Annotated in this window: 103 protein-coding genes, 1 tRNA gene and 4 pseudogenes (2 of these 108 running past the window's edge); 63 read left to right on the forward strand and 45 right to left on the reverse strand. The window is 39.9% G+C overall.

Translation table 11 applies throughout. From position 1 onward, the window contains the following. Both M1E86_RS00520 and M1E86_RS00525 read right to left on the reverse strand, forming a co-directional pair. Positions 1–477: the 5' portion of a PilN domain-containing protein gene (locus tag M1E86_RS00520; RefSeq protein ID WP_213914379.1), read on the reverse strand. 69 nt of this gene lie to the left of the window's left edge; 477 of the gene's 546 nt are visible here — the first part of the coding sequence; its start codon is at positions 475–477; the stop codon falls past the left edge of the window. 3 nt (positions 478–480) lie between these two features. Further along, positions 481–1,320 (reverse strand): pilus assembly protein PilM, encoded by an 840-nt coding sequence (locus M1E86_RS00525; RefSeq protein WP_213914378.1) that lies wholly within the window; start codon positions 1,318–1,320, stop codon positions 481–483. 116 nt (positions 1,321–1,436) lie between these two features. Between M1E86_RS00525 and mrcA the strand changes: the two genes are divergently transcribed. Then, positions 1,437–3,953, forward strand: a complete 2,517-nt coding sequence (gene mrcA, locus M1E86_RS00530) for a peptidoglycan glycosyltransferase/peptidoglycan DD-transpeptidase MrcA (protein ID WP_213914377.1) — start codon at positions 1,437–1,439, stop codon at positions 3,951–3,953. A gap of 156 nt (positions 3,954–4,109) precedes the next feature. Here mrcA and nudE read toward each other — a convergent pair whose 3' ends face one another. After that, positions 4,110–4,661 (reverse strand): ADP compounds hydrolase NudE, encoded by a 552-nt coding sequence (gene nudE, locus M1E86_RS00535; protein ID WP_213914376.1) that lies wholly within the window; start codon positions 4,659–4,661, stop codon positions 4,110–4,112. Between the two features lie 327 nt (positions 4,662–4,988). On the opposite strand from nudE, the gene M1E86_RS00540 reads away from it, so the two are divergent. The 4 genes from M1E86_RS00540 to pckA all read left to right on the forward strand — a co-directional run bounded on the left by M1E86_RS00540 (position 4,989) and on the right by pckA (position 10,292). Beyond that, positions 4,989–7,082: an IgaA/UmoB family intracellular growth attenuator gene (locus tag M1E86_RS00540; protein ID WP_125894634.1), complete on the forward strand. Its 2,094-nt coding sequence runs from the start codon at positions 4,989–4,991 to the stop codon at positions 7,080–7,082. Positions 7,083–7,146: 64 nt separating this feature from the next. Continuing rightward, positions 7,147–7,557: a ribosome-associated heat shock protein Hsp15 gene (gene hslR / locus M1E86_RS00545; protein ID WP_004906574.1), complete on the forward strand. Its 411-nt coding sequence runs from the start codon at positions 7,147–7,149 to the stop codon at positions 7,555–7,557. A 39-nt stretch (positions 7,558–7,596) separates the two neighbouring features. Next, positions 7,597–8,469, forward strand: coding sequence for an Hsp33 family molecular chaperone HslO (hslO, locus tag M1E86_RS00550; protein WP_213914375.1), 873 nt, complete (start codon positions 7,597–7,599; stop codon positions 8,467–8,469). Positions 8,470–8,672: 203 nt separating this feature from the next. Then, on the forward strand, positions 8,673–10,292 hold the full coding sequence (gene pckA / locus M1E86_RS00555; protein ID WP_213914374.1) for a phosphoenolpyruvate carboxykinase (ATP): 1,620 nt from the start codon (positions 8,673–8,675) through the stop codon (positions 10,290–10,292). Positions 10,293–10,359: 67 nt separating this feature from the next. On the opposite strand, the gene M1E86_RS00560 is transcribed toward pckA, so the two are convergent. Then, positions 10,360–11,058 (reverse strand): pirin family protein, encoded by a 699-nt coding sequence (locus M1E86_RS00560; protein WP_213914373.1) that lies wholly within the window; start codon positions 11,056–11,058, stop codon positions 10,360–10,362. 504 nt (positions 11,059–11,562) lie between these two features. Further along, positions 11,563–12,762 (reverse strand): NAD(P)/FAD-dependent oxidoreductase, encoded by a 1,200-nt coding sequence (locus tag M1E86_RS00565; protein ID WP_426099221.1) that lies wholly within the window; start codon positions 12,760–12,762, stop codon positions 11,563–11,565. Positions 12,763–13,137: 375 nt separating this feature from the next. Here M1E86_RS00565 and pitA point away from each other — a divergent pair, with 375 nt between their 5' ends. After that, the gene (gene pitA, locus M1E86_RS00570) at positions 13,138–14,628 is read left to right on the forward strand and encodes an inorganic phosphate transporter PitA (RefSeq protein ID WP_125894687.1); all 1,491 of its coding nucleotides are present in this window, start codon (positions 13,138–13,140) and stop codon (positions 14,626–14,628) included. A 132-nt stretch (positions 14,629–14,760) separates the two neighbouring features. Here the strand turns inward: pitA and uspB are convergent, their stop codons facing one another. Continuing rightward, the gene (uspB, locus tag M1E86_RS00575; RefSeq protein WP_125894647.1) at positions 14,761–15,096 is read right to left on the reverse strand and encodes a universal stress protein UspB; all 336 of its coding nucleotides are present in this window, start codon (positions 15,094–15,096) and stop codon (positions 14,761–14,763) included. A gap of 451 nt (positions 15,097–15,547) precedes the next feature. Between uspB and uspA the strand changes: the two genes are divergently transcribed. Both uspA and gdhA read left to right on the forward strand, forming a co-directional pair. Next, positions 15,548–15,982 carry a universal stress protein UspA gene (uspA, locus tag M1E86_RS00580; protein ID WP_004263149.1) on the forward strand — a complete coding sequence of 145 codons (435 nt, stop codon included), beginning with the start codon at positions 15,548–15,550 and terminating at the stop codon, positions 15,980–15,982. A gap of 267 nt (positions 15,983–16,249) precedes the next feature. Beyond that, entirely contained in the window at positions 16,250–17,584 is a 1,335-nt protein-coding gene (gene gdhA, locus M1E86_RS00585) for an NADP-specific glutamate dehydrogenase (protein ID WP_125894649.1), read from the forward strand. An 83-nt stretch (positions 17,585–17,667) separates the two neighbouring features. Here the strand turns inward: gdhA and rsmJ are convergent, their stop codons facing one another. Next, entirely contained in the window at positions 17,668–18,438 is a 771-nt protein-coding gene (rsmJ, locus tag M1E86_RS00590; protein WP_125894651.1) for a 16S rRNA (guanine(1516)-N(2))-methyltransferase RsmJ, read from the reverse strand. Then, entirely contained in the window at positions 18,431–20,473 is a 2,043-nt protein-coding gene (prlC, locus tag M1E86_RS00595) for an oligopeptidase A (RefSeq protein ID WP_213914371.1), read from the reverse strand. Before prlC ends, rsmJ begins: the two co-directional genes overlap by 8 nt. 309 nt (positions 20,474–20,782) lie before the next feature. Here prlC and M1E86_RS00600 point away from each other — a divergent pair. The 6 genes and pseudogenes from M1E86_RS00600 to M1E86_RS00625 all read left to right on the forward strand — a co-directional run bounded on the left by M1E86_RS00600 (position 20,783) and on the right by M1E86_RS00625 (position 26,840). Continuing rightward, a tRNA-Sec gene (locus tag M1E86_RS00600) sits at positions 20,783–20,877 on the forward strand. Between the two features lie 164 nt (positions 20,878–21,041). Then, positions 21,042–21,233, forward strand: a pseudogene (locus tag M1E86_RS00605) (Arm DNA-binding domain-containing protein); the annotation flags it as partial. Between the two features lie 748 nt (positions 21,234–21,981). Further along, the gene (locus tag M1E86_RS00610) at positions 21,982–22,512 is read left to right on the forward strand and encodes a fimbrial protein (protein WP_213914369.1); all 531 of its coding nucleotides are present in this window, start codon (positions 21,982–21,984) and stop codon (positions 22,510–22,512) included. Positions 22,513–22,597: 85 nt separating this feature from the next. After that, entirely contained in the window at positions 22,598–25,081 is a 2,484-nt protein-coding gene (locus M1E86_RS00615; protein ID WP_213914368.1) for a fimbria/pilus outer membrane usher protein, read from the forward strand. Positions 25,082–25,103: 22 nt separating this feature from the next. Then, a complete protein-coding gene (locus M1E86_RS00620) occupies positions 25,104–25,835 on the forward strand; it encodes a fimbrial biogenesis chaperone (RefSeq protein ID WP_213914367.1) in 732 nt (243 codons plus the stop codon). A 3-nt stretch (positions 25,836–25,838) separates the two neighbouring features. Beyond that, positions 25,839–26,840: a fimbrial protein gene (locus M1E86_RS00625; RefSeq protein WP_125894664.1), complete on the forward strand. Its 1,002-nt coding sequence runs from the start codon at positions 25,839–25,841 to the stop codon at positions 26,838–26,840. A 169-nt stretch (positions 26,841–27,009) separates the two neighbouring features. On the opposite strand, the gene M1E86_RS00630 is transcribed toward M1E86_RS00625, so the two are convergent. Beyond that, the gene (locus M1E86_RS00630) at positions 27,010–27,372 is read right to left on the reverse strand and encodes a YibL family ribosome-associated protein (protein WP_213914366.1); all 363 of its coding nucleotides are present in this window, start codon (positions 27,370–27,372) and stop codon (positions 27,010–27,012) included. 299 nt (positions 27,373–27,671) lie between these two features. Between M1E86_RS00630 and M1E86_RS00635 the strand changes: the two genes are divergently transcribed. After that, positions 27,672–28,211: a DUF2058 domain-containing protein gene (locus M1E86_RS00635; RefSeq protein WP_213914365.1), complete on the forward strand. Its 540-nt coding sequence runs from the start codon at positions 27,672–27,674 to the stop codon at positions 28,209–28,211. 32 nt (positions 28,212–28,243) lie between these two features. Here M1E86_RS00635 and M1E86_RS00640 read toward each other — a convergent pair whose 3' ends face one another. Then, positions 28,244–28,933: an RluA family pseudouridine synthase gene (locus M1E86_RS00640; protein WP_213914364.1), complete on the reverse strand. Its 690-nt coding sequence runs from the start codon at positions 28,931–28,933 to the stop codon at positions 28,244–28,246. Positions 28,934–29,121: 188 nt separating this feature from the next. Here M1E86_RS00640 and M1E86_RS00645 point away from each other — a divergent pair, with 188 nt between their 5' ends. From M1E86_RS00645 to M1E86_RS00695, 11 genes and pseudogenes are all read left to right on the forward strand, one after another. After that, positions 29,122–29,598 carry a cold-shock protein gene (locus M1E86_RS00645; RefSeq protein WP_185746955.1) on the forward strand — a complete coding sequence of 159 codons (477 nt, stop codon included), beginning with the start codon at positions 29,122–29,124 and terminating at the stop codon, positions 29,596–29,598. Between the two features lie 890 nt (positions 29,599–30,488). Beyond that, a complete protein-coding gene (locus M1E86_RS00650) occupies positions 30,489–31,043 on the forward strand; it encodes a fimbrial protein (RefSeq protein ID WP_125894674.1) in 555 nt (184 codons plus the stop codon). A gap of 74 nt (positions 31,044–31,117) precedes the next feature. Next, positions 31,118–31,792 (forward strand): fimbrial biogenesis chaperone, encoded by a 675-nt coding sequence (locus M1E86_RS00655; RefSeq protein WP_125894676.1) that lies wholly within the window; start codon positions 31,118–31,120, stop codon positions 31,790–31,792. Beyond that, positions 31,767–32,330: a fimbrial protein gene (locus M1E86_RS00660; protein WP_125894678.1), complete on the forward strand. Its 564-nt coding sequence runs from the start codon at positions 31,767–31,769 to the stop codon at positions 32,328–32,330. The genes M1E86_RS00655 and M1E86_RS00660 overlap by 26 nt, the downstream gene beginning before the upstream one ends. A gap of 5 nt (positions 32,331–32,335) precedes the next feature. Beyond that, entirely contained in the window at positions 32,336–32,881 is a 546-nt protein-coding gene (locus M1E86_RS00665; RefSeq protein ID WP_213914363.1) for a fimbrial protein, read from the forward strand. Positions 32,882–33,190: 309 nt separating this feature from the next. Beyond that, a pseudogene (locus M1E86_RS00670) lies at positions 33,191–35,398 on the forward strand (fimbria/pilus outer membrane usher protein); the annotation flags it as partial. A gap of 36 nt (positions 35,399–35,434) precedes the next feature. Beyond that, the gene (locus M1E86_RS00675; protein WP_426099422.1) at positions 35,435–35,701 is read left to right on the forward strand and encodes a FimD/PapC C-terminal domain-containing protein; all 267 of its coding nucleotides are present in this window, start codon (positions 35,435–35,437) and stop codon (positions 35,699–35,701) included. Positions 35,702–35,747: 46 nt separating this feature from the next. Further along, positions 35,748–36,983 carry a hypothetical protein gene (locus M1E86_RS00680; protein WP_213914427.1) on the forward strand — a complete coding sequence of 412 codons (1,236 nt, stop codon included), beginning with the start codon at positions 35,748–35,750 and terminating at the stop codon, positions 36,981–36,983. Positions 36,984–37,220: 237 nt separating this feature from the next. Further along, a complete protein-coding gene (locus M1E86_RS00685; RefSeq protein ID WP_125891835.1) occupies positions 37,221–37,961 on the forward strand; it encodes a MurR/RpiR family transcriptional regulator in 741 nt (246 codons plus the stop codon). A gap of 184 nt (positions 37,962–38,145) precedes the next feature. After that, positions 38,146–39,702 (forward strand): PTS transporter subunit EIIC, encoded by a 1,557-nt coding sequence (locus tag M1E86_RS00690; RefSeq protein ID WP_125891834.1) that lies wholly within the window; start codon positions 38,146–38,148, stop codon positions 39,700–39,702. A gap of 14 nt (positions 39,703–39,716) precedes the next feature. Next, positions 39,717–41,087, forward strand: coding sequence for a class-II fumarase/aspartase family protein (locus tag M1E86_RS00695; protein ID WP_213914428.1), 1,371 nt, complete (start codon positions 39,717–39,719; stop codon positions 41,085–41,087). Positions 41,088–41,147: 60 nt separating this feature from the next. Here the strand turns inward: M1E86_RS00695 and ytfE are convergent, their stop codons facing one another. Next, complete coding sequence (gene ytfE / locus M1E86_RS00700) at positions 41,148–41,810, reverse strand: iron-sulfur cluster repair protein YtfE (RefSeq protein WP_125891832.1); 663 nt, start codon at positions 41,808–41,810, stop codon at positions 41,148–41,150. A gap of 59 nt (positions 41,811–41,869) precedes the next feature. Beyond that, positions 41,870–43,066 (reverse strand): annotated as a pseudogene (gene norV / locus M1E86_RS00705) (anaerobic nitric oxide reductase flavorubredoxin); the annotation flags it as partial. A gap of 180 nt (positions 43,067–43,246) precedes the next feature. On the opposite strand from norV, the gene norR reads away from it, so the two are divergent. Continuing rightward, complete coding sequence (norR, locus tag M1E86_RS00710; protein WP_125891831.1) at positions 43,247–44,761, forward strand: nitric oxide reductase transcriptional regulator NorR; 1,515 nt, start codon at positions 43,247–43,249, stop codon at positions 44,759–44,761. Between the two features lie 36 nt (positions 44,762–44,797). On the opposite strand, the gene M1E86_RS00715 is transcribed toward norR, so the two are convergent. Then, positions 44,798–45,421, reverse strand: a complete 624-nt coding sequence (locus M1E86_RS00715) for a TetR/AcrR family transcriptional regulator C-terminal domain-containing protein (RefSeq protein ID WP_213914429.1) — start codon at positions 45,419–45,421, stop codon at positions 44,798–44,800. 141 nt (positions 45,422–45,562) lie between these two features. On the opposite strand from M1E86_RS00715, the gene M1E86_RS00720 reads away from it, so the two are divergent. From M1E86_RS00720 to M1E86_RS00730, 3 genes are all read left to right on the forward strand, one after another. Beyond that, a complete protein-coding gene (locus M1E86_RS00720; protein WP_213914430.1) occupies positions 45,563–46,645 on the forward strand; it encodes an HlyD family secretion protein in 1,083 nt (360 codons plus the stop codon). Between the two features lies 1 nt (position 46,646). Beyond that, a complete protein-coding gene (locus M1E86_RS00725) occupies positions 46,647–47,219 on the forward strand; it encodes an MFS transporter (RefSeq protein ID WP_319862800.1) in 573 nt (190 codons plus the stop codon). 294 nt (positions 47,220–47,513) lie between these two features. Next, positions 47,514–48,161: a hypothetical protein gene (locus tag M1E86_RS00730; protein WP_319862801.1), complete on the forward strand. Its 648-nt coding sequence runs from the start codon at positions 47,514–47,516 to the stop codon at positions 48,159–48,161. Here M1E86_RS00730 and M1E86_RS00735 read toward each other — a convergent pair. Further along, positions 48,151–50,007: an FUSC family protein gene (locus tag M1E86_RS00735; RefSeq protein WP_213914431.1), complete on the reverse strand. Its 1,857-nt coding sequence runs from the start codon at positions 50,005–50,007 to the stop codon at positions 48,151–48,153. The genes M1E86_RS00730 and M1E86_RS00735 overlap by 11 nt on opposite strands. A gap of 108 nt (positions 50,008–50,115) precedes the next feature. Here M1E86_RS00735 and M1E86_RS00740 point away from each other — a divergent pair, with 108 nt between their 5' ends. Continuing rightward, positions 50,116–50,577 carry a MarR family winged helix-turn-helix transcriptional regulator gene (locus M1E86_RS00740; protein ID WP_213914432.1) on the forward strand — a complete coding sequence of 154 codons (462 nt, stop codon included), beginning with the start codon at positions 50,116–50,118 and terminating at the stop codon, positions 50,575–50,577. A 102-nt stretch (positions 50,578–50,679) separates the two neighbouring features. Here M1E86_RS00740 and M1E86_RS00745 read toward each other — a convergent pair whose 3' ends face one another. The 9 genes from M1E86_RS00745 to M1E86_RS00785 all read right to left on the reverse strand — a co-directional run bounded on the left by M1E86_RS00745 (position 50,680) and on the right by M1E86_RS00785 (position 56,208). Continuing rightward, positions 50,680–51,126 carry a YbaY family lipoprotein gene (locus M1E86_RS00745; protein WP_213914433.1) on the reverse strand — a complete coding sequence of 149 codons (447 nt, stop codon included), beginning with the start codon at positions 51,124–51,126 and terminating at the stop codon, positions 50,680–50,682. Positions 51,127–51,152: 26 nt separating this feature from the next. Further along, the gene (locus M1E86_RS00750) at positions 51,153–51,581 is read right to left on the reverse strand and encodes a winged helix-turn-helix domain-containing protein (protein ID WP_125891847.1); all 429 of its coding nucleotides are present in this window, start codon (positions 51,579–51,581) and stop codon (positions 51,153–51,155) included. A gap of 317 nt (positions 51,582–51,898) precedes the next feature. Further along, positions 51,899–52,378 carry a hypothetical protein gene (locus tag M1E86_RS00755; RefSeq protein WP_125891824.1) on the reverse strand — a complete coding sequence of 160 codons (480 nt, stop codon included), beginning with the start codon at positions 52,376–52,378 and terminating at the stop codon, positions 51,899–51,901. Continuing rightward, positions 52,356–53,018, reverse strand: a complete 663-nt coding sequence (locus tag M1E86_RS00760) for a hypothetical protein (protein ID WP_213914434.1) — start codon at positions 53,016–53,018, stop codon at positions 52,356–52,358. Before M1E86_RS00760 ends, M1E86_RS00755 begins: the two co-directional genes overlap by 23 nt. Beyond that, positions 52,990–53,547: a hypothetical protein gene (locus M1E86_RS00765; protein ID WP_125891822.1), complete on the reverse strand. Its 558-nt coding sequence runs from the start codon at positions 53,545–53,547 to the stop codon at positions 52,990–52,992. Before M1E86_RS00765 ends, M1E86_RS00760 begins: the two co-directional genes overlap by 29 nt. Further along, positions 53,531–54,280 (reverse strand): type III secretion system inner membrane ring lipoprotein SctJ, encoded by a 750-nt coding sequence (gene sctJ, locus M1E86_RS00770; RefSeq protein WP_213914435.1) that lies wholly within the window; start codon positions 54,278–54,280, stop codon positions 53,531–53,533. Before sctJ ends, M1E86_RS00765 begins: the two co-directional genes overlap by 17 nt. Positions 54,281–54,283: 3 nt before the next feature. Beyond that, complete coding sequence (gene sctI / locus M1E86_RS00775; protein WP_213914436.1) at positions 54,284–54,580, reverse strand: type III secretion system inner rod subunit SctI; 297 nt, start codon at positions 54,578–54,580, stop codon at positions 54,284–54,286. A gap of 52 nt (positions 54,581–54,632) precedes the next feature. Then, a complete protein-coding gene (locus M1E86_RS00780) occupies positions 54,633–54,938 on the reverse strand; it encodes a type III secretion apparatus needle protein (RefSeq protein WP_213914437.1) in 306 nt (101 codons plus the stop codon). A 49-nt stretch (positions 54,939–54,987) separates the two neighbouring features. Further along, complete coding sequence (locus M1E86_RS00785; RefSeq protein WP_213914438.1) at positions 54,988–56,208, reverse strand: PrgH/EprH family type III secretion apparatus protein; 1,221 nt, start codon at positions 56,206–56,208, stop codon at positions 54,988–54,990. 227 nt (positions 56,209–56,435) lie between these two features. Between M1E86_RS00785 and M1E86_RS00790 the strand changes: the two genes are divergently transcribed. The 23 genes from M1E86_RS00790 to M1E86_RS00900 all read left to right on the forward strand — a co-directional run bounded on the left by M1E86_RS00790 (position 56,436) and on the right by M1E86_RS00900 (position 80,262). Then, positions 56,436–57,215 carry a helix-turn-helix domain-containing protein gene (locus M1E86_RS00790; protein ID WP_213914439.1) on the forward strand — a complete coding sequence of 260 codons (780 nt, stop codon included), beginning with the start codon at positions 56,436–56,438 and terminating at the stop codon, positions 57,213–57,215. Continuing rightward, on the forward strand, positions 57,205–58,908 hold the full coding sequence (gene sctC / locus M1E86_RS00795) for a type III secretion system outer membrane ring subunit SctC (protein ID WP_213914440.1): 1,704 nt from the start codon (positions 57,205–57,207) through the stop codon (positions 58,906–58,908). The genes M1E86_RS00790 and sctC overlap by 11 nt, the downstream gene beginning before the upstream one ends. Beyond that, positions 58,899–59,999, forward strand: coding sequence for a type III secretion system gatekeeper subunit SctW (gene sctW, locus M1E86_RS00800; protein WP_213914441.1), 1,101 nt, complete (start codon positions 58,899–58,901; stop codon positions 59,997–59,999). Before sctC ends, sctW begins: the two co-directional genes overlap by 10 nt. 21 nt (positions 60,000–60,020) lie before the next feature. Beyond that, positions 60,021–62,087: an EscV/YscV/HrcV family type III secretion system export apparatus protein gene (locus tag M1E86_RS00805; protein WP_213914442.1), complete on the forward strand. Its 2,067-nt coding sequence runs from the start codon at positions 60,021–60,023 to the stop codon at positions 62,085–62,087. 97 nt (positions 62,088–62,184) lie between these two features. Beyond that, on the forward strand, positions 62,185–62,589 hold the full coding sequence (locus M1E86_RS00810) for a type III secretion system protein (protein ID WP_213914443.1): 405 nt from the start codon (positions 62,185–62,187) through the stop codon (positions 62,587–62,589). A gap of 6 nt (positions 62,590–62,595) precedes the next feature. Then, positions 62,596–63,888 (forward strand): type III secretion system ATPase SctN, encoded by a 1,293-nt coding sequence (gene sctN / locus M1E86_RS00815; RefSeq protein WP_213914444.1) that lies wholly within the window; start codon positions 62,596–62,598, stop codon positions 63,886–63,888. Beyond that, positions 63,888–64,343 carry a hypothetical protein gene (locus M1E86_RS00820; RefSeq protein ID WP_213914445.1) on the forward strand — a complete coding sequence of 152 codons (456 nt, stop codon included), beginning with the start codon at positions 63,888–63,890 and terminating at the stop codon, positions 64,341–64,343. The genes sctN and M1E86_RS00820 overlap by 1 nt, the downstream gene beginning before the upstream one ends. Beyond that, complete coding sequence (locus tag M1E86_RS00825) at positions 64,315–65,637, forward strand: hypothetical protein (RefSeq protein ID WP_213914446.1); 1,323 nt, start codon at positions 64,315–64,317, stop codon at positions 65,635–65,637. The genes M1E86_RS00820 and M1E86_RS00825 overlap by 29 nt, the downstream gene beginning before the upstream one ends. Positions 65,638–65,639: 2 nt before the next feature. Next, positions 65,640–66,572: a FliM/FliN family flagellar motor switch protein gene (locus tag M1E86_RS00830; RefSeq protein ID WP_213914447.1), complete on the forward strand. Its 933-nt coding sequence runs from the start codon at positions 65,640–65,642 to the stop codon at positions 66,570–66,572. Positions 66,573–66,582: 10 nt separating this feature from the next. Then, the gene (locus M1E86_RS00835; protein ID WP_413776240.1) at positions 66,583–67,239 is read left to right on the forward strand and encodes an EscR/YscR/HrcR family type III secretion system export apparatus protein; all 657 of its coding nucleotides are present in this window, start codon (positions 66,583–66,585) and stop codon (positions 67,237–67,239) included. Between the two features lie 13 nt (positions 67,240–67,252). Next, on the forward strand, positions 67,253–67,525 hold the full coding sequence (gene sctS, locus M1E86_RS00840; RefSeq protein ID WP_125891807.1) for a type III secretion system export apparatus subunit SctS: 273 nt from the start codon (positions 67,253–67,255) through the stop codon (positions 67,523–67,525). Then, positions 67,522–68,316, forward strand: a complete 795-nt coding sequence (gene sctT, locus M1E86_RS00845) for a type III secretion system export apparatus subunit SctT (RefSeq protein ID WP_213914448.1) — start codon at positions 67,522–67,524, stop codon at positions 68,314–68,316. Before sctS ends, sctT begins: the two co-directional genes overlap by 4 nt. A gap of 20 nt (positions 68,317–68,336) precedes the next feature. Continuing rightward, complete coding sequence (locus M1E86_RS00850; protein ID WP_213914449.1) at positions 68,337–69,443, forward strand: EscU/YscU/HrcU family type III secretion system export apparatus switch protein; 1,107 nt, start codon at positions 68,337–68,339, stop codon at positions 69,441–69,443. 120 nt (positions 69,444–69,563) lie between these two features. Continuing rightward, complete coding sequence (gene sicA / locus M1E86_RS00855; RefSeq protein WP_272680299.1) at positions 69,564–70,076, forward strand: type III secretion system translocator chaperone SicA; 513 nt, start codon at positions 69,564–69,566, stop codon at positions 70,074–70,076. A 10-nt stretch (positions 70,077–70,086) separates the two neighbouring features. Then, positions 70,087–71,838 carry a type III secretion system translocon subunit SctE gene (sctE, locus tag M1E86_RS00860; protein WP_426099222.1) on the forward strand — a complete coding sequence of 584 codons (1,752 nt, stop codon included), beginning with the start codon at positions 70,087–70,089 and terminating at the stop codon, positions 71,836–71,838. Next, a complete protein-coding gene (locus M1E86_RS00865) occupies positions 71,807–72,001 on the forward strand; it encodes a hypothetical protein (protein WP_426099223.1) in 195 nt (64 codons plus the stop codon). The genes sctE and M1E86_RS00865 overlap by 32 nt, the downstream gene beginning before the upstream one ends. A 29-nt stretch (positions 72,002–72,030) precedes the next feature. Continuing rightward, the gene (locus M1E86_RS00870) at positions 72,031–73,359 is read left to right on the forward strand and encodes a type III secretion target, IpaC/SipC family protein (RefSeq protein WP_213914451.1); all 1,329 of its coding nucleotides are present in this window, start codon (positions 72,031–72,033) and stop codon (positions 73,357–73,359) included. A gap of 3 nt (positions 73,360–73,362) precedes the next feature. After that, positions 73,363–74,619, forward strand: coding sequence for a hypothetical protein (locus tag M1E86_RS00875; RefSeq protein WP_213914452.1), 1,257 nt, complete (start codon positions 73,363–73,365; stop codon positions 74,617–74,619). Between the two features lie 76 nt (positions 74,620–74,695). Further along, positions 74,696–76,282, forward strand: coding sequence for a hypothetical protein (locus M1E86_RS00880; RefSeq protein WP_426099224.1), 1,587 nt, complete (start codon positions 74,696–74,698; stop codon positions 76,280–76,282). Between the two features lie 8 nt (positions 76,283–76,290). Continuing rightward, the gene (locus M1E86_RS00885) at positions 76,291–76,545 is read left to right on the forward strand and encodes an acyl carrier protein (RefSeq protein WP_213914454.1); all 255 of its coding nucleotides are present in this window, start codon (positions 76,291–76,293) and stop codon (positions 76,543–76,545) included. Positions 76,546–76,799: 254 nt separating this feature from the next. Further along, positions 76,800–78,185, forward strand: a complete 1,386-nt coding sequence (locus M1E86_RS00890) for an MFS transporter (protein ID WP_125891798.1) — start codon at positions 76,800–76,802, stop codon at positions 78,183–78,185. A 76-nt stretch (positions 78,186–78,261) separates the two neighbouring features. Then, positions 78,262–79,263: a LacI family DNA-binding transcriptional regulator gene (locus M1E86_RS00895; protein ID WP_213914455.1), complete on the forward strand. Its 1,002-nt coding sequence runs from the start codon at positions 78,262–78,264 to the stop codon at positions 79,261–79,263. 24 nt (positions 79,264–79,287) lie between these two features. Continuing rightward, positions 79,288–80,262: a nucleoside hydrolase gene (locus tag M1E86_RS00900; RefSeq protein WP_213914456.1), complete on the forward strand. Its 975-nt coding sequence runs from the start codon at positions 79,288–79,290 to the stop codon at positions 80,260–80,262. Positions 80,263–80,302: 40 nt separating this feature from the next. Here M1E86_RS00900 and M1E86_RS00905 read toward each other — a convergent pair whose 3' ends face one another. The 7 genes from M1E86_RS00905 to M1E86_RS00935 form a co-directional block, all read right to left on the reverse strand. Further along, the gene (locus M1E86_RS00905) at positions 80,303–81,688 is read right to left on the reverse strand and encodes an amidohydrolase family protein (RefSeq protein ID WP_426099225.1); all 1,386 of its coding nucleotides are present in this window, start codon (positions 81,686–81,688) and stop codon (positions 80,303–80,305) included. Positions 81,689–81,828: 140 nt separating this feature from the next. Beyond that, a complete protein-coding gene (locus M1E86_RS00910; RefSeq protein ID WP_213914457.1) occupies positions 81,829–82,779 on the reverse strand; it encodes a carbamate kinase family protein in 951 nt (316 codons plus the stop codon). A gap of 76 nt (positions 82,780–82,855) precedes the next feature. Next, on the reverse strand, positions 82,856–84,418 hold the full coding sequence (locus M1E86_RS00915) for a xanthine permease (protein WP_125891793.1): 1,563 nt from the start codon (positions 84,416–84,418) through the stop codon (positions 82,856–82,858). A 251-nt stretch (positions 84,419–84,669) separates the two neighbouring features. Beyond that, complete coding sequence (locus tag M1E86_RS00920; protein ID WP_125891792.1) at positions 84,670–86,085, reverse strand: DUF1116 domain-containing protein; 1,416 nt, start codon at positions 86,083–86,085, stop codon at positions 84,670–84,672. Beyond that, complete coding sequence (fdrA, locus tag M1E86_RS00925) at positions 86,085–87,635, reverse strand: acyl-CoA synthetase FdrA (RefSeq protein ID WP_213914458.1); 1,551 nt, start codon at positions 87,633–87,635, stop codon at positions 86,085–86,087. The genes M1E86_RS00920 and fdrA overlap by 1 nt, the downstream gene beginning before the upstream one ends. Then, positions 87,625–88,548, reverse strand: coding sequence for a DUF2877 domain-containing protein (locus M1E86_RS00930; protein ID WP_125891790.1), 924 nt, complete (start codon positions 88,546–88,548; stop codon positions 87,625–87,627). Before M1E86_RS00930 ends, fdrA begins: the two co-directional genes overlap by 11 nt. Before the next feature lie 89 nt (positions 88,549–88,637). Further along, complete coding sequence (locus M1E86_RS00935) at positions 88,638–89,243, reverse strand: ankyrin repeat domain-containing protein (protein WP_125891789.1); 606 nt, start codon at positions 89,241–89,243, stop codon at positions 88,638–88,640. Between the two features lie 593 nt (positions 89,244–89,836). Here M1E86_RS00935 and M1E86_RS00940 point away from each other — a divergent pair. After that, on the forward strand, positions 89,837–90,769 hold the full coding sequence (locus M1E86_RS00940; RefSeq protein ID WP_125891788.1) for a LysR substrate-binding domain-containing protein: 933 nt from the start codon (positions 89,837–89,839) through the stop codon (positions 90,767–90,769). A gap of 2 nt (positions 90,770–90,771) precedes the next feature. Here the strand turns inward: M1E86_RS00940 and M1E86_RS00945 are convergent, their stop codons facing one another. Both M1E86_RS00945 and M1E86_RS00950 read right to left on the reverse strand, forming a co-directional pair. Next, on the reverse strand, positions 90,772–91,629 hold the full coding sequence (locus M1E86_RS00945) for an alpha/beta hydrolase (RefSeq protein WP_285317021.1): 858 nt from the start codon (positions 91,627–91,629) through the stop codon (positions 90,772–90,774). Between the two features lie 101 nt (positions 91,630–91,730). Next, positions 91,731–93,789 (reverse strand): annotated as a pseudogene (locus tag M1E86_RS00950) (TonB-dependent receptor domain-containing protein). 733 nt (positions 93,790–94,522) lie between these two features. Between M1E86_RS00950 and emrA the strand changes: the two are divergent. Both emrA and M1E86_RS00960 read left to right on the forward strand, forming a co-directional pair. After that, a complete protein-coding gene (emrA, locus tag M1E86_RS00955; protein ID WP_213913507.1) occupies positions 94,523–95,695 on the forward strand; it encodes a multidrug efflux MFS transporter periplasmic adaptor subunit EmrA in 1,173 nt (390 codons plus the stop codon). A 16-nt stretch (positions 95,696–95,711) separates the two neighbouring features. After that, the gene (locus M1E86_RS00960) at positions 95,712–97,235 is read left to right on the forward strand and encodes a DHA2 family efflux MFS transporter permease subunit (protein WP_213913508.1); all 1,524 of its coding nucleotides are present in this window, start codon (positions 95,712–95,714) and stop codon (positions 97,233–97,235) included. Positions 97,236–97,273: 38 nt separating this feature from the next. On the opposite strand, the gene paaY is transcribed toward M1E86_RS00960, so the two are convergent. Together paaY and paaX are read right to left on the reverse strand one after the other, a co-directional pair. Then, positions 97,274–97,867 (reverse strand): phenylacetic acid degradation protein PaaY, encoded by a 594-nt coding sequence (gene paaY / locus M1E86_RS00965; RefSeq protein WP_125891784.1) that lies wholly within the window; start codon positions 97,865–97,867, stop codon positions 97,274–97,276. A gap of 22 nt (positions 97,868–97,889) precedes the next feature. Then, the gene (gene paaX / locus M1E86_RS00970) at positions 97,890–98,828 is read right to left on the reverse strand and encodes a phenylacetic acid degradation operon negative regulatory protein PaaX (protein ID WP_125891783.1); all 939 of its coding nucleotides are present in this window, start codon (positions 98,826–98,828) and stop codon (positions 97,890–97,892) included. A gap of 769 nt (positions 98,829–99,597) precedes the next feature. Between paaX and M1E86_RS00975 the strand changes: the two genes are divergently transcribed. Genes M1E86_RS00975 through M1E86_RS01000 form a run of 6 tightly spaced genes read left to right on the forward strand, consistent with a single transcriptional unit; the run spans position 99,598 to position 105,399 of the window. Beyond that, complete coding sequence (locus M1E86_RS00975) at positions 99,598–100,383, forward strand: arylamine N-acetyltransferase family protein (protein WP_213913509.1); 786 nt, start codon at positions 99,598–99,600, stop codon at positions 100,381–100,383. A gap of 14 nt (positions 100,384–100,397) precedes the next feature. Continuing rightward, the gene (locus tag M1E86_RS00980; RefSeq protein WP_213913510.1) at positions 100,398–100,970 is read left to right on the forward strand and encodes an RBBP9/YdeN family alpha/beta hydrolase; all 573 of its coding nucleotides are present in this window, start codon (positions 100,398–100,400) and stop codon (positions 100,968–100,970) included. Continuing rightward, positions 100,963–102,144, forward strand: a complete 1,182-nt coding sequence (locus tag M1E86_RS00985) for an MFS transporter (RefSeq protein WP_213913511.1) — start codon at positions 100,963–100,965, stop codon at positions 102,142–102,144. Before M1E86_RS00980 ends, M1E86_RS00985 begins: the two co-directional genes overlap by 8 nt. Before the next feature lie 30 nt (positions 102,145–102,174). Further along, positions 102,175–103,080 (forward strand): diiron oxygenase, encoded by a 906-nt coding sequence (locus M1E86_RS00990; RefSeq protein ID WP_213913512.1) that lies wholly within the window; start codon positions 102,175–102,177, stop codon positions 103,078–103,080. A 46-nt stretch (positions 103,081–103,126) separates the two neighbouring features. Then, positions 103,127–104,125, forward strand: coding sequence for an iron-sulfur cluster-binding domain-containing protein (locus M1E86_RS00995; protein ID WP_213913513.1), 999 nt, complete (start codon positions 103,127–103,129; stop codon positions 104,123–104,125). 23 nt (positions 104,126–104,148) lie between these two features. Continuing rightward, positions 104,149–105,399 (forward strand): ATP-grasp domain-containing protein, encoded by a 1,251-nt coding sequence (locus M1E86_RS01000; RefSeq protein ID WP_213913514.1) that lies wholly within the window; start codon positions 104,149–104,151, stop codon positions 105,397–105,399. A gap of 463 nt (positions 105,400–105,862) precedes the next feature. On the opposite strand, the gene paaK is transcribed toward M1E86_RS01000, so the two are convergent. The 11 genes from paaK to paaA all read right to left on the reverse strand — a co-directional run. Continuing rightward, positions 105,863–107,173: a phenylacetate--CoA ligase PaaK gene (gene paaK / locus M1E86_RS01005; RefSeq protein ID WP_094960845.1), complete on the reverse strand. Its 1,311-nt coding sequence runs from the start codon at positions 107,171–107,173 to the stop codon at positions 105,863–105,865. Between the two features lie 114 nt (positions 107,174–107,287). Next, positions 107,288–108,490 carry a 3-oxoadipyl-CoA thiolase gene (gene pcaF, locus M1E86_RS01010; protein WP_213913515.1) on the reverse strand — a complete coding sequence of 401 codons (1,203 nt, stop codon included), beginning with the start codon at positions 108,488–108,490 and terminating at the stop codon, positions 107,288–107,290. Further along, on the reverse strand, positions 108,487–108,927 hold the full coding sequence (paaI, locus tag M1E86_RS01015) for a hydroxyphenylacetyl-CoA thioesterase PaaI (RefSeq protein WP_004262926.1): 441 nt from the start codon (positions 108,925–108,927) through the stop codon (positions 108,487–108,489). The genes pcaF and paaI overlap by 4 nt, the downstream gene beginning before the upstream one ends. Continuing rightward, positions 108,924–110,474 (reverse strand): 3-hydroxyacyl-CoA dehydrogenase, encoded by a 1,551-nt coding sequence (locus tag M1E86_RS01020; protein WP_213913516.1) that lies wholly within the window; start codon positions 110,472–110,474, stop codon positions 108,924–108,926. Before M1E86_RS01020 ends, paaI begins: the two co-directional genes overlap by 4 nt. A gap of 2 nt (positions 110,475–110,476) precedes the next feature. Beyond that, on the reverse strand, positions 110,477–111,271 hold the full coding sequence (paaG, locus tag M1E86_RS01025; RefSeq protein WP_213913517.1) for a 2-(1,2-epoxy-1,2-dihydrophenyl)acetyl-CoA isomerase PaaG: 795 nt from the start codon (positions 111,269–111,271) through the stop codon (positions 110,477–110,479). 2 nt (positions 111,272–111,273) lie between these two features. Continuing rightward, positions 111,274–112,047: a 2,3-dehydroadipyl-CoA hydratase PaaF gene (paaF, locus tag M1E86_RS01030; RefSeq protein WP_125891779.1), complete on the reverse strand. Its 774-nt coding sequence runs from the start codon at positions 112,045–112,047 to the stop codon at positions 111,274–111,276. Between the two features lie 8 nt (positions 112,048–112,055). After that, the gene (paaE, locus tag M1E86_RS01035; protein ID WP_285317038.1) at positions 112,056–113,114 is read right to left on the reverse strand and encodes a 1,2-phenylacetyl-CoA epoxidase subunit PaaE; all 1,059 of its coding nucleotides are present in this window, start codon (positions 113,112–113,114) and stop codon (positions 112,056–112,058) included. A gap of 10 nt (positions 113,115–113,124) precedes the next feature. Further along, positions 113,125–113,634 carry a 1,2-phenylacetyl-CoA epoxidase subunit PaaD gene (gene paaD, locus M1E86_RS01040; RefSeq protein WP_213913519.1) on the reverse strand — a complete coding sequence of 170 codons (510 nt, stop codon included), beginning with the start codon at positions 113,632–113,634 and terminating at the stop codon, positions 113,125–113,127. A 4-nt stretch (positions 113,635–113,638) separates the two neighbouring features. Then, on the reverse strand, positions 113,639–114,397 hold the full coding sequence (gene paaC, locus M1E86_RS01045; protein WP_125891776.1) for a 1,2-phenylacetyl-CoA epoxidase subunit PaaC: 759 nt from the start codon (positions 114,395–114,397) through the stop codon (positions 113,639–113,641). A gap of 10 nt (positions 114,398–114,407) precedes the next feature. Next, complete coding sequence (gene paaB, locus M1E86_RS01050) at positions 114,408–114,695, reverse strand: 1,2-phenylacetyl-CoA epoxidase subunit PaaB (protein ID WP_125891775.1); 288 nt, start codon at positions 114,693–114,695, stop codon at positions 114,408–114,410. A 31-nt stretch (positions 114,696–114,726) separates the two neighbouring features. Beyond that, a protein-coding gene (gene paaA / locus M1E86_RS01055; RefSeq protein WP_125891774.1) for a 1,2-phenylacetyl-CoA epoxidase subunit PaaA crosses the window boundary here: on the reverse strand, positions 114,727–115,343 show its 3' portion. It continues 322 nt past the right edge of the window; only the last 617 of its 939 coding nucleotides appear in the window; its start codon lies beyond the right edge, outside the window; it ends in the stop codon at positions 114,727–114,729.

Below are 115,343 nucleotides of genomic sequence, written 5' to 3' on the forward strand. Positions count from 1 at the left end.
TTTTTTTAATTGAATGTCACTCAAACCAGGGTGATTTTTAAGTTGTAAGCCGAGCGAATTGATATCTTGAAAATCATAGCTGTTAGCTTTGATTTCTATTTTGTTATCCATTAACTGTAGATTTGTTAGCCAGCTTTTGGGGGGCGTTATTGTTGAAAGATTTTGTAAGAGGCCAAGTAAAAATTGGTTATTTACCATGATGTTATCTACCTTTCTTTTTTGGCTCATTAAATGATTAATTTGTGTTTGTTGATCTGTGATTTGCAATGTTAATTGTCGTATCTGTTCGTATTGCAGTTGATTATTCTGCTTTCTATTTTTTAGCTCTTTTATCTCAATTTGTTGAAAAATAAATAAAAATATACATGTTGTAATCACCGAGCAGCAAATCACAGAACAAAAGAGTAAAAACGCTCGGATCTTCTTTTTTATTTGCTGTTGGCGCCAAGGGAGAAAATTAACTTGGTATAGTTCCATCAGTTAGATATCCCCATGACGTAAAGCAAGACCAGCTGCAATTACAAAGTCTCCCAGCAATTGGGGTAACTTAATATTATGTTGTTGAAACGCTTGGCGTAATTCCCAGAGATGAGCTACCTCAGCAGTACGATGAGTATGTTGATGGTCTGTAATGAGGTAGATAGGTGAGGTGGGTGAGGTATTTTCTTGATCAAGAAAAGGCAGTAAATGGGAAATTGTTTGGATGTCAGTGTCTTGCAAATGGTTGTAATTCGCTGGCTGGCTAATTGGCCCAGACCAAAGCCATTCACCTTGTCGGTAATGAACAACCCAGCATTCATCGGGTAAACCCGCATTTCTTGCCACATAGCGTAAAGCGATGGGGGCGACATCAATAGCTAGCAGGTTGAACCCACTTTCAGTAAGTAGGTTTTGCCAAAAAGTAATATCTGACTGGCGAGCCCCATTAAAATAAACTTGTTGCTTGATGACGCGATAGTCGATAACTAGCTCTTGGGCGTGCATTGCAAAACGTTTTTCAGCTTGAGATTGTAAATACCAACCGAGTTCTGGTTGTGGCAAATTAATTTCACTCGGTAATGAAATTTGTTGTTTTATTGTGCGAACAGCAGGTAATGCGAAGGAAACAGAACACTTTTTAGGTAATTTCTGACGCCATTGTAATAAAATATTCAGTAAAATTTTATACTGTTCATGGCTCGAACTATCCGTCAGCTCGAATGGTAATTGTTGTTGCCAACATTCACATAAGTGCCAGTATTGTCTGCGCCGCTTTGCAGCGACTAGCTGTATTTTATCTTGATATAGGTCGATTCCAATGTTCCACTTTGATGTATACATAATTAATTTCCTTATCATTAACAAATAAATTACGTTTTCTATTGTGCTGTATAAGCTTTATACTGTGTGTTAGTGATATCTAAACCCTCTTGTTAGTCGAGCATGGGAATTTTCCGGTGAAGTTCGTAAAATATTTTTTTATTCTTGTTTTTTGTTGCATTTTTTTGGGAACCGCCTCGATTTATGGCATGTATAAATATGTTGAAGGTGAGCTACCTGATGTAGCAACAATGAAAGACATTCGTCTGCAAATTCCAATGCAGGTATACAGCGCAGATAACGAATTGATTGCCCAATATGGGGAAAAACGTCGTATTCCTTTACCGCTGGCAGAAATTCCTCCTTTAATGATAAAAGCGTTTATCGCTACTGAAGATAGCCGTTTTTATGACCACCATGGAATTGACCCCATTGGTATTTTCCGTGCAGTTACCGTCATGGCATCATCCGGTCACGCTTCCCAGGGGGCCAGTACGATCACCCAGCAGCTCGCGAGAAACTTTTATTTAAGTCCTGAAAAAACCTTGATGCGTAAAGCTAAAGAGGCATTTTTGGCTATTCGTATTGAGCAGCTTTTTACTAAAGATGAAATTATGGAGCTGTACCTGAATAAAATTTATTTAGGTAACCGTGCTTATGGTGTCGGGGCAGCTGCATACGTTTATTTTGGTAAGACAGTGGATGAATTGACCCTCAGTGAAATTGCAATGATTGCGGGTTTACCAAAAGCTCCTTCTACATTTAACCCGTTGTATTCATATGACCGTGCGGTCAGCCGTCGTAATGTGGTTCTTTCTCGTATGTTTGAGGAAAAATACATTACTCAAGACCAGTATGAACAAGCAAAAAATGAAAAAATAGTGGCTTCGTATCATGCGCCGAAAATTGATTTTTCTGCGCCGTATTTAGCCGAAATGGCGCGTCAAACCTTATTTGATAAATATGGCGAAGATGCGTATACCGATGGATATAAAGTCTACACTACGGTGATCCGTAAAGATCAAGAAGCTGCCACAACGGCAGTTCGTAATAATTTGATCGACTACGATACGCGTCATGGTTATCGTGGCCCTGCTGAGGTTTTATGGAAACAGAATGAAACGGCTTGGACAGCAGAGCAGATTGTCGAAAAATTGAAAAAAATGCCAGTTTATGGGCCTTTAATGCCTGCAGTTGTGACATCTGCGACTGCTTCAGAAGCGCAAGTGATGTTAGCTGATGGTTCGCAAATTCCTATTACAATGACCGGTGTGCGTTGGGCGCGTAAATTTATTTCAGATACTCAACAAGGTGCCGCGCCAAGAGCTGTAAATGCAGTCATGCAAGTGGGTGAGCAAATTTGGGTTCGAAAAGTTAAAGATAATTGGTGGTTAGGGCAAATACCTGATGCGAATGCGGCATTTGTTGCTTTAAATCCAAATGACGGGGCGATTATTGCGCTAGTTGGTGGGTTTGACTTCAATATGAGTGAGTTTAACCGAGTCACCCAATCATTACGCCAAGTAGGTTCGAATATTAAACCTTTCCTATATACAGCGGCAATGGATAAAGGCCTAACATTGTCATCACTACTGAATGATGTGCCGATTAGCCGTTGGGATGCAGGCGCGGGCTCTGATTGGCGCCCTAAAAACTCCCCACCTCGATATGATGGCCCTATACGGTTACGTCAAGGTTTAGGCCAATCAAAAAACGTTGTGATGGTTCGTGCGATGAGAGCCATGGGGGTGGATTATGCGGCTGATTATCTGACTCGCTTTGGTTTTCCAGCGGAAAATATTAACCGTACTGAGGCGTTAGCGTTAGGTGCGCCGTCATTTACACCAATGCAAATGGTTCGTGGGTATGCCGTCATGGCCAATGGCGGGTATTTGATTGATCCATACTACATTTCGAAGATCGAAAATCATAATGATGAGGTTATTTTCGAAGCCAATCCCAAAATAGCATGCCCTGATTGCACGGATATTCCGGTAATTTATGGGGATACCGAACGCACTATTGCGAGTAAAGGTATTGATGATGAGTCTACCGAGGAAGTGACACAATCGGGCGATAATTCGGTGATACAAGAGCCAACAATGGCGCTAACAACGGCAGCTGACTTAGATGGGAACTCCGCTGATAAATATGCACCTCATGTGATTAATACCCCACTCGCATTCTTAATTAGGGATGCGATGATGACCAATATCTATGGCGAGCCTGGTTGGTCTGGTACCGGTTGGCGTGCAGCGAGAGACTTAGGTGGTCGACGTGATATTGGTGGGAAAACAGGAACAACGAATAGCTCGAAAGATGCGTGGTTTTCTGGTTATGGTCCAGATGTTGTTGCATCTGCATGGATAGGTTTTGATGATAATAGGCGAACATTAGGCCGCGGTGAAGCTGGCGCCAAAAGCGCACAGCCAATGTGGAATGACTTTATGAAGTCAATTTTGGCCGGGGTACCTGTCAAAACAATGAAGCCGCCTAAAGGGGTTATTTCTGTATCTATTGATAGCCGAACAGGCCAATTAGGTTCTTCCCGCCGTGAGTATTTTATTGAAGGAACGGAACCGAAAGAACATGCAGTACAAGAGGTTGGTACGACAATTTCTACGGAAGGAGGGGGGAGCCAAGAGTTATTTTAACGTAATTGTTGGCTAAATTCTCACAATTAGCACCCCGTTGTTGATTTTAAACATGGGGTGTTTTCTATAGAGAAAACTAATATATCAGTGGGTTACATAGCCACATTCATGATGGGTTATGGAAATAACATTCCGCTGATACAATAAAACGTATTTTTACTTAATACTTTTTAAGTAACGTTCTAGATAGAAAAGTGCGCTAATATTCCGAGCTTCGTTGAAATCTGGGTGTTCGAGTAATTCCATCATTCGTGATATTGGCCATCGTTCTTGTTGTAGAGGCTCCGGTTCATCTCCTTCGAGTTTTTCGCTGTATAAATCTTGAGCGATAAGAATATTCATTTTACTCGAAAAGTATGAGGGTGACATTGTCAGTTTGGCAAGCTGAATAATATGATTAGCGCCATAACCAATTTCTTCTTTGAGTTCACGCTGGGCTGCTTCAATGGCGATCTCACCGGGGTCGATAGCACCTTTGGGAAAGCCTAATTCATAGCTTTCAATCCCGACAGCGTATTCGCGAATGAGAATGAGGTCATCACCCATGATAGGAACGATAAGAACCGCTTCGCGTTTTGCGGGCCGCATTCTTTCATAGACTCGTTTTTCACCATTGCTAAATTCGAGGTCAACTGATTGAATGCTGAATAATTTTGATTGAGCAACATCTTGAATATTCAAGATTTTAGGTTTTTTTAACTCTGTCATAACGATTTCCGAACAGGATGAGTGAAATCTATTGCTAAAAGTCTATTTTATTGATTTACAAAACGCAGGTTTACTTAGCATGCTCCGTATTTTGAAATCATTATACAACTATGACCTATATCAAAATAAAATGATAGATATTATCGAGTAGATAAAATGCTGTTAGTATAATCATCGTTCAAAAATCGAATGGATAAATAAATAAAATATTTTTTTACAAGATACTGTAATTTAAAATAAAAATCATAAATAGAATAGGAATTGGCTTATTTTTAGAAAGTCTGAGGATTGATATGCTTTTCTTATTCATTTTTCATTGGGGAAACAATGCTGAATCATGTCATTATAACGGCTATAATTGTTATTAGCCTAACTATAATGGCTTCCTTCCTATTTTTTAGGCGGGGGCGGCGTTCTGGCGTCTATCAAATACCTTCTGTCGCGTCACCATCATTTAGAAAAATGATTGATTCAGATTACCAAACCCTCTCTCAGTATTTAAATTATTGCTCTGCTATCTCAATAAATACATCTCAGCATCCATGGCAGATCAAAAAAAATTCAATCATTGCCACGGTTTGTCATTCATTAACGCGTTTTAACTTACGCCAAGAGCAAGGGAATAGCTGGCGCTATTTTATCGATACTATTGAGGTTCAGCTCCCTTCGCAGCTTGAACCTTTCTTACAACGCCAAAATGTCATGGAGATTGTAGAAACAGACCATTTACCCTTGATCATTTCAATGAACAGCCACTCATTGAAGGATTTCAGCGGTGAATGGCAAACCAGTGTACCCAGTGACTCAACATGGTCTGATGCAGCAATTCAAGAACGCGGTGAACATAGTATTGAGCGATTGAAAGTTCGTAAAGAGACGATTGAAGAGTATCGGTTACACCATTCTACAGGTTGGCTTGGCGCTGCAACTATTTGCTTGAGTTTTTTATTTGGTTATTTAACCCTCGTTTCAATTCCGTTATTACAGGAATCGGGGTTAGTGATTACCATGATTACGTTTATTGTTGGGTTACTTATTCTCTTTCGTTCTAGGATGTTTCCTCGAAAATATCAAGATATTCAATGTATTCGCGGTCAACCAAAGCGCTGGGAGCTTTATGGCGAGCTTGATAAAAAATATTCCACGAATACGTCTATTGCAGGTATTGACTTGCACTATCCCAGCCATTGGGCAAATTATTTAAAATACGAAGAAAACCAAGCTGTTAATATTGATTTTTATACGACAGGTGAGGTGGTTAGACACGGCAAATACCTTTCTTTGCATGAAGAAGAACATTATTATCCATACAAACGGTTCAAAAAGAATGTGTTGATGTTAGTTGGGGCATTATTAACGATGATGCTGATATTTGCCTATCAACCGATGGGGTTACCGATAAAACTTGGTTTTGCTTGGCTAGGTGGCACAGAGAAAATTAAGGTTGATGACCCTAATGATCTCGTTTCTCGGCAGATAAAAATTGGGGATACCTTAGTTGCCCAAGGTAAAGGGATGTGTTACCGCCCTCCAAATTTGAATAAAGAAAACCAAGCGCAATTTGTGCCGTTTGATTGCTCAGGTATTTATTGGAATGATGTTAGTTTACTAACCGAACCCCAATCAGAAGTTGTTGAGCGCTCAATAACATTGCTTGATACTGTCAAAAGCCAGTTGCATCCAGATAAAAATTCGGTAGGTGTTAACCCAAGACTACAGCGCGATATTATGAAATCAGGGATGAATATTATCTTTGATTTTTCAGCTATTATTTTGGGAACAGAGCAGCTGTGTCATAATTCTGATAATTGCCTAAAATTAAAAAATGCACTGACAAATCTAGGAAGTACAGAGGATTGGCCTACTTTAGTAAAAAAAGCGGCTGCGGGAAAATTAACAGGGGCTCATGTTTTATTACGTGCAGGTAGTGCCGAGGCCTTGGAAAACATCGTGGAAGACACCATATATGATTTTATCAGTACAGAAATAGACAGAGAAGTGCGTAAAATTAATAGCCCTCCCCCTGGTGGTGTTTTATTAATTAGTGATGAAAATAAGCCTTTAGTTGATTCGATACCGGGAACTTCTTTTAATGAGCAATCGCCACTACAGCGCTGGCAAGAGTTGCAACGGTTATCAAATCTTCTGATCAATACACCGTTCAATATTGAAGGGGTTATTACTCATTTATCCGTAGATGCCAATGGCACATTGCAGATTGTGTTGCATGAAGAACCCAATGCAAAAGTGGTATCTCAGTATATATGTAGTACGCTTTTTATGCTGTTTTTGTTGGTGTGTGCACTGTTAAATGGTTCGTTGATTGTGCTACGTGTTTTGAATAATAAGAAGCGTTTGCGTAATATCACAGAATATTATGATAAGTGTTTTGAGGCTAATCCCCCTCCCTATCGTCGATAGTATCATCCCGAAAATCGAGGGAGCCTCTTCTTAGTTTGATTCAGACTTATGTCGAGGAGGCCCCATGAATCAATCCACTATAGAACCTGTTCGCCTTGATAAATGGCTGTGGGCTGCGCGATTCTATAAAACGCGTGCAGTCGCTCGTGAAATGATTGAAGGCGGTAAAGTCCATTACAATGGACAAAGAACTAAGCCTGGAAAAATTGTTGAGCTGCATGGAATCGTTAAACTTCGACAAGGTAATGATGAACGTACGGTTGAAATCATGCAGATCAGCAGCCAGCGCAAAGGTGCACCGGAAGCACAGTTATTGTACTGTGAAACCGTAGAAAGTATTGAACAACGAGAGAAAATGGCACAAGCGCGTAAGATGAACGCACTGACGATGCCACATCCAGAGCGACGTCCAGATAAGAAAGAACGGCGTACTCTGTTAAAGTTTAAACAAACAAATTCTCATGAGTCGTCTTAATGACGGCCTGAGCAACAGTCAAAGCAATAGAGAGATATTATGGCAAACCAAGACTCACTCCACCGTTTTTTATTTGAACAACATTCTGTTCGCGGAGAAATGATTAGTGTGGATGAAACCTTTGAACACATTTTAGAAAACCATGACTACCCAACTGCGGTAAAAGGTTTGCTAGGAGAGTTACTTGTTGCAACCAGTTTATTGACGGCAACGTTGAAGTTCGATGGCGATATTACTGTTCAAATCCAAGGCGATGGTCCTGTCAATTTGGCGGTTATCAACGGCAATAATTTACAACAGATGCGTGGCGTTGCCCGTGTAGATGGTCCCGTTGTAGCAGGTAGCACCCTGAAACAGATGGTTGGTAACGGTTTTATGGTGATTACCATTACACCGAATCAAGGTGAACGTTATCAAGGGATTGTGGCGATCGAAGGGGATTCTATCGAAGAAAGCATTGATGCCTATTTCCGCCAATCCGAGCAATTACCAACCCGTTTATTCATCCGCGTGGGTGAAGTGGATGGGAAACCAAGTGCAGGTGGCATGCTGTTGCAAGTTTTGCCTGCAGCAAATGAAACTAGCCATGATTTCTTTGAACATTTAGTGCAACTGACGGCCACAATTAAAGGCCAAGAGCTGAGCACATTAGATGTGAAAGAGATTTTACATCGTCTTTATCATGAAGAAGATGTCACGCTATATGACCCACAATCTGTCGAGTTTCGTTGTACTTGTTCAAGGGAGCGTTGTGAAGGTACGTTAGCCACCTTGCCGAAGGAAGATGTTATCGAGATTTTGCACAAAGATGGAAAAATTGATATGGAATGTGAATTTTGTGGCTCACACTATGTATTTATTGAATCTGATCTTCAAGGGTTAAATAATGAGCTAAATCAGCAACTTCACTGATACGATTTAGCAACCTAATTATGTGACAAGGGTGCAATTCTGCACCTTTTTTTTATAATTTTAAAGCATTATTACGTGCTCTAAGTCTCATTATGAATTAAAAAAAATTATACATTTTCAATTCTTTGATAGCAATCGCTGTTAATTAGTCGTAAAGAATTATGATCATCCGCAGATTAGTTATGTTTACCAGGAGCAATATAATGAGCGCTAAAAGCATTACCCTGAAGGAACTTGAAAAGTACGGTATTCATGATGTAACTGAAGTGGTTTATAACCCAAGTTACGAGCTATTATTCACGGAAGAAACTAAGCCAGAACTTGAAGGTTATGAGCGCGGAACAGTAACTACTTTAGGTGCTGTTGCGGTTGATACAGGTATCTTTACTGGCCGTTCCCCAAAAGATAAATATATTGTACGTGATGATGTGACTCGCGATACAGTTTGGTGGGCAGACCAAGGTAAAGGTAAAAATGATAACAAACCTATGTCACAAGAAGTTTGGGCGGATCTCAAACATTTAGTGACGGAACAACTGTCAGGTAAACGTTTATTTATCGTTGATGCATTCTGTGGTGCGAACGCTGATACGCGTCTAAAAGTACGCTTTATCACTGAAGTTGCATGGCAGGCGCATTTCGTTAAAAACATGTTCATTCGCCCATCAGATGAAGAGTTAGTCGGTTTTGAACCTGACTTTATCGTTATGAATGGTGCGAAATGTACTAACCCGAATTGGAAAGAACAAGGTTTGAATTCAGAAAACTTTGTTGCGTTCAACTTAACAGAACGCATGCAACTGATCGGTGGCTCTTGGTACGGTGGCGAAATGAAGAAAGGTATGTTCTCTATGATGAACTACCTGTTGCCATTAAAAGGCATTGCATCTATGCACTGTTCCGCTAACGTCGGTGAAAAAGGCGATGTAGCCATTTTCTTTGGCTTATCTGGAACAGGTAAAACAACACTTTCTACGGACCCAAAACGCAAGTTAATTGGTGACGATGAACACGGTTGGGATGATGACGGCGTATTCAACTTTGAAGGCGGTTGCTACGCAAAAACGATCAACCTATCTAAAGAAGCTGAGCCAGATATCTATGGCGCTATCAAACGTGATGCGTTATTAGAAAACGTCGTAGTATTGGCAGATGGTTCAGTCGATTTCAATGATGGTTCGAAAACTGAAAACACCCGTGTTTCTTATCCAATCTACCACATTGAAAACATTGTAAAACCTGTTTCTAAAGCAGGTCATGCAACAAAAGTTATCTTCTTAACCGCAGATGCATTTGGTGTATTACCGCCGGTTTCTCGTTTGACGCCTGAGCAAACGCAGTACCACTTCTTGTCGGGCTTCACGGCGAAACTAGCAGGTACAGAGCGTGGTGTGACGGAACCGACCCCGACATTCTCTGCATGTTTTGGTGCTGCATTCTTATCACTGCACCCAACACAATACGCTGAAGTATTGGTTAAGCGTATGGAAGCTGTCGGCGCGAAAGCTTACTTAGTGAATACAGGTTGGAATGGTACAGGTAAACGTATTTCCATCAAAGATACACGTGCCATTATCGATGCTATTTTAAGTGGCGATATCGAAAAAGCAGACATGATTAAACTGCCGGTATTCGATTTAGAAGTCCCAACAGCATTACCGGGTGTGGATACCAATATCCTAGACCCACGTAATACTTATGCAGACAAAGCGCAGTGGGATGAAAAAGCGAAAGACTTAGCGGAACGTTTCGTGAATAACTTTGATAAGTACACGGATACTCCAGCAGGTGCTGCACTGGTGAAAGCAGGGCCAAAACAGTAATTGGCTTTGTGAGTCAATAAATAGAAAAAGGCTCTACCTAGGTAGAGCCTTTTTGTTGTGAAAATGATTATTCTGCGGCGGGTAAGTCAAACAACAGAATTTCACTATCTTCACTCGCTTTGATGGTGAGCTCTGTTTCCTGCCAAATGGCTAAACCATCGCTGGTGGTTGCTTTTTGGCCATTGACTTCAACATTCCCTTTAACGACTTGGATCCAGACAACACGTTTATTTGCGATCGCATGAGTGTGTGTTTTATTAGCTGGCAATGCCCAGCGCCACAGTTCCATATCCTGATAAACTTTTAATGAGCCATCACGCGCATCCGGTGATAGCACCAATTGCTTGCCATCTTTGGAATCGAACCGTTTTTGCTCATAACGCGGCTCAATCCCTGTTTTTTCAGGAATGATCCAAATTTGGTACAGATGTAGCTCTTCTTCATTGCTTGGGTTGTATTCAGAATGACGAATACCCGTACCCGCACTCATAATTTGGAATTCACCCGCAGGGATTTGCTCCATATTGCCCATGCTGTCTTTATGTTCGACAGTCCCATTGAGCACATAGGTCAATATCTCCATATCGTTATGGGGATGTGTTCCAAACCCTTGGCCAGCCGCAATAAAGTCTTCGTTAATCACTCTTAGCGCAGAGAAGCCCATAAATTGCTCATCATAGTAGCTAGAGAATGAAAAGGTATGCCAACTGTCGAGCCATCCATGGTTTGCATGACCACGTTCGTTTGCTTTGCGTAAATAGATCATCGTGTTTTCTCCTGTACGGATTTCAACCTTGGTTGAACTCGCTCTAAATGTATTGATGACAGTTTAACCATTTTGCGAAAAGAGAAAAGTAGCTGCCGTTAACCATAGGATCCAAAAAATTTGAACAAGTAGGTTTGAGATAAGTGAAGAAAATGGATAGAAAATGACGATGTGGGAATTTTAGCCAATTAAGCCGTTGATGTAGATAAAAAAATAGCCAGCGCAAGGCTGGCTAAAGTAAACACTGGAAGCAATGTGAGCAATGTCGTACTTCTTACAATAGGTGACTAAGTAACCGTATCGAGGAAGTAATGATAATGATAATAGTTATCACTATCGTTTGTAAAGCATTATTTTTAACCAAAATAATATATCTTATAATTAAAACTGCAATTATATGATTTCTATAGAGTTAAATATTAACCATTATTTTTCAATGGATTAAGATATATTCGGTTAAAAGGATGCAAACAAGAAGGCATCGCGGATATTGTTCCCTTTAAATTAATTAGGGGGAATGGGCAGGCTTTCTGCACAGGCTGCCGCAGAACTCCAAGCCCATTGGAAGTTATAACCACCTAACCAGCCAGTGACATCGACGACTTCACCAATAAAATATAGCCCCTCAGTTTTCAGTGAACCCATTGTTTTCGATGATATCTCATGGGTATCAACACCTCCTAGGGTCACCTCTGCGGTGCGGTAACCTTCTGTCCCGTTGGGTTGAACCTGCCAGGCATGTAACGTGTTATGCAGCACTTCAATTTGCGGATGGTTCAATTGCTTTAGGGCGCACTCAGGGATTTGCCCTTGGGCTTGCATGATTTCAATTAGCCGCTTAGGCAATAATTTTGCAAGGGTATTTTTTAAGGATTGATTTGGGTGCTCTTGCTTTTCTGCCGCTAAAAAGTCGCTCAGTGAAAGGTTAGGAAGTAAGTTAATACTCACATACTCTCCGGGGTTCCAATAACTAGAAATTTGCAAGATAGCAGGGCCGGAGAGGCCACGATGGGTAAAGAGAATATTTTCTTTAAACAACGTCCCATCCGCAGCTGTCACGGTTGCTGCGACTGAGATCCCTGAAAGGACTTGCAGCGCTTCTAAAAGTGGCTTATGCAGTGTAAATGGCACAAGGCCAGCACGAGTTGGAATAATAGAGTGGCCAAATTGTTCTGCGATGCGGTAGCCAAATGGTGTGGCGCCAAGACCTGGCATCGATAACCCACCCGTTGCGACAACCAGTGAGCGAGCACTTACTTGACTTCCATTTACCGTGACCAGAAAGCTCTCTGGTATTTTTTCGACACCAGTGACTTCGCTGCGAAGTTTTATCGTTATATTCGGTAAGTTACACTCATTTTGCAGCATATCGACGATATCTTGTGCGCTATTATCACAAAAAAGCTGCCCTAGGGTTTTTTCATGGTATGGAATATTATATTTAGCAACTAAAGCGATAAAATCCCACTGTGTATAGCGAGCAAGTGCTGACTTACAAAAATGCGGGTTTGTTGAAATGTAATTGCTATGCTCTGCGTACATATTAGTGAAATTGCAGCGACCACCACCGGACATCAATATTTTTCTGCCTAATTTTTTTCCGTTATCAACCACTAGCGTCTTTAAACCGCGTTTGCCAGAGTGTGAGGCACAAAATAAACCCGCTGCGCCAGCACCTAAAATAATAACGTCGAAATTTTTCACAGTAAGTGTCTCTATATATGTTTGATTTTAAGCATAATTACATTAGCAATACGGATATTTTACGTCATCTCATCATGATTGTAATGTAAAGCTTCGAGGAAGAACTGATGAAAACTATACAGGACGTATTATAATTAGAGAAATTCGTCTAAAAAAAGCAAACAACGATTATTTTCTGGAAATATCGTTAAAAAGTTTCAAAAATTCAGAATAAGTTTGATTGCTTTAATTTATTGAAAAATATGGGGTAATTGCTATGGGGTACTTTTTTGATGAGTAGTTAAATCAAAAAAAGGTTAGATTTTGCTTCCACCGCCAGCGTTTGTCACTGATAATGCGCCGCGTTCATGTCCAACATATAATGGCTTAACGTCTATGCTACATCTTTTTACAGGTTTAGAATTTCATACAGGTCTATTATTAGTTCTGGCACTGTTATTTGTGCTGGTCTATGAGGCTATAAATGGCTTCCATGACACCGCTAACGCGGTAGCTACGGTTATTTATACCAGAGCAATGCGGGCTCAGTTCGCAGTTGTCATGGCAGGGGTTTTTAACTTTTTTGGTGTCTTGCTGGGGGGGTTGAGCGTCGCATATGCAATTGTCCACCTCTTACCAACAGACCTCCTACTCAATGTGAGCTCAGCTCACGGCCTTGCAATGGTTTTTTCATTGCTCTTGGCTGCAATTATTTGGAACCTTGGAACTTGGTACTTAGGTATCCCTGCTTCCAGTTCGCACACGCTGATTGGCGCGATAATCGGGGTGGGTTTAACCAACGCGATTGTGACTGATTCGTCTGTCGTTGATGCCTTGAATATACCGAAAATGATCAGTATTTTCATGTCATTAATTTTGTCTCCAGCTATCGGTTTTGTGATTGCCGGTTTGATGATTTTCTTTTTGCGCCGTTATTGGAGTGGCACAAAGAAACGTCGACGTATTCACTTAACACCAGCGGAACGTGAGAAAAAAGATGGTAAGCGTAAGCCACCATTCTGGACCCGAACTGCATTGATTTTGTCAGCAGTTGGGGTAAGTTTCTCTCATGGTGCGAACGATGGCCAGAAAGGCATCGGTCTTATCATGCTAGTGCTAATTGGTGTTGCCCCAGCAGGTTTCGTTATGAATATGAATTCTAACGGTTATGACATCGCAAAAACGCATGATGCGGTTGTCCACCTGCAACAATACTATGAAACACATAAACCAGCGTTAAACCATGCAATAGAAAATGCGCCTGCCGTTGCAGAAAGTAGTGATGAACCAGGTGGCGAATTCCATTGTGATAGCACGCGTACTGCCGCTATTTTAAATCAAGCTCAAACGATGCTAAATGGCATTCAAAGCTACGAAGAGTTGACGCCAGACCAACGTAACCACGCACGCCGTTTACTGATGTGTATCTCTGATACTGCGAATGCGGTTGCGAAATTACCAGAAACAAGCTCGAAAGATGCCAGCTTGCTGAAAAAACTCAGTAATGATTTGCTGTATACCGTTGAATATGCGCCTCTGTGGATCATTATTGCGGTTGCTTTAGCATTATCATTAGGCACCATGTTCGGTTGGCAGCGTGTTGCCGTGACCATTGGTGAGAAAATTGGTAAGAAAGGCATGACTTATGCGCAAGGTGTCTCTGCTCAGGTGACTGCAGCGGTGTCTATCGGCGTGGCAAGTTATACTGGTATGCCCGTTTCAACAACGCAGGTTTTATCTTCTGCCGTTGCGGGGACGATGGTTGTCGATGGTGGTGGCGTACAAACAAAAACCATTAAAAGCATCGCGTTAGCATGGTTATTAACTTTACCGGTGTCCATTGTGTTATCGGGTGGGTTGTACTGGCTATCGCTGCTGTTTATCTAGTCGCACTAATTTTGGCTTCATGCATAAGTATGGGGCCTTTAACCGTTACATGAACACAGTAATCTACATATACAAAATAGTGATGATCGTAAGGTCATCACTATTTTTTTATTAGTCAGTCACTAATTACAATTAACCCGTTATCAATAAATAGACTAAGCTCACGACAACAAGAATGCTGAGCCTGCTTATCATCATGAATTGCTTGCGGATCCGCTCACAACGCAAAATAACCTCAGGGTCATAATGTTCAAGGTATTGTTTGTTATTTATATATCGAACTAACCGTAGTTGCTTGTTCAGTTGACCGTGTGTAGTAAAAAAACCATTACCATCAACGGATTGATAAAGCAGAGGGTCTGAGTCCCTTAGAATAGATAATAAAGCACGAATGGAAGAAAAATACCGCATCATATTTAAGATGCACAAAATGCATAATGCCCAAAACAATGCAATCATACTGAACATAATCCTCTCCTTAGAACCTAGCTCAAGCTCACAGCAATTGTCGCAAAGGAAATACAGCAGAAAAATTGTACTTATACTCAGTTATTTTATTGTAGGATAAATTACTGTTTAAAAAAAGTGCAGTTAGCGCAAATTTGTGATGACCTTTTGTTTATATTGAAGAAATTAAACTTGGGTTACTGAACTTTGATATCACAGTTTGCTGTACAACCTTGTTGTTTCTCTAAGCTAAAGTATTTCCCATAACTCGAATTTTTTAGGGCTATATATTAATATTGAATGAATGATGTTATTGTTTTATAAAATGTTATATGCAGTGATGATTTTAAGGTTAATCTGCTTAGATGTGATCAAAGCGACACTTAATAATCACAATTAGCGGGTATAGTATTCATAAAAATGTGGTGAAGGCATAACCACCAGATAATCAGCATTCCGAAGGAGTTTACTTATGGCTTACAAACATATTCTCGTTGCGGTAGATTTATCACCTGAAAGTAAAGTATTACTGGATAAGGCTGTCTCTATGGCAAAACCTTACGGGGCCAAAGTATCTATGATCCATGTTGATGTTAACTATTCAGACCTCTATACCGGTCTTATTGATGTCAATCTTGGAGACATGCAGCAACGTATTACTGATGAAACGCGTAATGCTCTGAAGGACTTGTCTGCGGGTGCAGGTTATGAAATTCAAGAAACACTCAGTGGCAGCGGTGACCTAGGTCAAGTACTGGTCGATGCCATTAAAAAATACAATATGGATTTAGTGGTCTGTGGGCATCACCAAGATTTCTGGAGCAAGCTGATGTCGTCTGCTCGTCAGTTAATCAATACCGTCCATGTGGATATGTTGATTGTTCCACTGAATGATGATGAAGAATAATCCATATCTCTATATTTGAAATATTATTCACTAAAAACGCTTGCTTATGCAGGCGTTTTTTTTGTTTCAAAATATGTATCTTGAGGGAGTTATTGGCAGGTCAAGCAATTTATTTTGCTATTGAGTGAAAAAAAACCTTGAATTTAGAATACAAACTAATGATATATTCAATAGGCAAACGCAAATCAACCTCACATTTCCTAAAAATAATGAAAAGAAAGAGTGAGGCACATCACAACAACTACAATGTTAAAAAGGAAGACATAGATGACACAATCACTATCTTCGTTCTTGGAGTCTGTCCAAAAAAGAGACCCTTCTCAACCTGAATTTCTACAAGCAGTGCGTGAAGTATTCACTTCCCTTTGGCCGTTTTTAGAGCAAAATGCTAAGTATCGTGACCAAGCTTTACTGGAACGTTTTGTTGAACCTGAGCGTGTAATTCAATTTCGAGTGTGTTGGGTGGACGACCAAGGTAAAGTTCAAGTCAATCGTGCATGGCGTGTGCAATTTAGCTCTGCAATCGGCCCATTCAAAGGTGGTATGCGTTTTCATCCATCTGTGAATTTATCTATCCTGAAATTCTTAGGCTTCGAACAAACACTGAAAAATGCTTTGACCACATTACCAATGGGTGGTGGTAAAGGTGGCTCTGACTTTGATCCTAAAGGTAAAAGTCATGGTGAAGTGATGCGTTTTTGCCAAGCATTGATGACAGAATTGTATCGCCATATCGGTTCTAATACTGACGTCCCAGCAGGGGATATTGGTGTGGGTGGTCGTGAAGTGGGCTTTATGACAGGGATGATGAAAAAACTGTCTAATGACACTTCTTGTGTATTCACGGGTAAAGGATTGTCTTTTGGTGGCAGTTTAATTCGTCCAGAAGCAACCGGTTACGGTTTGGTTTATTTCACCAATGCGATGCTAAAACGCCATGGCCTAGGTTTTGAAGGAATGCGTGTTGCGGTTTCCGGTTCAGGTAACGTTGCGCAGTACACCATTGAAAAATGTATGGAATTGGGCGCGAAAGTCGTTACTGCATCTGATTCAAGTGGCACAGTTGTTGATGAAGCCGGCTTTACAACAGAGAAATTAGCTCGTTTAGAAGAAATCAAAAACAACTATGGTCGTATTGAAGAATATGCAAAAGAGTTTGGCTTAACTTACTTAGCGGGTCAGCAACCATGGAATGTGCCTGTTGATATCGCTCTGCCATGTGCAACACAAAATGAGCTGGATGTTGATGCAGCAAAAGTGTTAATTAAAAATGGCGTTAAAGCGGTCGCAGAAGGGGCTAATATGCCAACAACTATTCCTGCAACTGAGCTGTTCCTTGAAGCAGGGGTGCTGTTTGCACCAGGCAAAGCGGCTAACGCAGGTGGTGTTGCGACTTCCGGTCTAGAAATGGCACAGAATGCGGCTCGCCTAGGTTGGAAAGCAGAGAAAGTTGACGCTCGTCTGCACCACATCATGTTGGATATCCACCAGCATTGTGTGGAATTCGGTGGTGAAGAGAAACAAACAAACTATGTTCAAGGCGCTAATATCGCGGGCTTCGTAAAAGTCGCTGATGCAATGCTTGGGCAGGGTGTGTTGTAATTCTCTGACCTCAAAACGTACGCGAAAGGGCGGCTGTATCATACTGATAAATTCACCTGTACATACGCCCTTCGCCGTTACGTTTATTCGTTACTTTTAATGCATGGATAGATATCAAACCGATGGTTTTTAGTGGTAACCGCTGATGGCGCTTTTTGTCCCGCTAGGGGTTCTGCGTAGTCAGGGCGCTTAACAACCACTCTACGTTTAGCCAAAGCAAGCGCAGGGGCTAATAAGGAATCTGCGTCATTATCTGCTCCCACCAATGACTGAAATACCCGCATTTCTTTTTTCACCAAAGCACTTTTTTGCCGATGAGGATACATTGGGTCAAGATAGATAACATCAGGGGCATGGGTTATCTCACTCAGTGCTGTAATACTGGACGCATGAATCAATGACATTCGCTCTTGTAACCATGGGCCAATTTCTGCATCTTGATAGCCTCGTTGTAAACCATCATCCAATAGAGCAGCAACCACAGGGTGGCGCTCTAACATGCGGACATGGCAACCGAGAGCGGCTAGAACAAAGGCATCACGCCCTAAACCAGCAGTGGCATCAATCACATCGGGAAGATAATCTTTTTTGATCCCGACGGCTTTGGCAACAGCTTCACCGCGACCTCCACCAAATTTGCGACGATGGGCCATCGCGCCCGAGACGAAATCAACAAAAATACCCCCTAACTTAGGCTCATCTAGTTTGCGCAGTTGTAAGTTTTCAGGCGTAAGTACAACCGCCATAACGGCATCAGGGGTGTGAGAAAGTTGCCATTTTTCAGAAAGTTGAGAAAGAGTGCCGGGATCGGCACCCTCTTCGCAGATCAATTGGATCTCAATACGATTAGCCATGAATACCATAGCTCTTCAACATGGCATCGAGTTCTGGTTTGCGACCACGGAAGCGTTCAAACAGCGTCATTGGTTCTTCTGAACCACCACGACTTAAGATATTGTCGAGGAAAGACTGACCCGTTTGGCGGTTAAAGATACCTTCTTCACTGAAACGTGAATATGCATCAGCCGCAAGCACATCTGCCCATAAGTAGCTGTAATAGCCTGCTGCATAGCCACCTGCGAAAATATGGCTAAAAGCATGTGGGAAGCGCGACCATGTTGGTGAAGGGACCACGGCGACTTTATCTTTAATTGCATATAACGTGGGCATGACTTGCGCACCTTTTGCTGGGTCATACTCAGCATGTAAGGTGAAATCAAACAGGCCAAATTCCAACTGGCGCAGAACAAACATGGCTGACTGGTAATTCTTCGCCGCTAACATGCTATTGAGCATTTCTGTTGGTAATGGTTCGCCTGTCTCATAATGGCCAGAAATAAATTCGAGGGCTTCAGGCTCCCAGCACCAATTTTCCATAAACTGACTTGGCAGTTCGACAGCATCCCATGGTACACCATTGATCCCAGCGACATCGGCCACATCAATTTGCGTTAACATATGGTGCAAGCCGTGACCAAATTCGTGGAATAAGGTCGTGACTTCATTATGCGTAAACAGTGCGGGTTTATCGCCAAGTGGTTTGTTGAAGTTACAGGTTAAATAGGCTACAGGATTTTGTAATGAGCCGTCTTTATGCACCATGCGGCCAACACAGTCATCCATCCAAGCTCCGCCTCGTTTATGTTCGCGAGCATAGAGGTCTAGGTAGAAGCTGCCGCGTAAGGTATTGGTTTCATCATAGAGTTCAAAGAAACGCACATCTTTATGCCATGTTTCTACATCATTGCGTTCTTTGGCCGTTAAACCATAGATACGATGAACAACTTCGAACAACCCATTCAGTACGCGTTGTTCAGGGAAATATGGACGTAATTGTTCATCATTTAATGAGAATTTATGCTGTTTTTGTTTTTCGCTGTAATAAGCTAAATCCCAAGACTCAAGTGTATCGACACCATAATGTTCTTTAGCAAAAGCTGTTAGTTCAGCTAGTTCATTTTCCCCTTGTTGATGAGCACGATCGGCTAAATCATTGAGGAAATTTAGCACTTGCTCTGGCGACTCGGCCATTTTGGTGGCAAGGGATTTTTCTGCGTAGTTTTTAAAACCTAATAATTGCGCTAGTTCGTGGCGTAAAGCCATCAGTTCATCAATTAATTCGCTGTTATCCCATTTACCCGCATTTGGGCCTTGGTCAGACGCACGGGTGCTATATGCATGGCTCATCTCACGTCGTAATTCTGCGTTGTCAGCATAGGTCATAACAGGTAAGTAGCTTGGCATATCGAGGGTAAGTAAGTAGCCTTCTTCACCTTTTGACTCAGCCATGGCTTTTGCTGCGGCAATAGCACTTTCCGGCATGCCTGCTAATTCTTTTTCGTCTTTAATGAGCTTACTCCAACCCATGGTCGCATCAAGGACGTTATTGCTAAACTTAGAGGCTATCTCCGACAAACGTGCAACAATTTCACCATAACGTTGCTGTTTTTCAGCAGGTAAGCCAATGCCGGATAATTCAAAATCACGTAAAGTATTTTCGATAGATTTACGTTGAGCTTGGGTAAGGGAATTAAATTCATCCCCTTCTTTTAATGATTTATATGCTTGGTATAAAGGCTCATGTTGCCCCATCCAAGTACTGAATTCAGACAGTAATGGCAAACATTGTTCGTAGGCTTCACGTAATTCAGGGCTGTTTTTCACGGAGTGTAAATGACCCACTGGTGACCAAACACGAGAAAGCTTATCACTAGCTTCTTCTAAAGGTTGGCACAGGTTATCCCAAGTGTATTGATCTGTTGCACTCAGCAGGTTTTCTACTGTTTGGCGATATTCATTGAGTACGTGTTGGACTGCGGGAAAAATATCCGCGGGCTCTATAGTAGAAAAGCGGGGTAGTGCGGAATCGGCTAATAATGAATTTGTCATAAAACATCCTGTGATTGCAGGCTTGCGCTCGTAGGCCAAGGCTTACTGTGTTGACAATAAAAGTTTAATGGCGAACTTAGACCCAAAGATGGTCAATATTATGGGTGATAGAACCAGCACGCCATTGCGAATATAAGAAAGTATATGGGGGCAAATGTACAAACCTCAATATCAATCTAACGTTTTTTCTTATTAACGCTTATCAATAAATGGGATTTTTATTGGCTTTTATCAATAAAGGCAATAGTTGTAGTTTCAATGCTTTGGAAAATAATGAATTCAGTCTATAATCACTTTCCAATCTATAGAGGAAGATCGTCGTCTCCGGTGAGGCGGCTGGATTTCAAATCCAGTTGGGGCTGCCAGCAGTCCCGGGCAGGTTCGACTCCTGTGATCTTCCGCCAAACGCAGTTTCTGAATTTCTCTCAAAGTCTATATTTTCCTTTTAAATCAACAAGATTAATCACTTCGAAGTCTGTCTGATTCTCCCCATGTTTACTGGTTTATACCCCTGTTTGGGGGCAAAATTGGGGGCATAATTTTTCCTTATTTTTTGGATGCCCCCACGATGAAGCTCAAAGCCAGTCAGGTAGCGGCCTCAAGGCCAATGGTAACCCCCTATAAAATGACCGATGGAGGGGGGTTATATCTCGAGGTTAACACCAATGGATCGAAGGCTTGGAGAATGAAATATCGTTTTGGAGGAAAAGAGAAACGACTTTCTTTTGGAATGTACCCACTAGTTTCACTCGCTGATGCGCCCATAATATTCAGGCGAGTGAGTCACGAGTACATTTACGGGAGTAAAAAATATTGATTGTGACTGTGGACTATGAACTTTCTATCAAGTAAACCAATCATTTTAAAACGATCCAAAGAACTGTATTTGCTTGCATAGGTAGGGAGAAGGTGGAAGAGCTGATTATTTGTTATGTATAAGTGGTCATGTAACGCATTGTTTTATTACGTATTTTATTTTATGAATTATATCTTATAAATAAGGCGTAATATAACAGTATATCGCAATTTATTTAACACAATAAGATTATGCTAATAAAAACAAGGTGTTAAAATTAATATTTGCATAAAGAAATTACTTTAACGTTATAAACTCATTACAAATCAGTGAATGGTTGTAAGTAAATATCTCAAAAACTCCATTTCGGAGTACATAAAATATATTTAACTAACGAAATACGCTTTCTGTGTGTTTTTTTTGTTTTTGTTAGTTATGTTAATTCTTAGTTCTGACTTATTTATTATTTTAAGATTAAAATTCTAATTTTGATGGTCTGAGAGGTTATTGATGAAAATAATGATAAATCTTAAGTTTTTAATTTTCATTTAATATCAATGAGTTAATTTGATATTTTTCGTTACATTCTACAAGGTAAATACATACTTTAGCGATATCTGCGTACGCATTTTACGGATATTATTCATTTCGTTCCTCACAGCAGGTAAATAATTTTTAATTTAATTACTCTTTAATATATAAGGTATACAAAATGAATAAGACTTTAATCGCATTATGCTTAGCGTTAACTACGACTTCTATTTCTGCAATGGCTGCGGATGCTGGTTCTGGTAAAATTACATTTAAAGGAACTGTAAATAGCGGTGCTTGTACAATTGCTCCTTCTGATGTTAATAAAGAAGTTCAATTAGGAAGTATTTCAGCGGCTAATTTAGCTACTGCGGGTAAAACAGGTCCATTAAATACATTTGAATTAAAATTACAAGATTGCCAACTCGATTCAGGTACTGCAGGCTCACCTTATTCTAAAGTAAAAATTGCATTTAATGGTCAACCTGATACAGCGAAAGCAACATTATGGTCAAACTCAGGCAGTGCAGATAACGTTGCTGTGGCATTCTTTGATAATGCAGGTAAAACAATTAAGCCAGGTGATACTTTAGAACAAACACTGAAAGCATCTGAAACCACTATTATTTTATCTGCTCAAGCAGAATCAACTGGTACAGCAACTTCAGGTAGCATCAGCTCTGTTGCAAACTATGTATTAAGCTACGAATAAGATAGCCATTATGTCTAGCCCAAAAGCTTTACGCTAATTAGCGTAAAGCTTTGTATTCCCCCACTACAATAATAAGAGTGCCAACATGTATTTTAAGAAAAAAAATATAGGTTATATGATCTCACTCATTATATGTGGTGGGTATGCTAATGCTGAAACCTTTAATATTAATGCACTTAATTTATCTGTCGAAGATAATATTGATTTAAGCTATTTTGAGAAAAATAGTTTAAATGAAGGTCTGTATGAATCGGATGTTATTTTAAATGACAAAAAAATTATCCGTGGCGAAAAAATTAAATTTATTAGCAATAACGGTATTATTGAGCCGTGTATTACAGCACAGTTAATAAAACGTTTTCCTTTAAATAAAGAAGCGAAAGAAAAATTAATTTCGTCTCAAGAAGATAACTGTATTAATTTATCATCTCTCGATGAAAATGTAGCTATCGATTTTAATGATAGTGAACAAGTTCTTGTTATTTCTATTCCACAAAAATACATGGAATCCACTTATTCTTCGTGGGTTAGCCCGGAAATGCGCGATTACGGCATTGCAGGCTTAATTTTAGATTACACAATTAGTGATAATCATTTAGTTCGCAAAAATGAAGCAACACGTAACCAGTTATATGCTTTCGGTAATGTGGGAGCAAACTTAGCGCAATGGCGTTTACGTGCAAATTACCAATATGAAAACAAGTTAGTAGGCGAGGATGGGCGTAGCGGTAAGAAACAAAGCTTAGACTGGGACCAAGTCTATGCTTTTAGGGACATTGCTAGTTTATCGGCAAAGCTGTTTGCTGGGGAAATCTTTGTTAAATCTGACTTATTTGATAGCGTGCGTTTCAAGGGCGTGAGCATTTTTACAGACGAAAGCATGATGCCACCTAATCTTAGAGGTTACGCACCTCAAGTTACGGGGATTGCTGCCTCAAATGCAACAGTCACATTATCACAAAATGGCCGTATTATTAGCCAAGTAAAAGTCCCCGCAGGTCCTTTTGTTATTAAGGATTTAAGCCAATCCGTCATGGGAACCATTGATGTTACAGTGACAGAGGATAACGGTAAAGAAACAAAGTTTCAGTTTACAACAACCAATATTCCGTTTTTGACTCGTAAAGGTCAAGTTCGCTATACCATGAATTTAGGCCAGTTATCCCCTAAAAATGGAACCTATGCTGACGATAATTTCATGACGGTTGAAAGCTCAGTTGGGGTATTTAACAACACCTCTGTTTTTGGTGGGTTAGTAGCGACTTCAGGGAATAAATATCAAGCCGTTAATATAGGTATTGGTCAAAACCTCGGTTTTTTAGGTGCTTTCTCGGTGGATATCACCCAATCTTACGCAGATACCTTGTTAGGGCGTGAGAAAGGAAAAAGCTATCGTATTAACTATGCAAAAGACTTACCCAGTATTGATGGACAGCTGACGTTAACAGGCTACCGTTTCGCAGACAGAACATTTAACTCATTATCCAATTTTGTTGAGCAAAACTTTGTAGACAGACAAGAAATCGATACAAATAAAGATAAGCATGTTTTTTCATTGTCTTACGCTCAGCAATTACGCGGCATCAATGCAAGTGCAAATATCACGGCATCACGTAAGACATATTGGAATGGCAAGCAAAATAACTATTTTAGTGTAGGTTTAAATAAGTTCTTTGATGAAGGTGTCATGAAAGGCGGGAATATATCACTGTCTTTAAACCAAGTTCGTGGCTCTAATAATAAAACGGATAACCAAATTTATTTGTCTGTCAGTAAGCCATTAAGTTCTGAAGACAAAAATGCATCAATATCTTATTTTGCATCTTATAGCGACAATACCAAACGCTATACTAATAACGTTAATTACAGCCGACATGTTGATAAAAACACGAATTATAATTTAACGGCATCAACCCAAGATGGTTTATCGGAAGGTATGGTCAGCACTTATGTGTCACACAGCGCTGATGCAGGGCAAGTACAAGTGACAGGCGCATTATCAGACTCAATGAGCTCACTCAGTATGACAATGAGTGGTTCAGTCACTGCGACACAACACGGTATTTCAGCTCACCGCCTCACGTATCGTGACCAATCTCGATTAGTGGTTGATGTACCAAATGCTAAAGGCGTTATTATTGAAAATGGTAGTGCAACAACAAACAGTCGTGGATTAGCGACTATCAGTAATGTACCAACCTACTATAATATGGAATATAAGGTTGACGTGAATAATCTTCCAGATACCGTGAACATTGATGATAACGTTTTAGCGTCTACACTCACGGATGGGGCAATAGGCTATGCTAAAATGGATGCGGACATTGGTAAGTCATTGATAACAAGAGTTAAAATGGCAAACGGCCAATATCCACCATTAGGCTCAGTGGTGAAAAATAACGTAACGGGTAAAGTTTCAGGCATTATTGCTGAATCTGGCATCGTATACTTAACCGGCTTGAATATGGGCGACCAACTTAGCGTCAATTGGGGGGATGCTCAAACGTGTACATTCCTTGCTGACAGTCTGCTTGCTAAAAGTAGCGATTCAATGACTTGTAGTCACTAATGTGATTTAAATGGGTGAAAAAATGACATTATTTAAAAAAGTGCTTTCCGTTGTTTTACTGTCAAGCGTAATGGGTCAAGCATATGCAGTACTTGGGTTAGATAGAACCCGTATTATTTTTAATGAAGCCGATGGCGGAACCAGTGTCGTTGTTGAAAACCAAGATGCGGGGTCCTCTTTTTTAGCCCAAACTTGGATAGAGAACCAAAAAGGTGAGAAGCTGACGAACTCGTTAGTGGCTTTGCCTTTCTTGCAAAAAATTGGCCCTAAGCAGAAAAAACAAATCAAAATTACGTACATGGATGGGCAAAATACATTACCGACGGATAGAGAAAGCCTGCTTTATTTCAATGTATTAGGCATTCCACCTCAAGGGAAAGAAGCGAATACAGTTCAATTTACTATCCAATCACGCTTAAAACTGTTTTACCGTCCAAAAGGCATTGACTACAAAATATCAGCAGATAAAGATTTTCAGCGGGATTTAAAAGTCACAAAACAAGGTGGAAGTATTACATTGTCAAACCCAACACCGTTTAATATTGTGATAACAAATATCAATGTCGATCAAAGCAAGGATAAAAATTTTCCTGAAGTGCTTGTAGCTCCGTTTAGTGATTCTACAGTGACATTGAAAAACCCTGCATGGAACAGTTTTGAAGTTGCCTATATTGATGATTTTGGTGGATTGAAATTTAATAAATATCAATGTGCAGCGGCACCGTCTTGCCAATTACTGCCACAGGCGAAATAAAAAATGCAAAAGCTGAATCTTACTAAGATGAAAATAAAACAGCAGCTATGGCAAGGAGGGGTATTTTTTCTCCTTCTTATGTCCGGTACAGCAGCTTATGCAGGAGTGACATGTAGACCAAACTCCAGTACGCCGGGAACGGGAAATCCGTGGAATCCGCTGCCTGAAGTCTATATCGATATGAATACAACACCCGGTGTGGTTGCTCCAGGGACATTATTGGGCTCTGCGAGTAGTGGTTGGTTTGTATGGGCTTGTGTATTTTCAGGCTCAAAAGCAGAGCGTACAATTTGGTTTAACAACCAAACCTCGACGAATACAAAAAACTTACTCAAAAATAGCGGCATCAGGCTTTATCAGGATAGTATGTATGGTAAGTCTGTTGAAATAACAGCGGACAATACACCATCTTTAGAAGTAGGTTCTTGGGAGGCGGGTGCTAAAAGTGTGGTGTTTGGTTATACATATCGAGTTATCCGAGGTACGGGTGAATTAAAATCTTTTGATACTGGTGTTTTTAATGTGGGCTATCACAGTGATTACCAGAGAAGAAATTTTGGGGATATGTATCAGGCTAGGATCATCGGGAAACTGGTGAACTACTGTCCAACGCCGATTGTTCGTATGAGCAATAAAGTGGTTGATTTTAAAGAATTAACGGTTGAGAGCTTTGAAAATGGTAAAACAGTTAAAGAAAATTTTTCTTTAGATTTAGTTCCGGATTCAACATGTGAAGCTGCATTAGAAATCAGTGTCGCGTTCCAAAGCAACAGTGGTGTGGTAAATAAAAAATATATGCTCTTTAACAATGGCCTACAGGCGACAATCACAGATAGAACTAGTAATCAGCAGGTTATGTTTGACCAATATTACTATAAAGGAAGTATCAGTAAACAAAAGCCAGGCTATTTCCCTTATAGTGTCGAGTTATCAAAGAAAGATGATGAAGCCATTAAATCAGGGCAGTTCAGTAACACTGTGAATGTTTTATTTACTTACCGTTAGAAAGTTTGACTCATACTGTGGTGTTTAGCGAATACTGTTTGTGTTCAAAATGCGGAGGTGGGCTTTTTAGCGGAAAATGACTGACTAGCGGTTCTTAATCACGAAAAGTGTATTAGGAACCTTCCAGTATTCGTTAGATATTACAGATCTTAATTGGATTAATTTTTAACTAGAAATCATGTTTAGCAAAACCAGTCATAATATCCAATTCCATTTCGCGGCCTAATGCCGTCATTGGGTGGACAATTATTAAACCTCGCACGGACTTCTTCAGCTTGCCAAGGTCGGCTTGTTCTTTTTTCGTAATGGGGCGCTTGAACGGCATATCCTCCAATTTCTGCGCTTCTTTGCTGAGTTTTTTGTTACGTAACGCTTTTAGACGAACAATCTCAGTTTCCAATACCGCTTTTTCTTTCTCCAGCTCTGCATACTTTTCTGCTTCATTAGTCAGCTGCATACTTGTCATCTGATGGCGAATAAGGTCTAAACGGTCACTAAGGAGTTTAATTTGTGTTTTTTCGATTTCTTTCATTATTCATTAACCGTGGATAAATTCTTGTTGGCAAGTATACACGATTCTGCACAAGAGAGTGTAAAGGGATGTTACCCTATGAATGGCTGTTTCCATTCCAAAATAGACAGTGGCTATGGTAGAGATAAATGAATACTTATATTTTTTAGAAAATTAAACTACCGCTAAATAGATCGATAGAAGACCAGTTTAGTTTTATGGCCATTGGCATTGAAAGGCTTTTATATGGATGAAGGCCTATCCGGCCTCAGTGGCTACAGGTATAATCACATAATTATCTGATAGATTTAGAGGCGAAGATGGCAAAACTCACCTTACAAGAGCAAATGCTAAAAGCAGGATTAGTCACTAGTAAGAAAATGGCGAAAGTGCAAAGAACGGCTAAAAAATCACGGGTTCAAGCGCGTGAAGCAAGAGAAGCCGTAGAAGAGAATAAAAAAGCACAACTTGAGCGAGACAAACAATTGAGTGAGCAACATAAACAAATGGTGCAATCCAAAGAGTTTAAAGCGCAAGTTAAACAACTTATTGAGATGAATAAAGTTGATATTTCAAAGGGAAATATTAGTTTTAATTTCACCGATAATAATGTGATCAAGCAAGTGGTAGTGGACAAGATAACGCAAACACAGTTGATCAGTGGGCGCCTGGCGATTGCGCGTTTATCGATTGATAACAGTGATGTTAATGAGTATGTGATTATCCCTGCAAGTGTAGCGGATAAAATAACCCAAAGGGATGCGGATAGTATCGTACTCAATAATGCGCTCAGCCAAGAAGAACAAGATGAAGATGACCCGTACGCGGACTTTAAGATCCCTGACGACCTGATGTGGTAATACTCGGCAAATTTTAAGTCGTAGCTTTGGCGTTAAAACGGGCTCGCACAGCGAGTATTAACTCTTTCTTGGCTAATGGGATGAACAAAATGTAGTTCGCTGGCATGTAACATGAGGCGAGATGCATGCTCTGGTATTTGGCCCCCATATAAGTCACAGCCTAATATAGGGTAACCTAATTTTTGGCAATGGATGCGTAGCTGGTGGGTACGCCCTGTTTCAGGTATTAATTGGACTCGGGTTACTGGGAGCAATGTGCCATTATCTAATGGGTGATGCAGACGCTCAATCACTTGGTAGTGGGAACGGGCAGGTTTGCCATTAATTTCGCAAAGAGACATGCGAGGAAACAACGCTGGGTCTCTTGCTATTGCCGCATCAATGATGCCCTCATCATCTGTTAAATGACCACAAAGTAGGGCTTGATATATTTTAATGACAGTGCGCTGGCTAAATTGTTGGCTCAGCGCGGCATTGATTGCTTTATTACGAGCCACTACCATCAATCCAGATGTGCCAAAATCGAGGCGGTGAACAAGAGTACATTCAGGGAATATTTGTACTAATCGGTGATGGACGGAATCTACGTTTTGAGGATTTTTTCCAGAAAGGCTGAGTAGGCCACTTGGCTTGTTAATAAGAACGAGGTACTCATCCTGATAGATAATTTCTATCTTATCGTGACAGGGTGGGGCAATAAAGGTGTCGATGATTTCAGTCATTAGCTTTTCCAGCAACAATGGGCGCTGATAATAACCAATTTTTTGTCGGCTGGCGAACGCTTGCCACTAATATTGGGGAAATTTATTGTTCAGGCTAAAATCAAAGCCGTGGTTTGCACATGCATTGTGCTCTATACTGCGCGTTGTAAAAGCTGAGTTAATATAAGATTAATTAGGTGGTAATGGCGATGAATGGAACGATCACAACGTGGTTCGAAGATAAAGGTTTTGGATTTATCAAAGATGAGAATGGCGATAACCGTTATTTTCATGTGGTTAAGGTTGCCAACCCTGAGTTGATTAAAAAAAATGCTGTAGTGACTTTCGAACCAACGACAAATAATAAAGGGTTGTCCGCATTTGCGGTCAAGATCATACCAGAAAGCAAATACATTTATATTGCTGGTGAGCGGATTAAGATTGCATCAATCAAATCTTACCGTGTTTATTCGGTGGAGGTGCCAGCAGATACGCGTATTGATAAAGAGAATACCGTTTTATCAATTGGTGCATTGATGAATAGTATCAAACCAAAATCAGATAAAGTGGGCCAAATGCGCTCATTAAAAAAATTAGAAATTAGTACATTACACGGGACATCGTTAACATTTTCGGAAGACGAAATTGATATCGATGAGGCTGTGAAGCAACTCAAATTTAAATGATTATTTGCAAAGTAAACAGTACCGTCTATGGGTGCTGTTTACTTGCTTATCATGTTATTCTTCCTTCTATTCCCTTTATTCCCTTCTTCTCGTATTTCACAATACCTACAAAGATGATGCTTTCTTGTTTATCTTTTCTATTCACCTAACTTCCATTTATGTTCGAATTGCTCTGGCTGAGCCGATGTTTCTTTGTTGGTTGTGACTATTATTTAAGAACGAATGCATCAGAATATTCTTATGAGTTAAATAGAAGACTATTCAGGGGGAATATGTCTATAGATTAAAAAAATGATCAAGGTTAATTTAAGTATTAATAAAATCTACTTAGTCAGTATTTTTATAACACCTCGTAGTTGTTCGTAACATTTTCCTTTTTTGAGCATTCGTGGTGTTAAGTTTAGCGACAAATTATGTACAAATATTAATTTCAGCATTTTACACTTAATCTATTCTGTTTTTGAGGTATTTCTAGTTGATTGAACTGAATTGAGGGGGCAAATATTAGCTCAGATAGAAAAAATCCATGTAACTGCATGAAACTAATGAGAAATAACAATTTGAAATCTATTGGAAAAACAGAGAAATGCATTTTTCGCTAGTTTGACAACTTATATGAGTATAATTAATATTATCCACGTACTCCGGTGAGACAGTATTCACCAAATAAAGACTAAGACATTTAAAATTAAGTTTTTACGAAGAAGCTGATTATTTATTAAATATCTAAAATTAGTAAATTAATTTTATTAATGGATATTTAAATAATAATGCTCGGGTTATTGATTTTTATTAATAGAATAAAAACTTAATCTGAAATATGAAACTTTAAATATATATTAATTTAAAAACCAAATTAAACTTTTCCCACATACTTAGGAATGATGATTATGAAATTAAATAAACTTGCTCTGATTGGCGCATTCACTGTTGCAACTCTTTCTTCTCAAGCTTTTGCTGCTCAAGATGCAACAGTTAACTTCAATGCTCGTTTAGTTGCTGCAACTTGTGATATCAGTGCTTCTAAAGACTTAATCAGCTTAGGAACACACTCAAACGAGAAACTTGATACTACTAAAGCATTATCAGAAGCAAACTTTAACTTAGTTTTAAATAACTGTACTAAAGTTTATAACGGTGATGTTGGTAGCGATAACGAAGCTGCAAATGCAACTTCTGTTTCTATCTTAGCAACAGGTGAAGCATTAACAGGTCATTCAGACATGTTTGCGGATGCTCAAGCATCACAAATCGGTGTTAAGTTAGCAGCTGGTAAAGATAAAACTGCAGTTAAACCTAACACAACAACTGAAATTGCAGACTTGAAAGTTACCGGTCAAAGCGACTACATCATCCCAATGGTTGCAGGTCTTTATGCGACAGCAACTGATGCAGTAGCTCAAAACTTAAACGTGCCAGTAACCTTCAGTGTTGCTTACGACTAATAACAGTCACCCGTTAGTTTAGCTAGCAATGCAGGCAGTAATTAATTACTGCCTGCGATATAAGAGAAAAGAAAATGCAAAAATTAAAATCTCTACTTTTTATCTTATTAACATTTTCATTTGTTGCTCAAGCGGGTGTTGGTTTAAGTCAAACTCGTATCATTATTGAAGAAGCAACTAATTCAGCCTCTATTACGGCACGTAATGAAGATAATAAAGCGTATTTAGTGGCAAGTTTTATTACACAACAGCTAGATAGTAAAACACCATCTGAAGGTTTATTTGTTATTACACCTTCAATTTTTAAGTTAGCACCGAATCAACGAAATATTATTAAAATTAAAGCGATCTCACATAAGTTTCCTAAAGATCGCGAAAGCATGTATTACTTTCACTCTAGAAATGTTCCTGAATCAGACCAAGCAGATGGTATGAAGATTGGATTAGAAAGTGTGATTAAGATTTTTTATCGCCCTGCTAATTTGTCAATGAATCAAGACGACGCATTTAAAAATATTAAAATAATTAAAAATACTAATGGCGTTAGATTAATTAATAACTCTCCTTACTATATTAACTTGGCAGGATTATCCGTTAATAACAAAGCCATTAAGCTAAATAAACAAAATAATGTTATAGCTCCACTTGCTGAAATGAATTACACAACCCAATTTAAAGTGGGTGCAGTGAAATGGGCTGTTATCAACGATCTTGGAGGATACAATGAATATCATGGGACTGTTGAGTAAAATCATATTTGTACTGGGAATGGTTTTTTTCTCCAGCCAATTGATAGCTCAAAATGGACAAATACAGTTCAAAACCAAGATCGTTAAAGGCACTTGTGAATTTGATGATAATAGCGAATTAGATAAATACATCGACTTTAGCCAAAATGGTACATTAATTGCTTCTGATGTTGATAACAGCCCAATTAATAAACCGATACAAAGCGAAAATTTTTCTTATACGATTGTTTGTAAAAATTTCCCGGCAAATAGTGATAAAACAATTAAAGTAAAGTCAAAGTCAGCAGCATCAACACAGTTTAATAATGGCGTTTTCTTTGGTTTGACGGACACAACTAAAACGGGCTTTTTACTTGAATCTTGTGATAATAATAATCAGAACTGCCAAGCTGTCAGTGATGGAGGCGTTTCAAGTTTTCCTTCAACCACGAGTGATTCAGTTGTCGTTAATTATCGCGTTAGCTTAGTAAAACGCGAAAATAATGTTAAACCAGGTGATGCGAGTGCCGCTGTTACTTTTGAATATTATCAGGATTGATAGTCATGAAAAAAACAAAACAGTTATTACTGACTACCCTAATGATGTTTATGTATTATCCTGCAATGGCGTTAGATGACTATAAAGTACACTACGAGTTTTCTGTTTTATTTTTAGCTAAAACTTGTGAGATTGACGTTCCTAATGAAATTATATTGGGTAATGCTTCAGGTGTGACGACAGTTAGTGAAATTAAGAATGATACAGTTTCAAAAAACTTTTCCATTGGCTTAAGAAACTGTACCAGCACGGATCAAACAACAGCCGTCGTATATTTAGCATCTGGAAATACCTTAACAGGCAGTAATAATTTCTTTAATGATGACCCCAATGGGGTAATTGGTGTTCAATTATTAGATGGAACACGTGTTATTAGTGTTAATCAAACTCCTTTAGCCAAACCAGATGCATCATCAATTATTTGGGATAACATAAAAACCAGTAGTGAAACAAAAATGGTTAATGCCAAATTGCGTTGCGCCAAAACGGATTGTGAGCCAGATGAAGGTGACTTTTCTGCAACTTTAACGATTGGTTATTACGCTGATTAATAATTTTTACAACACACTAATAAATAGAATAGAAAAAGTTAGTCATTAGTCTTAATGATAAATAAATTATATAGACAACTATTCATACCATTTTTTTGATGTTTAATTATTTAAATATGCCAATTATTTTAATAAAGATGGCAACATAAAATAATATTAATTTTTTCAACTAATAATATTAAGTAACCACATTAATAGATTATATTATGGTTGAAAAATAACCCACAACAATAAATAACAAAAGGTGATGCAGTGAAAGGGATGAAATTAAACATAATTGCATTAGAGGTTTTTCTTTGCTGCTATGCAATGGCGCCCTCTTTCTCGCCTGCCGAATCATATTTTGACCCAGGCTTATTAATGCATGGGAGCGGGATTGATGTTTCTCAGCTCGATTTAAATGACTTTGCCAATAGCAATACTCTAACGCCGGGTAAATACGATGTCATGGTGAATGTCAATTTGATCCCTTCTGGGGAATTCAATATTGCCTTTGATAAACAGCCCGATGGCCAAATTATCCCTGTATTTACCGTGGGTGAGCTGAAAAAACTGGGGGTGAATACCTCTGCATTACCTAAATTAAGAGATCTTGGCGAAGAGGTTAAGATTGCAAAACTGTCGGACTATATTGCCGATGCGACTATCACGTTTGATGCTCAAACATTAACCGTGAATTTATCCGTACCACAAATTGCCATGGTGCCTAATTTCGCAGGCTATATTCCCCCTGAATTACGTGATGACGGTGTGACTGCGTTAGTCATGGACTATGTCTTTAACTACAGTAATAACCGTCAGTTAGCTCAACATAACCAAAAATCCAGTACCAATGATTCCCTATTTGCTAACTTAAATGCAGGGATCAACGTGGGGGCATGGCGCCTGAGAACCAGCTACCTGTACAACTACAGTAAAAGCAGTGGGGACTCAAGCAACAGTGATTCCAACTTCACCAACACGTATGTTTATCGCACCATTAACGCGATTAAATCTACCTTTCGCGCTGGTGAGATTTCAACAGGGGGCAATATCTTTGACTCCATTCCCATGAAAGGGGCAACGCTGAAATCTAACCCGCAACTCGACCCTAGCAGCATGCAAGGGTTTGCTCCTGTGGTTGAAGGTTTTGCTAACACCAATGCCACCGTCACCGTGCGCCAAAACGGTAGCGTGGTTTACCAAACCTTCGTCGCACCAGGCCGTTTTATTATTCGTGATATCCCAGCCAGCGGGTTGGCGGGGGACATGGAAGTGACCGTGGAAGAAGAAGATGGCAAACAAACTGTCTTCACCCAAGCCTACTCTTCACTGCCTATGATGGAGCGCCAAGGTTCGTACAACTACGAGGTTTCTGCAGGACGCTACAATGGTGGAATAACGGTGGACTCTGAGCGTAAAACCTTTGCACTCGGTTCATTTAGTGTTGGTCTGCCTCATAATATCACTACCTATGGTGGGTTACTGGTCTCTAACGGCTATAACTCAGTGGTGGGCGGTATTGGCTTGTCTCTGGGCGTGCTTGGGGCGCTGTCCACGGACATTACGCATTCCGATGCCAAATTCTCAGGGAAAAACCTAAAAGGGCAGTCTTACCGTATTCGTTATTCGAAAAGCTTGCTCTCTACGGGAACCTCCTTTGACTTGACGGCGCTGCGTTATACCACCGAGAACTTCTATTCTTTCTCGGATTACAACAACGCGGGTTATGAGTTGAAAGATGGCTTGGCGCCTTGGACGGGCTCACGTCAACGTTACAGTTTCCAGACATCCATCAGCCAATCCTTTGATTCGTATGGCTCCTTATCACTGAGAGCCTCGAAAAATACCTATTGGGGAGGGCAGAGCTCTAATACCTCCGTTGGATTGTCCTATAACAACAACTTCCGAGGTGTTTCTTATAGCTTGGCCTACATGGTTGACCGCGTGAAAAGCTACAACAACAGCTGGCCAGAAAACCGGGTGGTGTCGTTCGATGTGTCGGTACCGTTGAGCCTGTTAACCAACAGTGAAATGGCGCAAACCATGAGTGCCCGTTACGGAATAAGCGTAGATAACCACGGTGATACACGCCACCAAGCAGGTTTAACTGGCAGTGCGATGAGCAACCGCTTCAGCTACGGCTTGTATCAAAACTATGACAGCCGAAACAGCAACTACGGAGGCAGTGTTAACGGTACATATTCCGGTAATAACGCCACGTTATCTGCAGGTTACAGCTACTCCGATACGAATCGCGCTATGAATGGAACACTCAGTGGCGGGTTAGTTGCGCATTCTGATGGCGTGACATTAGCCCCGAACGTTGGGGACACCATTGCTATCATTACCGCGGATGGCGCAAAAGGTGCCGCATTAACCATGGGCGCATAATTTGACCGCTTTGGTAATGCCGTGATCCCTCAGTTAGCCAGCAACACGGCTAACCAAATCGCGGTTAACGTTAATACATTACCGGATGATACGACATTTAAAGATACGTCCATGATGGTGTACCCAACAGAAGGTGCGGTGATTAAACGTCACTTCAGGACCAAAGTGGGTTATCAAGCGATGATTAACTTGTCGAATACGGGAAAAATGCCTCCGTTTGGCGCAATAGCCACATTAATTGCAGAAGACAGTGACGATAGCGATATCAACACTGGTATTGTCGGCTCAAATGGGCAGCTATACATGAGTGGATTACCGGATTCAGGGCGTATTCGCATTCAATGGGGAGGCAAAGCAGGCCAATGTACAGTGAATTATTCGGCATTAGAAAAAATAGCCGTCACTGCGGACTCTCCAGTGAGAACATTAAATACACAGTGCCAATAATAAGCATTACGGGATGATTCGGTCCCGTTTAATAAAAGGTATGACTATGAAAAAGACCTCTTCTATCTTCTCTCGCTATCTAAGCATGAGTCTTTCTTATGCAGTATTGTTAGGTTGTGCATTTACAGCCACCGCTGCTGGAGATAAATTAACTGTCAGAGCAGGTCAAACAGGATATTTAGGTGAGCTATACCCTTCGAATCGCAGTGCTTATTTAAGTACTCATGCACAGTATTGGTCTATTACATCAGGTCCAATCAGTGATCCCAACGTCAACTATCCGATGTTACCTAAGAGAGATACTTATCTTAAATTTGCCACTGTCGCTAATAGTGTGATCCAATCTAATTTTCCCAAATATAACGGGGCGCCAGGGATCCGATTGATTAATGAAAATGATAGCAGCCGGATTATCATTTTATTATTAAATGGGACTGTTTCAACCTCTTATAAAAACTCAAGCTATCGATCCGTTGTCAAAACGGCCACTTTAAAACAATCACAGCAAATTGCAGGCGATTTGAAGTCCAGCGGGGACTTAGCTTGGGGATTGGAATACAGCCCAACACCGATTAATAATTATTTCCAAGCAGGAGGCACCCCGACGGGGTATATTCGTGCAGATATTACGAGTTTTTCGGCTTTTGCTAGTTCTCAATCAGGCGGGCCCACTGCGGTGGTGAAAGGGCGTTATAAGCTCTCCTCGGGGGAGCAACTGGTATTTGGGCAAGGTTCAATCTACTCCTACATGGGGTTCAGTACTTCAAACACTAAATTACTGTCGGATAGCACGCTGAGTATTGAAGCGTTGGATTCTTGTGTTGTTACCCCCATTACAAGTAACAATATTATCTTTAATACCCAGTTGGCGGGTAATAAGCAAAATGAGTTATTGGAAACTCGGCCAGCCAGTATGAGCATTAACTGTGTGACCACTGGAAAATTGTTGATGGTATTATCTGCAAATCAACAGTTACACGGCCAAAGTAGTTCAGGAACAACCTCGGGTACTAACTTAGCGGGAATGGCGCTGGATAATACTTCGGGGGACTCATCGGATACGACGGAGCGCCCGTATATTGTGACCTCCCAAACGGTACCTTCTGCAGATATTTGTCGTCGAGGAAACGCGGATGCGATCCAGTACTATGAACGCATTAAATTAGGGGATATCACGACGACGAGTTTGAAGAAGAACCTGTATTTTAACTTGTGTCGTAACGGTAATGTCAAAGCCGGTAGCTATCACGGCAGTATTGATGTGTCGTTTTTCCTTGAGTAGCGATGGTCATTCTAAGCTGCCATTGAGTATTGTATCGATGAATGATGCTAATGGCAGTGATTTTCTCTATATCAAAATCACCTTTCGTGATAGGTACCATTAGTATTTCACAAATTTCCTCTTAAACTCAGCGAAAAATAGTAATCTGACGTATAATCAACCAATTGAATGCCTTTGTTAACTTTATTATCATAAAAAATAATCACTTATAGGCTGGGTAAGTTCATTGGAGGGGATATGTTAGATTTTTTAAAAAACTACGATAATTTAACGATTAGCGAAAAAAAAGTTTTAAAATACCTGACCGATAATATTACGGATATCCCCTACTTAAATATTAATGAGCTTGTCGCTAAAACCTTCGTGTCTAAAACAGTGATCATTAACTTATCTCAAAAACTAGGCTTTAGTGGCTTTAAAGAGCTTAAATTTCAGATTAATAATTATATTTTAACGAAAAATAAAACCGAAAAAACAATTCCCTCATCGTATAAAAAACAGCTCGAAAAAAACATTAATAAAAGTTTTACATTAATTAATGAAGCTCAAATTAATGATTGCGCTAAAATATTGCATAAATCGAGGAATATTTTTATTGTGGCAAGAGGGACAAGTAAAGCGGTTGGTTATTATCTTGAACATTTGTTATTTGCATTAGGCTTGCATTGTTTTTTTATTAATGACTACAATTTATCTGATTCCTTCACACGACTCGTTAGCAAAGATGACACTGTCATTTTTATCTCGCTGTCTGGCGGCACTAAAAAAATCATTGAAACAGCCAAAATCGTACAGTTGAAAGGGGCAAATATCATTAGTATGACTGCGTTTAATACCAATGAATTAACCAGTTATACAGATAATACGCTGTTTTGTTTTGCTGATGATTTTGATACCAAACGGGATGATACAAAATCCAGAATCGGATTTTTTATACTGGTTGATTTACTTATCAATGAATTAGAAAATCTACTTTAACTTACCGTTTTATTATCCCATCTATTTTTTATGGTTAGATTCATTCATTAATGCGCTATAAGAAATGACTTGGGTCATAATTTCTGACCTAAGATAATTTTTAAAACCGCGACATCATTTCTTTTATAAAACCCCCAAGCTAGTATGCCCTTAATTCTAATAATAGAAGTCATAAGGAAATAGTATGGCCAGAAGAAAGTTTGGTGAATCAATTCAACGCTTTGGGAGAACATTACTCCTTCCGATCGGTGTATTAGCACCAATTGGGATGATATTGGGGATCAGTGGTGCGTTAGTGCAAACTTATATGATTGCACGTTTTCCATTTCTCGGTAATGAAACGGTTAACGCATTACTTGTTAGCATTCGTTCAATTGCAGGTGTCATTTTTGATAATATTCCCTTGCTGTTTGCAATGGGGGTTGCTTATGGTATGAGCCATCGAGATAAGGGGATTGCTGTCTTCGCGTCAGTTGTCGGTTATTTATCGCTGATCATCACCATGAATATTTGGCTAGTGCTTACCGGTAAACTTGCAGATCCTGCAATGATGGGTCAAGTGGGACAAATTAAAGTTCTTGGTATACAAACCTTAAACATCAGCGCCGCCGGGGGGATTATTACCGGTTTGATTGCCGCTTGGGCGACCGATAAGTTTTATAACCTTGAATTACCTACCGCATTTGCTTTCTTTTCAGGTAAAAAATCCGTTTCTATTATCATGATAGGATTGATGATCGGGGTGGGGGCGTTATTACCGTTTATTTGGGAAGTATTAGTTCAAGGATTAATGAAACTCTCCTCTGTATTTTTAAGTCCAGTGGGGCCATTTTTTACCGCAGGTGGTGAACGTTTATTTATTCCATTTGGTTTACACCATGTTTGGAACGTTTTATTTAGATTTACTGAAGCAGGTGGTACTTATGTTATTGATGGCCAAACCTTTGTTGGTGTTGTCCCCGCGCTAACAGAAGTGCTATTTAACCAAGGCCCGGATAGTGAATATTGGGCGATGATGCCAAGTTTGACTCGCTTTATGGCGCAGCAACAAATGTTGGTCACATTATTCTTATTCCCCGCGATTGCTCTCGCTATTTATAAAACATCGAAGAAAGAAAACCGTGCAGAAGTGAAATCCATGCTTGTCACGATGGTATTAACTGCCATGCTTGGTAACGTTACGGAGCCACTCGAATTTACCTTCGTATTTATCGCGCCATTACTGTATTTAATTTACGCCATTATTGTCGGTATCGGTGCGGTACTGCTTTCTTTGGCGGAAGTTGGTATTGGTTATATTCGTGGAACGGTATTTGATTTCACTATTTTTGGCCTACTGTACGAAAACACTAACTGGATCTTCTTGGTTATTATCGGTAGCTGTTTAGCCGTCGTCACTTACTTTATTTTTTACTGGGCAATTATTAAGTTTGATATAAAAACTCCGGGCCGTGAAGAATCGAGTAATCTTAAAAATACCTTAATTAAAGAAAAACGTTATGGGGAAATCGCAGAAATTTTAATCCAAGCGTTAGGTGGAAAACAAAATATTCGAAACGTAGATAACTGTATTACCCGTATGCGTATTGATGTCGGAGAAGTGAACCAAATTGATAAAGATTTAATGTTGGAATCAGGATGTACCGCATTCTTCTTTCCATCGGCAAACCACGTCCATGTTGTGTATGGGCCAAAGGTTGAATTTGTTCGCAATGCTGTTGATGACGCAATGAAGAAATAAAGAAGGGATACGAAATGAGAGCATTATACGATTCTAAAAGTAAAACAATTGATGACCGTGGAATTAAAGACTTATTGTCTGATGAAGCAAAATATTCCACTTGGTTAATGTTTGAATCCATGTTGGCCCAAGCTCAAGCGGAACTCGGGTTTATTCCCCAGTCAGCGGCAGATGAAATTAAAGAAAAGGCTGTAATCGAAAATATCGATTTTGAAGAAATGAGCCGTATCTACCAAAAAATAGGCCATGGCTTTGTACCTTTCTTAAAAGTGTTAGTGAATGCGTGTTCTGAAGAAAGCGGTAAATATATCCATTATGGAATTACCACGCAAAATATACAGCAAAGTTCACAGCTCTATATGATGAAAACGGTACACCATAAATTTATGTTGTTACTGGGTGAAATCATCGAAAACTTGGCAGATTTGGCCGAAAGAACCAAACATATGGTGATGCCGGGAAGAACGCATGGACGTCATGCCATCCCTATCACCTACGGCTATAAAGTTTCGGTGTGGATCAGCGATTTTATTGATTGCTATCAACGCATGAAAGAGTGTGAAAAACGCGTTTTCACTATCATGATGGGGGGGGCAGTTGGTGCATTTAACTCAATGCCTGGTGTTGGTATGGCAGTACAAAAACGTGTCGCTGAACTGGTGGGTATGGAAGCCATGGAAGTACCATCCAGAAACTTGAGCACACATAAACTTGAATATATGGCAAATTTAGCGTTAATGGCGAACATTTGTCATAAAATTGGTGAAGAAGTTTATAGCACGACGTTAGAAGAAATTGCAGAGGTTTCTGAAGGGTTTACCAAAGGAACCGTGGGCAGTAGCACCATGCCACATAAAATTAACCCGAAATTAGCCAAGGGAATTATTGCCAACTCGCAGAAACTTTATTCCTTACCAAGCGTGGGGATGTATTCTGCGGTAAGACCTTATGAGGGCGATAGTAGTTCTTATATGTTATTTGATGGGTTAATCGAAGAAGCTTTGGAATTGACCACGGAAATCTTATTAAGAACCGAGGAGCTTTCGAGGACGATTGTGCCACATGAAGAGAGAATGCTTCATAATGTATTGCGAAACAAAGGGTTAGATAATACCGAGTATGTCATGATGAAGATGGCGGAAAAATTAGGTAAAGATAAAGCGCACTCTCTCCTGTATGAAGAAGCCATTAAAACGGCGGCGGATGGGGAAGATTTCTATACAAATTTAACCAAAAATAGTGTGATATCAGCGGCATTTAGTGATGAAGAAATTAAAGCCATGCTTGACCCGAGGTCTTATATCGGGTTATCCGTTGAAATTGCAGAAAAAGAAGCAAAACGTGGGCGAGTTACGGCACAAGAAATTAAACAACAATATAAATAGATATTTTTAGCAGGATTAAAAATAAGGGCCTATCTATTATATAGATAGGCCCTTGCTAATTTATTCACCCGCGAGTGCTCTTGGGAATAATAAATTATTTTCTAGGTTAATATGATTCATTAAATCATCAATCAGTTCATTGATACCATTATACAATACACGCCAGGTGGTACAGGCTTCTGGTGGTGGTGTAACATTATTGGTAATACCTTTAATGGCCTCTAAGATATCACCCGCATCGTCATGTTCTTGTTCCATAACGCTGATTGGGCCGGCTGCGTTTTTGCCCATTCCGTTTTTTATCATAGGAAATAAAACACGTTCTTCTTTCATCATATGGCTAGTCAACTCTTCTAGTAATGCTTCTAAGTATTTTGATAGCCCTGCTGGTACGGTTGGCTTGTTTGCATGAACTCGTTCAACCTTTTGTGCTTGTAGAATAAGTTCAGGTAATTGCTCTCTGTGCCTATCATGGTAGCGCACAATAATGAAATCAATAATGTCACTGAGTGGAGCTTCTCGCCAATCTTTCTCTAAGGTTTCTGTCGATAACTCAAGTAATTGGCTTTCTAATAGGCCAATATCCAAATTTAATTTTTCTGCGCTGCGGCTGAGTGTTTGTTTGCCACCACAACAGTAATCCATATTATATTGGCGGAATAGAGAGGAAGCTCTGGGAATGGATAATGCGAGCTGTCCAAGTGTTTTATCTCTAAATTGCATATGAGGTATCCTCTAAAAAATCATAAAATTCTGATGCTCTTTTCTAAATAAATTTATGCAGATAGCGCCCATTGACGAGCAATATTGCGCCCATATTCACGGCAGTCATCTAATGTTTTTGAATCAGGCTTCCATTTTGCTTTTAAAGATAATGCAGTATCAAAACCGGCATCCATTAAACGTGTTTGAACACGGTCAACAGCACCACCATTCCAGCCAAAACTACCAAAAGCCGCTGCTTTTTTATTTAAAAAACGTAAACCAGTAATTTCTTCCAGCATACCTGCAATTTTGGGCATCATGACATTATTCATGGTTGAAGTACCGACTAAGGCTGCCTTGGAGCGAAAAAGATGGGTAATAATGTCGTTTTTATCACTGCGTGCAACGTTAAATATTTTGACAGCGACATTAGGATCAGCTTCATTAATGCCTTGAGCGATTGCATCCGCCATTAAGCGGGTATTATTTGACATGGTATCGTAGAAAATAGTAATGCGATCCTCTTGATAATCTGCTGCCCATTTCAAATATAATTCAATGATTTGATTTGGATTATCACGCCATACTACGCCATGAGACGTCGCTATCATATCGACAGGTAGGTTAAAGCCTAATATTTCATTTATTTTTGGCGTTACTAAGCGGCTAAACGGCGTAAGAATATTCGCGTAGTAGCGTTGGCATTGTTCAAATAACTCATTTTGGTCGACTTCATCATTAAATAACCGCTCATCACAATAGTGCTGCCCGAAAGCATCATTGCTGAAAAGTACTGCATCTTCAGAAAGATAAGTCATCATGCTATCAGGCCAGTGTAGCATTGGTGTTTCAATGAAAATTAATTGCTTATTGTTACCTATATCGAGTGTATCCCCTGTTTTAACGATTTTGAAATTCCATTCAGGGTGGTGATGGTGACCATTTATTGAATCAATAGCATTGGCGGTGCAATAGATTGGGGTATTCGGAATAAAGCGCATTAATTCAGTTAACGCGCCCGCGTGATCTTCTTCTGCATGGTTAATGACGATGTAGTCAATGTCATTTAAATCAATTTGTGAGCGTAAATTTTCAACAAACTCACGGCTAAATTTATGATCGACAGTATCAATGAGGACATTTTTTTCTTCGCGGATTAAATAACTATTATAGCTACTTCCCTTTAACGTTTTGTACTCGGTTCCATGAAAATCACGGACTTCCCAATCACGTTGGCCCACCCAATGAATGTTATTTTTTACATGAATCGTCATATTAATTTTGTCCTATATTTTTCAAAGTATAAGAAGACATAATCAACATTCATGCCAATATTTAATACGTTGATTTATAAATGAATTAAAATATTTTTTTTAGATTGTGGTCATAATGACTATATTGGTCATAGTCATTATGACTATAATGATTGTCAAATTGACTATGGGGAATGGATCATGGGTTTTTCTGTTGAGGCATTAGCAAAGATTGCAATAGAATTACAAGATGGTATGGGGCATGCAGACCGTTTTCAGCGTTTGATTACCACGCTAAGGCAATCATTGGGGTGTGATGCTTGTGCGTTATTACGTTATGAATCTGGTCAATTTATTCCTTTAGCAATAGACGGATTAATGGCTGATGTTTTAGGTCGCCGATTCTCTTTGGCTGGGCACCCTCGGCTAGAGGCCATTGCAAGAGCCGGTGATGTCGTGCGTTTTCCAGCGGATAGTCAGCTTCCTGACCCATATGATGGGTTAATTCCTCATCATCAGCACTTAAAAGTTCATGCTTGCGTCGGCTTACCCTTATATGCGGGGCAAAATCTTATCGGCGCATTAACATTAGATGGCATGGAGCCTGATCAATTTGATGCATTTAGTGATGAATCACTTAGATTAATTGCCGCATTAGCCGCAGGTGCATTAAATAATGCATTGCTTATTGAGCAGCTTGAAAACCAAAATATATTGCCGAATAACACCGTACTATTTAAACCTGCAGGTGAAACTGAAATTATTGGCTTATCCCTTTGTATGCAGCAATTAAAAAAGGAAATTGATATTGTTGCAGGGTCAGAATTAAATGTTCTGGTTGGCGGAGAAACGGGAACAGGAAAAGAGTTAGTTGTTAAATCTATCCATGAAAAATCTCTTCGAGCTAAACATCCTCTTATTTATTTAAACTGTGCCGCATTACCTGAGAGTGTGGCAGAAAGTGAATTATTTGGTCATGTTAAAGGTGCGTTTACTGGGGCAATTAGCCACCGCAGTGGTAAATTTGAAATGGCGGATAATGGCACCTTATTTTTAGATGAAATCGGAGAGCTTTCATTAGCATTGCAGGCAAAATTACTGCGAGTATTGCAATATGGTGATATTCAACGAGTCGGTGATGACCGTAGTTTACGTGTTAATGTCCGTGTGTTAGCGGCAACTAACCGTGATCTACGCGAAGAAGTGTTAGAAGGTCGGTTTAGAGCCGATTTATTTCATCGTTTAAGCGTATTTCCTCTATTTGTTCCTCCATTAAAGGAGCGCGGAGACGATATTATTTTATTAGCAGGGTATTTTTGTGAGCAATATCGTCAGCGTTTTGGCTTATCCAGTGTAGTACTGAATACATCTTTACAGCGTTATTTACTTAATTATTCATGGCCAGGCAATGTGCGTGAATTAGAGCATGCGATTCATCGTGCCATTGTTCTTGCTCGTGCTTCCAGTGATACGGGGGACATTATCTTACAGCCTCAATATTTTATTTTTGGTAATAATGAATATGAGTTAACGGAAACACCACAAGAAGTCATATCACTTACTCAAAACTTACGTGAAGCAACGGATAACTTTCAGCGTACGCTTATTACACAGGTACTGGAAAAAAAACACCATAATTGGTCTGCATGTGCTAGGGAATTATCTTTAGATATTGCTAATTTACATCGGTTAGCTAAACGACTAGGCTTGAAATAAAGTACTAAGGGCATCGTAATCGTTGCCCTTAGAGTCTTAATTCTCCAATCCCTTAATAATGAGCTGTAGGCCATCAATAAATTTTATATCGTAGTTGTCAGCAAACAATACTTCTTTAGCCTGCCATGTATAGGGGTATTTATCTTTAGATAACTGTGTAAATTCAGACTCTTTATTGATTAAATTACTGTCTGCTGAAAAGGTGGATGTTTGTTGTTCTATACAACAGCCTAAAATAAAATAAAATACGGTCATAGTGCAACTCGCTGCTTTTTCTACAGGGAGTTCTGCCTGCATAAAAGTTTTTATCAAAGCATTATTAATACGTAGTACATTGTCAGAAATAACGTATGTTCCAGCAAAAACACGAGCTCCGTCTCGGTGCTGCAATAATGCACTTCGTAGTTGCGACGTGATTTCAATGAGATTGGTTACCCAATAACTGTTATATTGAAAATCCACGGCGACCATGGCCACCATATGGTCGGCCATCCCTTCGAGTAAAGCCTGCTTATTACTAAAATGCCAATATAATGATGCAGCCTTAACATTTAGCGCATCAGCAAGCTTCCGCATGGTTAAACCTTCTATACCTTCCGTATTAAGTAACATTAATGCGGCTTCAAGTACTTGTAAACGTGTGATTTTAGGATTTCTCATTAATAATTCTCATTTGATACTTTATTATCTAACAATGTTAGTTTAACATACTTTATAAACCTAACGATGTTAGATTACTGGTGTTATTTGTTGTGTCAAAAATATTTAATATGGTTATTGAGTGGTATTGAGGTTAATCCAATGACAACAAAAGAAGTGAAAACTTTTTCACAAAAGGTAATTTTTCTTACACCTTGGCTTAGTGTGTTATGCATTGGTTGTTTAATTTTGTTGACGACCTTGAATTGGGGACAATGGCAAGGAAACCGACGTTATCAAGAATCAAATAATGCGTATATTAAAGCGGACTCAGCCATATTAAAGTCACGTATGACGGGTTATGTCTCTCGTATCTTAGTTGATGATTATCAGTTTGTTCAACGTGGTGATGTCATTGCAGAAATTAATAACCAGGAAGAGCGTTTCAACCTGCAGATAGCGCAAGCTAACTACCAAAAAGCCCAACAGCAATTAAGTAATTTAGCAAATGAAATTAAAGAGCAAGATCTTACTGTTGAAATGTTACTGAACCGTTATCAAGCTGCATCGATTGAAGTGGAGCAAATGAAACGAAGCCCATTACTACGAAAATCATTAATTAATAGTGGGGCGATCACTCAACAAAATTATTTAGATGCTAATTCAGATTTACAGCGGTTAATTAAGTTAGAGCAAGCGGCAAAGGCACAGTGGGAGCAAGCAAAGCAGTCGCGACATATATTAAATCAGCAAGAAAAAATAAGAATTGCAGAACGGGATGTGACCTTGGCAAATTTAAAACAAGCTGAGACTCAAGTTTCCTATGCAACTATTACGGCTCCATTTGATGGTCAACTCAATAAAATTAAACTAAATATTGGTAGTCTTGTTATTTCAGGAACGGAAGTCGTCACTGTGACTCCCAATAAAACGCCTTATATTATTGCTAACTTAAAAGAAACTCAGCTTAAAAACGTTTATGCAGGGCAAGCCGTTTCTATCACCGTTGATGCTTTTCCTGATTTTGTATTTAAAGGAGTTGTTCGCGATATTGGGGCACAAAGTAGTGGGGAATCAGCGTTAATTCCTGCAGATAATAGTAGTGGAAATTTCACTAAAGTTGTTCAGCGTATCCCTGTTTATATTAGTTTTTTATCTGAGCAGAATAGCTTATCACGTTTACGTCCTGGGATGTCTGTGGTTGTAAATATCGATACACAGAGTATGGGCAAAAAAGGGGAATAAGATGTTTGCTAACTTATTTCAAGAAACAAAGGAAATAAGGCCCTCACTAGCTGTGGTTTCTGTTTTTTTAGGTGCTATTTTATCGACATTGTTTATTCGTATGTTTTCTCTGTCATTAGCTGATATCAGAGGTGTGTTTGCACTTGATGTACAAGAAGGTACTTGGATAAATATCGCTTTAAATGCAGCACAATTAGCAAGTATGACATTGACCCCTTGGTTTATGGTGGTATTTGGCGCAGAAAGAATACTCATGACGACGAGTGCTATCCTATTTGGTATTTTTTGCAGTTTTCCTGTTATTGCAGGGGACTATGGGTTAGTCGAATTATTGGTGGTACATAGTATTATTGGGTTCAATCTAGGGGTTTATTTGCCTATGACAATTTCTTTAGCGCTAAGGAATTTACAACCGAGTATGTGGTTAATTGTCATGGCGGCTTATAGTCTAAGAGTTTCCCTGGGAATGGATGCTGGGGTTGGAGTGTCAGGACAATTTATTGAAGTTATTGGATGGCAATGGCTATATTGGGGATGTGCATTTTTTACTGTATTTATTTTTATATTGGCATGAAAAGGATTACCGTTAAGTGGAATTAATCACATTCTTTACGCTCAAACAGACTGGGGAGGAATGATACTTAAAATTTCCAGTTTATTATTACTATATATTGGCGTTGTTCAGGGGGAGAGTTTAGGTTGGGATGATTCTGGATTTATTATTTCTTGTCTTGTTAGCAGTATTGTTTTATTTATAATTTTCATTATACGAGCCTTATCTTTTGATAACACTTTTGCACATCCTCGTTGGTTAACAAATCGAAATTTATGTATTTGCTTTATTATTGCATGTTTATATGGCTTTTTAATGCTAGCTAATTCCTTGTTTATTCCATCATTTTTATCCTCTATTGGTGGTCTAAAACCATATCAAATTGGTGAAATCACCAACATCGCATTCATTGTCTATTTATTGTTTAGCCCAGTGGCAGTCTGGCTTGCCAAACGTATTGATGCACGATTATTGATGACCGTTGGCGTGGTTTTCATTGGGTGCAGCTGTATACTGGGAATGCAGGTGGATTATCAATGGGGTATTGATGAGTTTATTCCCCTAATGACGATACAGTCAGTTGGCGAATGTTTAGTGTTAATTGGTTTGATTTCGTCATTTGTTGTGAATATGCAACCACAATTCGCATTACATTTAGGCGCTTATGTTTCGATTGCGCGAGTATTGATGCCTGCTCTAGCAGGAGCACTAATGAATACGTATTTGCGAATTAAATTTGATGATTCCTTTGATGCAAAGCGTGCATTAATCGAAACTACTGAGGATAATTTTCGCTCCGGTACAACAAATATTGATATATTGTCATTAGTGACTCGAGAAGCTCATATTGGCGCGTTTATTAATGGCTTTAATCTGACATTCGTTATTGTCATTGTCGTGCTTGTGCTCATCTTATTTCTAAAGCCTGCGCCACTTAATAATATCGTGCCATCTAAAGCATAATGTTGGAATAAATATTTACCATATTATTAGCACTGTTCCCTTTCATATAGTGTTTTACATATTTTTTGAGTTGTTCAATTTCCTCATTCATTTCTTCATTATGTTGTAAGTAACGAAATAATATAGAGATTTTCTTTGGTTCAACGCGGTTTTGTTGAATACGTTTTTCAAGCGCAATAAGGGCTCTTTTCTTTGATGTGTGGTGTGCAAATTGTTTGTGCAAAATAAGGAGGTACAACCAAATACTTTGCCGAGTTATAAAAAAATCGAATATAGGTGGATGAGGGAGATTTGCTTTTTGGGCTAGCAATAACGCACTAAATAAACGGTGCATAAATTGGGTGGTGGAAGGTTTATTTCCTTGAATTAAAGCCGTTATTCCCTGTTTAAATTGCTGCTCAGAGAGGTAAATTAATTGTTGATAGCGCTTGGTTGGGTTGGTTGGATAAATCCACGCGAAAGCAGCCATTGCAACTAATGGGCCAGAAACTATTGCAATGGCATTACCTATGCTTTGAGGGAGTGAAAGCGAAAAAGGATAGCTAGGTTGAAGTAAAATTAAAGAGACCATAATGTAATCAAAAGCAATTAAAATTAGGCGGTTGTGGGAAAAAATGATAACACCACTAATAATCACTGGAATAATGAAAAAGGTCATCTGCCATGATGAAGAGGCAAAGGGCCATAAGTACCATGTGCAGATTAACGCGGTAATAGCCCCTAATAATTGGCCTGTGAAAATATTTTTCATGAACTTAGCGGGGTAATCGAGGGAGGCGAATAGAGCCAACATTACCGAAAGACCAAGAGTAAGATAAGCCAATACCTGCCATTGCGTCCATAACCACAATAAACCAACTACAGCGATAGCCATAAAGGAGCGAGCAAAAGCATGCCACGCTGAAATTCTATCTTGATGTAGCTTCAGTTTATCCACTTTTTCAATGTTTTTCGTTGATTTACCTAAAATAGCGTAGTAAAGGGGGATTAATAGTGTTTTAAGCACTCCAGTGGGGCACAATGATAGAATATGTTTCCATTGGGTATTCGTTGGCGCTTTCGCAGGAAAATAAAAAGGGGCTATAGATTGGTATTTATCCAAGTGTAACAGTATTTGGCTTTGGAACATAAGTGTTTGACGCGCTTTGGCGACTTGCTTACGATGATAATGCCAACCAATACGGTGAGTTTCTAAAATTTCTTCATAGCTTGCCATGGTTTGCCAAAGATGGTCGATCTCGTATTGTTTAATTGGGCGCTTTTTCTCGAGTGAGTCATGTAATATTTGGAAAAATAGCGTATCAATTTGATTTTTAAGGGTGATGACATTATCTTGTTCACGCTTAGGCGTAAAAAGGAAATTGAAAATCACGGCTGAGAGTACGCCAACCAAAATCGTCCATAGCCGATCCCAAGCGACCATAAATAAATTATCAGTAATGTGAACGCTCAACATACTCACCATCACAGCGGAGTAACCTGCTAGAAAAGTACCATAAGCAACAAAGCCCTTTTGTAATTGGCCAATACCACTGCACATACCTAACCAACTCGCGAGCCCAATAATAAATAGTAATGGGTGAATAAGGTGAAGTTGAATTAAAACGGCGCCAGCGAGTACACCAAAAACCGTTCCTGCAAAACGCCACCAACTTTTTTCCAGTAAATTTTCGCGCCATGGTTGTGCTGAAGCCCAGACGGTCATCGCTGCCCATTGGGGATGCACCAACTCTAAATATTGAGCGATAAACAGTGCTGCAATTGATGCACAGGCCGTAATAGCAGCAAAACGAAAGCGTGCGGGGTTAAATCCCAAGGAATTCAGTAAAGTTATTATTTTTGACATAGAATATGAGTAAATTTGGCGTGTTAAAAAGGTGTTTAGTTGATAAAATCAACTAAACTTAGGGGGATTATTCACTAATTGGTTGATAAAATCAACTAAAGAGGAATTATGCGTACAGAACAGGCTCGCGTATTTGGCGTGATTAGCCGAGCAGCTCACCATTATATGAAATGGATGGGGGAACCTTACGGTATCAATGCTATTGAGTGTTTGATGATTTTACATATTGACCAGTATGATGCATCGACCTTAGAGCAGATCACAAAAGCAATGGTTGTAGATAAATCCGTGACGACTCGAGGTGTAAGCAAATTTTTAGCTAGGGGGTGGGTGGCTAAAACGAATAGCGCAGTGGATAAACGGGTTTATCATGTTTCGTTGACACCACTCGGCAAAACGATTGTGAATGAGTTAAATTGTAAATTAAATAAGTGGAATGATTATTTAGCTGCGGACTTGCCAGAACAAGAGGCTGAGCAGTTATTTAACGCGTTAGAAAGTTTGGCAAAGCGAGCCATTGAAAGCTCAGCAGCAGATTTTCCACGTTTATTAGAAGATCCAGCTGAGTGATGTTTGGTGACTAATGTTATGGCTTGCTTGAAAATAGGTAAATATTATTTCTCATTAAGTGTAGAGAATGCTTCTAATTGATATTGGGTGAAATATAGGTTGTTATTGTTGAATCGCGGACACCGGAAGTAATACGATTTCAGATAAATTCTCAGGGATCGGGCTTAGCTTATTACTCATCATGATTAGTTCACCATCTTTTTCAATTCTTGCACTTATTCCGAATGCATATCTTTTGGACTGAAACTCTTCAGGAAGGGTGATCGCAAATTCTATACTACGTCCTGTGTTTTGCGTTTTAAAGCTGTAATCCAAATTAGATTTTGCATTATTTTCGTTTGGCTGGATTGAGGTCAACGATAATGTTACTGTTGCATTCTCAGGAATATCATAAGAGTGAGAATAAATATTACCATTGATATGGTAAGCGGGGGTATGAGTAAAGTAACTCATTAAAGTATGACTACAAGCAGATAACATGAAAGTTACAATAAGTATAAATAATGGGAAAAAACATTTTTTTGGTAAGTTAGGATTAATATTTAACATTAAAATTACTCTCTAGAAAAATATAATTATAGTGATGAACGAATAAACACTTTCTGAAGAAGATATCGTATATAAGTATAAATGCTTTTTCTTGTATCATATTTAGAGAGTGTTGGCATTTCTGATTTTTCTCCTGTGTATAAGATACCTATTCGAGGTAAAGTCATAATTAAATTTTCATCAAGATCGACTTTTTTAAAGGATTGTCGCAGTTGTCTGACAAGCTTGTAATAGCTACTTTCAGTCACGATTGTGCCTCTTTTTTCCCAGATTTCATACATGACCTCTCTTTTACTATTTGTTTTTATTAATAATAATTTAAGTAGGCATGATTCATTTTCGGAAAGGTTAACGACATTTTTTTCACGAGAAAGTGTTCGTTTGAGTGGGTCATATACGACATTCCCAGATAAGAGGATCATTGATTCCTTTTCATTATAGTCAATATTATTCATAAAATTTTGTACTGTTGATAAATCGGTCATAATTTATATCTATCCTGATTATCGATGAAATATATATCAATACAAAAAACGATGTTAGATAAGATGATTTAAAAATAAAATCGTTTTTTGATATTGAGCTCATATGTTTTGATGGGGTGAATTTAAACTATATTTGGAGGTTGTATATATCAATTTTTATTTGTATTTTTTATATTTTCTGATTTTTGCTAAATAAATAGGCTTAGAATATTAAAAAAATAGACTAAACCTATAAATATTAGTCGAGGATGATGAATGTAAGATGAGAATGGTAGGGAGAATAAATATTAAATTAGTAATTCTTCTTCCTCATCATCATTCCCTTCCAAATTAAAACTAGTCATATTATGACGAATTTGGTTGTTAAGAGGAGCACTCATCAAACTGATAGACATATAATGGCTGAGTGAGCGCTTAAATTTTTGATTTAGTGAGGCAATTTCAGGGTCACTTGATGAGCCCAATGTTTGGTGAACACCGGTAATAAAGTTTTGTTTCTCATCTCTACCCAACTTAATCATTGTTTTAAAGACATGCGCAAAAAATATTTTGTCATCTTCTTTTGACTTAAGCTCATCAATGAACTTGTTAATTTTATTTTTTTCTTTGGGGGATAAATCTATTTTTTCGCTGTATTGATGCTTGTTTTGGATCTCCATATTTTTCTTCTGCCATAATGAAGTCATTTTACTTTGAATATCTTCAGGATGAGTTTGAGGCTCGCTGTGTTGAGAATTGATAGCCTTAGATTGTAGATTGGTTAGCATCTTTGTGTTTTTCCTGTATTGAATTTATTGTTTTTATCAAGCTTTGATAGGCTTCTTTATGCATTTTTAAAATTTGGCACTGTATTGGAACAGAAAATACATGAGGGAAAATATTTTTAGAGGCAATAATAGGGGAGAAATAGGTAATCTTATTATCAACCTCTAATGCGATGGTATTATCAGAAGAGGTTGAAAATTTCATATCAGAGTCATTCTTAGCAATACGAGCTTGCATGTTTGCAGGTAGGTGTAATGTAGAATTGGTTATTTTTGCGTATTTTTTTTCAAAATAGGCTGCAACCGTCTCTTGTAAATGGTTATCACCAAAAAGCTCATTCAATATTTTCATCAGCTGCTCTTTACTTTGACTCGTATTTTCTTGGTACTGAATTTCACTGTTCTCTATCGCAGTAATAAAATCCGTTAACAATTGTTTAATGCCATCGTTATAGCCTTGGTGATAAGCCGTTTGGTAGAGCGCTTCTTGCTGTTGTTTTGCTTGTTGGTAATGTTCACTCGCCTTTTTTTGAGCTAGTTGAATGATAGTTCTGTGGTATCTATCGGCACTTAATGCTTGATATTTGATCAAGACTTTTTCAGACATTGTCTGTTTAACATTCAGGGGTGCTTTCTCTGACATATCGGCATGTTTCTTCAATAGTATTCCAAGGTAGCATCGTTTTTATGGATGGCGGAATAAGTTGTTGGGTTTCAAGACTAAACATATATTTAGCTCGAAGGGTATAAGCGGGGCCAAAGGGCGCTAAACACTGTAGTAATTGTTGTGCTCCAAGGGCTGTTAAGACTTGCGGTGAAGTTGTAGGTTGGTTTTCTGATTGCCAAAGTGGGCGACTTAACTGTGTATGTAATACACGGTATTTGGAAAGCTCAACCCACCAAGGGAGCGGTTCAGCGTGTAACAGAACCCCTAATCCTAACGCCACCTCCGGTAGTAAAGCCCAATGTTCCGATAATGTTTTGGGTAATAAGGGGGTTCTCTTATTAGGCAAAGGTAATGCATATCGCTGAATTAACTGTTGGTTGTGCTTACGTTGCAGCATTGGGGGAAAGTCGTTATATCCGACTCCATTAAATTCACTATGAAAATAGCTGCCTGGCGCTAGGAATATATTTCCTTGCGTAATTAGTAGGTTATTCAGCGTAGTCATCAACAGGTTTCTCCAACAGACCAGTTGTGGACTTTTTGCTACTTAGTTGGCGCCACAGTAACAGTAAAATAGAAAATAGAATGGTAATCGCAGCGATAATCGCGCTAATTATAATTGGATTAAATGTATATTCTGGCTCAGATTTAATTTGATATTGTAATGGTGGCCGGTTGACGACGACGACAGAGACATTATCGTAAGTTGCTTCAGCAAAACTGTTTGTTAGAAACAATTTAATTTTATGCATCATCATCTGGGGGTCATCACTTCCAGAATAGGTCACCAAGCTAGAGACGTTTTGTATTTGCTTGGTCGGATTATTGCCATTTAATGGGTAGCTGACATGAACTCGCGCATTAATGATATCGGGAATGGTGAGCAATGATTGCTCAAGGCGCTGTTCAATTAAAGAAAGCAAGCGGGTACGTTCTGCTTGCGGTGATGCCACCAAAGAATCGCCAGGGAATGCTTGGATGATTTCTATTGGATCTTTTGAGGGCAAATTATATTGGCGTAGTAAATCTACCGCAATCACAAAATCACTAGGTTGAACACGGATGGAATCCCCGCTTTTATTATTTTGCTTACGTGTAGCTTCAACACCATGTTCTTGTAGTATGGCTAATACTTCATTGCTTTGTCGTTGGCTCAACTGACTGAGTAATAACTGATTATCGCAACCGACTAAGAAGCTAATAACTCCAATCAAGATAAATTTCTTTAAAATATTCATGGTTTATTGGGCTTTTAAGACAGTATCAATCGCAGAGACACTTTTGTGCGTCAGTGTACTAATCATATTCATCGTCAGGCTGTAATTACCGACGCGGTTTTGAAATTGCAGTAATTCGGCTGGGTTACTTGGGTCAATATTATTTACACTCTCAGTTAGCGCTTTTTTTTCTTGGCTAATAGTGGCGGTGTATTCAGCAAATAACTTTTTGACTTTGTCTTCAATCGGAGCTGGTGATGAGAGAGCCGATGATGCATCTGTTGGAACCGTGAGCGGTAAATGTGGTGTAATAGCTAACATAGATTATTTCCTTAATAAAATAGAGCATTATATTTAATAATGCTCTTTAAAATTAAACGTTACGAATAATGGCTTGGTCAGTATCTTTAATTGATTTCATAAAGTTACTTTGTAGTTGGCGAGCCATATTATAATTACCACTCATAGCGGTGATTCGAGCCAGTACCACAGGGTTATCGACTTCTAAAGTTGAGGAGGAAAGAATGGTATTTAATTCATCTCCGAACAGCTTAGCTTTTTTACTAATACTTGCTGAAGTACGATAGATCATACCTAGACTATCTTTATCTTTCCCCTCGGTTTCTAAAGCTGAGCTTACCCAGCGGCCATTATCTAAGCCTGGGATTATATCTGCCATATTGTTTCCTCTTTATCTGTAAAGTTATATTAATTAATATCTTGTTAAGTTAAAAACTGATTGAATTGAAAAACCAATGATTATTACCTAATAAAAGATAACCATTTTCATTGGTGACAAATGATTTCCCCAAGAGTTTGTTATTTGCAAGGGAAATGGAAAATTGAATGTGATTTTCTCCCCATTGTTTATGAAATGTATTTGTGAAGTTAATTAATGAGACGGTCTGGTTATCATCTAAACTATCTTTTATTATAAAGATAACCTTGTTGTCTTTAGTGATTTTACGCCATTGAACATTACTTTCTGTTAATCCTAACTCTGCTTTTTGTAATAATTCACCCAATATGACTTTTTTTATTTCGCTTTTAGTATAACAACGAAAATAGTTGGATAATAGTTTGTCTATTTTCTTCTGTGTATCTGTTGATATATTATTAGCTATAATTGTGATTGTGGGATTACATGGGTTACTAATATCTAATTTTAACGTATCTGGAAATACTTCAATGATTTTATTTTCAATTTCTTTTTCGAGTTTATTTATTATTCTAATTGAGAATTTTTCATTGTATTTAGCCTTGACTAGGCGTTGCATACTCCAATCTGCATCTCTTTGTGTTTTGACTAAAATGACACTTTCGTTGCTTACATTTTGAGTCACAGTTATAGGATAGTGGCTACCTTGAAGTATGTGTTCTAATGTTTTTACTTTTTTCTCAGCACTTTGATCTGGGATGTATTGAAAAATAACGTAAAAAATAAATATTGCAAATAAAGTAAAGAAAAAAAGCAGCATAGTTTGTTTATTAAAAAGAGGTGATTTTTCTGTAGCTGATTTTCTTACCTTATTTCTGGTCGTCGTTTTGGTAGCAGGTAATGAGCCTTCCACTTCTGACATTAATGCATTTTCAAGTGGTTGGGGGCTTTGCCAATCAGTATCTTGCATTTTTATTGCGATAGGAAATATATCGGCTAAAAGTAATTGCTGGAAAATGATAGGAATTTCAGTACTTAATCCATTATTATTTAGGCGAATAGCTATACCGCTTTCAGTATATTGGCTCGCTGTAATAATTGAAAACTCACAAGTAATGCCATTGCTAGGAATTTGGTAAGTGGTAACCCCATCATTATTGATGTCAGTTTTGTAATCTAAGCCATCACCAATGATAATGAGATTGTTATCAGCATTAACCATTAATTCTTGGCCGGCCATTGGGCCACTAGCAATCTTTATTATGCATATTCGACTGTTTGTATCACTCATAAAAATAATCTCATGGAGTTAATTTAATTTTAGTTATAGATTGATTGGGTCTCGTTATTGGCCGAAAGTAAAACAAGAAATATTTTTTTTGTCAGTTGAATTGTTCTTATTCATTCACACCTTTAAGTTGGAACAGAAAGTATAAAGGATTCCAGAATATTCCCTTGAGGCTCTTTCCGCTATCGCTCATTCTGTATACACAAAATTACGTTAATAAGGCCTGTATAATGTCAAATAAAGATATTGCTACATTATTAGAAAGTAGAGGCTGTTGCTTTTCTTTGCAGGATAAACTGGTCTTGGCTATACCGAATAAGAATTCAGCGCCTTTTTTTTATAAATCCCTATATTCAAATTTAAATATCTCAATTGAAAACCAGTCTATATTTATTTGCCAAGAGAATGAGTGGGAGTTGATAGATAAGTCACATTGGAGTTTGTGTACAATGGATTTATCAGAATTAGTTGAGATATTAGCCGTTATTGACACCGCGACAGGGCAAGCATTTCTCGCTAAAAAAGAGAAAACGAAAGTTGATGAAAGCAGTCAAGATGAATTCATTGTGTTGTCTGAAAATTATCCCTTAACCACTTCGATTAAAAATATAGTGATTGATTTAATTATTAGAAATCATCCTGTATTTGATAGTTGGTGTGAAATATTGAGACGATATGAAGCCTACGGCATGATGAGATTTATTCTTACTTCCGCTCAAGATGATAAGAATGCCAACATTAATCAGTTATGTGCGCGTTATGGTATATCAGCTTCTTATTTTAGGCAGCTTTACCGAGAAAACTTTAATAAAACAGCAAAGCGAAAAATTATGAGTGTTCGTATGGCTAATGCCATTCTGCAACTAATTGAAAGTGACGATTCAATATTAGATGTCGGGTTGGAAGCAGGTTATTGCTCAGCCTCTCATTTTACGAATGATATTAAAAAAGAGTTAGGCCTAACACCATCAGAAATTAGGCACATTGGAGCGACATTATATGAACAGTAAAAAAAATCGAGTGTTAGGGGTAACACTATTTTTACTGAGTATGAATTTCTATTCGGCACAAGCAGAAATTATTGTGGCGGAACCCGTTACGCAGTCAAAAAACCACGATACATTTGTCGCAAATAATATTGCGGTAGGTAAGGTGTTTGATGCGGTTGCTGAGCGTCTAAATAAACCGATTATTCTTAGTAAATTAGCCGCGCAAAAAAAGGTAACCGGTAATTTTAATTTGGCCAATGCAGATGAAATGTTTAAAGCATTAGCCCGACGAATTGCGCTAGTGTGGTATGACGATGGTGCAAGTATTTATGTTTATGATAACAGTGAAATGCGTAGCGCAATTATTCCAACGAATAATGTCAGTAGCAATCAACTGCTGAATTATATTCAACGAAATGGCATTTATGACTCACGCTTTCCTGTGCGTTCACAAGAGGGAGAAAGGCTATTATTTGTCTCTGGGCCACCTCTCTATATTGAATTAATAAAAGCAGCTTCTTTATATCTTGCAGAACAAATTAGGAAAGAGGAATTATCCAGCGGTGAAGTTGCGGTTATTCCATTAAAGCACGCCTCAGTAACCGATAGAAGCTATTCATTACGCGGGCAAAATATTACGATCCCTGGCCTGCTGAATGTCATCAATAATTTATTCAAAAATGGTGCTGAAATGGATGAAATACTCACTACCCAGCCTCCATCGGTAGCAATTAATTCAACAGGTGACTCAATAGATGAATTAATGGATGCGCCAATTGGTGACTCGTTGCCTACAGCGAATAAACTTCAGCAGGTAACTAAAAAGTCCTCTAATCGTTCTTTTTCTTTGGTGGCACATCCTGATAGTAATAGCTTGATTGTTAAAGGGAGCCAAGAGCAAATCCGTTATGTTCGCCAGCTAGTGAATACATTGGATATGCGTCGCCGCCAAGTGGAGTTGTCATTATGGATTATCGATATTACCCGTTCTGAGTTAGATAATTTAGGCGTGAATTGGGAAGTTGGCACATTTAATACGGGAAAGGGGTCAGTATCATTTAATCGAAGTACATTATCGAATAGTCAGCAATTCCTATTACAGATTGATGCACTGAATAAGACGGGCAACGGGCACATTGTTTCTCGTCCGGTGCTATTAACTCAAGAAAACATTCCTGCTTTATTTGATAACAACACTAGTTTTTACGCCAAATTACAAGGCGAGCGCATTGCAACTCTTGAGCAAGTGACTTACGGCACAATGGTGAGTGTGATGCCCCGTATCTCTGCAGGTAATAACGTTGAAATGGAAGTCAACATTGAGGATGGTGCAGAAAATCGCGATAGCATGGGGAAAACATCTAGCGTTGAAGGGTTACCTGCCGTTAATCGAACCAGTATTAACACAGTGGCGCGTATAGCAAAAGACAGTAGTTTGCTTATTGGTGGATATACACGTGAGCAATTTGTTGAAAATGAAAGCAAAATTCCTTTTCTAGGCGATCTTCCTTATGTGGGGGGATTATTTAGCCATTCATCGACTAACCAACAAAAAATGGTTCGCTTATTTTTAATCCAACCGCGTTTATTGGATGAAAATGAAGGGTGGGATGGGCGACAATTCTCCGAAAAGGCGCGGATCACCAGCCATGACAGTCAATTGCACGGTACGGTCCAATTTCTCCAACAATACATGAGTGAGTCATGGCAATAACACCACTGAGTTTTAATCACCGTTTTTCCGTTAATACTCAAAATAAAAGTCGCGCACCTGTGAGTAGCAGTAGCGATGACTCGGATGAAGTCGCTCGTGGTGCTGGCGTCATTGATAGTTCCAGTGAATATGCATCGATGTCGATGTTGGCGGCAAGCCATATACGCCGAGGAAGCTCTAAAAAGGGCAGTGAAGAAGAGTGGATACAATTTTCTGAACGCATTTTAGATAAAGATGCGGATGATAAAGTATTACACATAGAAGGGTTATTGAGTAAGCAGTTAATGACCCCAAAACAGTTGCGAGCCTTTTTATTACAATTTTTTACTGACCCTAGTGATTTATTGATGCTACTTGCTGCATTAATTAATCGAAAAAAATTAAAAAAAGAACAAATTGATAGCCTTGAAGTTTTGGTCGAATTACTGCAAGCGGAAGATACGAAACGGAGTGCTCAAGCTGGTATTAATATTGCGCTAATTGCAAAGGCATTCGCAGAAAAATTACATTTTAGTGCTGCAAATTTACGGACGTTATATCGCGAATTTATTAGTTATGACGGGCCGGTTGTTTATTTATATGAACAATGGGTTGAGGAAATGGAAATCCAAGAGCGTGAGAATATGATGCGTTATCTTGGTCGGGCGCTTGCCTGTGATTTACAAGCGTTGCCATTAGGTGATTTGAATATCAGTGCATTCGGAAGTTTTTTTAATCGTGTTGGTCGGTTACGGGAACTGCAGTCGTTAGACTATGTATTTTGTCAGCAATTTTTTCAATCTGGCTTTTTTCGCCATAATGAAAAATCAAATAAATCAAAGCTTGAAAAAGAGCTAAGTCAATTATTTACCCGAGGCATACGTAATCATATTGGCTTTGAAGAAGCTGTCATCACGTTTATTAATAATATATTGAATATAATGAGCTCCGATATTCGAGGCCAATTTTTACAATTACTCTTACTGGCGTTTTCTATCATTCCAGTTACGGTGTTTCCGTCATTGGAAGCACGAGAGGAACTTATTGTTCAATTAAAGAAACTCATGGACCCAATTATGGTGCAAGAGCTGTTTTTACACCGAAATTCGTAGTTTGATAGGAAAAGTAATTTAATGAAAAATATAACCGGATTTTTATTACAAATCCGTAATCGCCCAGAGCTAATGGTATTAGTTATCATGGTTATGGTTATTGCGATGTTGATTATTCCATTACCCACAATATTGGTCGACTTATTGATCGGCTTGAATATTATGATCTCAGTACTTATTTTTATGAGCTCTTTTTATATCACTCGGGTACTGAATTTTCAGTCATTTCCATCCATATTACTAATTAGTACGTTATTTCGGCTTGCTTTATCAATTAGTACTAGCCGACTAATTTTATTAGAAGCAGATGCTGGGGATATTATCGCAACTTTTGGTGAGTTTGTTATTCAAGATAACCTAGTCGTTGGTATGGTGGTATTTGCGATTGTTACCATTGTACAGTTTATTGTTATTACTAAAGGTTCTGAACGTATTGCGGAAGTCGCAGCACGTTTTTCTCTTGATGCGATGCCCGGTAAACAAATGAGTATCGATGCCGATCTACGTGCGGGGGTGATTGATGAGGCGGCAGTTAAAGAGAAACGTGGTGACCTTGAAAAAGAGAGCCAGCTATTTGGTTCTTTTGATGGTGCGATGAAATTCATTAAAGGGGATGCAATCGCAGGAATTATCATCATTTTTGTTAACTTAATTGGTGGGATCTCTGTTGGTACTGCTCAACAGGGAATGGATGTTTCAACAGCACTAAATACTTTTTCCTTATTAACTATTGGTGATGGCTTAGTCGCTCAAATCCCTGCGCTGCTCATTTCTATTAGCGCGGGTTTTATTGTGACTCGAGTCGGCGGTAATGATAAGAATCTAGGCGAAAATATTGTTTCAGAGTTATTTGCAAATGACTTTACGATTTTAATCACAGCATTTATTGTACTTTCCATGGGTTTTTTACCTGGTTTTCCAACCGTTATATTTTTATTGCTATCGGGGCTTCTTATTGGATTATTTGCTTTTAGGTCTTTTAACAAGAAAAAAAATAAGCAAAAAACAGTGAAGGGTGAAGCTGAAATCATTAATTCAGATGTGATGGAAGGTGAAACGCAAAGAGAAAATAGTGATATTGTAGATGAATATATTCCAGAAACGTTACCGGTGATCATTTCTGTTAATCAGAAATATAAAAAACATTTAGAGGATAATAAGTTTTTGTCTCGAATGAAAAAAGATATTTTTATTCGTTACGGATATAGGATCCCTGATATTGCCATTAATTATTCACCGATTATCCCTGAAAATAAAATGGTGGTTCTAATTAATGAAATTAAAGCAGGAGAATATGATATCTATTTTCATGGGTATCGTTTACTGACGATTAATGATGAACCCGAATATCTGGGTATGACATTGACAAAGTTTACGGATGAATATGGTTCAGTGAGTACGTGGTTTGAACAAAAGGACCGACTCAATATTGAACAGCTTGGTTTAATAGCGCGAGATGATGTGACAGAAGCAATTGATTGTGTCAGTACTTTGCTGTTGAGGTTTATTAATGAATTCTTTGGTATTCAAGAAACAAAAAATTTACTTGATGATCTTGAGAGAAAATATCCTGAATTACTGAAAGAGTGCTATCGCCATACTACGGTACAAAAAGTAACCGAAGTTTTCCAGCGCTTATTAATGGAAAAAATATCAGTTCGCAATATGAAATTGATTATTGAAACCTTAGTGCAATGGGTTCCAAAAGAAAAAGACAGCTTAATGTTAGTCGAACACGTAAGAAGTTCAATGGCACGTTATATTTCCTCTTGCTTCTCTGTAGATGGGCGCTTGAATGTCCTCATGATTAACTCAGAGCTAGAAGACACAATACGCCAAGGGGGCCGGCAAGCTTCCGGTGGGGTTTACTTGCATCTTGAACCTGAAAAAACCAATGAGTTGATTCAGGCCGCTGAACTTGCTTTAGAAAATAGTTATTTATCTGTGAGGGATGTCAACATTTTAGTGCCGGTTGATATTCGTCGTTTTGTCAAAAAAATCGTAGAAGGTCGTTTTCCAGAGTTAGAAGTACTCTCGTTTAATGAAGTTTCTGAAATGGTCAAGGTCAATGTGGTCAAAACCATATAATCAAAAAATTGGCTTTATTAACAAATAAAGCAACCGAATTCAATATAATTAAAGATGTTGAATAATTAAAATATATTCTAAATATAAGGATTACCCAATGAAATATAGATTTATAGAAATGCTGAATGAGTTTTTAAACTCTATGGGACGTAGTGACCTGGTTAATTCAAAACTAGATTGCCATTCTAATATTCAATTGGAAATGAATGATTTTCCTGCAATTAATATTGATTTATCAACGGATGATATTATTATTTGGTGTAATTTAGCTGATTGTAATTACAGTAAGCTGGATTTAATCAGTGCACCTTTATTGAAAACATTATTAGAATACCCGCCAAGTAATTTTTTGCCGGGCCAACCGGCATTGAATATTGTGGATGATGTTTACGTGCTCTCTGCTGTTTTAAAGCAATCATCTTTAAATGAAATACAATTATTTGCAGATAGTTTTGAAGAGTTCTTTGAGCGTGCAAATGAGCTTAGCGCTCAGCTATCGTAGCCTATTATGACGTTATTCGATTTCTGCGCGCATCCTGCGCGCATTCATGGGTGCTTAATTGAAGCGCCCTTACACGGTGTTTTTATCGGTGAAATTTGTTTTATTGAGCGGTCTCTTACGCAGCCTGATATTATTGCAAAAGCACAGGTGGTTGGCTTTAAAGAAGGGCTCACGGTACTGAGTTTAATCGGTCGTACACAAGGTTTAACGCGAGAAGTAGTTATTCGCCCGAGTGGTTACCCGTTTGTCTTTGAAGTTGGTGAACATTTAGCGGGTAAAATTTTTAATGCAGCAGGAGAGCAAGTTGGTGCATTGAGTGAAGACCTATCTGAGACAATGTTACTCAATACAAAATTACTGCGTATTGATAGCCCTCCGGTTAGCGTTACACAAAGACGACCAGTGTCTGAGCCGATGGTAACTGGGGTACGTGCGATTGATAGCTTACTGACATGTGGGTTAGGGCAACGTATAGGTATATTTGCTGCTGCGGGTAGTGGTAAAACCTCACTAATGAATATGATCATCAACCATGCTCATGCGGATATCCATGTCGTTGCTTTAATTGGTGAACGAGGTCGAGAAGTTATTGAGTTTATTGAAGAATTAAAAGAGTCACCCCATGCAACACAGACAATTTTAATTTATGCGACTTCAGACAGCCCACCGATTGAACGGTGTAATGCCGCATTGCTTGCGACTACGATTGCTGAATATTTTCGTGACTGTGGTCGTAATGTATTGTTGTATGTTGATTCAATGACTCGATATGCGCGGGCATTGCGAGACGTGGCTTTAGCCACCGGAGAACTCCCTGCCAGACGAGGTTATCCAGCCTCTGTTTTTGAACAGCTTCCAATGTTATTGGAGCGCCCAGGGCAACTGAAACATGGCTCGATTACCGCATTTTATACGGTGTTATTAGAAAGCGAAGAAGAAGCCGACCCGATTGGGGATGAGATCCGTTCAATTTTGGATGGTCATATCTACTTAAGTCACAAACTGGCAGGACGTGGACATTACCCTGCTATTGATATCTTACACAGTATTAGTCGCGTATTTCAAAAGGTGACAACTCCAGAGCATCGCCAGTGCGCGATTGATTTGCGTGACATGATTTCAAGGCTTGAACAAATTCAGCTTTATCTTGAACTGGGTGAATATCAACGTGGAGAAAGTCATGAAAATGACCGAGCTTTAGATAAAAAAGATCAAATTGACGGTTTTTTAAAACAAGCCATGGATGAGCCGATGAGTTTCGACAAAATGTTAAACATACTCAATGACTTGGCATCTTAATGATTTCTAATTTATTGACTTTAACTGAGCAACGTTTTGACCGGACATTACAAGAACAATCGCAGCTAAATTCAATCATAAAGCAACAGCAACAGCAATGTGTGGATATTCGCCAGCGTATTTTAGTTCTGGCAACACAGGCCGCATCTTATGAAAAATCAGAAGAGTTAAGCCGAACCGCTTTTTGGGAAAGACAGCGGCTGAAGGCAGTGGTTTTAGCTGAAATTGCTCAATTTGAATTTCAAATAGAAACCCTCACAGGCGAAATATCAAAAAATAAAGTACAGCTGTCTGAAATTGCTAAACGTGCATTCGTATTACGTAATAAGTGCGAGAAATTCCGAAAATATCTCAAACAACAACGTATAGCAAGAAGGTTAAAATCAGAGCTTCAGCAGCAAAATGAAATTGAGGAGTTATTCGTACATGTCAGTAATAAAAGCGAGCTCAAATGACAAAGTACCTCATATCGTTATCGAAGGAGCAACAGTATCATCTGAATATAGCACCACTGAATCTAACCATAAAAATATAACCCAAAAAATGGTAAAAGCAGTGAACGACAAAAATAGGATAAAGCTCTTTGAATATAAAAAGAAACATCAGCTAAAAGATGCATCTATTTTCATACCTGTAGCTCTTCCTTTTATGCAACAAATATCGCAATTGAGTGACTTAGCAAAGGGCGTTATGGCATGGAAAGAAAATGGATACATTGGAGAAGGTATTCAAACGGTTGGCCAAAATAAAGAATTAGGCATCAAAGCGACTGAACTGCCAATTAATCACCCTGTATTTACGCAAGTGAATATAGCCGATGGTGATAGTCCATTGGCGGATTCAATGACGATGGCACCAATCGAAATTAACTGCGAATTCGTTGAGGATCCTCTGCCGGTGGCGTCGACGACCCCAGTTGAACAAAAGATTACCGACGAAGATGAGGTGCCTTTATTTAATATTCTTATGTCTGGCTTCCCATTGCAAAATATTCCACCGAAAGTAAAGGGGAAATTTAACGGTAATTCAGTTCAATACGGGAACAATAAATTCCAATTAAGTGAAAATAGTCAGCTTAATAAGGAAACCCCGTTAGTGGAATTAGTCTCGAAGCGTGTTTTAGAACCAAAATCAAAAGAGTTAAAACCGCAGATTATTACTGAGCAGCTGCGGATTGAACATTCAGTCAATACTGCAATTGAATCAGCAATTGAACGAGAAATCGGTGGGGAGCAATCAAAGCCAATTAATAATCAACAAATTGATTCACCTGATACCACGTTATTAAATATGCACTCACAAAAAAACAGCCTATTCAAAGAGGCGCCATTAAAAGACGATCCATTAAAAAATAGCACCCTTCTTGGATTACAGCTAGCAACCCATCATGTGGATGGCCAACAGAGTATTAATCAAGGCATTAAAGATCATACCCATCATGATGTTGGTGCACAGTTTGAATTTGCTTTTACAGAAAATGCCCCTCTTTTAGGCGAGAACCAACAGCCGAAAGCGATGGCACGTAGCCTCACCTATACCTTTAGCCAATGGCAGAGTAGCCCATCAGTGACCTTTGAATTGGCAGCGAAAGGGGAGTTTATTGCTTCGACAGCGAGCCAAGAAGTTCAAATGGCATTGAATGAAAATAAGCATTTATTGAGTTATGAAAGTCGTGTGCATATTCGGCGTGAAGATGGACGTCAGCAGCAGCGCAACCAGCAGCACGACCAACAGCAAGAAGAAGATTAATTATGTTAAAGATCCGACGGATTAGCTCTCAAGAAAAACAACTTAAAATTTGGCAGCAATGCTATACAGTTAATACACAAATAGAGCAATCTAACCGCAGTGTTCGTTATTTCCAATTATCGCTAGTCAGTGACAGACAGAAAATAAAGGCGTTAGTTGCTGTTGAAAGCTGGTGTCATTATCGTTGGCCTAAACTGCTTCATTATGCATGGAGCTCATTATCAATTAATGAGTTATGCGAGTTATTTGCCTCAGAATATATTGGAATGACATTTTTCTCCCAGAAATTCCGTTGTGAATCTGTCGAGATAGTTGATGATATGCGTATCAACTACCAGCCTTGGTTAATCGTGCAGGAAGTTAACCTTGGGGAAGTGTTATTAGCAAAGCCAATTGAAGGCCTCGAAAAAAAACAGCGAAGCGACCAGATATTTGGCTATGTAAAATTACACGCTGATTGGGTATTGGGATATAGCTATATCAGCGCCAAACTTCTGCAAACCATAGAATTACGTGATGTGCTGAGCATCCAACAATTACAGTTAAATATGTCTGTTACAGGGCAGACATTAGCACGGTTTCAAAAGCAAGAAGAAGGACTACTTATGATTGAAGAATTAGTGGCACCAGAAGAAAAAGAAGAGTTTGTATTTTCTGAAGAAGATGAAATGCAAGAAGTTGTACGTCCCTTTAATGTGAACGATATGAATATTAAATTAACCTTTGTTTTAGGTCATAGCGATATTACCGTTGATGAGCTTTCAAAGATGGAGCCTGGTTATATTTATTCTATCGGTGAAAATAAAGAACGTGAAGTTAAAGTCTATGCTAATAAACAACTTATTGCAGAAGGGGAACTTATTTATATTGGCAATAGCGACGAGTTAGGTTTGGAAATCACGCATATTGTGAGCCTGGGTGATAAAAGAGTTTAATATGCCGACAATACCAGAAGGAATTCCATTATTAGCGATCATCGCATTTTCGACGTTACTGCCATTTATTATCGCTGCGGGTACCTGTTATTTAAAAATCTCTATTGTATTAATTATGGTACGTAATGCGATGGGGGTTCAACAAGTTCCTTCTACCATGGTATTAAATGGTATTGCATTATTGCTCTCTATTTTTGTGATGATGCCAGTATTACAGGATGTGAATAGTTATATGCGGCAAGAACAGGTTGATTTTAGTCATGCTGAATCAATCGATAATTTTGTTGATAATGGGTTGGGGGGGTATAAAGCGTATTTGAAAAAGTATTCTGATCCTCAGTTAGTTACTTTCTTTGAATCAATACAGCAAGGCCGAAGTGAAGAGGAAGTGGCTGCTGATGAAGGCGAGGCTACATTATTTTCTTTATTACCCGCTTATGCATTAAGCGAGATTAAGTCAGCTTTTGAAATCGGCTTTTATATTTATTTACCATTTGTTGTCGTTGATTTGGTTATTTCCAGTATTTTATTGGCGCTGGGTATGATGATGATGAGTCCTGTGACGATTTCGATTCCGGTTAAATTAATTCTCTTTGTCGCAATTGATGGATGGTCACTGATATCTAAAGGGTTAGTGATGCAATACATTGAATTAGCACAGCATTAAAGCGAATAACATTATGGATCAAATCGTTTATTTAAGTAATAAAACGATGTTATTAATCGTTATATTATCGGCAATACCAGTCATAGTGGCGACTGCGGTAGGGTTATTAGTGGGGTTACTACAAACGGTCACGCAACTTCAAGAGCAAACATTACCTTTTGGTATCAAATTATTAGCTGTTTTTGGCTCGCTCTTTATGATTTCAGGTTGGTTATCCGATAAGGTGATGAATTTTGCATTAGAGGCCTTAGGCGCAGCGATCCCTGCTATCGGGTTATTCGGATGAACCAGGAAATGCTATCGCTAATGTCCTCACTCTATTTTATCTTTCAAGAGGGGTTGATAAAAATAGCGTTAGCTTGGCTAAGGATTGCACCAGTGATGTTTTTATTACCTTTTTTAAGTAATAAATTACTCAATGGTGGCGTGATTAAAAACTGTGTGGTGGCTTATATTGCGCTAGGTTTATGGCCTTTTTTTTCGTCCTATGAACTCCAATGGAATGAAATTAATTTTATTGATGTATTTATTTATGAAATTTCGATTGGGCTTGTATTAGCCTTGATATTGGCGTTGCCTTTTATGATAGCCAATGTCATTGGTGAGTTAATTGATACTCAGCGCGGTGAAACGATCAGCAGTATTGTCGACCCAGCAAGTGGTTCAGAGGCCTCAGAGTTGGCTGTTTTATTAAGCCATATTACATGTATGGTATTTTTAGCCCAAGGGGGAATGTATCAACTTGCTAATATATTTGCACAAAGTTATCAGTTATTACCCTTTGCGCATGGGTTTACGTCGTTTAATAGCCTTCCATTAGGGGAATGGTTAAATAAAATGGTTGTTAATGGGGTTATTTTAACAGCGCCAATATTAGTGACATTGTTTATTACAGAGGTTGCTCTAGGGCTATATTCCCGATTTTGCCCTCAATTAAATGCATTTTCGTTATCTTTAGCAATAAAATCAATCATCGCCTTTTGTGTCTTTTTGCTTTATTTCCATAATGAAGTGCCTGACATTTTAGTGAATATGATTTCGATTTCACCATTACGAGATATATTTCTTTCTTCTTAAGTTTATAGATATAAATAAAAATGGCTGAAAAAACAGAGAAACCTACCGATAAAAAAATTAGAGATTCAGCTAAAAAAGGGCAAAGTTTTAAAAGTAAAGATAGTGTCGCAGCAATTGTGCTAGTCGTTAGTGCATTTGTAATCGAAGGGTTTTCTAGTTTATATGAACTCAGTGGGTTAATGCGTAAGATATTTTTACATCCAACAGAGATAAAAATTGATGCATTATTATGGCAATTTTTTACTGTCTTTTTAAGTATTGTTTTACCGGTGCTATTTGCCTGTTTTTTATCTGGTACGTTAGTTTCATTATTGCAAAGTCGTTTTAGGTTAGCTAGTGAAGCTATTAAACTCGATTTTACAAAATTAAATCCCATTGCAGGATTCAAAAAAATATTTTCATTGAATTCATTGAAAGAATTAATTAAAGCTATTTTGTATTTAATCGTCTTTATTGTATCAACATTAGTCTTTTTTATTATCTGGCGAAAAGACATTTTTATGCTCTACCGAACGATGATAAATGGAATGATTAATCAGTGGGTCAAACTATGTGTAACATTTATTGTCGTTTTTTTAGCAGTCGCTCTTATTATTATATTGGTAGATGCAATAGCAGAATTCTTTTTGTACATTAAAAACTTAAAAATGGAAAAACAGGAGGTCAAAAAGGAACACAAAGATAATGAGGGGGACCCTCAAATTAAGAGCGCACGCAGAGGAATGCATCAGGAATTACTGTCTGAAGAGGTTAAAACAAATGTGCGTAATTCCACATTTGTCATGGCCAACCCAACCCATATTGCACTACTTATCTATTACGATTCGGATATTGCGCCATTACCTTTTTTGTTCTCTAAAAGTAAAGGTGTGCAAGCAAAAGCTATTGTTAAATATGCAGAGCAACAAGGTGTTCCCGTTATTAGAGATATAGTCCTAGCAAGGCAAATATGGCGGTCATATAAGAATGACAGTTTTATTGATGAAAAAGGATTAGAGGATGTTATGCAAATAATATCATGGTTAGTACGCATCGAATTAGTAAAAATGGGAATTGATGTTGATAATGCCTTAGAGAAAATAACAATGAATGAAACACACGCACAAAATAATATCGGCATTAATTAGTAAATCATTTATTACTTTAATCGTTTTTTTAAAGAAAGAACCCAACTGGTTAATTATGATGCAAGCATAATGTATACGTTATGTATTGCACGACAACAATAAGGTAAACATATGAATAAAATGGAAACAAAGAACTTTAAAGGTTCTGACATGGAAGGATTACTTGACAATATTACGTCCGCATTAATGGATGGGGCAACCTATAAAGATATTCATGGTATTCCACAGAGTACGATGGATGGTATTTATTCCTATGCATATGAATTCTATCAACAAGGAAAACTAAAAGAAGCGGAAACTTTTTTTCGATTCTTAAGTATTTATGATTTCTATAATACAGATTATGTGATGGGACTCGCTGCTGTCTATCAATTAACGAAACGATATGGAAAAGCAACTGAGTTATATGCCCTTGCATTTGTATTAGCGAAAAATGATTACCGTCCACTGTTCCATGCGGGACAATGTAATTTAATGATGAAAAAAAGTAGTGCCGCAATTCATTGTTTTGAAAGTGTAGTAAAAAGCAGTACTGATATTGATTTAAAAAATAAATCTCAAGCTTATTTGACCGCATTGGAAAATAACCTGGAAAAAGCAAGCTCAGAGAATAAAAAACCGAATATGAAGTAGAGGAAATTATATGGGTCCAATTACCAATTCAAGTAATGAACGAATCAATAATATTCATACATTTCTACAAGGCAGTAATCCTATTGGATTAGGGGATGAATCCATCAAAGCGGTATTAGCTTTGGAGATGGCGTGTGAGGAGTTAGCGTCAACAGAGCAGATGAAGCGTAGTCGTATTGAGAATGCGCCGCAATTACCCGCACCTAAAAATAATTTATCCGTCATGTTTAAAGCTGCAGCAGCAAAAGAGGAGAAGTTGTCGCTAAAGACAGAAGGATTTAATGCGACTTCAGTGCTCGTTGGGAGCCTGACGACATTGCGCCAGTTATTACATGAGGGGAATATTAGTGAGTTGGCTAATCGCCTTCAATTGATGAATATAGAATCAAATGCACTTCGTGAAAAAGGCAATGATTTATTAAACTCTTTTACAAATCATACAGATAAAGCTAATGCACTTAATAACGAAGCAAGTGCGTTAATACAAGAACGTACCGAAAGTAAAGCTCGTTTAGCGCACCTTCAGTCTCAGCAAGGTGGAAACCAAGAGAAGATTAAGCAGCAAATTGCAGCAGAAAATACCAAAATTACAAATTTGGGCACCAAAATTGATGATTTGCTGGAATTAGCTGGGAACTACGCGAAAGACGCAAGTGAGAAAGCTAACAAACTTAATCAATTTATAGACGCTGCCCCACGCCGTGTTGAGATTGATGGTGAAAAATGGGAAAACGCGCTGGCGCTGCTGACTATGCTAACTGGTCAACTTAAAAAAGCGATGAATGAAGATTCGATTCGCAATATGAAAGAGCAAGAAGCCGTGATGGCGACAATCAATGAAGCTTCTCGCAAAGATTCAGATAAAAAGGCTAAAGAGGCGGAAGAAGCGCAGCGTAAAGCCGATGAAGCGAACAAGGCCGCCTCTTGTACCAGTAAAATTTTTAGCTATGTGATGCTTGCCGTGTCAGTTATCGCCACGGTTGCGACTTTTGGCGCAGCAGCACCATTAACGCTTGCCGTTGCCGCTATTGGTATTGCTATCTCAGTGGCTGATATCGTTTTGGAAGAAACGGGTCAAAGTAGCCTTATGCAGATGCTAGCCTCTGAAATTTCTAGTGCAGTGACTGACATGTTGATGACGTTTGGTGTTCCTGAGGAAAAAGCGAAGCAAATCGGGAGTATTGTCGGAATGATTATGGCAGCCATTGCATTTTTAGCCCTCTCATTGGCGTCTATGTCCTCTTTTGTGAAAAACATCGGCAATATTGCGACTAACGCAGTAAAAATGCTTACTAAAAACGCAGGGACATTACTGAAAAGCATCATCAAGTCGATGCCAAATGGTTTGATGAACGCCTTAGGGCATATTGCGAATGGAGCCGGTAAGGTCGGAAAATCTGCGGATAATATGGCGGTGCTGACTAAGTTCAGCAAGTTGGCCGATAGTGTTGATGACTTACAGCAAGCCGTAAAAACAACCACTAAAGTAGCGCAAAAAGCCGATGACATGAAAGATATAGCCAAAGCGGCAGATAAAGTTGCAGACCAAACTGACAGTATCACAGACATCACCAAAAGCTCAGATAAGGCCGTAAACACGGTTAAAACGCAAAGTGTTGCAGCTGCTCGCCTTGAAGTGGGAATGAAAGGGACTGGGGCGGCATTGACGGTTGCGAATACGGCAACAACGGGGGGGGCTAAATTTACATGCCGCAGGCCAGATTCGAGATATGAAAGAAATGCTTGCTGGTTTGATGCTTAATAGTGAAAGCATTCAAGTGTTGGATGAGTTATTAAAAAACTTACTGAAATCCATGTCTCAAAATCATGAGAAATTTGAGGAAATGTTTAGCGGAATGCTGACGTCATTAAATCAATCCGGTCAAACGAAAGCCAATATGCTGAAAACCGCTCGCTTCGCATAGTTAACATAGTTAATATAGGAATCTATCAAATGAGTCTTAATATTCAATCAGAACTGAATAAGCCAGTTTTACGTCATAATCCTGTCAGCTTTGATGGTCTTTCCCCAGCAATTAGCAGCAATACAAAAGCAGCTGCGACGCCCTTACTGCAAGGCGTGCAATTAAATGATGTATATACAATGGCATCAGAGCCTGAAATGCGTATGGATAAGCCATTATTAAAAATGACGCAATTTTCAATGCATGATGATCAGATGCTAGCGGATATTTCTGCGTTAACGAACTCCGATAAGTTAGCCACACTGGATGATCTTCATGCCTTTCGAACACTGACGCCAGAAAATATTCAGCAGGCAATTGGCAAGGTGTTAATTGAAGAAAAAAGTTATATTGAACAGCTGGTTGGAGACGCGCAGTTACCAGATGAAACTGAGTTAAAACAGATGGCTCAAGCCGTTCAAGTCTTGATTGCCAGTAGTTTCTTTAAAGACCCATCATCTGGGCAGATTTCCGGTGGTCATAAAGGCCAAGAGCCTATCGATAGCATTAAAAATAGCCCGTTTGTTGGAATTATTAGTAATGACTTATTGGTTGAGTTGTCAAAAATTCTTCGCAAAGTGATGACTGAGATAAACATTTCAGATCGTCGTATCAGTGCAGATTTTCTGCAATTAAATGCCAAAATGGTACAAGCGTCTGCGGATTCAACGATCCGTGAAGGTAAAGAAACCTTTAAAGGCGCCATGATGGGCTTTTTTACCTCCCTTGCGATCACGGCTGCTGGTAGTGCTTTCCAAGCAAGAGGGTTGCGTCAACAACAGAAGTCGATCAAACACAATTTGGTGCCAGGAAATCAAAACATCAGAGGTGCCAGTAAGTTATCTGGGTTAAATGGAACAGTAGGGAACGATTCAACGAAATCGAATACGTTGAGTTTAACGGGGAAAGATGGCTCTACAGTGACACTGAGCGGTCAAGCTTCGCAAAGCCAGAAAAATCTTGCAAGTCAACGAGTTGAAGAAGCTAGCAGACGAACAAGAGAGCTTGGTGCATCACAGCATGAGAAGCACGAGCAAATCATGAATAAATCTCGTGTACAAATGGGAGTGGCAGAGCAGGCTTCCCGAATGTCAGATAACGCCGGCCAATTAGCGACAGCGTCAAATCAAGTTAATGTAAAATCGGCAGAAGCGGACAAAATGATTGAACAATCCGTGGCGGACACTGCACGCTCAGTTTACGCCGATAAAGACAAACAAGTCGATAAGAGTCAGGATCTTGCAAAACAGATGCAAGAGCATTTACGTGAAATTCGCGAAAGTGGCCTGAGAACAGTACAAAGCATGGTGAGAGGCTAAAGAATGGCGATTATCTCTCCTTCTTATTTAGATAATATTAGTCACTTTCAGCCGTTGGCGACACCAGCCCTGACAGAGCAACCACACCTCCCCCTTTTGGGGGAGGGCATTACATTTGATGAGTCACTTATGCCTCATCAGCAAGCTTTAGATGTATTTCGACAGATGGAATACAGAGTACCGGAGGACGTTTATCAGCCACGGTCACAGAATGATCCCCCTGAAGATATACTGAGTGGGGCAAGAATGCTGATACGTGAAAATAAGAGAGCGAATGATGCCTATGAGGAGGCGAAAGGGCTCAGAGCCTCGAGAAGCGTGAAGAGTTCCGCAGATGGTCGCTCGCATATTAATGGATTGACTGGCCTAATTGATAATATTCACACGGATTATCAAAAAAAATACGGAGAATTAGTTAAAGCATCAACCCAATATATGCAAGATATGAATACCATGGCAAGTAAGCTATCTCGTTATATTGAAGCGGGTGAAGATGGTAAAATACATATCAAATTAGAAGATACTTTGAGGGTCATGGATGAAATAGTTGCGAAATATTCTGGGACTAGTGTGGCCAAAGTGGTAAAAACCGACAAAGATGAGGTTAAAGATAAATCGCTAGGGTATACCTTAAATATGGCAAAATTGCAGGTTGGTATAGCTGAAGAAAATAAAAAAATAAAAGTATTTAAACAGATGATAATACTTTTCCCCAATAAAGGGGTAGAACAATCTCTTGATGCTGCAAACCGTAAACTTAGAGCCTTACAGGATGAGCATCAACAGCTTCAGGATAAACTCGATGAGTTAAATAAAATAGATATAGGAAAAATAGAGATCGGCGAATATTTTGGAAAATGGAAGCCTGATTTTGATAATGCTAAGCCCTTAATGGAGATAAAAGGTACTGAGCAAGAATATGCGTTTTGGGAAAAAAAATTATCAGGGCAAGGATTTATTATTGAGCGAATGAATGGAAAGTTATGCGTATTTCCAGATTTAAAACCCGTCAAAGAAATTTTTTATACATTGAACCACTCTTCGGCAACTTGGGATAAAGATGGTAGTGATATTTCATCTCAAGAGTTTCAAAGTTTACAAACCGCGATAGACAGTCAAAAAAATGCGATTAATAGCTCAGTTTCACGTTTATTAGAAACCTTTCGGCAAGATAATAGCCATTTTGAAACGTTAACTCAGCTGCTTATTCAGCTCTATAAAGATTTACAGCAATATAATAATGGCTACGTCAATATGTAATGACAAAATTGTATTTTCCCTATGGAGTGAAAATAAATTTCCATTTAGTTTTTATATTAATCAATAAGGAGGGGGGATGACTAACATTAAAAGTAATAGTTCACCTGTGTCACCTGTTAATAACCCATTGTCGGCACCTGAGAATAATAATAAATTATTTTCAAGTAATATAAGCTCAGTTAATAATGCAGGTCAGGAAGCCCAACGTCCTAGCAAAGAAAAAGTCACTGAAAAAGAAGTTAATATTTTATGTCAGACTGAAGATTTATATTCTAACAAGTGTAGTTTACAAATAAATACCATTAAATCACTATTAAATAAAAAATATCCTAATATTAGCTTGGAAATGATAAGCAATACTCTGAATGCTATGGGGGATGAGACTGTTGCAGGGCTAGAGTGGAATTATCAATCTAAAAATATGTTTAATAGTTTGACGCTATTTACTGATAAAGAAATTAAAAATTCAAAAGTATTATATTATGTGAAAGAACTGATTAATAAAATCAATAGTGGTAAGACTGACGAAAAATTTAAACAAGCACTCCGATTGTCGGAAAAAGCCCTTAATGAATTGCCATTCGATAATATTTGGAGTGATGACCATATTGATAACGTGTCTAAACGTTTTCTCGATAAATATGTTGACCCCGCTATTAACGGAAAATTAAACCCTTTGTTAGATGAAAAAAGTATTGAGGAACTACCATTCGACGCATTATTTGATCCTCTTCTTCATAAAGGAAAACAGGGGTTAATTACGGAAGCAAAAAATCAACTGAAAAAAAATAAAGAACCAGTTAATAAACACTTACATCTATATAATATCTTTGTGGCGCTGGAACAAAAAATTGAAATTATGGGGAAGCTCAGTACTCCTATAAATACAGATGGTGAGACTGAATATACGGATGGTAAGGCTGAAAATAGGGTGGCACTAAATCTTGAGAATAATGCTAAACCGGAGGATTGCGTGGATGGTGGCCACGAAAGCACTTTTGATGACAACAAAGACATGCCTGCTTTGTTAACTAAACCTATAACGGTTAATGATAACTTTACCAGTATCTATAATATGGCGAAGGAGGCCGCAGATGATCGCCCTGTAGAGACTAAAGAGCCGCTGGTTGAAGATGACAATCAAGAAAATGATCAAGTTGCTCATAAACAAATGATGAATGATAAAGCGCAGGAAAGGGCGAATAAAAAACCTGCAACGGTGTTTAATACATTATTTGGATTAAAAGATGCAGCCGAAAAAACAAAGCTTGATGTGGACCTAATAAGACAGGAAGCCCTTCTAGCATCACGGCCTTTATTAGTGAGGAAACCGAATACGGTTGCTCAGGCGCCGCTTCACTCTTTCGAACTACCAAAACGGGAAACTGCGTTTATAGCGAATACTTATCAAAAAGACAAAAATAACCACTGGGTACTCAAAGAGCCAAAAGGACAAAAAGCGGTGACATTATCAGCGAATGGCATGCTTACCCGTAATCTATCAGATAAAGCAGTCTACCAAGGCGACCGTGAAGCGGTTAAAACCGTGGTGGTGGATACTTACTCACACTTACCCAATACAGGTAAGTCAGTGACATTAACGGAGAGAGGGGTGTTAACACGTGACCAAAGCAAAAAAGACGCTTACACCACACAAGAGTGAGAGACCACATGAAAAATGAACACGCGGCTATTCACTGGCAGTGGCTTTCAGAGCAAATTCAATCAATACGGGCTTATTCGGGGATCGAAAATACCTATACAATAGACTCTGAGTTAATCCGAGATGTTCATATTGATTCACTGGAATTGTTAGAGCTGATAACGGCTATCGAACAGTATACAGGGCAGCCAATTAGTGATGAAGTTTGGATGAAATGGCATAATTTTCGGGACATTGTTGAGTACCTAGTGAGTGTCATATAAAAATAGAGAGCCACGGTATTTATGAACTGACCCCAGTTTATTTATTTGAATGTGGCTCCTTTTACTTATTTTCTATTCTGTTATTTTCAGTCATATAAAATTCATCATTTTGTCATCAAGTGATAATGCTCACAAAATAGCATAGCCTCGTTTGCTTAGATCTACGCGCGTAGACTATCCTTTAAGTAAATAAAAAACGCCAGTTAGATTTTTTTGATTAAAAGGCTTAGCGCCAACACCAAGGGTTTATCACTATGGCTACACAATTAAATATCGAGGCGAACCAACAGGCCGCACAAGAACGGTTAAGTACGCCCGAAGGAAAAAAAGATTTCCGCCGGGCGATTTTTTCTTGTTGGTTAGGTACAACCATGGAGTATGCAGATTTTGCCCTCTATGGCTTAGCAGCAGGTATTATTTTCGGTGATGTTTTCTTCCCTGATTCAACGCCGATTATGGCGCTGCTATCCAGCTTTGCAGCTTATTCAGTCGGATTTATTGCACGTCCGATTGGCGCACTATTTTTTGGTTGGCTAGGTGATAAACATGGCCGAAAAATGGTTATGGTCATCACGATTGCGTTGATGGGGCTATCAACCACCCTTATTGGAGCGATCCCCAGCCACGCACAAATTGGTGTCTGGGCACCGGTTTGTTTGGTGATCTTGCGGTTTGCCCAAGGCTTAGGTGCAGGGGCTGAACTCTCCGGTGGCACGGTGATGTTGGGTGAATATGCCCCGGTTAAACGTCGAGGCCTTGTTTCGTCCATCATTGCATTAGGTTCAAACAGTGGAACACTACTGGCTTCAATGATTTGGCTGATCGTATTACAGATGGACAAAGAAAGTCTGATGTCATGGGGATGGCGTATTCCTTTCCTTGGCAGTATTTTAATTGCGTTGGCCGCATTATTTATTCGTCAACATATGCGTGAAACCCCGGTTTTTGAGCGACAAAAAGAGCAACTCGCCGAAGAACGTCGTCTCGCATTAGAGTCTGATGCGGTGGCTCACCCTGTAGATACCCGTTCATTTTGGCAAAAAACACGTGCGTTTTGGACAATGGTGGGGTTACGTATTGGTGAAAATGGGCCATCTTATCTTGCTCAAGGTTTTATCATCGGTTATGTCACTAAGATATTATTGGTCGATAAATCCGTACCCACCACAGCTGTGTTGATAGCCTCTATTCTTGGTTTTGCCATTATTCCCTTCGCCGGTTGGTTATCCGACCGATTTGGCCGTCGTATTATCTACCGTTGGTTCTGTTTCTTATTAATGCTATATGCCGTACCTGCGTTTATGTTATTAGACTCTCGCGAACCGATGATCGTGATCCCGACGATTGTGGTTGGGATGGGGTTAGCATCTTTGGGGATTTTCGGGGTACAAGCAGCTTGGGGCGTGGAACTATTTGGTGTGCGTAATCGCTATACTAAAATGGCTTTTGCTAAAGAGCTTGGTTCTATTTTATCCGGTGGTACAGCGCCACTGGTGGCATCTGCATTGTTGTCTTGGACAGGTCAGTGGTGGCCAATAGCGGTCTACTTTATTGCCATGGCATGCATTGGCTTCGTGACCACATTCTTTGCTCCAGAAACCCGAGGCCGTGATCTAAACCTGCCTGAAGATGCGATATAAGTGAACGTGGCTGTATATAAAAGTCAAAGTGGCTGCTATTCTTTGACAAAGTCATGTTAGAAAAAGGAATTGCTGGGTGTCAGAGACGAATGACCGTAAAGTGACGCGGGTAGATGTTGCCCGCGAAGCCGGAACCTCGGTTGCGGTAGTCAGTTATGTGATTAACAATGGCCCGCGTCCTGTCGCAGAGGCAACGCGGCTAAAGGTGTTAGCTGCAATCAAAAAAACGGGGTATCGGCCAAATGGCATTGCTAAAGCCTTAGCTTCGGGTAGTACGCAGACCTATGGGTTAGTGATCCCTGATATTTCTAACCCCTTTCTTGCCTCTATTGCCCATGCATTACAGCGCGAAGCGTTTAAATATGGGCATGTTTTGTTACTCGGTGATGCAGGTGATTCACGGGTTCGAGAGAAAGAATTGATTAATAACCTTTTGCTCAGGCAAGTTGAAGGGCTTATTTATACCAGTGTTGATCGGCATCCCTATGTTGATTTAATTCAGTCATCGGGCACGCCTTGTGTGATGCTTGATAGAATTGAGGCCGCAGAAGGGATCAGTACCATTCAAGTGAATGAGAAACTGGCCGCCTATAAAATTACTCACCATTTAATTGAACACGGTTATAAAAATATTGGCATTATTTGTGGCCCGAATAACATGCTGAATACCCAAGACCGCTTAAATGGTTGGAAAACTGCACTATCTGAAGCCGATTTGATGATACAGCAAAAATGGATTTTATCGGGGGAATACACCCGTGATTGGGGTTATCACGCGATTTATCAGATGCAGGACATTGGTTTTCCTGATGCGATTTTTGCGACAAATGAATTACAAGCGTTTGGTTGTCTAAAAGCCTTAGCAGAATTAAACATGCGTGTACCAGAAGATATTGCTCTGGTGTGTTTTAACGGTACGGTGCAATCAGAATATACTGTTCCAACGCTTACAACGGTTCGCCAGCCTGTTGATCAAATTGCGCAAAAAGCGATACACATCTTACAAAATTGGCCACAAAAAGAAGCCATTTGTGAAGTGGAATTTGAATTACAAATCGGGCATTCATGTGGATGCTGATGATTTATTGTTTCAGGGAAATTTATGCGAGTGATTATAGATTGCGACCCCGGTAATGGGGTCGTTGGTGCGAATGTTGATGATGGCTTGGCACTTGCGCTGGCTATTGCTGCACCTGAAATCAAATTGGAAATGATCACCACCGTTTCGGGTAATACGCCCAGCGAAATTGGCTTTGACGTTGCTAGTCATTTAGTTAATTCGTTGGGGGAAAATATTGCTGTTTATCGTGGTGCATCGTCGGCCTTGGTTGAAACGAGTGCGCCATGGCGTGAGCTACTCGATAACGGCGCTGAACGGGCTCAACTTAAGCACCTGTGGGATGGCCTTCCCTCCGTACCGAGTTTACCGCGGTCTATCCCAGAAGCGGCGTTACGTATTGGCGAGCTAGTTTGCCAGAACCCGAAACAAATCACGATTATTGCCATTGGCCCATTAACCAATATCGCAATAGCAATGCAGCTGTTTCCTGACATGGCTCAAAACGTGGCGGAAATAGTGATCATGGGGGCGGTTTTTAACGTACCTGGCTATCTGAAAGACACGAATTTTGGTATCGATCCTGAAGCGGCTTACGCAGTGTTGAACAGTGGCGCAAACCTGACTTTGGTGCCGATGGATGTTACGGTACAAACGCAGATGGTGCATGAGGATCTTGATAAACTTGCTCAAATCGATACGCCTCTGAGCCGTTTTCTTGAGGCCACAATGCGACCGTGGATGGACTATTCTCGCGCAACACGTCATTTAGCAGGGTGTTGGATACATGATGTGTTAACCGTTGCATGGTTATTGGATAAGCGCCTAGTGACGCATGAGCAAAAGCATGTCGGTATTGAGCTTCAAGGAGCACTGCGTGGCAAAAGTTTCTGTTATGACTCACTACGTCTAAGAGTTGGGTTCCCTGAACCAAAAACAAAGCCAATCACGGTACTGCAATCCGTCGATAACTCGGGTTTATTAGACTTAATCTTTAATACGCTCAAGCGGCAAAAATAAGGTAAAAAAATAGCGCCTTCAGGCGCTATTTTTATCGCGTTTAGGCGGACTTCGACATCATTCCGTGGGCTAAATGGCCTTTATGGAACGTTGCAAATCGTGGGGAAATCCGCGCGACGGCCTCGGCAGAACAAGACGCATCAAGCAGCACAAAGCTGGCGTCATCCCCTTTGGCAGGCCACACTTGTTGGCCTTTCTCATTTAACGGCAAAATATTGCCTGTTGCGATGGCAAGTGAACGGGACAGCGACAGCTCATCAGGGCGAGTGTAGAGCTGTGCGTACAAATTGGCTTTTTCTAGCATATCGCCTAGGCCAAAAGGCGACCAATGGTCAATTACACTGTCCGTTCCGGTCATCACAAATACCCCATTTTGATTTAGGGTTTTTAGTGGCATATGCAGTGTGCCAATTGGAACCGTCGAAGCAATAGTGATTTGCTGCTCAGCTAACTGTTTAGCTGTTTTTTCTGCTTGTTCAGGGTTAAGTGTTGCCAGTGCAAAGGCATGGCTGATGGTCACTTTACCGCGCAAGCTGCGGTTTTCATCTACCGTTTTAATCATATAATCGATAGCGGCAACGCCCGCGGGGCTAGTTTCATGTAGATGAATATCCACGCCTTTGTTGTAGTCCAACGCAATTTGGAACATGGAATCGAGAGATTTTTCCATTGCGCTATCCACATTGGTTGGGTCTAAACCGCCAACATAGTGAGCGCCTGCTTGCATGGCTTCACGCATTAAACCTTCTGACTTGGAATGTAATAAACCATGTTGTGGAAAGGCGACGATTTCGCAAGTGAGATCTTGCTGGTGCTCACCAAGCACTTTTTGTAAGGCTTCTAAATTTTTCAAACCAGAAACGGGTTCGATATTACAATGGCTGCGGGCAATGGTTGATCCTTGGGATTGGATCAGCGCGATCAGCGCATTTGCTCTTTCTTCCGTGAAAGGTTGTAATTCAGGTAGCAATTTTTGCTCTAACGCGATCATGTCCATAATCGTTTTACCTTCACGTGACTGTGGCGCTTGCCATGGCCCACCATAGAAGGTCTTATCGAGGTGGATATGCATGTCACGAAAGGCCGGTAGCATCAGTTTGCCTTGCGCGCTATAGGCATTTAATGTGCCATCTGCATGCTGTTTATTCGGTAAAACAGCCGCAATTTTACCGTCACGGATTTCGACAGTGTGTAAGGCGGTTTGGGTGCTGGTAACCGTCGAATCCTGGTAATTAAAGCCCGTTTCGAGCAACACGTCATCGAGGTAATAATGTTTGTCCGTAATACTGGATTGGCCTGTTTTAAGGCTAACTTGGCTTTGAGCGGAAGCAATGCCTGATACTGCACCGAATAAAGTGCAAGCGGCCGCAACTTTGGCGCTGGTGGAAAAGAACTCTCTTCTGCCTGATGATTTTTCTGCTTTCATAGAAACTCCTAGTGATATCCATTTACTGCCGAATTTCCTGTTTTTAAGCGATACTTATTTACTCAGATCGCCATCAAACGATCTGAGTGGTACTGCATTTGCGATTAACAAAAAATTCGCATGAGCTAGATTATAGAAATTTACCCTTGAACAATATGGGTTCCCGTTTCACCGCGTAAGGCTTCTGGTAGTTTTTCAGGGGTGGTGATGATCACACGTTTACCGCCATTAGCAATAAACGATAGGCTGGCTTCAATCTTCGGTAACATGCTACCCGCAGGGAAATGGCCTTCTTCCATGTAGCGTTGCATGTCGCGGGTGCTGGTTTCGCCAAGTGCTTTTTGTTCAGGTTTGCCGAAGTGAATGCATACTTTTTCGACACCTGTGGTGATAATTAAAATATCGGCATTGAGCTCTTTCGCCAGTAAAGTTGTTGATAAGTCTTTATCAATTACCGCATCAACACTTTTGTAGCCGCCATTGCCGTTATCAATGACTGGGATACCGCCACCGCCCGCTGCAACCACCACATAATTATGTTCTGTTAAGGTACGAATAGCTTGTGATTCAATGACACGTTTGGGTTCAGGGGAAGCTACGACTCGGCGGTAACCGCGGCCAGAGTCTTCAACAAAATGCCAGCTTGGATTTGCTTGCTGTAATTGCAGAGCTTGCTGTTCAGTGAAAAATGCCCCAATCGGCTTGGTTGGCGCGCTAAAGTTAGGGTCGTTTTTATCGACTTCAACTTGTGTTACTACCGTAATCGCTTGGCGGTTATGGCGTTTTGCTAAGACGTTAGTCAGCGCTTGTTGAACTAAATAGCCGATTCCACCTTGCGTATCCGCTACGCAGTTAGCGAGAGGCGTTAACGGCAAACCTTCGGTTTCATGGGCGATCTCGGAACGACGCAAATCTAATCCAACTTGAGGTCCATTTCCATGGGTCAAAACAATGTTGTAATTACCTTCAAGCATGTCACCAATATGATGTGCGACTTCTTGAACGGCTTTTTCTTGAGCTTCGATAGACTGGCTGTTGTTATCTTTGATAATACTGTTGCCCCCGATGGCAACAACCACGAGTTCTTTCATTGTTAATGTTTCCTGAGACAGATATTTAGCTGATAGTAGGTGTACAGCGCACACCTACTATAAAAGGTTAGCTTGGTTACACTGACTTACTGAGTTTCTCAGATTTTTCAGCTTGTTGTTCTTCCACCGATTTTCGGCTGTCTAAAAAGTGTTTGAGTACAAATAAAGCTGCCATCATGAGGTATGCGTAAACAAACATCAAGGTTGAACCGGTGGCAATTCCGACCGCTGGGGAGTGAATAATTCCGAAGAAGACTAATATTGCTCCCGCGGCGGCAGCAATGGCTCCACGCAATGGTTGGTTGAGGATAGCAAAGATAGCAATACAGCCCCATAACATACTGGCTAACGGTGCCCCGTTTCCTAAATGGACCAGACCTTGGTAATAAACCCCTTTGTGTAGCAAGGTTTCAATACCAATTGCACTCGCAGAGGTGCCTGCCGCGCCAATGACACTATTAACCATCGTCAATGCCCAGTTAGCAATCCATGGGAACAGACAGATAAAGATAACGGGGACTTCAATTTTCGGCGTTTCTCGTACAACTTGGTTGGCGGTGACGACCCCGATAAACACCAGTATTGGCACGATAGCGGTCATTGGAATGATAGCTAACATAAAGGCGCCGATACCGAATAATGGTACGATAAACATGGTGATACCGGATGCTAGCGTATAACCCACGCTTGCGCCCATCGCTTTCCAACCCGCGTGACCCACATAAACGGTGACTGGGAATGGGTTACCTAGGAAACAACCGACAGTCGATGATAAACCGTTAGCTAACATGACCTTACGTGTATTATATTCATCACCCGCCGCGTGGGCACTTTCAATATTTTCCAGGTCGAATATATAGTTTGCTAAGCCAAGTGGTACTGCAGACGCTAGGTAAGGCAGAGCGTGTGGCAGGCCTTGGAAGAAGCTATCAATATGGATACTTGGAGGGTTAAAGCCAAATGATGCCATTGAGTCTTTGATTGCTTCTGCACTTTGCAAACCGGAAGCCCATGCCAACACTGTACCCGCAATGAGAAGCAATAAGCCGGTTGGGATACGCGCAAAAATTGGTTTTTTACCAAACCAGTTAATGAAAATTAATAACAGCACAATGAATGAAACCGTTGGTGCTTCAAACGCTTGCAGCATTGGGTTCATCGCCAGTAACAGTAATCCTAAACCAGACAAACAGGATAACAGAACGGTGCGTGGGATCATCTTACGGATGGTTTCACCTAAGAAAGAACCACCGACGAGGATCATTGACTCGACAAAACACCAAACCAGTGCGATTTGGATCGCAAATTCGGCATTTTGTGTTGTTTGGTAGACTGGCATGATGACTAAGAACGTCACCGTAAAGATAGAAGGGGCACTCGGGCCTGATGGAAGAGCTGTAACGTCATCGCGCCCGGTTTGTTTTATCATTTGCTGGCCAAAATAAGCGTAGCTCACACTGGCAAGTAAAACAGCAAAACCAAAAGCAGGTGCAATCGTGCCATAAACCATTTCAGATGGGATACCGACAACGAAAATTAAGAGACCCATCATGGTGAGGAGGTTGGTTAGGTTATTGGTCATTAAGCCAAAGTAGGCGGCTAAGTCCCCACGTTTCCACTTGATGCTAAGTATACTCATATATATATTCCCCCTGCATACCCGTCATACTTTGAACCGCAGTGTTGTTGGCTGCATTCACTCGGCCTAGCCGCATACTTATATATGCGACTAGGGCCTCGTTTACTTACCGCCTAGCTGCAATTCAAACTATTTAGGTTATGTTCCTATATTTTGAGTTACAGCACTGTTTTTCAAATAAAATCAATCAGGGTATTCGTTTTATTCTTATTGCCCATCCGAAGATGGGCGTTATTTTTTATGACTGGAAACTACGCGTATTTCTGCGCGTAAGACAGCATAGCTTTTTCAAAGCAATCAAACGGTGGGTGAACAATACCTGCTCCAATCATACCGATACCCGCGTCTTTATGGGCAATGGCCGTGTTGATGACAGGTAAAATACCACTGGCTGAAACTTTCGTAATATCAATGGCTGTAGGAATACCCATAAAGCCTAGTAATGGAATAGTGACATTCGGGTTTTCACCTAACGTGATTTCACGCATCTGGCGGGAGAAGTCGACGGCTTCTTCTACCGTACCCCCCACCAGTGCCACGATAGCGGGGGCTGTTGCCATAGCAAAACCACCAATACCGTAGGTTTCTGTGATTGCAGAGTCACCGATATCTAAACCAGAGTCTTCTGGTTTGTAACCTGCAAACATCGGACCGATAACTTGCTGAGAAGGTCCTGTGAACCATTGACCCGGTAACCCACTGATACGTAAGCCAAACTCATAGCCATTACGCGCCATGGTGGTGACAACGGTGCTGTATTCGATACCGTGAGCGGCATCCATCGAAGCTTTACACATCGCCATCCACGTTGGACCGGAGAAGTAATCGCTGCTTGCAACAAAATCAAAGACTTCTTTTTGTTGTGCGACAGAGAAATCAGTTTGAATGATCCCAGTCGTGAGCGCTTGGATAAGTAAGGTTGTTCCTGCATTGTTACGGTTATGGCACTCGTCTCCCATATGCAATGCTTGGGCTAACATTAAGCGCAGGTCGATTTCACCAACGATTTTCATTGCGTCGCGTAGCATTGGACCTAAGACATCACGCATCCAATTTAATCGGTCAATGACGCTTTGGTCATTGGCACCCATGCGCAGGATTTTCGCCATTTGCTCACTGAGGTTAGTGAATGCACGGTTACCATAGGTTTTATTTTCAACGATATGCATAAACATCGATGCTGAAGTGACGCCAGCCATCGAGCCAACGCAATCATGTTCATGGCAAGGAGAGAAAATGATTTCCCCAGAAGCCGCAACGCGTTCTGCATCGGCTAAATCTTTTGCCAAGCCTTCGAAAACCAGTGCACCAGTCACCGCACCTTTCATGGCGCCACACATATCTTTCCAAGCAACAGGTGGGCCTGCGTGCAGGATGGTATTTTTGGTCATACCTGGAACTACGTTAATCGCTTGGTCGTAACCGATTAACACAGGCTGAGATTGAATAATGCGCTCAAGTGCTTGGGCATTAGCCGCCGCAATTTTTTCTTGTAGTGCCGCATTACCTTCAATCTGGTCTAGGGCGCGAATGACAGCAACGTTGCCTTGTCCTGGAGGCGTCCAGTTTAAATGCGTGACCGGAACATGTTGTTTTTTCAAGTCATCGCTGAACATTTCGATGCCAACGTTAATCACACTTAATGGCTGTTTAAATAATGAAGTCATTATGCTTTCTCCCCTTTCCATACAAACTCACGCCCTAATAAACCCGTATTGGTGCTGCTACTTGCCCAGATGACTCCGGCATCAGTTAGCATTTTGACTTGCGCATCCATCGATGGCGTATCTTGATCGGTGCCCAATACATAGCCTAAAATTTCTAATTCACGGCCATCTTGCTTGGCAATATTCTTCGCTTCTTTAATTGCATCGATCATCACGCCCACAGGGTCTTCGTGAGAACCAAAGCCTAAAACAAAGTCCATCATAATGACGCCAACTTCAGGATCACGAGCTTCTTGCAGTAAACGTTCAATACGGTTGGTTGGGTCGATCATTGGGTGTGGTTTACCGTTGGTAAAGTCATCATCACCGAAGTCGAGGAAAGTGTGCGCAATACTTTTATTGAGGTCTTTTAAGCGATAGTCAGGGTTTGGCTGAATATTGCTGTAAACATCATCGTACTTTTCTAGCGCGGCAAACATGGCTTCGTCACATAGCGTTCCACCGCAGAATAAGCCACGAATATATTTCTGCTCAGGTTTCAGTTTTGCTCTGACTTCATCAATCAGGGGTAAATTAAGAGGATGTAAATCTAAATCTTCTTTACGAATACCCGTTAGTAGAACGGCTTTCAGTGCGGCTTCTTTGGTGCCTTGGGCGAATGTCAGACCCGGTTTGTCTTCTGGTAGTGGCTGGCTACCTAAGAAACACACGACAACGGGCTTGTGGCATTTTTCCGCTTGTTCTAGCACTTTCTTCGCAACAGCAGGGGCTGGTGGCTTAGAAATCAATGTGATAACTTGAGTTTCATCATCGGCATCAAGCATTTTCAGAGCATCAATCATCATGATACCGCCAATCTTCTCGCTTAAATCACGACCACCGGTACCAATTAATTGGGAAACGCCTGCGCCAAATTCGTGAATACGGACGCTGAGTTCTTGGCTACCCGTACCGGATGCACCGATGATGCCAATGCTGCCACGGCGAACGCTATTACCAAAGCACAGCGCAGTTCCGTTGATAATGGCGGTTCCGCAGTCTGGGCCCATCATCAGCAAACCTTTCTTGCTAGCCAATTGTTTAAGGGCAAGTTCATCTTCAATGGAAACGTTATCGGAAAACAGCATGACGTTGAGGTCATTTTCTAACGCAATGCGCGCTTCACGAGCAGCAAACTGACCATTGACTGAAATGACGGCGAGGTTGGCATCTGGGATATGCGTCTTCGCTGAATTAATGGTGGCGTATTTGGCTTCATGTTGCCCACCACCCTGATTTTTCTTATTAAATAAGTCTTCGATAGCAATTAATGTGGCATCGTTTGCTTCATCGCTTGGGCCTTTAATGACAATCATTAAATCGCCATTTTTGGCCTCTTCTAATTCAGGTGTTAGTAACCCTAAATTACGTAAAACGCCTTTATTCATCTCTGTTGCCATCGCGACAAACGCTTGTTCAACATTGTCGAGCTGATTGGCTTTTGTCGAAATAGACATCAGTGATACGGAATCAAAATAAGTATTCTTTTTTATGACAACTTTAGTCGACATAGTTTTCTCCGAAATAATGGGTGATATACAGGGCATCTCGCAAGCCAAATAGCATGTCGCTGCCAGAACTCGACCCGATATTTAAAATCTCTAGAATTTGTGGATAAATATATGTTTCTTTCGCATCAACTAATGATTGAATTAATTGCTGCATATTTTCTCGATATTCTTGGTTTAACGCTTTTTCCAATGTGATGGCACTAATTGGTGTCGTCTGGCTGAGGCTTTGGGTTATTCCTTGATAAAACTCAGGGTAAAAAGTGGCAGCCGGATGACCGGTTAATAATAAAAATGCCATTAACCCAACTAAGTAATCATCTCCTGATGGTGTTAGCCCGATACCTAATCCAACAAGCTGGCGGATCACATCGATAACATTTTCTTTGTTTTTCTTAATTATTGATTCAATCAATTCAGAACGTAATTGAACCAATTGCGCTGTCATAGAGAGATAAAAAAAGTTATCTCCCTGATATTTAAATAGAGAATTTTCATTTTCAGTTAAGATTAGATCCAAATTACTTATTTGTTCTTCGATATATAATAAATAATTTAATTTTTTCAGTTTGTTATCGCTAAAGTTGATAACAGGTTGCCGCCATTCTTTACATAAAGAAAATGATATTAAATAATGACTACCAATCAATATTTCTTTATTTGATAAATTAATGTTCTCTCCTTCTTTAATATCGAAAAGAGAAAAGTCTTTATTGATTAGTCGGCAACTATTTGGTGCATTATCTAACTGAGAACAAAGCAAAGTATAAAGTTCATTATCAATAGAAAAGTTAATGGCTTTATTAAAAACTTGTTCTACTGTTCCTTGGGGTTGTGGCTGATGAAACAAATTGAGAAAATGTGTATCAGCCGTTAGCCCGTATAACCTTTGCCGATGAGATATGGATGCGTTCACATGCCTCCTTATCTATACTCACCATACTTCAAATTACATGGGTGTTAACTTCACTCAGCAACCCGAATGATTTAGAGTATATGGTTTAATTATGCGCCCGCGGCAATCAGCAGCTCTACAATTTCGTTGTAACCCTTTTCACGCGCTAACTCTAATGGCTTTTTACCATATTTATCAGTCATATGTGGGTTTGCACCATGGTCTAATAGCAATTTAACGATTTGCTGTTGTTTTTCGCCACCGTCATTGAGCACGATAGCTTCTAATAGTGGTGTCCAGCCCACGAAGTTGGTGTGGTTAACATTAATCTCGGTTTTTTCAAGTAATTCGCGAACAATTTCCACGTGGCCTTTTTCACTTGCAGGTGTAATACCCACGCCACCAAAACGGGTTAATAAATCTAAATTTGGTTTTGCAGGTAAAACAATGCGTAACAATGTGAGGTCATCATTAAGGCAGCTTAATAAGAAAGGGTTAAAACAGGTTTGGTCTTGTTTATTAATATCCGCCCCTGCATTAATTAGAAAAGAAACACATTCATAATGTTTATTCAGGCTTGCATTAACAATTGCCGTGCGGCCTTGGCGGTTGGTGGTATTAATATCCACACCTTTTTCAAGACAACTTTTTAATATTTCTAATTGTCCTTTTTCAGCTGCAGTTAAAAAGTCGTGAGCGAGAGTACTAGCGGTCATCATTTTCCCCTTAGGTTGGTTTTTATTACCAACATAGATAAAGACAATTTGAAGATTATTTATGATGTTTAAAGCATAGCAATTGTCATTAATAAAAAGAATCCATTTAAATTTAATTCATCAATGAGGCGTTTGATTGTTGAATTCAATTCAATAATCCGGCTTTTTTGTGCGTACGAGCATCCTTTTTTATCGTTTTTTGATGGTTTGTGACTGTTTTATGAACAAAATTGTATGATTTATTTTGTTAATTAAAATCGAAAGTCATGATTTACTCAGTTCTGTGATAGACATCAAATTGAAAGTTTTTAATTTGTTAAATTTGTAATTTTATTGATCTCGACTGTGTCGAATGTTAATGCTTGGTTTGCCTATTAAATTCAATAATATTAAGTATTTCGAATATTAATAGTGACGTTAAATGTACGGTTTTTACCTAGGGGGAATACATATCAAATTTAATCTATTCCAGTTGTTAGTAATTCTGTTAAGCTATAAAAATATGCTCGAAAAATAATCCGATTTTTGCGTTATTGAATTTTATTCACATAAAAACATGATTTGTCTAAATTTTAAACATTTTGGCGGTGGGTATGAACTCAATTTTTACGGAAGAAAACTTACTGACTTACACAACAGCAGCCAAGTTTGCGAGTTTTAGTAAAGCCGCGGAAGAATTAGGCGTGACCACCTCTGCGGTAAGTTATACCATCAAACGTATTGAAACTTATTTAGATGTCGCATTGTTTATTCGTAATACCCGTAATATTGAACTCACAGAAGCGGGTTATTATTTTTATCGTAAAGCGACCGACTTACTTAATAATTTCCATTCTATTCAAAAAAGTATTTACTCTATTGAGCAAGGTATTGAAGCGCGGGTGCGTATTTGTATTAATCAGTTATTATATACGCCGTATCATACCGCTAAGTTACTGCAAATATTAAAAAAACAATTTGCTACCTGCCATATCACCGTGACAACAGAGGTATATAATGGGGTTTGGGATGCCATTATTAATAATCATGCGGATATTGCGATTGGTGCTCCGGGTACGTTGATGGATGGCGGTGGAATTGACTACACTGAAATCGGTGCAATTCATTGGCAATTTGCTATCGCAGCAAGTCACCCATTAGCGCTGATGCCAGAGCCCATCGCTGAGAGCCAATTGCGCCTCTATCCAAATATTATGGTAGAGGACACTGCGCATACCATTAACAAGCGAGTAGGCTGGCTATTACATGGACAAGAAGCAATTCAAGTTCCTGATTTTAACACTAAATGCCAGTGCCAGATACTCGGTGAGGGGATTGGTTTCTTACCGGATTATATGATCAAAGAACATGTTAAACATGGCTTGTTGGTAACGAAACAAATTCAGAATCCGCGGCAAGACTCCCATATGCTACTCGCCACACAGCACTCAGCGACTGGGCTTGTGACACAGTGGATCCGCAAAGAATTTGGCGAAAAGGGGGTTTTAGCAGATCTCTACAGCGATCTTCTAAAACCCATCAATTAGTCTTATTGGCTAGCGACATCAAGGGCTTTATCGATGGCATCAGGGATCACTGAACCGTGGTTTTTGCCATCGAATAAGGTAAATTCACAGTGCCTTTGGTGGTTTGCAATTTCAGTGCAAACTTGGCGTGTGCTAATCCAACTTTTGCGCGCTTGGTAATTTTGTACTTGTTCGGCGCTCAATTTGGATAAATCAGGGCTCTCTTCTAAACCGCCTAAAGTCACAAATAAGGGGGAAGCCGTTTGTTTCGCCGTCAGTTTCGCTAAATCCACCATACTTCCTTTACCCCACCATAATGATGGGCTGGCCGAAACATAAAACTGAAAATCATCCGGTTGTTGTTGGTATGCCATCAAGGTAAATAATCCACCAAATGAATGGCCAAATAGGGTTTGTTTGCTTTTATCGATAGGAAACTGCTGCTCTGCCCATGGGCGGATAGTGCTAGTTAAAAATTGGTACAGTACAGGGGACCCCCCGCCTTGTTTAAAATCCTCACCCGTAACCGGTGGGGTATAATCGAGCGTTCGCCATACTTTTGGGAAGGCTTCGTCGATGGGGTAACCAATTCCAATAATAATTGGTAGTTTATCCGCAGGGAGCTTTGCAACTGCGCGATTAACCGCTTTGGGGTATAGGCCATTGCCATCAAGCATATACAGGACAGGGCGTTGTGCGGTGACATTATAGGGTACCGCACTGTATATGCGCAGCGCACGGTCACCGTAGGCCATATCTGTTTGTTGGATATCATAAAATTGGCTGACTTGCTCGTCCATACTCGGGATAGTCTGGCTAGGGCGTGCGAATGCACTGCTTGCCATACATAATAATAAGCTGGAAATTAATAATTTATTCAATACTCGTCATCCTTCAAGCTGCAGGGGTGTTGACTACGCTCAGCAACCCGAATCACATACTTTTGAGGGTATACCTGAAACAGGCACACCCTCAGAGCTAATTAGAAACTAACGTTAACGTTCGCCCAATAGCGGCGTCCGTCTTCAACATCCCAGTTGCCATCAACTTTATCAATTTTAGGCCCTTTCTCATTACCAATATTCAGTACCGCAAAGTTCAGTTTCGTATTCTTAAATACTTGGTAAGTTGCCCCTACATCCATGGTAGTGTAGCCACTGCGGTAACGAGGTACTTTCGATCCATTACGTTGTGCAGCCCATACTTGCTCACCGATATATTGCGCACGAGTATATAGATTGAGGTCTTCGTTAAACTGCCAATCTAATTTTGCGTTAGCCATATGTTTTGGTGTTTTATCTAACGGGTAGCCTTTAAGTGATAAAGTTTTGTTGAGTTTTTCATCATCACTTTTGCGTTCTGAATCAGTATAGGTGTAATTCATACTGAGCTTCCAACGTTGAGCTAAAGGAATATTAGTAGCGACTTCGACCCCTTTAATATTGGCTTTTCCCACATTATCATATTTGTAAATGGAGAGATCTTTAATCGTATCTTTTTCACCAGTATCATAGCTGGTTAATTTATTTTTAAAGTCGGTATTAAAGAAGGTTAAGCTAGCATCAAAGCCTGATTCATGGTTATACACGATACCAATTTCTTCGCTGACGCTTTTTTCCGGTTTGAGGTCTGGATTACCATAAATAATCCCATTTCCACCTTCAGTGGAGGTGCCATAACCTTTACTCACTTCACGTAACGTTGGGGCACGAAATGCAGACGAAACACCACCTTTAATGGTGATTTCATCTGTTAAATAATAAACCGCATAACCACGAGGGTTCCAGTGGTTACCATAAGTTTCATGGTGATCTAAACGTAATCCGCCTGTTAGAATAAGATCCTCGGTTGCGGTAAATTCGTTTTCAATAAATAGTGCGGATTGGTCGACACTCATACTGTTATTTTCAAACTTTCCTTTTGAAACCAGTGAGCTGTCTTTGAGTTTTGAGTATTGGTATTGACCACCAACGGTTAGGATATTGTCCGGTAAAAACGCAACAACTTTACCATCTACGACAGTGTTGGTAATTTCAGGTACACGGCCTTCATAGCGGTATTCGAAAAGTTTTGGATTTGTATTTTCTATCTCAATCTCGGTTTTGGTTTTTCTTTTGGTTTGTTCTTGATAAACACTCAATTCAGTATTAAACGAATCCCATTCACCTTTATACGTGAGTGCAGCATGATTTCGATTATTATAGATTTGGGTCTTCTTGTTGTCTTGCTTTGATTTTCCTCGCATTTCATATTCTGCAAGGGACTTACCTGGATTTTCTTCCCTTTCTTGAGTGGTTCTACCTGCTTCTAATAAGAAAGTTTGGTTTTCCATCGGGGTAAACGTCAGTTTTGCGGTTAAGCTTTTATTGTCTTTTTTGTAGTGGCCGTCAGTAATTTTATCTTCTTGGCGGTAATCCCCACCACCATACAATTGCAGGCCGAGTTTATCTTGAATTAATGGGCCTGATAGGTAGAAGTTACCGTCGGTGGAATTACCGCTATCGCTATTTTCTTGAATAATCGCGCCTGTTGTCACACTACCGTGCCATTCATTGGTCACTTTTTTGGTGATGATATTGATAACACCACCCATCGCATCAGAACCATACAGGGAGGACATAGGTCCACGGATCACTTCGATGCGTTCAATCGCTTCAACAGGTGGCATAAAGCCCGCTTCAAAGCCACCACTGCCGTTTGGACGTGATTCACGGCTGTTTTGACGACGCCCATCGACCAATATCAACGTATATTCGCCGGGTAAGCCGCGGATATTAATATCTTGTTTATTGGCAGCACCAACGATACTCACCCCCTTCTACGTCTTTAACCGCATCGGCGAGGTCACGAACAGGTTTGTTTTGTAGTTGGTCTGCACTGATCACGGTCACGCTAGCTGGAGCATCACGCAGTTGTTGTGAGAAGCCTGACGCACTGACGACCATAGTATCTGTTTTACTGTCTGCTGCTGTAGCGCTAAATGAAGATAAAGCCGCACAAACACCGGCGGCAATAAGGGTGTAGTGATATTGCGAAGTCATAGTTATCCCTAGTAAATATAAATGAGAATGATAATTATATTGTTTGCGAATACTATCACTAAAACATATCAAAAATAAATAATGTGCTAACTAATTTATGAGCAATATTTGATCTCAGCTAAGAATTTTCACCTACGGTATTTTCTTCAGTCACCACGTTTGTCTAGTTTAACGAAAAATTAAGGTTTAACTTGTTCGGTTACCGCTGTAAATAGCATTACATTAGCCTTATTAACACAGGAAGACCGCAATGAGTAAAGGGATAAAAGCTGGCCGAAAGGCCAGTACTGACCCGTACACATTATCACTCTATTAAGCACTGCATTAAGTCCATATTTTATCGACTCATCAAACGCCAATTTCACTCGTATGACCAAAAATAAAAATTGTAAGTTAATAAAATATAAGAGTGGCCTAATAAATAGGGTTATTACATCAAAAAAAGAATGTCAGTAATTGAATGGTAATTTGTTATCAAAAATAAATATAATTAAATATTTTTTATTTTTAATTCTTCCCATTAATCTAATTAAGAATGGATTTGATTAAGTTGATAATAAAAATCAATTTAATGTTCAATTCGGCTTGTTTGTAATTACTTGTTTTATATCAATGAATTAGTTGTTTTTTGTTAGGATTAATTTAATCGTAAATTATTAGCTATTGCTTTATTACATATACTTCGTAAATATAGAGGGAGAATTAATATTGATTTCAGACCTTGAGAGTTATTATGAGTCAAGAAACCCATTCAGAAATACACAATCAAAAAACGACCAATGAAAAACGTAGAACAATATGGATGGTGATAGCCACAATAATTATCGTTCTATTATTTGTAGCCTATGGTGTTTATTGGTTTTTAGTTTTACGCTTTCAAGAATATACCGATGACGCCTATGTATCTGGTTTGCAGATACCGATAGTTGCGCAAACAACGGGTAATGTTACTCAAGTTAACTTTGAAAATACCGACTTGGTAAAAGCGGGTGACGTATTGGTTGTATTGGATAAAACTAATGCCCGATTGGCATTTGAACAAGCCAAACATGATTTAGCAACAACTGTGCGCAAAACCAAAGAGCTGTATATCAATGGTGATGAGTATCAAGCGCAAATTCAAAAAAACCGGGTGACACTTGCGCAAGCGCAAAAAGATTATCAACGTCGTGTGGCGCTAGGGCGTAGCGGAACTATTTCGAAGGAAGACCTACAGCACTCCCAAGAAGCCGTACAACTTGCGCAGGCGGCTCTGGATATTTCAATTCAACAATATAATGCTAACCGTGCATTGCTGCGCAACACGGAGCTTAAAAAGCAACCGGCAATTCAGCAAGCAGCTGATAGCGTACGCAGTGCGTGGATAAACTTACAACGTACTGAAATTAAAAGCCCGATGACGGGGTATGTTTCACGGCGTAATGTACAAGTTGGTTCTCAAGTCAGCCCACAGAGCTCTTTAATGGCCATTGTGCCTGTCCAGCCTGTTTGGGTAGATGCAAACTTCAAAGAAACCCAACTGGAAAAAGTCCGTATTGGGCAACCCGTGACTATCAATAGTGATTTTTACGGAGAAGATATCGTTTATAACGGCACTGTTGTTGGGCTTGATATGGGAACCGGTAGTGCTTTTTCATTATTACCCGCCCAAAACGCGACAGGGAACTGGATTAAAGTTGTACAGCGTTTGCCTGTCCGTGTTGAATTAGACCCTGAGCAAGTGGCGAAGCATCCATTACGCATTGGGTTGTCTATGAATGTCACGATAGATATTAAAGACCAAAATGGCCCTGTGTTAGCGGAAGTTCAGCGTACAGTACCGGCATTTGAAAGTGATGTGTTGGTCTTAAACTTAAGTGATGTCGACCACATCATCGACACCATTATCAGCGATAACGCAGACTAGCTTGAAAGGAGCCGTTGTGGCAGATATTCAACCACTTAAGGGTGCAAAACTGGTATGGGCAACGATTGCGTTGTCCCTTGCAACTTTCATGCAGGTGCTTGATTCCACGATTGCTAACGTGGCTATCCCGACTATAGCTGGTGATCTCGGGGTTTCCATGTCACAAGGAACCTGGGTCATTACCTCGTTTGGCGTATCGAATGCGATTTCTATTGCGATTTCAGGTTACTTAGCGAAGCGTTTTGGTGAAATCCGTGTTTTCTTATGGGCAACGGCACTTTTCACATTATTTTCATTACTTTGTGGGTTTTCTGATAGCCTTGGTATGCTGATTTTATACCGTGTATTGCAAGGTGCTGTTGCAGGGCCAGTGATCCCGCTTTCGCAAAGCCTTATCATGCGTTGCTACCCGCCGAAAATGCAAAATATGGCGTTAGCATTTTGGTCGATGACCATTATTTTAGCCCCAGTGTTCGGTCCTATTTTCGGTGGTTATATTAGTGATAATTTCCATTGGGGATGGATATTCTTTATGAATGTGCCTTTGGGAATTTTCGTCATTATTGTTGGCTCTATTATCCTAAAAGGGATGGAGTCGAAGATCGTGAAAGTCCCATTCAATGTGATTGGTTTGGCGCTACTTTCGGTGGGCGTTGGTTGCTTACAAGTTCTGCTCGATAAAGGGAAGGAACTGGGATGGTTGGCGTCGAATGAAATTGTTATCTTAGCCGTTGTTTCCGCGATTGCATTGGTCTTCCTCGTGATTTGGGAACTTACTGATAAAAACCCAATTGTCGAATTATCGTTATTTAAATCGCGCAATTTTACTATCGGGACGATTTCTGTCAGTTTGGCATATATGGCCTATTTCGGCGCTATTGTATTGTTGCCGCAACTCTTACAGGAAGTGTATGGCTATACAGCAACCTGGGCAGGGCTAGCATTGGCGCCCATTGGCTTATTGCCAGTGTTGTTCTCGGCTCCTGTGGCGAAATTATCCGATTTTCTTGATATTCGCTGGATAGTGACCTTTAGCTTTGTATTCTATGCGATTTGTTTCTTCTGGCGAGCGTATACGTTTGAACCGGATATGGGCTTTTCTGCTGTGGTTTGGCCGCAATTGGTACAAGGGATGGCAGTAGCTTGTTTCTTTATGCCACTGACCACATTAACCCTTTCAGGCCTCCCGCCGGAAAAACTCGCTTCCGCGTCGAGCTTAGCCAACTTCTTCCGTACCTTAGCGGGTTCAATAGGGACTTCCATTACTACAACGTTGTGGAGCGATAGAGAAGCCGTGCATCATAGCCAATTAACGGAATTTATTACCGATTACAATCCTGAATCTTTAGGGATGTATCAAGAAATGGCAACTCATGGATTGAGTAATGAACAGACCTCCGGCTTTATTGCCCAGCAAATTACTAACCAAGGATTAATCATTGCTGCCAATGAAATTTTCTGGCTCTGCGGCTGGGTCTTTATTGCACTGATTATTACGGTTTGGTTTGCTAAGCCGCCATTTGGTAGCAAGGCAAAATAATTGAGAGATGGGGCAACGTATGTTTCGCCCCATCTAGCTTATAACTGGGATTTAGGAATAATATTTTCGAAATGTAGGGCCGGCCGGTTTGCTTCGATTTCTTGAAGCGGCTCGACTTCTTTAAAGGTGTTTAAGCAGCGTGTGACTAAGTTTTGATAATCTTTGGTTCCGCTGGTTTTCCACGCAATCTCTTTTTCCGATAGCGCGCGTAGCACTTTGGCCGGTGTTCCTACGATAAGGCTATTATCAGGAAATATTGTTTCAGCCTTGACGAAAGCACAGGCACCGACAATTGAGTTTTCCCCAATCACCGCACCATCCATAATCACACTGTTCATCCCAACCAAGGCGTTACGTTTGATATGGCAGCCATGTAAAATAGCACCATGGCCAATATGCCCATTTTCTTCAATGAGGGTTTCATATTGCGGGAAGCCATGCATTACGCAGTTATCTTGCACGTTTGCACCATCTTTGATAATCAATCGGCCAAAATCGCCACGTAAACTGGCATTTGGCCCAATATAAACATTTTTACCAATAATCACATCTCCAATCACTACCGCAGTAGGGTGGACAAAACTTTCAGGGCTGACGACTGGCGTAATGCCATCGATTTGATAAAAAGGCATATGGGCTCCTGTAATAGAGGTTTTAGGCTGCGAGGTCTCGGAGTACACCACCAAAGCGGCGATAGTAAGCGCTGGATGGTTGAGGAAGTTCGCCTACCGTGGTTTCGCACTGTTCAGAAACATATTGGGTTGCCGCTTGATCAATGCGTTGATAAATATTGGTGCAAAGATGGCGAGCAATATGGCCTTCCCATTGTATAGGGAGGAGTTCGTCTGGCAATAACGGGTCTTTTAACGTGACACGGCGATAGAAATGGATCAGCAATAAACGTAATTGAAAGCTGTGTTCCGGGGAAATTTGCACATCAATATTTTCTTTAAGCAGTAATGCGAGTGGCCTAAATAATGAAATAAATTGGTGATAGTGTTCTGAAATTTCTTGCAAAGACCAAGCATGGGAAACCAGTTCTTTGAGGTTTTTTTCTGAGCGGCTATAGGGGTAATCTGCGTGAAAATAAATGACATTTTCCGTCGCATTGAGTTCATTGAGTAACGTCGGTACATCACTTTGTGCACAGCTTGGTGCCGCCATAAGTGATGAATTAAACTGCCCGAAACCAAGCCAGCTCAGTTCTTTTTTTAGCCTGATTTTTTCGTCTTTTTCAGCGGTTTCAAGAAGAAGTAAGTCCCACTTTCCATCCCAATCAGGCTGCTCTGCGAGATAAATTTTATTTTCTGCACGGCGAAATCGGCTTTGCCCGCGCTCAGAAATACGGTAATAGCTGCGACGGCCGATTTTTTCTGTATCAAGCCAACCTTCTTTTTGTAAGCGGAAAACAGAAGTTCGAACAAAACGATCAGTAAAGCCCATCGGCTCTAACAGCTTAGTTAAGCTTCCTAACCACACTTCGCCACCACGATGGTGCAAAGCATCACCATATAGTGAGCTAATGAGAGAGGTACCACTAATAGGTTGACTTGCTATTGCATGTTGTATGAATTGGTTAAGTTTATTTTCCATTTATATTTCATCTATAAAATTTATGTATCAGAAGGCTTACTGAATAGTAGACATAAATTTAAAGGTTGTCTTTGAAGTGACTCTATAAAGTTGATACTTTTAGTTAAATGGCTTGTAAGGCCTAATTTCAGTATTCAACTGGAGTCAGATTTTTTAATTTGATTTTTATCCATTAGGTATTGCAATACTCTTCAATAGTGCCTAGGCTGTTTTTACCTGTGTGGATGATCAAGCGATCACATTCCTAGTCATATCGGACATTCACCATATCGTCGTTCTTTATAGTGTGGAACAACGTACTTAATATCGATTGGTACATGTTAAAGCCAGATAGGCCTTCAAAGGTAAGTTTCTTTTGAGTCTGTTATTGAGTCTGAGTAGTAGGTATATCGGAACTACGGAAGTGAGTAAATGGTCATAATAAAACTGACTCCACCTGTACCAATGACGAATAGCAGATGAAAAAATAAATTATCGTGTTGAAAATACTCAATTACTCGTTTGATTTATAGTTAAGCTTTGAATTCTAATTATTCAATTTATGAGTAACGATTTCAATTAATTGTTATTAAAAGGAAAAAATAAATACATTAATTACTAGAAATAAAGATTCTTACTGTATGAACAAAAGTGTTGCGGAAATTAATATTTTTAACATACCTTGTTTACATTAAGATTAGAAAAAATATTAATTGTTTATTAATAAGGTTAGATATCTTTTTTCTTTTTTTTAGTTACTACCAATAATTAAAAATGGAGTTTTACTGGTATGAATAATTACGTGAATGAATATCTTAGAAGATTGAATGTTTCCCCCTCTGAATTGTCAAAACTCGAGTTTTTATTCAGGCTGCATCATGCTCATTTTTATTTAATTCCATTTGAAAATATAGATATGAAACGGAACGCTTTAGAGTTTATATCTGATCAGGATGTTATGAAAAGAATTATTTATAGTAACCGAGGGGGAGTGTGTTTTGAACTTTCCATTTTAATAAAATCCGTATTTAAGCATTTGGGTTATAATTACGGGATTAGATTAGGGAGAGCTTTAACGCCTAAAATAACACCCGCCACACACCAATTCTTTGTTGTAAATATAGATGGAGCCAAATGGATATTTGATATTGGTTATGGAGCTAAAGGTCCTCGCTCTTTACTTAAATTATCTGATGGTTATTTACATGAACACCCATTTTTATCCTCAAAAGTTGAAAGACACAATGAACATGGTTGGGTTGTTTCAGTAAAAGAAAATAGCCAACCAAATGAAAATTGGGAAAACATATATTCTTTTCATGATATTGAAGCACTCAAGCAAGATGTGGAAATGGCTTATTTTTATACTCTACACTCTTCAAACAGCCTTCTCAATAAAAATGTAGTAGTGAGCTTACCGAAAGAAATGGGAAGGATTAGCATTCGTAATAACGTATTTACAGAAATAAAAGGATATTCCGCATCAAACATAAGTATTACGAATAAACATATGATGTCAGATTTACTGTTTGAACGTTTTGGGATTGATATCCCTCCCTCTCTCCTTACTAACTAGAGAAATAAAAACCCATGAATGCAACATATCTCATTGTTCCTGGATATACAAATTCAGGTAAGGGTCATTGGCAATCCTACATGGAAAGAAAATATAGTAATGTCATTCGTGTGCAACAAGATGATTGGAATAATCCATCACGGTATGAATGGGTCGAGAAAATAGATAAAGCAGTTAATGATATTGAGGGAAACATTGTACTTCTGGGTCATAGTTGTGGCGCGGTAGCCATTACTCAATGGGCTGCTTTCAACGCTTGCGAGAAGATAAAGGCATTAATTCTTGTTGCTCCAGCAGATGTTGACTCTGAAATAGCGATTACTCCGATTAAAAATCAGAGGCCATTACCATTATGTTCACTAAATACCAAGTCGTTGCTTATATTTAGCAATAATGATGAATACTTAAGTGAGTCTCGTGCAATTTATTTGGCAAAATTATGGGGTTGTACGACCCATTTTATTCATAACGCTGGTCATATTCACACCAATGCTGGATTCGGAGAATGGATAGAAGGTGAGACTTTATTTGAAGAATTCACAGGTTTTTTATTACTAGATTCGAGAAAAGGGACTGAAGATGTTTGAGGATATCAAACAGTTTTCTCCTGCTGTGCGCCATTTCCTTATTGCAACATTCTTAATGGGATTAAGTAATGGAATGTTTGATACGGTTTATAATTTTTATCTAGAAGCTCGCGGTGTGGATAAAACAAAAATTGGTTACATTTATGCGGTTGCAATGTGTATGATGGCTGGTGTTGTAATTCCATTGATATATCTAAGCAGACGTATGTCTCAAAAAAAACTACTTATTATTTTTTCATTCATTTACGCAGTGCCATTCATTCTATTGCCAATAGTTTCCTCTGTATGGGTAAGTGCAATTACACTTGGATTAATACTTTCAGGTATGATTGCATTATTATCTTTGGGTAATTCATTGACTGGTTCAAATACTAAATCTGAAAGTAGGACAATACTATTCTGTTGTTTTTTTGTTGCTTATTTAGGTGCGGCAATGATAGGCTCGCTAATAGTTGGTTTTATAACTCATTATTTAAAATCAATGGCTCTAATAAGTTTTCAGCTAATTCTTTTAACTTCTTTTATTTCTTCAATTTTGATGATCTATTTTCGGTTTAAATCTATTGTCGGGCTTCCTGAACCGGAGAATGATGCAAGAAAATTCACCTGGGGAAATAAAATGGAATGGAGGAATTTATCTAAATTATTTTTAGCATCTTTATTTTTAGGTGCTTCTATTACATTAATATTTAGGTTTGTTAATGTTTTATTTAATTTAGCTTATTCCATGAGTTTGAGCGAAATATCTCTAATAATGAGCATTGATAAAATAATTAGTATTGTAGGTGCGTTATTTTCACCACTTCTTATTAATAAGCTTACATTGAAGCCGACTATAATGATCATTGGAATATTAACCGCTTTATGTCTTTATCTACAGTCACTCCATATATCGGTAGTCACTTTTATTTTACTGTATTTTATCAGATTACTGCTAAATTATTGTTTGATGCCACTTTTAGATACTCTAGCAATTACTGGTTTTTCTACTGAAAGAACACTTTTATCCACAAGTGTGCGACAGCTTGCATTTTATTTAGGGAGTGCCCTATCGGCCATAACTTATGGGAGGTTATTGGATGCGGGATATTGGGAGAAAGCTTTAGTTATATCTTCTATCTTTGCATTTGTCGGCACTATCTTCATGAGTCTTATTCATGTAAAAAACAAATAATATTTCTATATCTAATATGTAGGGGGTTAAATGAAAACTACTTTTGAAATACCAGATAGTCATAGCGTTGAATTGATGTTATCCAAACTTTCGATGCTTTGGGCAAATAGAGCCGCAGTTAATAATAAACATTTAGACTACGCAGATCTTGTTTTCGATGCTACAAAGAGTGACTTCAGTGAATCATTATTACCATTTAGAAACCACGATGCGTGGAAGGAAGCTCCTGAAATCGTTAAAAGCCGATGCTTATCATACGCATGGGGGATTTATAATTTAAAGACAATCTATATAGAATGCGATGTAGTTACTCCGGCTTGTGAAGATATTATTAAATGTCCACCGACTAACTCTAAGAATAGAGCTAGATTACAGGATGTGATGTCCGAAGCTCTTCTTGATGAAGCTTTGCATACAAGAATGTCGATTATGGCATGTAATTATATTTATGACCGTAGAAAATTAGAGCATCTAAATTACACTGATTTTAATTTGATTAAAGCTCGTCAGGTAATGCTTTCGGATTGCACCGCTGAGTGGCAAAGACGACTAACTTGTTTTGCCGTGGCGTGCGCAAGTGAAACTTTGATAACCGACTATCTAAAGGTTATGGCAGAAGATTGCAGCATTCAAAATATTTGTCATGAGGTTACAAAAACTCACGCTCATGATGAGTGGAGCCATTCTAGTGTTTTCAGTTATGTTGCTTATGATATTGTCCGTGATTTAGGTTTTAGTGAGCGTAAATATATGAGAGATATAATGCTGAGAACTGCTAACCTTTTTGCTGATAACGAACTTGGATCTTGGAAGGAGGCTTTCAAGCTTTCAGGTATGCCTCATGCAAGAGATATTATTGAAGAGACAGATAACTTAAATGAAATTCAGATTTATTTAGAATCGGCAGAAGCTGTAATTACCAGAATAGGCTTATAGTTAAAATAGAGAGTATGAAATGAAATTCACTTTGGTAGAGTCACATATGTTAACCGACAAAATCAGGATGTTTCTTCTTAAACCGACATTAGACTCAGATATTCTAACTGGCGCAGTTCCTGGAAAATATTTCAACTTCCAATTTATTGGAAGAGATAAACGATTAAAACAACGTAGTTATACACTGGTATCTCAGGATATAAATAACCACTATAAATTTATTATTGAGAACAGAGGATGCGATAGTGAATCTTCAACAATATGGAAATTGTTATTAGATAATGTAGGCATTAGTGTTTGTGGGGTCGGAGGTGAAATAACATTTGATACTATTAAAAATAGTAGAAATGTACTTTTACTTTCAGGAGGAATTGGTATAACGCTACCTATTTCTTTAATTTATGAATGCGCTAAATATTATAGCCACATAATGTCAGATAAGAACATCCAATTAGTTATAAGTTATCCCAGTCTTAGAGATATTCCATATTTAAATGAGTTTATTGGTTTTCACTTTAAATATAAATGGTTTACATTGAGGATTAACATTACGCACTCTAAATTAAGAAAGACTAGTGATATTATTAATATGGGCAGAATAGACTTAGCAACTGAAAAAATAAATGGAATTCCAGATACAGTAGTTATTTGTGGAAGCAAAATGTTTACTGAATCCATGGTTGCAGGTGTTAGATACAGTTTTCCACAAGCATCTATTTTCACGGAAGTGTTTGGTTCAACTCAGGTTCAACTTACTAACTCCGAAGAACTCAACAAAGATAAAAGTATTGTAAGAGTAAAGGACTTCGATACGCCATTGTTAATAGATAATAACAGAACTGTGTTAGATAACCTATTACAGCATAATATCCCTATTAGATATATTTGTTATTCGGGGATTTGTGGTAGCTGTAAATATAGATTAATTAGAGGTTCAGTGTTGAACCATCCTGAATTTTGTTTAACAGAAAAAGAAAAGGATGAGAATATTCACCTTGCCTGTTGTTCTTTTCCTAAAACTGATATTGATATTGAAATCGTCTGAGGTTACTAATATAAGGAAATTCAATGAGCAATAAATGTGTATTGATTGTAGACCCATTTTCCAGTGGAGCAACTTTTGTTGGGCGAGTTAAAAAATACTTTGGTTATGATGTGATTGCATTAATAACTAATAATGAGCTTCCAGCTATAATATTGAATTCATTCAAGGAAGAGGAATATTCATTCGTTTTTTATTCCTCCTATCATGATGATGCTGCACGCCAAATAGAATTATATTTAGGTCGAGCCCCTGATTTTATAGTATGCGGTTCTGAGCCTGGTGTACTTATTTTTGATCAATTAAGTAACAGGTGGAACTTATTACCTAATATATTTAAGCTTAGCCAAACTAGACGAGATAAGTATTTGATGCAAAATCAACTAAAGCTTGATGGAATACGTTACATTCCACACTACAGAGCCAGGAAATTAATAAATATGCTGGCATGGTGCGATGAGAATAATTTTTCTGAATATGTTGTAAAACCAATTTACTCTTTTGGAACTGATGGTGTTTTTTTCTGTAAAAATAAAAAAGAAGTTGAGAAAGCATTTAATTTGTTAATTAATACGTATGACTATTCTGGTAATAAAAATAATGAATTATTAATTCAACAAAAAATAGAGGGTATTGAATATGTAGTGGATGCTGTAACAAGTAACGGAGTTCACTTTATTGTTAATATATTCAGATATATAAAGCAAGAGGTGCAAGGTATACCGATTTATCATCAGATGGTAACGGAACCAATAGAAGAACATCTTGAATTGGTAAATTATACAAAGTCTATACTCACGTCTCTTGGTATATGTAATGGTACATCACATAATGAAATAATACTGTCTTCTGAGGGGCCTGTATTAGTTGAATCAGGAGCAAGAATGCATGGAGGGTTAGGGCCAGCCATTGTCGAACGATGTAACACTCACTCCTTGATTGACCTTAGCTTAATTGTTCGGATTGACCCTGCTAAATTCATAGAGAAAACACGTATACCACCTACATTACATTGCTATGGAATAGAGTATTTTCTTAGTTCAACTAATTCAGGGTATGTAAAAGAAATAAATATAGAAGATCTTTGTGAACCCTTAGAAAGTTATGGTTTAACTGTTTGTAAATTAAAGACTAAGGACTATTTAGATAAAACGGTTGATTTGATTACTTCCTACGGAAGAATAGTTTTTTTTAATAACGATCGTGAGATTTTATCATCTGATGTTAAAACTGTTGTTGATTTAGAGAAAACTGGGAAATTAATTACTTTTATGTAGTTAATGAAAACATGTAGTTAATTAAAACGTCTTGCAATGGGAACAGCGGAACTAATGTAATATGCTCTTCTTAAAGAGTAATATACAACCAGATGATCTAACGCTTTGATAAATTTTGCTATGTTTTCGTAACTAAAGTCACTGTCTGACTGTTTGTAGAGATGATTGAGTCATTTCCCTCATCATGCTCTTCCTCGTGTTTCTTGAAGTCCGGCAATAAGCGGCTTTTGTAAGCCCAGTTTGAACAACTGATGTTCACTAAGTCGTGAAATATCTTTCATAGCTTTTCCTCATTCGGTTTTTTTTAGTCCATCGCGGAGTCTCTTGCCCACGAAAAAAGACTCTCAGTAATTAGTTGTCCAGCCCCTAGGAAGGACTTCACTTCCATTACCTGTTTTGAACACTTTCTCAGAGATTAAGGCATATCAGAGTAGTTCATTCCAATATGCCTTAATAATTTGAATTAAATCGCAATTCTAGTATCAATTACTCGTTCTGCTTTGCCTTGAGAACGGGGGATGTCGCCGCAATTTACAATACTAATACGGGTGCTAATGCCCACCATCGATTTGATTCGGTGCTTTAAATGGTGGCAGATATTACAGCGTTCATCATAAGTGAGCTGTTCAGGGTGTTTAAGTTCAACACGGACAGATAAATTGTCCATATTGCCTTGGCGACCAATCTCTAATTGGTAATGAGGAGAAAGCTCCTTAAATTGCATGATTTGTTCTTCAATCTGAGAAGGGAACACATTCACGCCACGAATAATCATCATGTCATCTGAACGGCCGGTGATTTTACCAATTCGACGCATATTACGGTTGACCCCTTGCATGAGGTGGGTGAGGTCGCGTGTTCGATAACGAATAACAGGCATAGCTTCTTTTGTCAGGGTAGTAAACACTAACTCACCATGCTCACCTGCCCCCAGTGTTTTTAAGGTGTTGGGGGAAATAATTTCTGGGTAAAAATGGTCTTCCCAGATAGTTGGGCCGCTCTCACCTGAGTCGGCACACTCCATAGCGACACCAGGCCCCATGACTTCAGATAAACCGTAAATGTCTAATGCTTTGATACCAAGACGAGTTTCAATTTCTGTTCTGAGGGATTCTGTCCAAGGTTCAGCGCCAAAGACACCTAATCTAAGTGAGCACTTACTAGCATCTCCGCCCATGATTTTCTCAAGCTCATCAATAATACTTAAGCAGTAAGAGGGCGTTACCATGATCACATCGGGTTTGAAATCCGCGATTAGTTGCGCTTGTTTTTCAGTTTGCCCACCAGACATAGGAATAACGGCGGCGCCTAGGCGCTCCGCGCCATAATGAGCGCCTAACCCCCCAGTGAATAAACCATAGCCGTAAGCAACATGGACTTTATCGCCTCGGACAGTGCCCGCAGAGCGTAAACTACGTGCGATCAGGTCAGCCCAGTTATCGATATCTCGTTGAGTGTAACCTACTACTGTTGGTCGGCCAGTGGTGCCGGAAGAGGCATGAATACGGATGATTTGGTCCATTGGCACCGCAAAGGTGCTAAATGGGTAGTTTTCACGTAAATCCTGTTTGGTGGTGTAAGGGAACTTTTCGATATCGCTAAGTTGTTTGAAATCGTCAGGGTGTACACCTGCGTCATCGAATTTTTTACGATACATGGGCACATTTTCATAGGCGTGAGTGAGTGTCCACTTCATTCGAGAATACTGTAAAGACTCGATCTCATCCCGTGATGCGAATTCAATTGGGTCGATGCTATCTTGTATATTGCTCATAATTGCCTGTCCTCATAATTATTATGGTTACCCGTTCGCTGTGATCGCGTTATGGGTATAAGCCTGAGCAGGTGTAGGGTTTTCAGGCTGTTTTTATTTGTAGTAAGACGTTGTTCAGACTCGTTCAATAATCATTGCTATGCCTTGGCCAACACCGATACACATGGTGCATAATGCATAACGACCTTGTTTGCGGTGCAGCTCATTGATAGCAGCAATAACAAGCCTTGCTCCACTCATTCCAAGTGGATGGCCTAGCGAAATTGCCCCCCCGTTAGGGTTAACGTGTGAGGCGTCATCAGGTAAACCAAGCCCTCGTAAAACGGCAAGTGCTTGTGCGGCAAAGGCTTCGTTTAATTCAATCACATCCATTTGTTCGATGGTGAGTCCTGCCATTTTTAATACTTTTTGCGAGGCTGGCAGTGGGCCGATGCCCATCAACCTTGGTTCGACTCCACAAGTGGCTGTCGCGATGATACGAGCCCGTGGTGTTAACCCTTGCTGCTTGGCAATAGTGTCGGATGCGATAATCAGTGCGGCAGCCCCGTCATTAACACCGGAGGCATTACCCGCTGTTACCGTTCCGTTATCGCGAAATGGGGTTTTTAGTTTCTGTAGTTGTTCAAACGTCGTTTCTGCTCTTGGGTGTTCGTCTTCGCTGACGACGTATTCATTTTTACGTTGTTTGACCGTAACGGGGATGATTTCTTGCGCAAAAATGCCGTTAACTTTGGCAGTTTCGGTGCGTTGTTGGCTGCGTAATGCAAAAGCATCTTGGTCTTCACGGCTAATGTTGTAGGTTTCAGCCACATTTTCCGCAGTTTCTGGCATTGAATCTGTGGAAAACTGTTGTTCCATTAGTGGGTTGATAAACCGCCAGCCAATAGTGGTATCAAACACTTGTGCTTGGCGTGAGAATGCGGACTCTTGTTTGCCCATGACAAACGGTGCGCGGCTCATGGACTCGACGCCTCCGGCAATCATCAGCCCAGATTCCCCCGCTTTGATACTTCTTGCCGCTAACGCAATGGCATCAAGCCCAGAGCCGCATAGGCGGTTAATGGTGGTTCCAGAAACGGAAACAGGGAGCCCGGATAACAGCCCAGCCATACGTGCCACATTACGGTTGTCTTCCCCTGCTTGGTTTGCGCAACCAAAAATAATGTCGTCAGTTAATGACCAATCAAGTTGCGGGTGTCTTTCCATTAATGCTTTTAATGGGATAGTGGCAAGGTCGTCAGGACGTAATGACGATAAAGTGCCCCCATAGCGGCCAATTGGAGTGCGAACGCCATCGCAAATAAACGCATCAATCATGATTGTTCTCCTGTTAAACGATGACCTAACCGATGAGAACGACCGTGGAACAGCGCGAGTGTTTTGCCATCTTGGTTAGTTATCTCAACTTCATATAAGCCGTTACGTTTACCTTGGTGTTTCATCGTGGCAGTGGCAGTGAGTAAGTCACCTTCAAAACCGGGACGGATAAAATCAATGGAACACATAGAGGCAACAGCGGCATGCCCTTGGCTATTACAGGCGTAGGCAAACGCAGTGTCGGCGAGGCTAAATAATTGCCCGCCGTGGCAGGTTTTATGGCCGTTAAGCATTTGTGCTGTGATAGGCATTTTTAATTGCGCAAAGCCTTCTTCGACTTTTTCAATGGACATACCCATAGCTTTTGCACATGCATCATCACGGTACATAATGTGAGCTGATTGCTGGGCCAGCGTGTCGTTTGGCAGTGAAATCATGATATCTCCTTGAAAGTTAAAGATTGATAACCTGCGGCTAATTGCCTTAACAGCGGATTTGGCCGATAACGGTTGTCCCCATAAAACTGAGCCAAATTTTCAAGTACTGACAGCACGCGTTGCCAGCCTAGCTGCATACCCCAAGCGAGGGGGCCTTTGGGATAATTCACCCCAAAACACATGGCATTATCGGTATCTAAGGCTGTTGCTATCCCCTTATTGACGATATCTAACGCTTCATTGCATAACATCGCGACCGTTCTCATGGTTAACAGCGCTGGGTAGTCTGTCAATACAATCACGTGTTTACCTAACGATTGAAAAAACGCGATAGCTTGCTGGTTTTGTTGCGCACTATTTTGTGCTGCACAGCTTAACGTGATGGTTGTTGCGGCAAGGTAATTTGCCGATAAGTCAAAATGCACGACGGCTTGTTTCTGCATTTGCGCATGTGATGATGCCAATTCACCATTTGTTAACATAATAATAACGTCATTAACAATAAGTGTCGGGGATTGTTCGGAATGTTGTGTTAATCCTTCGAGAGAGATCCCATTTTCAGTTAAAAGCTGCGCAAACTCAGGAAATATCTGCCAATCGCCACAAACTGTTATATTTTGAGGTTGGTCAAGGTGGATTTTTTCTACAACGGAGGGTAAAGGTTGAGGTTTATTATCATCATAATGATAAAACCCTTGCTTCGATTTACGGCCTAAATGACCTGCTTGGACTAATTCCAATTGCATTAATGAGGTTTGAAAGCGTGGGTCATAGCCGAAGGCCTGAAATACGGATTCGGTGACAGCATAGTTCACATCATGGCCAATTAAATCTGTCAGTTGTAGTGGTCCCATGGCGAACCCCCCAGCGTCACGTATGGCGCTGTCTAATGTGGCAGGTGTGCCAACTTGTTCTTCAAGTGCGCGTAATGTTTCAGCGTAGAATGGCCTGGCGACACGATTAACAATAAAACCAGGTGTTGAGCGACAAACGACAGGGACTTTACCAAATGATAGCGTCAATTCTTGTAGCTGTTTTATTACTGAATCTGATGTTTCTAGCCCACGGATCACTTCAACCAATTTCATTACGGGCGCTGGGTTAAAAAAGTGTAATCCGGCAAGACGCTCTGGATGCGTGAGTTGTCTACCGATTGCGGTAATTGATAAAGACGAAGTGTTACTAGCGAAAATGGTTTTTTCACTACAAATGCCTTCAAGTTCACCGAAGATGGCTTGTTTTATTTCAAGTTTTTCAGCAACAGCTTCTATTACCAATTGTGCGTCCGACAGTGCCGAGAGACTTTTTGCCACCGCAATGTTTGCGATAATCGCCTCTGTGGCCTCGGGTTTGGCTTTCCCTTGCGCAACACGTTTGCGTAAACGTTGGGTCATCGTTGATAAACTACGGCTTAAGACGTCTTGGTTCACATCAAACAGCAAGACGGATAAACCCGCCGTTGCTGCCACTTGCGCTATACCAATCCCCATGGTTCCAGCGCCAATTACCGCGACGGTGTTGATGGTTGAATTCAAAGGTAAGGTCATGATTATCTTCCTTTAAACTGTGGTTCACGTTTATTTAAAAAAGCATTGACCCCTTCGCGATAATCTTCACTTCGTCCGCCAAGGCGCTGTAAATCGCGCTCAAGGTTGAGTTGCTCATCGAGAGTATTGGTTGCCGCGGCATAAATGGCCTTTTTAATAAGCCCTAAACCGTAAGTGGGTTGGGTTGCAAGGTGTTGTGCGAGCTGTTGAGTAGTATTGATGAGCTCTTCATTTTCAGTCACTTGCCAAATCATTCCCCACTGTAATGCTTGCTCAGCACTTATTTTATCGCCTAATAATGCCATCCCCATTGCCCGCGCATGGCCCGCTAATTGAGGTAAAAACCAGCTTCCCCCTGAGTCAGGAACCAAGCCAAGGCGGCAAAAAGATTGAATAAAACTGGCACTTTTTGCTGCGATAACAATATCGCCAGCGAGTGCAATGGCGGCGCCTGCACCTGCGGCAACACCATTAACTGCGCAAATAATCGGTTTCGGTAATGCAGTTAGACGACGGATCAAGGGGTTATAGTAAGTTTCAACGGAAAACCCAAGATCGGGTGCTTCACTGCCTACGCTCACATTGCGATCATTCAGATCTTGCCCCGCACAAAATCCACGGCCTGCGCCAGTGATCACTAAACAGCGTACAGTTTCATCGCGTTCTGCTATTTTGATCGCTACACTGAGCTGGCGATGCATTTCGTCATTAAAGCTATTCAGCCTATCAGGGCGGTTAAGAGTGACGGTGAGAACCCCATTTTCTAACGTAGTGAGGATCATTGCTTCATTGGTCATGATTATTGTCCTGTAAACTGGGGTTTTCGTTTTTCGAAGAATGCCTCGATCCCTTCACGTCGATCGTTCGTCCCCGCTAAAGTCACAAAATATTGGCGCTCAAGCTGTAACCCTTCGGCAAGGTGGTTTTCTTGAGAATGCACCAGTGAGGCTTTTGCCGCTTGTACCGCTAAAGGGGCATGCATCGCGATACGCTCTGCCAGCTTTTGGGCGCGTTCTAGCACTAACTTATCCACACAAATTTCACTGATTAGCCCTGCTTGTAGCGCATGTTTTGCTGTGATCGGTTCACCTGTTAGTACCATTTGCATGGCGAGAGATTTACCGACTGTGCGGATTAAACGCTGTGTTCCTCCCGCGCCTGGCATTAAACCCAGAGTAATTTCGGGTAATCCGAAGCGAGCAGACTCACCGGCAATAATGATGTCGCTGGCGAGTAATAATTCAAAACCTGCACCCAGTGCATAACCATTTGCAGCACTAATGATGGGCTTTGATATCATCGATAACCTGCGCCAAACTTGGGGGCGTTTGTCGGTGATCGCACTAGCAACGGTTTGCTGCTGTAGTTCTTTAAGGTCGGCGCCAGCCGCGAAAAAACGCGGATTTCCGGTGATCACGATCGCACCGATCTCATCATTTATTTGTGCTTGTTCGAGGTGCTGAACCAGCAACTCTAAGCAGGCGGTGCTCAGCGCGTTGCGCACTTCAGGGCGGTTCAACGTGAGTGTGAGAACGCGGTTATGTTGTTGTGACAAAATCCAGTGGTTTTCCATTGCAGCTCCTACACATCAAAGTCTAGAACAACACCATCGCCTTTTGGCCACGCTTGGCAGCTAAGGATGTACCCCGCAGCGATTTGGTCGGGCTCAAGACTGTAATTGACCCCCATTTCCACTTCACCAGAGCGCAATTTACATTTGCAGGTTGCGCAAACGCCCCCTTTACAGGCGTAGGGTAAATCTGCGCCTTGACGTAATGCGGCATCCAAAATGCTGTCGTCTTGGCTATCCATGGCGATGTCCATGGTTCTGCCGTCTAGGTGAATACTGACTTGGCGTGTTTCGCTAGTTATGGCGGTTGCGGGTTTGAATTTGGCGCCTGAAGTGTTGAAACGCTCGGTGTGAACATATTCTTTTGGCATGCCATAACCGACTAAAGTGTCATGCACTTCATCCATCATGCTGTCGGGCCCACAAATAAACGCTCGGTCAAATTGTTTAAAATTCAATAAGGTTTTGCCTAACGCATTGAGCTGCTGTTGGCTGATTCTGCCGCTGAGTAGTTCGCTATCTTGTTGTTCTCGGCTAAATAAATAGAGAATTTGAAAGCGTGTAGAAAAACGGTTTTTCAGATCAGCAATGCTCTCTTTAAACATCACGGAGCGGCTATTGCGGTTACCATAAATCAACACAAAACTGCTTTTAGGTTCAGTTTGTAATGTGGCCTTAATGATGGAGAGCAATGGGGTGATCCCAGAACCAGCTGCGACGGCAAGGTAGTGTGCGTGGGTATTTGCCTCTGGTTGGTAGCCAAATTGCCCTTGCGGAACCATCACATCAAGGCTATCGCCAACTTGTAGTTCTTGGTTAACGAAATTAGAAAAACGTCCCTCGTAAATGGCTTTTACTCCAATTTTTAGCGTGTTTTCATCCGGTGAGCTGCAAATGGAATAACAGCGACGCAGGTTTTCGCCATTAATAGAGGCCTTTAATGTGAGATGTTGCCCTGGGCGGTAATGGTATTGCTCTCGTAATGCATCTGGTACGTTAAAAGTAATGGCGACAGCTTCAGGGGTGTCACGCTCAATGGCAGCAATACTTAAACGATGAAATACAGTCATATGGGTGCCCCTAAATACATTTAAAGTAATCAAACGGTTCTAAGCATTCAGTGCATCGATACAATGCCTTACATGCAGTGGAACCAAATTCACTAATTTTTTCGGTCTGCTCGCTGTCACAACGTGGGCAACGAACCGCACCTTTGTGTTCTGGGTGTTCGCAGGACGTACCTTGTGGTGGTGCGATACCGAATTCACGTAGGCGCCTTTTCGCATCCTGACTCATCCAATCTGTTGTCCAAGCCGGGGTTAACAGAATTTCGATGTCGATGTTTGGAAAACCGGCATTACCTAGAACAGTTTTGATTTCATTGATTAAAAATTCAGTTGCTGGGCAACCTGAGTAGGTAGGTGTAAAAATAACTTTCCAACCGCGAGCCGCAGGTAGCACATTGCGGATCATGCCGAGATCAGTAATAGAGAGTGCGGGTAGCTCAGGATCGGGTATTTGATGAAGCTGTTGCCAGATCTGGTGAACCTGGGGCGATTGAAGCTCACGATATTGCAGTCTCTGTTCCATAACATCACCACTGGCTGTTCGGGTAAGCGCGTTGCACAAACTGCAATTGCGTTAATAACAAGCCCAAGTGCTCAGTGTGGCTGCCTTGCTTGCCGCCTAAGCGATACGCTTTTTTCTCTGGCACAGTGAGGGTCGCTTCCGTGAATGTTTCGTTAATGGTGTTTAACCATGCGGCTTGTAAAGAACGTGGGTCAACAGCGATACCTGCTTCGCTGAGTGCAATTTCAATTTCATCAGCATGGAAAAGCTCACCGGTAAAGCGCCATAGCGCATTCACTGAACGTTGGATCCGTTGATGGCTTTCTTCACTGCCATCCCCTAAGCGGATCATCCACCCACGGCTAAAGCGCAAGTGATAAACGGCTTCTTTGAGGGATTTTTCCGCAATTGCTGACAATTGTTCATCACTGCTATGAATTAAGGCTTCATATAATGGAACATGATAAGCATCCATAAAGAATTGGCGCACTAGAGTGTCATCAAAGCCATTGTTGGGTTGCTCAACCAGTAATAAATTGCTGAACTCCCGTTCATCACGCAAAAAAGCAAGGGTATCTTCATCACATTCAGCCCCTTTTAGTTGCGCGGCATAGCTTAAAAAGTGACGCGACTGCCCTAGCAAATCTAAGCCGATATTCGATAGCGCAAGGTCAATTTCGAGCTCAGGGGCGTGGCCGCACCATTCGCACAGACGCTGCGCTAAAATTAAGGGGCTATCGCCAAGGCGCAATGTGTAATGGTGGAGCCGTTCTTGTTGGTTCATGGCAAGCTCCTTACATGTTTTTGATGCCATCAGGGATGGTATAGAAGGTTGGATGACGATAGACCTTGGTGTCCGCTGGGTCGAAGAACGTACTTTTATCTTCGGGCTGTGAGGCGATTAAATGCGTGGCCTTTACCACCCAAATTGAGCAGCCTTCACTACGCCTTGTATATACATCGCGGGCATTTTCTAGCGCCATTTGGTCATCAGCAGCATGTAAACTGCCGACATGACGATGGGCAAGCCCTTGCTTACTCCGAACAAAAACTTCATATAAAGGCCAATCTTGATTGCTCATGGTGTTTTCCTTTTCGTAAAATGGTCAGTGATTAAGCCGCAGATTTAACGGATTTCTGTTTGCGGCTATGTGCCATTGCACCTTCACGTACCCATGCGCCGTCTTCCCACCCTTTGCGCTTTGCGCTGAGGCGTTCGTGATTACAAATGCCATTGCCTTTGATGACTTGGTAAAACTCTTCCCAGTCGATTTCACCGAAACGGTAATGGCCAAGTTCTTCATCCCAAACCAGCTCAGGATCAGGGATCGTCATACCTAACGCTTCCACTTGCGGAACGGTGTTATCAACAAACTTTTGCCGTAACTCGTCATTACTGAAGCGTTTGATTTTCCAAGCCATGCTTTGAGCACTGTGTGGGGAGTCCGAATCATTCGGACCGAACATCGTGAGCACGGGCCACCAAAAGCGGTTTATCGCATCTTGCAGCATCGCTTTTTGTTCATCGGTGCCTTCTGCGAGCGCCATCACTGCTTCATAGCCCTGACGTTGGTGGAAACTTTCTTCTTTACAGATTTTCACCATCGCTCTGGCATAGGGGCCATATGAGGCGCGACATAGCGCGACTTGGTTCACAATGGCGGCACCATCGACTAGCCAGCCAATAACGCCAATATCAGCCCAACTTAACGTGGGGTAATTGAAAATGG

This window comes from Providencia sp. PROV200, from assembly GCF_049901995.1.
GTDB lineage: Bacteria > Pseudomonadota > Gammaproteobacteria > Enterobacterales > Enterobacteriaceae > Providencia > Providencia rettgeri_E.

What these genes read in the sequence shown, in the direction of transcription:
- M1E86_RS00825 (WP_213914446.1), top strand. Translation starts at nt 64,315, where the DNA reads ATGTCAGTAATAAAAGCGAGCTCAAATGACAAAGTACCTCATATCGTT.
- M1E86_RS00715 (WP_213914429.1), bottom strand. Translation starts at nt 45,421, where the DNA reads ATGAGAAATCCTAAAATCACACGTTTACAAGTACTTGAAGCCGCATTA.
- sctT (WP_213914448.1), top strand. Translation starts at nt 67,522, where the DNA reads ATGAACCAGGAAATGCTATCGCTAATGTCCTCACTCTATTTTATCTTT.
- M1E86_RS00675 (WP_426099422.1), top strand. Translation starts at nt 35,435, where the DNA reads ATGATTAACTTGTCGAATACGGGAAAAATGCCTCCGTTTGGCGCAATA.
- sctN (WP_213914444.1), top strand. Translation starts at nt 62,596, where the DNA reads ATGACGTTATTCGATTTCTGCGCGCATCCTGCGCGCATTCATGGGTGC.
- M1E86_RS00680 (WP_213914427.1), top strand. Translation starts at nt 35,748, where the DNA reads ATGAAAAAGACCTCTTCTATCTTCTCTCGCTATCTAAGCATGAGTCTT.
- paaI (WP_004262926.1), bottom strand. Translation starts at nt 108,927, where the DNA reads ATGATTTCACTGCCAAACGACACGCTGGCCCAGCAATCAGCTCACATT.
- hslR (WP_004906574.1), top strand. Translation starts at nt 7,147, where the DNA reads ATGAATCAATCCACTATAGAACCTGTTCGCCTTGATAAATGGCTGTGG.
- M1E86_RS00875 (WP_213914452.1), top strand. Translation starts at nt 73,363, where the DNA reads ATGGCGATTATCTCTCCTTCTTATTTAGATAATATTAGTCACTTTCAG.
- M1E86_RS00905 (WP_426099225.1), bottom strand. Translation starts at nt 81,688, where the DNA reads ATGAAAGCAGAAAAATCATCAGGCAGAAGAGAGTTCTTTTCCACCAGC.
- M1E86_RS00820 (WP_213914445.1), top strand. Translation starts at nt 63,888, where the DNA reads ATGATTTCTAATTTATTGACTTTAACTGAGCAACGTTTTGACCGGACA.
- M1E86_RS00865 (WP_426099223.1), top strand. Translation starts at nt 71,807, where the DNA reads ATGAAAGAAATGCTTGCTGGTTTGATGCTTAATAGTGAAAGCATTCAA.
- sctW (WP_213914441.1), top strand. Translation starts at nt 58,899, where the DNA reads ATGGCAATAACACCACTGAGTTTTAATCACCGTTTTTCCGTTAATACT.
- M1E86_RS00735 (WP_213914431.1), bottom strand. Translation starts at nt 50,007, where the DNA reads ATGTCAAAAATAATAACTTTACTGAATTCCTTGGGATTTAACCCCGCA.
- uspB (WP_125894647.1), bottom strand. Translation starts at nt 15,096, where the DNA reads ATGTTCAGTATGATTGCATTGTTTTGGGCATTATGCATTTTGTGCATC.
- M1E86_RS00830 (WP_213914447.1), top strand. Translation starts at nt 65,640, where the DNA reads ATGTTAAAGATCCGACGGATTAGCTCTCAAGAAAAACAACTTAAAATT.
- M1E86_RS00810 (WP_213914443.1), top strand. Translation starts at nt 62,185, where the DNA reads ATGAAATATAGATTTATAGAAATGCTGAATGAGTTTTTAAACTCTATG.
- M1E86_RS00650 (WP_125894674.1), top strand. Translation starts at nt 30,489, where the DNA reads ATGAAATTAAATAAACTTGCTCTGATTGGCGCATTCACTGTTGCAACT.
- pcaF (WP_213913515.1), bottom strand. Translation starts at nt 108,490, where the DNA reads ATGATTGATGCGTTTATTTGCGATGGCGTTCGCACTCCAATTGGCCGC.
- paaX (WP_125891783.1), bottom strand. Translation starts at nt 98,828, where the DNA reads ATGGAAAATAAACTTAACCAATTCATACAACATGCAATAGCAAGTCAA.
- M1E86_RS00540 (WP_125894634.1), top strand. Translation starts at nt 4,989, where the DNA reads ATGCTGAATCATGTCATTATAACGGCTATAATTGTTATTAGCCTAACT.
- M1E86_RS00870 (WP_213914451.1), top strand. Translation starts at nt 72,031, where the DNA reads ATGAGTCTTAATATTCAATCAGAACTGAATAAGCCAGTTTTACGTCAT.
- M1E86_RS00640 (WP_213914364.1), bottom strand. Translation starts at nt 28,933, where the DNA reads ATGACTGAAATCATCGACACCTTTATTGCCCCACCCTGTCACGATAAG.
- M1E86_RS00610 (WP_213914369.1), top strand. Translation starts at nt 21,982, where the DNA reads ATGAATAAGACTTTAATCGCATTATGCTTAGCGTTAACTACGACTTCT.
- paaC (WP_125891776.1), bottom strand. Translation starts at nt 114,397, where the DNA reads ATGAACCAACAAGAACGGCTCCACCATTACACATTGCGCCTTGGCGAT.
- M1E86_RS00890 (WP_125891798.1), top strand. Translation starts at nt 76,800, where the DNA reads ATGGCTACACAATTAAATATCGAGGCGAACCAACAGGCCGCACAAGAA.
- M1E86_RS00615 (WP_213914368.1), top strand. Translation starts at nt 22,598, where the DNA reads ATGTATTTTAAGAAAAAAAATATAGGTTATATGATCTCACTCATTATA.
- M1E86_RS00655 (WP_125894676.1), top strand. Translation starts at nt 31,118, where the DNA reads ATGCAAAAATTAAAATCTCTACTTTTTATCTTATTAACATTTTCATTT.
- M1E86_RS00760 (WP_213914434.1), bottom strand. Translation starts at nt 53,018, where the DNA reads ATGTCAGAGAAAGCACCCCTGAATGTTAAACAGACAATGTCTGAAAAA.
- M1E86_RS00885 (WP_213914454.1), top strand. Translation starts at nt 76,291, where the DNA reads ATGAAAAATGAACACGCGGCTATTCACTGGCAGTGGCTTTCAGAGCAA.
- M1E86_RS00730 (WP_319862801.1), top strand. Translation starts at nt 47,514, where the DNA reads ATGCTAGCTAATTCCTTGTTTATTCCATCATTTTTATCCTCTATTGGT.
- prlC (WP_213914371.1), bottom strand. Translation starts at nt 20,473, where the DNA reads ATGACAAATTCATTATTAGCCGATTCCGCACTACCCCGCTTTTCTACT.
- M1E86_RS00980 (WP_213913510.1), top strand. Translation starts at nt 100,398, where the DNA reads ATGAATGCAACATATCTCATTGTTCCTGGATATACAAATTCAGGTAAG.
- M1E86_RS00935 (WP_125891789.1), bottom strand. Translation starts at nt 89,243, where the DNA reads ATGACCGCTAGTACTCTCGCTCACGACTTTTTAACTGCAGCTGAAAAA.
- M1E86_RS00690 (WP_125891834.1), top strand. Translation starts at nt 38,146, where the DNA reads ATGGCCAGAAGAAAGTTTGGTGAATCAATTCAACGCTTTGGGAGAACA.
- M1E86_RS00765 (WP_125891822.1), bottom strand. Translation starts at nt 53,547, where the DNA reads ATGACTACGCTGAATAACCTACTAATTACGCAAGGAAATATATTCCTA.
- paaB (WP_125891775.1), bottom strand. Translation starts at nt 114,695, where the DNA reads ATGAGCAATCAAGATTGGCCTTTATATGAAGTTTTTGTTCGGAGTAAG.
- M1E86_RS00850 (WP_213914449.1), top strand. Translation starts at nt 68,337, where the DNA reads ATGGCTGAAAAAACAGAGAAACCTACCGATAAAAAAATTAGAGATTCA.
- M1E86_RS01000 (WP_213913514.1), top strand. Translation starts at nt 104,149, where the DNA reads ATGAGCAATAAATGTGTATTGATTGTAGACCCATTTTCCAGTGGAGCA.
- M1E86_RS00645 (WP_185746955.1), top strand. Translation starts at nt 29,122, where the DNA reads ATGAATGGAACGATCACAACGTGGTTCGAAGATAAAGGTTTTGGATTT.
- M1E86_RS00940 (WP_125891788.1), top strand. Translation starts at nt 89,837, where the DNA reads ATGAACTCAATTTTTACGGAAGAAAACTTACTGACTTACACAACAGCA.
- sctJ (WP_213914435.1), bottom strand. Translation starts at nt 54,280, where the DNA reads ATGAATATTTTAAAGAAATTTATCTTGATTGGAGTTATTAGCTTCTTA.
- sctE (WP_426099222.1), top strand. Translation starts at nt 70,087, where the DNA reads ATGGGTCCAATTACCAATTCAAGTAATGAACGAATCAATAATATTCAT.
- M1E86_RS00740 (WP_213914432.1), top strand. Translation starts at nt 50,116, where the DNA reads ATGCGTACAGAACAGGCTCGCGTATTTGGCGTGATTAGCCGAGCAGCT.
- M1E86_RS00525 (WP_213914378.1), bottom strand. Translation starts at nt 1,320, where the DNA reads ATGTATACATCAAAGTGGAACATTGGAATCGACCTATATCAAGATAAA.
- M1E86_RS00560 (WP_213914373.1), bottom strand. Translation starts at nt 11,058, where the DNA reads ATGATCTATTTACGCAAAGCAAACGAACGTGGTCATGCAAACCATGGA.
- M1E86_RS00725 (WP_319862800.1), top strand. Translation starts at nt 46,647, where the DNA reads ATGTTTGCTAACTTATTTCAAGAAACAAAGGAAATAAGGCCCTCACTA.
- rsmJ (WP_125894651.1), bottom strand. Translation starts at nt 18,438, where the DNA reads ATGGCTAATCGTATTGAGATCCAATTGATCTGCGAAGAGGGTGCCGAT.
- gdhA (WP_125894649.1), top strand. Translation starts at nt 16,250, where the DNA reads ATGACACAATCACTATCTTCGTTCTTGGAGTCTGTCCAAAAAAGAGAC.
- norR (WP_125891831.1), top strand. Translation starts at nt 43,247, where the DNA reads ATGGGTTTTTCTGTTGAGGCATTAGCAAAGATTGCAATAGAATTACAA.
- M1E86_RS00755 (WP_125891824.1), bottom strand. Translation starts at nt 52,378, where the DNA reads ATGCTAACCAATCTACAATCTAAGGCTATCAATTCTCAACACAGCGAG.
- M1E86_RS00630 (WP_213914366.1), bottom strand. Translation starts at nt 27,372, where the DNA reads ATGAAAGAAATCGAAAAAACACAAATTAAACTCCTTAGTGACCGTTTA.
- M1E86_RS00785 (WP_213914438.1), bottom strand. Translation starts at nt 56,208, where the DNA reads ATGAGTGATACAAACAGTCGAATATGCATAATAAAGATTGCTAGTGGC.
- paaG (WP_213913517.1), bottom strand. Translation starts at nt 111,271, where the DNA reads ATGACCAATGAAGCAATGATCCTCACTACGTTAGAAAATGGGGTTCTC.
- M1E86_RS00720 (WP_213914430.1), top strand. Translation starts at nt 45,563, where the DNA reads ATGACAACAAAAGAAGTGAAAACTTTTTCACAAAAGGTAATTTTTCTT.
- emrA (WP_213913507.1), top strand. Translation starts at nt 94,523, where the DNA reads ATGAGTCAAGAAACCCATTCAGAAATACACAATCAAAAAACGACCAAT.
- M1E86_RS00665 (WP_213914363.1), top strand. Translation starts at nt 32,336, where the DNA reads ATGAAAAAAACAAAACAGTTATTACTGACTACCCTAATGATGTTTATG.
- paaK (WP_094960845.1), bottom strand. Translation starts at nt 107,173, where the DNA reads ATGAGCAATATACAAGATAGCATCGACCCAATTGAATTCGCATCACGG.
- M1E86_RS00695 (WP_213914428.1), top strand. Translation starts at nt 39,717, where the DNA reads ATGAGAGCATTATACGATTCTAAAAGTAAAACAATTGATGACCGTGGA.
- M1E86_RS00625 (WP_125894664.1), top strand. Translation starts at nt 25,839, where the DNA reads ATGCAAAAGCTGAATCTTACTAAGATGAAAATAAAACAGCAGCTATGG.
- M1E86_RS00805 (WP_213914442.1), top strand. Translation starts at nt 60,021, where the DNA reads ATGAAAAATATAACCGGATTTTTATTACAAATCCGTAATCGCCCAGAG.
- M1E86_RS00745 (WP_213914433.1), bottom strand. Translation starts at nt 51,126, where the DNA reads ATGTTAAATATTAATCCTAACTTACCAAAAAAATGTTTTTTCCCATTA.
- M1E86_RS00985 (WP_213913511.1), top strand. Translation starts at nt 100,963, where the DNA reads ATGTTTGAGGATATCAAACAGTTTTCTCCTGCTGTGCGCCATTTCCTT.
- sicA (WP_272680299.1), top strand. Translation starts at nt 69,564, where the DNA reads ATGGAAACAAAGAACTTTAAAGGTTCTGACATGGAAGGATTACTTGAC.
- M1E86_RS00660 (WP_125894678.1), top strand. Translation starts at nt 31,767, where the DNA reads ATGAATATCATGGGACTGTTGAGTAAAATCATATTTGTACTGGGAATG.
- M1E86_RS01020 (WP_213913516.1), bottom strand. Translation starts at nt 110,474, where the DNA reads ATGACCTTACCTTTGAATTCAACCATCAACACCGTCGCGGTAATTGGC.
- paaY (WP_125891784.1), bottom strand. Translation starts at nt 97,867, where the DNA reads ATGCCTTTTTATCAAATCGATGGCATTACGCCAGTCGTCAGCCCTGAA.
- uspA (WP_004263149.1), top strand. Translation starts at nt 15,548, where the DNA reads ATGGCTTACAAACATATTCTCGTTGCGGTAGATTTATCACCTGAAAGT.
- M1E86_RS00790 (WP_213914439.1), top strand. Translation starts at nt 56,436, where the DNA reads ATGTCAAATAAAGATATTGCTACATTATTAGAAAGTAGAGGCTGTTGC.
- sctI (WP_213914436.1), bottom strand. Translation starts at nt 54,580, where the DNA reads ATGTTAGCTATTACACCACATTTACCGCTCACGGTTCCAACAGATGCA.
- hslO (WP_213914375.1), top strand. Translation starts at nt 7,597, where the DNA reads ATGGCAAACCAAGACTCACTCCACCGTTTTTTATTTGAACAACATTCT.
- M1E86_RS00975 (WP_213913509.1), top strand. Translation starts at nt 99,598, where the DNA reads ATGAATAATTACGTGAATGAATATCTTAGAAGATTGAATGTTTCCCCC.
- sctS (WP_125891807.1), top strand. Translation starts at nt 67,253, where the DNA reads ATGGATCAAATCGTTTATTTAAGTAATAAAACGATGTTATTAATCGTT.
- M1E86_RS00990 (WP_213913512.1), top strand. Translation starts at nt 102,175, where the DNA reads ATGAAAACTACTTTTGAAATACCAGATAGTCATAGCGTTGAATTGATG.
- M1E86_RS00620 (WP_213914367.1), top strand. Translation starts at nt 25,104, where the DNA reads ATGACATTATTTAAAAAAGTGCTTTCCGTTGTTTTACTGTCAAGCGTA.
- paaE (WP_285317038.1), bottom strand. Translation starts at nt 113,114, where the DNA reads ATGACTGTATTTCATCGTTTAAGTATTGCTGCCATTGAGCGTGACACC.
- ytfE (WP_125891832.1), bottom strand. Translation starts at nt 41,810, where the DNA reads ATGCAATTTAGAGATAAAACACTTGGACAGCTCGCATTATCCATTCCC.
- M1E86_RS00750 (WP_125891847.1), bottom strand. Translation starts at nt 51,581, where the DNA reads ATGAATAATATTGACTATAATGAAAAGGAATCAATGATCCTCTTATCT.
- M1E86_RS00900 (WP_213914456.1), top strand. Translation starts at nt 79,288, where the DNA reads ATGCGAGTGATTATAGATTGCGACCCCGGTAATGGGGTCGTTGGTGCG.
- paaD (WP_213913519.1), bottom strand. Translation starts at nt 113,634, where the DNA reads ATGGAACAGAGACTGCAATATCGTGAGCTTCAATCGCCCCAGGTTCAC.
- M1E86_RS00910 (WP_213914457.1), bottom strand. Translation starts at nt 82,779, where the DNA reads ATGAAAGAACTCGTGGTTGTTGCCATCGGGGGCAACAGTATTATCAAA.
- pitA (WP_125894687.1), top strand. Translation starts at nt 13,138, where the DNA reads ATGCTACATCTTTTTACAGGTTTAGAATTTCATACAGGTCTATTATTA.
- sctC (WP_213914440.1), top strand. Translation starts at nt 57,205, where the DNA reads ATGAACAGTAAAAAAAATCGAGTGTTAGGGGTAACACTATTTTTACTG.
- paaF (WP_125891779.1), bottom strand. Translation starts at nt 112,047, where the DNA reads ATGGAAAACCACTGGATTTTGTCACAACAACATAACCGCGTTCTCACA.
- nudE (WP_213914376.1), bottom strand. Translation starts at nt 4,661, where the DNA reads ATGACAGAGTTAAAAAAACCTAAAATCTTGAATATTCAAGATGTTGCT.
- M1E86_RS00685 (WP_125891835.1), top strand. Translation starts at nt 37,221, where the DNA reads ATGTTAGATTTTTTAAAAAACTACGATAATTTAACGATTAGCGAAAAA.
- M1E86_RS00920 (WP_125891792.1), bottom strand. Translation starts at nt 86,085, where the DNA reads ATGACTTCATTATTTAAACAGCCATTAAGTGTGATTAACGTTGGCATC.
- M1E86_RS00880 (WP_426099224.1), top strand. Translation starts at nt 74,696, where the DNA reads ATGACTAACATTAAAAGTAATAGTTCACCTGTGTCACCTGTTAATAAC.
- M1E86_RS00635 (WP_213914365.1), top strand. Translation starts at nt 27,672, where the DNA reads ATGGCAAAACTCACCTTACAAGAGCAAATGCTAAAAGCAGGATTAGTC.
- fdrA (WP_213914458.1), bottom strand. Translation starts at nt 87,635, where the DNA reads ATGTCGACTAAAGTTGTCATAAAAAAGAATACTTATTTTGATTCCGTA.
- M1E86_RS00915 (WP_125891793.1), bottom strand. Translation starts at nt 84,418, where the DNA reads ATGAGTATACTTAGCATCAAGTGGAAACGTGGGGACTTAGCCGCCTAC.
- M1E86_RS00780 (WP_213914437.1), bottom strand. Translation starts at nt 54,938, where the DNA reads ATGGCAGATATAATCCCAGGCTTAGATAATGGCCGCTGGGTAAGCTCA.
- pckA (WP_213914374.1), top strand. Translation starts at nt 8,673, where the DNA reads ATGAGCGCTAAAAGCATTACCCTGAAGGAACTTGAAAAGTACGGTATT.
- M1E86_RS00995 (WP_213913513.1), top strand. Translation starts at nt 103,127, where the DNA reads ATGTTAACCGACAAAATCAGGATGTTTCTTCTTAAACCGACATTAGAC.